This window comes from Ottowia beijingensis, from assembly GCF_042680925.1.
Taxonomy (GTDB): Bacteria; Pseudomonadota; Gammaproteobacteria; order Burkholderiales; family Burkholderiaceae_C; genus Ottowia; species Ottowia beijingensis.
Genome location: NZ_JBHUEP010000012.1, coordinates 1 through 96,729 on the forward strand (window position 1 = coordinate 1; position 96,729 = coordinate 96,729).

Genomic DNA, 96,729 nt, shown 5'->3' on the forward strand with positions numbered 1-96,729 from the left:
AAGACGTTCTATCTGCACTTGAAGGAGACCGAGTTTCGCTTCAATCATCGAAATCAGAACCTCTACAAAGCATTGCTATCCTTGCTCAGAAACAATCCGCTTTGATAGCGTTTGCTTCCTAAGACCCATGAATAAATCAGGGACGACGCTGTAAGCATGAAATGATAAGAATTTGATAGCTGCTTGCGCATGTCCACAAAGGATTTGAGATAAAAACCTATCTGAAATCATTTAATAACGGGCGCAGGAAGCTATGATTTTTGAGTAGCCAGCCGCTCCCAACACTGTACGCTGGCGCCCACGAAAAAGCCCCGCACCTCTCGGTAGCGGGGCTTTGCTTTTCAGCCGATCGGGCCGATTACACGGTCACTTCCTTGGCCACGTCCGCGTACTCCTCGATCTGGTCGAAGTTCATGTAGCGGTACACGCTGGCCTTGTCGGCGTCGATGATGCCCATCTCGGCGCTGTACTCCTCCACCGTGGGGATGCGGCCCAGCTTGGAGCAGATGGCCGCCAGCTCGGCGCTGCCCAGGAACACGTTGGTGTTCCTGCCCAGGCGGTTGGGGAAGTTGCGCGTGCTGGTCGACATGACGGTGGCACCCTCGCGCACCTGCGCCTGGTTGCCCATGCACAGGCTGCAGCCCGGCATCTCGGTGCGTGCGCCGGCGGCGCCGAAGGCGGCGTACTGGCCTTCCTTCATCAGCTCGTCCTGGTCCATCTTGGTGGGCGGTGCCACCCACAGCTTGACGGGGATGTCGCGCTGGCCGCCCAGCAGCTTGGCGGCGGCGCGAAAGTGGCCGATGTTGGTCATGCACGAGCCGATGAAGGCTTCGTCGATCTTGGTGCCGGCCACTTCGGACATGAACTTGGCGTCGTCCGGATCATTCGGGCAGCAGACGATCGGCTCCTTGATGTCGGCCAGGTCGATCTCGATGACGGCGGCGTACTCGGCGTCCTTGTCGGCTTCCAGCAGCTGCGGGTTGGCCAGCCACTGTTCGACCTTCTCGATGCGGCGCGCCAGTGTCTTGGCGTCGGCGTAGCCGTTGGCGATCATGTTCTTCATCAGCACCACGTTGGATTGGAGGTACTCGATGATCGGCTCCTTGTCGAGCTTGATCGTGCAGCCGGCGGCCGAGCGCTCGGCGCTGGCGTCGGACAGCTCGAACGCCTGCTCCACCTTCAGCTGCGGCAAGCCTTCGATCTCCAGCACGCGGCCCGAGAAGATGTTCTTCTTGCCTGCCTTCTCGACGGTCAGCAGGCCCTGCTTGATGGCGTACAGCGGAATGGCGTGCACCAGGTCGCGCAGGGTCACACCCGGCTGCATCTCGCCCTTGAAGCGCACCAGCACCGACTCGGGCATGTCCAGCGGCATCACGCCCGTGGCGGCGGCAAACGCCACCAGGCCGGAACCGGCCGGGAAGCTGATGCCGATCGGGAAGCGCGTGTGCGAATCACCGCCGGTGCCCACGGTGTCGGGCAGCAGCAGGCGGTTGAGCCAGCTGTGGATCACGCCGTCGCCCGGGCGCAGGGCCACGCCGCCGCGGTTGCTGATGAAAGCGGGCAGCTCGCGGTGCATCTTGGCATCGACGGGCTTCGGATAGGCAGCGGTGTGGCAGAAGGACTGCATCACCATGTCGGCACTGAAGCCCAGGCAGGCCAGGTCCTTCAGTTCGTCGCGCGTCATCGGGCCGGTGGTGTCCTGGCTGCCGACGGTGGTCATCTTGGGCTCGCAGTAGGTGCCGGGGCGGATACCCTGGCCTTCCGGCAGGCCGCAGGCGCGGCCGACCATCTTCTGCGCCAGCGTGAAGCCGGCCTTGGTCGCGGCGGGGGCCTGCGGCAGACGGAACTTGTCCGACGCCGGCAAACCGAGGAATTCGCGCGCCTTGGCGGTCAGGCTGCGGCCGATGATCAGGTTGATGCGGCCGCCGGCGCGCACTTCGTCCAGCAGCACGTCGCTCTTGAGCGCGAAGTCGGCCACCTTCTGGCCGCCCTTCTCGATCTTGCCCTCGTAGGGGTAGATGTCGATCACGTCGCCCATCTCGAACTTCGACACGTCAACTTCGATCGGCAGCGAGCCAGAGTCTTCCTGCGTGTTGAAGAAGATCGGCGCGATCTTGCCGCCCAGCGTGACGCCGCCGAAGCGCTTGTTCGGCACGAAGGGAATGTCCTGGCCGGTGGCCCAGATCACGCTGTTGGTGGCCGACTTGCGGCTGGAGCCGGTGCCCACCACGTCGCCCACGTAGGCGACGATGTGGCCCTTCTTCTTCAGGTCCTCGATGAACTGCATCGGGCCGCGCTTGCCGTCTTCCTCGGGCTTGAAGGCCGCGTCGGGGCGCGTGTTCTTCAGCATCGCCAGGTAGTGCAGCGGAATGTCGGGGCGGCTCCAGGCGTCGGGCGCGGGCGACAGGTCGTCGGTGTTGGTTTCGCCCGGCACCTTGAACACGGTGACGGTGATCTTCTTCTCGACCTCGGGACGGCTGGTGAACCACTCGGCGTCGGCCCAGCTCTGCATCACCTCCTTGGCCTTGGCGTTGCCCGCCTTGGCCTTGGCGGCGACGTCGTTGAAGAAGTCGAACATCAGCAGCGTTTTCTTCAGCGCGTCGGCGGCTTGCTGAGCGACTTCGGCATCGTCCAGCAGCTCGATCAGCGGGTGCACGTTGTAGCCGCCGACCATGGTGCCCAGCAGCTCGGTGGCCTTGGCCTTGCTGATCAGGCCCACCTGGACGTCGCCGTGCGCCACGGCGGCCAGGAAGCTGGCCTTGACCTTGGCCGCGTCGTCCACGCCGGGCGGCACGCGGTGGGTCAGCAGGTCGAGCAGGAAGGCGGCGTCTTCACCCGCGGGCGGGTTTTTGATCAGCTCGATCAGCTCAGCAGTCTGCTTGGCATCCAACGGCAGCGGCGGGATGCCCAGGGTGGCTCGTTCGGCGACGTGGGCGCGATAGGCGTTCAACACTTTCTTCTCTCCTGATTGATGACTTCGATTCGTTGCGGATCGCCGCCGGCCCCATGCCGGGTGGCGACCCTTGCTGACCGCGCAACCACCGCCGGCCGCCCGAGGCGGGCTTACTTGCTGTCGAGCAGGCTGGACTGCGGGTTGGCCTGCATCTGGGCGGCGAACTCGCGCTGCGTGGGGGTGGCGCATTCGTCGGCCACGCGCTGACCCAGCTTCTGGTTCAGCAGCATGGATTTGTTGCCCAGCTGCAGCCACATGGCGCCCTGGCGGTTGTCTTCCATGCGGATGGCGCCGGTGCGGCTTTCGACCGGGTGCATGTAGTAGTTCTGCTTGCCGGTGCTGACGCGGAAGAAACCGGGGTTCTTGTCGTCCGGCGTCACCGTCACGTCGGCGCCCAGCTCGCACTGGATCTTGCCGGTGTGCACATGCTGGGCGATGGCCACTTCGGCATCGGTCAGGCGCTGGGTCAGCGTCTGCACCGGCGTGACCGATTCGACCGCCTTGGCAGTCTTGCTCGGCACACGCTTCTTCGGCGCAGCCTTGACGGTCTTCTTGGCGGGCGCCTTGGCCGGTGCCTTCTTGGTGGCGGCTGGCTTCTTGGCCGTACCGGACGACTGTGCCTGCACGGCACCCATGGGCAGGCTCAAAGCGACCGCGACGGAGGCAAGGGCGAGGAGTTTCATACTGCGTTCACTCTCAAGAAAAAGGTAGGGGTGGCGATGATGACATGCCGGCCGTGTCAGAACCATGGCGCCACCTCGGTGGGCAGGTGCCGTCCGGTGGCGTGGGCACGCTCCAGCACCTGCCAGAAATGGCGGTAGCTGGCGCGGTCGTGCAGGGCGCCGTCGTGGCTGATCGGCGCCCAGTCGGCCTGGGCCGCCGCCAGCAGGATGGCGCTGGCGGTGTGGATCTGCTGCTCGTCGGGCGCGAAGGCCTCAAGGATGGGGCGGATCTGGCTCGGGTGGATGCTCCACATGCGGGTGTAGCCGAACTCGCGCGCGGCGCGGCGCGCCGCGGTGCGCATGGCGGCTTCGTCCCTGAATTCGGTGACCACGCAGTGCGACGGCACCTTGCCGAAGGCGTGCGCGGCGCTGGCGATCTCCAGCTTGGCGCGCAGCACCAGCGGGTGCGTGAACTGGCCTTCGATGCCCATGCCCTCGGCCGGGATGGCGCCGGCGTGGGCCGAGACGAAGTCCATCAGCCCGAAGCTGAGCGACTGCACGCGTGGGTGCGCGGCGATGTCGAAGGCGCGGTGCACGGCGCCGGGCGATTCGATCAAAACTTGTAGCGGCAGGCCCTTGCTGTACGCCGACAGAAGGGCTTTTTCGGCCCGGATCACGTCCTCGACCGACTCCACCTTGGGAATCATGATGTGCGTCAGGCGCGGGCCGGCGTCGCGGGCGATGATGTCCATGTCGGCCTCGAAGGCCGGATGGTCGACCGGGTGCACGCGCACGCCCACGCGGGCGCCGTCGGGGGCGGACATGACCAGCTCGGTCACCAGCAACGCGTGCTCCGCCTCGCCGCCCACGGGCGCGCCGTCCTCGCAATCCAGCGTGACGTCGAACACGCAGGCGCCGAATTCCTCGGCCATCTCGGCCTGCAGTTGCAGGCTCTTGCGCATGCGCACTTCGACACCGCTGTAGTGGTCGCACACCGGCAGCATGCCGGCGGCGGCCTGGGCGCCGAGGAGGATGTCGCGCGGGTGGGTCATGGGCGGTGCGGAATCGGAAACGCTGTGGTATTCAAAAAAGATAGCTTCCTGCGCACGCTGAGCCTTGATTTCAAGACAAATCGATCTGAAACCGGCTTGAATCGGGCGCAAGCAGCTATGTTTTTTGCAGTCACGCCGGGTGGCCGGCGTGACTGCGGGGGCGCATCACAGCAGGTGCTTCACGCCTTCCTGCTCGCCTTCCAGCTCGGCCAGGGTCTTGTTGATGCATTCCTGGCTGAAGGCGTCGATCGGCAGCCCTTCGACGACCTTGTACTCGCCGTTCTCGGTGGTGACGGGGAAGCCGAACATCACGTCCTTGGGGATGCCATACCAGCCCTGCGACGGGATGCCCATGGTCACCCACTCGCCGTTGGTGCCCAGCGCCCAGTCGCGCATGTGGTCGATGGCGGCGTTGGCGGCCGAGGCGGCCGACGACAGGCCGCGCGCCTCGATGATGGCGGCGCCGCGCTTGCCCACGGTGGGCAGGAAGGTGTTGGCGTTCCATTCCTGGTCGTTGATCATGTCCTTGACGCTGGCGCCGTCGATGGTGGCGAAGCGGTAGTCGGCGTACATGGTGGGCGAGTGGTTGCCCCACACGGTGAGCTTCTTGATGTCCTTGACGGCCTTGCCGGTCTTGGCGGCGATCTGGCTAGCGGCACGGTTGTGGTCCAGGCGCAGCATCGCGGTGAAGTTCTTGGCCGGCAGGTCGGGCGCCGACTTCATGGCGATGTAGGCGTTGGTGTTGGCCGGGTTGCCCACCACCAGCACCTTGACGTTGCGGCTGGCCACGGCGTTCAGTGCCTTGCCCTGCGCGGTGAAGATCTGCGCGTTGGCGGCCAGCAGGTCGGCGCGCTCCATGCCGGGGCCGCGCGGACGGGCGCCCACCAGCAGGGCGTAGTCGGTGTCCTTGAAGGCGGTCATCGGGTCGCTGTGCGCTTCCATGCCGGCCAGCAGCGGGAAGGCGCAGTCTTCCAGTTCCATCATCACGCCCTTGAGCGCCTTCTGCGCCTTCTCGTCGGGGATCTCGAGCAGTTGCAGGATCACCGGCTGGTCCTTGCCCAGCATCTCGCCGGAGGCGATACGGAACAGCAGGGCGTAGCCGATCTGGCCAGCGGCGCCGGTGACGGCCACGCGAACGGGCTTCTTGCTCATGGAAAACACTCCAAAGGTTGTGATGAAACGGTGACAGGACGAACGTGCCAGACCACTGAAAACCGCCGGGCCAGGGCATTCCGAACAGCCCTCAAGTGTATCCGCAGAAACCCGGAGGGTCAATTTGTCTTGTGTCTTATATAAGATATCATTACCCTTCCAGCAACCTGACAAGGCAAGCCGCGATGGCCAGCGCCGCCACCCCCTCCTCCCCCCCTGCCGACACCGATTCGCCGCCGGCGCCGGCCGCGGCCGCCTGGGGCGGGCAAGCGCCCGCGTTCAGCCCGCTGTACCAGCAGATCAAGGGGCTGATCCTGCAGGGCCTGCAGCAGGGCGAATGGAAGCCGGGCGAAGTCATCCCCAGCGAGTTCGACCTGGCCGCGCGCTACAAGGTCAGCCAGGGCACGGTGCGCAAGGCCGTCGACGAACTGGCGGCCGAAAACCTGCTGGTGCGCCGCCAGGGCCGCGGCACCTTCGTGGCCACGCACGCCGAGCAGCACATGCAGTACCGCTTTCTGCGCCTGCAGCCCGACAGCGGCACGGTGGACAGCGAGGGCCCGGCGCAGCGCGATTTCGTCGACTGCCGGCGCCAGCGCGCCAGCGCCGAGGTGGCCCGCCTGCTGGGCCTGCGCGCGGGCGACCCGGTGCTGCAAGCGCGGCGCCTGCTGCGCTACGGCGGCGTGCCGACGATCCTGGAGGACATCTGGCTGCCGGGCGGGCCGTTCAAGGGGCTGACGGTGGAGCGCCTGTCGGACTACCACGGGCCGATGTACGCGCTGTTCGAGGCCGAATTCGGCGTGCGCATGGTGCGCGCCGACGAGAAGATCCGCGCCGTGCTGCCCGACGCCGCGCAGGCTGCCCTGCTGGATGTGACGCCCGCCACGCCGCTGCTGAGCGTGGAGCGCATCGCCTACACCTACAACGACGTGCCCATGGAACTGCGCCGCGGGCTGTACCGCACCGACACGCACCACTACCGCAACGAACTGAACTGAGCGGCTTGGGCCACTTTGATCGTGATAGCTGCTCGCGCCCGATGCGCCTCGATTTCAGCATCGTTTGGATCTGAAATCGCCATGCACCAAGCGCAAGCAGCTACTGAATTCGAAGCAATCCTCGACATGCCCCTGCGTGCGCCGATGCAATGCTCCAGTCAGCTTGTTGCATTGCAATAGAATTTGCAGGTTCACTCCCGAAGAATTACAACGTCGTTACATTTTTCCCCACGAGAGCCCCACCATGAGCGAAGTCGCCAAGCCCCGGCCCGAATACCGAAACATCAACGCCCTGGGCGACCTGCCCAGCTACCGCTGGCCGCTGGCTGCGCTGGTGTCGGGCGCGCACCGCCTCAGCGGCGTGCTGATGTTCCTGCTGCTGCCCTTCATCCTGTGGCTGTTCGACAAGTCGGTGTCGTCCGAGATCTCCTTCGGCCAGTTCACCGCCGCCTTCTCGTCGGGGCTGGGCATCTTCGGCGGCTGGTTCATCAAGCTGGTGGTGCTGGCGCTCATCTGGGCCTACCTGCACCACCTGTTCGCCGGCGTGCGCCACCTGTACATGGACGTGTCGCACAACACCACCAAGGATTTCGGCCGCCGCTCGGCCGCCACCGTGCTGGTGGCCAGCCTCGGGCTGACGCTGATCCTGGGCGCCAAGCTGTTCGGCCTGTACTGATTCAAGAGGAAGAAGGAGCAAACCCATGGCTGTCAACTACGGCTCCAAGCGCACCGTCGTCGGTGCCCACTACGGCACCGGCGACTGGCTGGTGCAGCGCTTCACCGCCGCGCTGATGGTGATCTTCACCCTGGTGGTGCTGGCGCAGGTGATCCTGACCAAGGGCACCATCGGCTACGACAAGTGGGCCGGCATCTTCGCGTCGCAGTGGATGAAGGTGCTGACCTTCGCCGTCGTCGTGGCGCTGATCTGGCACATCTGGGTCGGCATGCGCAACGTGTGGATGGACTACATCAAGCCCGTCGGCATGCGCATGACGCTGCAGGCGCTGACCCTGGCCTGGCTGGTCGGCTGCGCGGGCTGGGCCTTCCAGGTGCTGTGGCGCCTGTAAGCCGCCGCTGCCCACCCCCGATGACAAGAATTACTGAGCCAAGAACATGAGTTACACCAAAGACAAAATCAACGTCCGCAAGTTCGACGTGGTGATCGTCGGCGCGGGCGGCTCGGGCATGCGTGCCTCGCTGCAGCTGGCGCGCGCCGGCCTCAACGTCGCCGTGCTGTCCAAGGTCTTCCCCACCCGCTCGCACACCGTGGCGGCGCAGGGCGGCGTCGGCGCCTCGCTGGGCAACATGAGCGAGGACAACTGGCACTACCACTTCTACGACACCATCAAGGGCAGTGACTGGCTGGGCGACCAGGACGCCATCGAGTTCATGTGCCAGGAAGCGCCCAAGGTGGTGTACGAGCTGGAGCACTTCGGCATGCCGTTCGACCGCAACCCCGACGGCACCATCTACCAGCGCCCCTTCGGCGGCCACACCGCCAACTACGGCGAGAAGCCCGTGCAGCGCGCCTGCGCTGCCGCCGACCGCACCGGCCACGCCATGCTGCACACGCTGTACCAGCAGAACGTGGCCAGCAAGACGACCTTCTTCGTCGAGTGGATGGCGCTCGACCTGATCCGCGACGCCGAGGGCGACGTGGTCGGCGTCACCGCCATCGAGATGGAAACCGGCGACCTGTACGTGCTGCACGCCAAGACGGTGATGCTGGCCACCGGCGGTGCCGGCCGCATCTTCGCCGCCTCGACCAACGCCTTCATCAACACCGGCGACGGCTTGGGCATGGCGGCGCGCGCCGGCGTCCCGCTGCAGGACATGGAGTTCTGGCAGTTCCACCCCACCGGCGTGGCCGGCGCCGGCGTGCTGCTGACCGAAGGCTGCCGCGGCGAAGGCGCCATCCTGCTCAACAGCGAGGGCGAGCGCTTCATGGAGCGCTACGCCCCGACGCTGAAGGACCTGGCGCCGCGCGACTTCGTCTCGCGCTCGATGGACCAGGAAATCAAGGAAGGCCGCGGCTGCGGCCCCAACAAGGACTATGTGGTTCTCAAGCTCGACCACCTGGGCGCCGAGACCATCCACAAGCGCCTGCCCTCGGTGTACGAGATCGGCATCAACTTCGCCAACGTCGACATCACCAAGGAGCCGATTCCCGTGGTGCCGACCATCCACTACCAGATGGGCGGCGTGCCGACCAACATCAACGGCCAGGTCTGCGTGCCCACCGGCGGCGACAACTTCAACACGCCGGTGAACGGCCTGTACGCCGTGGGCGAATGCTCCTGCGTCAGCGTGCACGGCGCCAACCGCCTGGGCACCAACTCGCTGCTCGACCTGCTGGTGTTCGGCAAGGCCGCCGGCAACCACATCATCGCCAACCATTCAAAGGGCGCGTACAAGCCGCTGCCGGCCGATGCGGCGGATCGCTCGCTGGAGCGCCTGAACCGGCTGGAAAACGCCAACGATGGCGAATACGCGCAAAGCATTGCCAACGACATCCGCGCCAGCATGCAGGCGCACGCCGGCGTCTTCCGCACCCAAGCCAGCATGGACGAAGGCGTGCGCAAGATCGCCGAGTTGCGCGAGCGCGTGAACGGCCTGGGCCTGAAAGACCATTCGCGCGTCTTCAACATGGCGCGCCAGGAAGCGCTGGAGGTCGAGAACCTGATCGAGGCGGCGCAGGCCACCATGGTGTCGGCCGCCGCCCGCCACGAATGCCGCGGCGCCCACACGGTGGTCGATTACGAGAAGCCGGCCGACGATCCGCAAGCCCCGCTGGGTCGCGACGACGCCCACTGGATGAAGCACACGCTGTGGCACAAGGACGGCAACCAGCTCAGCTACAAGCCCGTGCGCCTGCAGCCGCTCACCGTCGAAAGCGTGCCGCCCAAAGTGCGCACGTTCTAAAGCCAGCGCCCGGTCACAAGGAAAAACACGATGCAAAAACGCACCTTCAAGATCTACCGCTACGACCCGGACAAGGACGCCAAGCCGTACATGCAGACGGTGGAGATCGAGCTGGAAGGCAACGAGCGCATGCTGCTTGACGCCCTGATGAAGCTCAAGGCGGTCGACCCGACGCTGTCGTTCCGCCGCTCGTGCCGCGAAGGCGTCTGCGGCTCCGACGCCATGAACATCAACGGCAAGAACGGTCTGGCCTGTCTGACCAACCTGCGCACGTTGAAAGACCCGATCATCCTCAAGCCGCTGCCCGGCCTGCCGGTGGTGCGCGACCTGATCGTGGACATGACGCAGTTCTTCAAGCAGTACCACTCGATCAAGCCCTACGTCATCAACAACGACCCGCCGCCCGAGACCGAGCGCCTGCAGTCGCCGGAGGAACGCGAGGAACTGAACGGCCTGTACGAGTGCATCCTGTGCGCCAGCTGCTCAACCGCCTGCCCCAGCTTCTGGTGGAACCCCGACAAGTTCGTCGGCCCGGCCGGCCTGCTGCAGGCCTACCGCTTCCTGGCCGACAGCCGCGATCAGGCCACCGGCGAGCGGCTGGACAACCTGGAAGACCCGTACCGCCTGTTCCGCTGCCACAGCATCCTGAACTGCGTCGACGTGTGTCCCAAGGGCCTGAACCCGACCCGCGCCATCGGCAAGATCAAGGAGTTGATGGTTCGCCGCGCGGTCTAGAAATGCCCCCCCTGAGTCGCTTCGCGCCTTCCCCCCGAGGGGGGACAACACCACTGGCCGGCACAGGTCCGGCCACGGCGTTTGCTGGCATGGTCTGCTCCGCGGCCTTCTGAGCTGAAGTGACCCAGGGATCCCCGCCATGACGACTCCCCTCGATGAGCGCGCGCTCTCCAAGCTCAAGTGGCGCTGCCGCCGGGGCATGCTGGAGAACGACCTCTTCATCAAGCGCTTCTTCGTGCGCCACGAAGGCCGCCTGACGCCGCGCCACGCCGATGCGCTGACGCAGCTAATGGATCTGTCCGACAACGATCTGCTCGACCTGCTGCTGCGGCGCAAGGAGCCGGCAGACGATCTCGATTCGCCCGACGTGCGGGAAGTCCTGGGGATGCTGCGCACGCAGCCCCCGGGCGACACCGCCACCCAACGTTCGACCGCCAACCCCCAAGGAAACCCGACATGAACCTTTCCGACAACAAAGCCAAGCTGACGTTCTCCAACGGCAGCCCCGACGTCGACCTTCCGGTCTATCAGGGCAGCATCGGCCCGGATGTCATCGACATCCGCAAGCTGTACGCACAGACCGGCATGTTCACCTACGACCCCGGCTTCCTGTCCACGGCCTCCTGCCAGTCGTCCATTACCTACATCGACGGCGACAAGGGCGAGCTGCTGTACCGCGGCTACCCCATCGAGCAGCTGGCCGAGAAGGTCGACTACCTCGACACCTGCTACCTGCTGCTGAAAGGCGAGCTGCCCGACAGCCAGCAGCGCGACCAATTCCACAAGCTCGTCACCAACCACACCATGGTGAACGAGCAGATGCAGTTCTTCCTGCGCGGCTTCCGCCGCGACGCGCACCCGATGGCGGTGCTGACGGGCCTGGTGGGCGCCATGTCGGCCTTCTACCACGAGAACACCGACATCCATAACCCCGACCACCGCGACCGCGCCGCCATCCAGCTGATCGCCAAGATGCCCACGCTGGTGGCCATGGCCTACAAGTACGGCAAGGGCGAGCCCTACATGTACCCGCAGAACAGCCTGAGCTACGCCGGCAACTTTCTGCGCATGATGTTCGGCACGCCGTGCGAGGAGTACAAGGTCAACCCGGTCATCGAAAAGGCGATGGACCGCATCTTCATCCTGCACGCCGACCACGAGCAGAACGCCTCCACCTCCACCGTGCGCCTGTGCGGCAGCTCGGGCACCAACCCGTTCGCGGCCATCGCCGCCGGCGTGGCCTGCCTGTGGGGCCCGGCCCACGGCGGCGCCAACGAGGCCTGCCTGAACATGCTGGAAGACATCCAGAAGATGGGCGGCGTGGCCAAGGTGGGCGAGTTCATGGAGCAGGTCAAGGACAAGAACTCGGGCGTACGCCTGATGGGCTTTGGCCACCGCGTCTACAAGAACTACGACCCGCGCGCCAAGCTGATGCAGGAAACCACCAACGAGGTGCTGGCCGCGCTGGGCCTCGAGAAGGACCCGCTGTTCGCCCTGGCCAAGGCGCTCGAGAAGATCGCCCTGGAAGACGACTACTTCGTGCAGCGCAAGCTCTACCCGAACGTCGACTTCTACTCCGGCATCGTGCAGCGCGCCATCGGCATCCCGGTCAACCTGTTCACCGGCATCTTCGCCCTGGCCCGCACCGTCGGCTGGATCGCCCAGCTCAACGAGATGATCAGCGACCCCGAGTACAAGATCGGCCGCCCGCGCCAGCTGTACGTCGGCTCGCCGCGCCGCGACGTGGCCTGACCGGTCAGCAACCGGACGCTGCACCCAGCCCGCCCGCCCCGGCGGGCTTTTTCTTGCGCGCTGCCGTGGCCCGCGGCGCCAAACCCCTGCAATGCAGGGGGGGGACCTGTCAAATTTTTCTGATGAAGAAAAACGGCTTCAGCGCCCATTCAACGGGCGCAAGCAGCTCCTGATCTTGAACTGCCATACCGCACCAAATGGCTATCGCCTGATTCAGCGTTTCATCACGCCTTGCGCTCAGAACAATGCCCCATGACGGCGTCTGGCGCCGCCTGACCGATGGCGAACGGGCCCTTTGTCATTGAAGCGCAGCGAAGTCGTTCGTCATTCTTGATGGCGAATGCGCCTCAGCCCCCGTCCATGTGCTCCAGCGCGAACAGCGGCACCTCGGCCTGGCGGCTCAGCCAGAGGCCGCCGCCGAGCTCGCGCATCTGCTCGCGCAGGCCGCGCCGGTACAGCGCCACGCGGTGGCGGAACTGGCGCCCATCGGTCAGCTCCTCATCGATCACGTCGCGCTCGTAGTCCTCGCGCGACACGGCCTCCAGGTACAGCGCGCCGCGGCTCAGGCGGCCCAGGGTGGCCGCGCGCGCTGCAGGTCGGGCGGGCTCAGGTAAGGCAGCACGCCCTGGCAGATCACCAGATCGAACGGTTCGCTGGCGCTGTAATCCACCACCGAGCCGCGCTCCCAGCCGTAGCGCTGGCACAGGTAGTCGCTGATCTCCACCCCGTGGTAGCTGGCCGCCGGAAAGTGCCGCGCGATCAGTTCACGCCACAGGCCGATGCCGCAGCCCATGTCCAGCACGCGCCGCACCGGCACGCGCAGGTACTGCAGGTAGGCCGCCACGAAGGCGCTCAGGCGCTCAACGTGGGCGGGATCGACCACGCTGGTCTTCTTGTCGAAATAGAAGCGCTGGTAATAGGCTTCGTCGAAGGTGGTCGGGGGCGCGGATTGCATGTGGTGGGCGGTGAAGAAAGACAGGCGCCGGTGGCGCGCATTCTGAATAAAAAATGGCTCCAGCGCTTATGCTGCAAGCGCAGGCAGCTTCTGTTTATATAGCAATTCGGTGTCGAACCAAGGTGCGGCGCACCGGCGGAACGCAGGGCGAACGCCCGCCGCCCGCGCCACGGCGCCCCGCACCATACCTCACAGCCGCGCGCTGCCGCGCCGTCACCCCCAGCCATCCCCACCCGCCACCCCATCCATCGCCATTCACGATGCCCACCCATCGAATTACTGGAAAAATCGCTCCAAGCCATCTTCAACCAAGACGCCACCTCTGCCCGCCATGAAACCCACCGAACGCAGCTTTGCCCGCCGCATCGACCTGACCAGCCTGCAGCTGTTCGTGGCCGTGGGCGAGACGGGCAGCATCGGCAAGGCGGCCGAGCGCGAGTTCATTGCCGCCTCGGCCGTCAGCAAGCGGCTGGCCGAGCTGGAAAGCGCCCTGGGCACCGCCCTGCTCTACCGCCACGCCCGCGGCGTGGACCTGACGCCCGCCGGCCAGGCGCTGCTGCACCACGCGCGCAGCGTGCTGTTCGGGCTGGAGAAGATGCAGGGCGAGCTGAGCGAATACGCCGACGGCGTGCGCGGCCACGTGCGCGTGCACGCCAGCATCTCGGCCATCGTGCAGTTCCTGCCCGAGGACCTGGGCCGCTTCGCGCGCCAGCACCCCGATGTCAAGATCGACCTGGCCGAGCACCTCTCGGGCGAGGTGCTGCGCGCCGTGCAAGAGGGCGCGGCCGACATCGGCATCTGCAATGCCAGCGCCGTCGGACACGGTGCCGAGGCGCTGCAACTGCAGCCCTACCGCCACGACCATTTGGCATTGATTGTGCCCTCAGCGCACGCCCTGTCGGCGCTGACAGCTATCAATTTTGAAGAAACGCTGGATTTCGACCACGTCGGCCTGCAGGCCAACAGCTCGATCGCGCTGGCCATGCACCAGGCCGCGGCGCAGGCCAGGCGGCCGATCCGCCTGCGCATCCGCGTCAGCGGCCTGGACGCCATGTGCCGCATGATCGACAACGGCCTGGGCGTGGGCGTGATGCCCGCCCGCGCCTTCGCGCTGATGCGCGGCGCCAGCGCGCTGGTGGCGGTGCCGCTGGCCGACGCCTGGGCCCGGCGCACGCTGGGGCTGGTGGCGCGCGACTTCGCCACCCTGCCCGCCACGGCGCGGGCGCTGGTCGAACACTTGCGGCAAGCGCCTACGCCGGCCGAGGCCGCGGCAGCCTAGAATTTGAACCCACGAGAGAATGCCCCGATGACCGCCAAGACGCTTTACGACAAGATCTGGGACGAGCACGTCGTCCACACCGAGGAGGACGGCACCGCCATCCTCTACATCGACCGCCACCTGGTGCATGAAGTCACCAGCCCGCAGGCCTACGAGGGCCTGCGCCAGGCCGGCCGCAAGGTCTGGCGCATCAGCAGCGTGGTGGCCACCGCCGACCACAACACGCCCACCACCGGCTGGGAGCGCGGCTACGACGGCATCGAGGACCCGATCAGCAAGGAACAGGTCACCACGCTCGACGCCAACATCAAGGAGCACGGCGCGGCGGCCTTCTTCCCCTTCCTGCACGCGCGCCAGGGCATCGTGCACGTGATCGGCCCCGAAAACGGCGCCACCCTGCCCGGCATGACCGTCGTCTGCGGCGACAGCCACACCAGCACGCACGGCGCCTTCGGCGCGCTGGCGCACGGCATTGGCACCAGCGAGGTCGAGCACGTGCTGGCCACGCAGACCCTGCTGGCCAAGAAGGCCAGGAACATGCTGATCAAGGTGAACGGCCAGGCCGCGCCCGGCGTGACCGCCAAGGACATCGTGCTGGCCATCATCGGCAAGATCGGCACCGCCGGCGGCACCGGCTACACCATCGAATTCGGCGGCGACGCCATCCGCGCGCTCAGCATGGAAGGCCGCATGACGGTGTGCAACATGGCCATCGAAGCCGGCGCCCGTGCGGGCCTGGTGGCCGTGGACGACAAGACTATCGAGTACGTCAAGGGCCGCCTGCTGGCCCCGGGCACCGACTCGGCCACGGGCAAGTTCGTGGGCGGCCCCGAGTGGGACCAGGCCGTCGCCTACTGGAAGACGCTGCATTCCGACCCCGGCGCGCACTTCGACGCCGTGGTCGAACTCGACGCGGCACAGATCGTGCCGCAGGTCACCTGGGGCACCAGCCCCGAGATGGTGCTGGGCATCGACGGCCGCGTGCCCGACCCCGACAAGGAAAAGGACGCCAACAAGCGCGGCGCCATCGAGCGCGCCCTGACCTACATGGGGCTGGAGCCGAACAAGGCGCTGAACGACGTGCACGTCGACAAGGTGTTCATCGGCAGCTGCACCAACAGCCGCATCGAGGACATGCGCGAAGCCGCCGCGGTGGTGAAAAAGCTGGGCCGCAAGGTGGCCCCCAACATCAAGCTGGCCATGGTGGTACCCGGCTCCGGCCTGGTCAAGCGCCAAGCCGAGGCCGAGGGCCTGGACAAGGTGTTCACCGCCGCCGGCTTCGAGTGGCGCGAACCCGGCTGCAGCATGTGCCTGGCCATGAACGCCGACCGGCTGGAGCCGGGCGAGCGCTGCGCCTCCACCAGCAACCGCAACTTCGAGGGCCGGCAGGGCAATGGCGGCCGCACCCATCTGGTCAGCCCGGCAATGGCCGCGGCGGCCGCCGTGCACGGGCATTTTGTCGATGTCCGTGTTTTTTCGTGACGCCCGGCGACGGGGTCTTTTTTGCTAACCAAGGAGATGAAGATGTTCAAGAAAATCGCAGCAACGATGGCCGCCCTTGCCATGGTGATGGGCCTGGCCGCCTGCAACACCGTCAAGGGTGTGGGCAAGGACGTCGAGCGCGCCGGCGAAGGCGTGCAGAACGCCGCTGACAAGGCCAAGCGCTGATCGTCGGCCGGTAGCCCGGGCGGGCCCCGCAGGGGCGCGCCCGGCGCTTCTGTCGCCCTCGCGCGTGGCGGCCCGGCAGCACCCGCGCCGCTTTCCCTGATCCTTCTCCCCGCGTCTGTCTTCACGTTCTGGTGCCCGGCCTGAAAGTGCCGCGCCCACCTCATCCACCATGGACAAGTTCACCATTCACCAGGGCCTGGTCGTTCCCATCGACCGCGAGAACGTCGACACCGACGCCATCATCCCCAAGCAATTCCTGAAGTCGATCAAGAAGACCGGCTTCGGCCCCAACCTGTTCGACGAGTGGCGCTACCTGGACAAGGGCGAGCCCGGCATGGACCCGGCGTCGCGCCAGCCCAACCCCGACTTCGTGCTGAACCAGCCGCGCTATGCGGGTGCCAGCGTGCTGCTGGCGCGCAAGAACTTCGGCTGCGGCTCCAGCCGCGAGCACGCGCCCTGGGCGCTGCAGCAGTACGGCATCCGCGCGCTGATTGCGCCCAGCTTTGCCGACATCTTCTTCAACAACTGCTTCAAGAACGGCCTGCTGCCCATCGTGCTGCCTGAAAGCACGGTGGCCAAGCTGTTCGACGAAGTGGCCGCCTTCCCCGGCTACCAGCTCACCGTCGACCTGCCGCGCCAGGTCATCGTCAAGCCCGACGGCAGCGAATTGCCCTTCGACGTGCAGCCCTTCCGCAAGGAATGCCTGCTGAACGGCTGGGACGACATCGGCCTGACCCTGCGCCAGAGCGACAAGATCAAGACCTTCGAAGCCGAGCGCCTGGCCAGCAAGCCCTGGCTGGCACACACCGCCTGAAGATCCGGACATCCGGACATCCGGACATCCGGACATCCGGACATCCGGACGCAGAAGGCGCAGAAACTCGCAGAGGACGCAGAACAAACCATTTTTTTGGATTTTTTTGCGTCTTATGCGAAACCTCTGCGTCCTCTGCGTTCGGCTGTTTTTGACGGCCATTCCATTCTTTCCACCTACACGCTCCCATGAAAATCGCAGTTCTCCCCGGTGACGGCATCGGCACCGAAATCGTCGCTGAAGCCGTCAAGGTGCTCAAAGCGCTCGACCTCCAGTTCGAAATGGAAGAAGCCCCGGTGGGCGGCGCCGCCTACGACGCGGCCGGCCACCCGCTGCCCGAAGCCACGCTGAATCTCGCCAAGCAGGCCGACGCCATCCTGTTCGGCGCCGTGGGCGACTGGAAGTACGACAAGCTCGACCGCCCGCTGCGCCCAGAGCAGGCCATCCTGGGCCTGCGCAAGCACCTGGGCCTGTTTGCCAATTTCCGCCCCGCCATCTGCTACGAGCAGCTCACCCATGCCAGCAGCCTGAAGCCCGAGCTGGTGGCGGGCCTGGACATCCTCATCATCCGCGAGCTGACGGGCGACATCTACTTCGGCCAGCCGCGCGGCCGCCGCGTGGCGACTGACGGGCATTTCCCCGGCGCCGAGGAAGCCTTCGACACCATGCGCTATTCGCGCCCCGAGATCGAGCGCATCGCCCGCGTGGCCTTCGAGGCGGCGCGCAAGCGCCACAAGCGCGTCACCAGCGTCGACAAGGCCAACGTGCTGGAGACCTTCCAGCTGTGGAAGGACGTGGTGACCGAGGTGCACAAGGACTACCCGGACATCGAACTCGACCACATGTACGTCGACAACGCGGCGATGCAGCTGGTGAAGGAGCCCAAGCGCTTCGACGTGGTGGTCACCGGCAACATGTTCGGCGACATCCTCTCTGACGAAGCCTCGATGCTCACCGGCTCCATCGGCATGTTGCCCTCGGCCAGCCTGAACGACAAAAAGCAGGGCCTGTACGAGCCCAGCCACGGCAGCGCGCCCGACATCGCCGGCAAGGGCGTGGCCAACCCGCTGGCCACCATCCTGAGCGCGGCCATGATGCTGCGCTTCAGCCTGAACCAGCCCGAGGCGGCCGACCGCATCGAGGCGGCGGTGAAGAAGGTGCTGGCGCAGGGCCTGCGCACGCCCGACATCTACAGCGAGAGCACGACGAAAGTCGGCACGCGTGAGATGGGCGAGGCGGTGGTCAAGGCGCTGGGCTGACAGCCCCTGGTCCGGCCGGCGGTCGCCGCCGCGCACGGCCCGGTTCCATCGAGCCCTGACCTTGCCTGCGCACGGCCGTGCTGCAAGACCGGGTGATTCCAATGCCCGATCAAGACAGCCAGAAATTCGTCATTCCGGCGAAAGCCGAAATCCAGGCGGCGTGCACCAGAACACATGGGCCCCGGCTTTCGCCGGGATGACGGTTGTTCACGTTTTAAAGCAGAGGCAGAAATAGGGTAGTATATGCCTCAAACGCCCAGTTGACGGGCGCTGCAGCTTTGCATATAGGGGAGTAATGCACCCCAGCCGCTACCTGCCGGCGTTCACTGGCGCCAGTGGACGTCTTCCAGCACGAAGGACGGGATGGGGCTTTCCTCCCACACGCCCATCAGGTCCTTGTGCATGAAGTTGCGCTCGGGCCGCATCAGCAGGAACACGTTGACCGCGTCGTCGCTGATCCTGCGCTGCGCCTCGCCCAGGCGGCGGTGCAGTTCGGCCTCGTTCGGCGCCGACAGCACGCGCTCCCACAGCGCGCGGAATTCGGGGCTCTGGTAGTTGAAGTAGTAGCCCGGCCGGGCGTAGATGTTCAGGTCCAGCGGCTCGACGTGCAGGATCAGCGACAGGTCGTAATCCTTCTTCTCGAACACCTGGCTCATCCACTGCTTCCAGTCCACCTGTTGCAGCTCGACGCGAAAGCCCACCTCCTCCAGGTTGGCGGCGATCTTCAGGCCGCCGAAGCGGCCGTAGTCGGTGGGCGGCACGGTCAGCGTCACGCGCTGGCCGGGCGCCACGCCCGCCTCGGCCAGCAGCGCCCTGGCGCGTGCCGGCTCGAACGGGTAGCGCTGCGCCAGGTCGACATACGCCGGGTGCCAGGGCGCGAAGTGGCTGCCGATGAGCTGGGGCTTGAACTGCGTGCCGTAGATGGTGCTCAGGTCGAACCGGTCGATGGCGTGCGCCAGCGCCCGGCGCACGCGCACGTCGTTGAACGGCGGGCGGGCGTTGTTGATGGCCACGATCATCTTGCTCTCGAGCTTGCGCGAGCCCATGCGGTAGTCCGGGCGCTCCATGAACGGGCCGGTCATCTTGGTCACGCTGCCCAGCCAGTCGAGCCGCCCCTCGGCCAGCATGTTCTCGGTCTCGGCGCTGCTGCTGAGAAACACGAACGGGGCGCTGCGCAGGGCCGGCTTCCTGCCCCAGTAGCCGGTGTGCCGGTCGATCCGCACCGAATGGCCGCGCTGCCATTCGCCGAAGCGGAACGGCCCGGTGCCGACCGGCTGCGTGGCGTTGCCCGCCGCCGAATCGGGGTGCACGATCAGCGCCGCCGGCAGGGCCAGGGCAAACGGCAGCAGCGCATCGGGCTGGTGCAGGCCGATGACGAGCTGGTGGCTGCCCAGCGCCTGCACCCCGGCGATCTTCTCGAACCACTGCTTCTGCGGGTTGCGTGAACCCGGCGCCAGGATGCGGCGCAGGCTGGCCGCCGCCACGCTGGCGTCGAAGGGCTTGCCGTCGTGAAAGCGCACGCCGCGGCGCAGCGTGAAGGTGTAGCTCAGGCCGTCGGGCGCGCGCACCCAGTCGGTGGCCAGGCGCGGCGCCACCCGGCCCTTGCCGTGGATCACCGTCAGGCCTTCCAGCACGTTGGCGTACACGATCTCGCCCGCCGTGGCGGCGGCGGTGGCGGTGGGGTCGAGCATCGGCGGCTCGAGCTGCACGCCGAGCCGGACGGTGTCGCGCGCCGCCAGCGCCGGCAGGCACAGCAGCAGCCCGCACAACAGCACGGCCACGGCGCGCCAGCCGCGGTGAATCGCGTCAGATTTCAAGCACTTCTCCCTGAACAGCAGGCGCCGCCGCTGCCGATGCCGCGCCCGGCGGCGCCAGCTGCACGCGGTTGCGGCCGCAACGCTTGGCCACGTACAGCGCGTCGTCGGCCGCGCGCAAGGCAATGTCGAGCGCCCGGCGGGGCGCGGCGGCGTCACCGGCCTGGGCGGCCGGCGGCGCGGCGATGGGCGCGAGGCCGAAGCTGATGCTCATGCCCAGCTGGCCGCCGTCCGGCAGCGCCATGGGCGTGGCGGCAATCGCCGCGCGCACGCGCTCGACCACGCTGTACACCGCTTCGGCCGTCTGCGCCGGAATCACGGCCACGAACTCCTCGCCGCCAAAGCGCGCCAGGGCCTCGCCCTCGCGCAGATTGGCCCGCAGCAGGCCGGCCACGTGCACCAGCGCCTGGTCGCCGATGGCGTGCCCGTGCTGGTCGTTGATCTGCTTGAAGTGGTCGATGTCGCCCATCAGCACCCACAGCGGCCCGCCCGGCTGCGCCACGCGCCGCATGGCCCGCCGCTCGAAGAAGCGACGGTTCGGCAGCTGCGTCAGCAAGTCGTGGTCGGCCAGGAAGGCCAGCTCCTCGTTGGCGCGGTTCATCTCGCGCTCGTGCGCCTGGATGCGGGCCACGTAGCTGCCCACGGTCTGCGCCAGGCTGCTGATTTCGTCAGGCGCCCCCACCGCCAGGGCCTGGGGCGCCACGGCGCCCTCGTCCACCATGCGCTTGAGCGTCAGCACGCGGCGCACCACCACGCGGTTGAACCACAGGGCGGCGGCGATCACGGCCAGCAGCAGCAGCAGGCCCACCGCCATCGTGGTGCGGCGGTGCGCGTCCACGTCCTGCGCCAGCTGGCTGCTCTGCTCGGCCAGCAGGCGGCGGCTGTTGGCGGCCACCAGGCCGAGCTGCGTGCTGAGCACCGCCGTCGCGTTCTCGTTGTCCTTCTGCAGCCGCGCCACCGCCTGTGCGGCCTCGCCGTCGGCCGGCTCGTCGATGCGCTGGCCCACGGCAGCGCTCAGCGCGCGCCCGGTCTCCTGGATCTGGCCGATGCGGTTGGCCAGCTCGCCGGCCAAGGCGGCGTCTGCCGGCGGCAGCTTCAGGTCGTCCAGCAGCTTGTTGACCCAGGTGATGCGGTCCGTCAGCGCCACCCAGGCGGCCCGGCGCTCGGCCTGGGTGCGGGCAGCGGCCAGCATCGCGGACTCGTTGTCGAGCAGATCGGCCTGCTGCATCAGGCGGGTGGAGGCCATCAGGTGCTCGACCTGCACCTGGCGCAGCTGCTCCAGCGCCTGGCTCTGGCGGGTCAGGGCCCACAGCGTGAGGCCCATGGCCCCCACCACGAGCAGGGCCACCATCGACGACACCAGCGCGCTGCGGGCCGTAAGGCCTGTGGGAATGAAGGGAAACCGGGCGCCGCGGGGCATGAATCTAAATGTAACTTGTATAGCGCTTTTGGTATAGCACCGCGAGGTATGGCCGTGCGTTTTTTCGGCCGATGTGCGCCTACAAGCGCGAGGGCGCTCGTCTGGCCGCGGGGGTGCGGCCCCGGTGCCACACTGGCGCTTTCAACCGCCTTTGCAGGAGCCGCCGATGGCCCAAGCCACTTCCAGCGAAACCGACGAAGCGCCCCGCCCCACCGCGCGCGTGGTGTGGAAGGGCGCGATCAGCTTCGGCCTGGTGCACATTCCGGTGGCGCTGTACACCGCCACCACCTCGTCGGCGGTCGATTTCGACTGGCTCGACCGCCGCACCATGGAGCCGGTCGGTTACAAGCGCATCAACAAGAAGACCGGCAAGGAGATCGCCGCCGCCGACATCGTGAAAGGCGTGGAGATCGAGGACGGCCAGTACGTGGTGCTGAGCACGGACGAGATCAAGGCGGCGTTCCCCAAGACCACGCAGACGATCGAGATCGAATCCTTCATCCAGGCCAGCGAGATCCCGTTCGTCTACCTCGAGCGCCCGTATTACCTCGCCCCCATCAACCGCGGCGAAAAGGTGTACGCCCTCCTGCGCGAGGCGCTGCTGGAGAGCGGCCGCGTCGGCGTGGCGCGGGTGGTGATCTCGACCCGGCAGCACCTGGCGGTGCTGGTGCCCAGCGGCCCGGCGCTGATCCTGAACCTGCTGCGCTGGGGCGGCGAGATCCGCTCCTTCGAGGCGCTCAAGCTGCCACCCGCCGGCGCCAGGGCGTCGGGGCTGAAGGAGAGCGAGCTGAAGATGGCGCGCCAGCTGATCGAGGAAATGTCCGCGCCATGGGATGCCGACGACTTCCGCGATTCGTTCAAGGACGAGATCATGCGCCTGGTCCGGGAAAAGGCCGAGGCCGGCGAGGTGCAGAGCGTGGAAAAGGTCGACACGCCGACCGAAGGCACGCGCAAGGGCGCCGAGATCATCGACCTGACCGAGTTGCTCAAGCGCAGCCTGCAGGGCGGCGCCGGCAAGGACGACGATGGCCCCGCCGCCAAAGCCCCAGCCAAGTCGCGCCCGCGCAAGCGCGCCTGAACGCCCGGCGCGCACGCGCGGCGGCGCCAAGAACGCGGCCGCCGCCCGCCGCAGCGGCGCTGGCCAGGCTGGCAAGAATTACAAGACAAAAACGGCTCCAGCGCCCGCCCAACAAGCGCCGGAAGCTACAAAAATTAAAGCGCCTGCACCCAGCACCGCCCTCGCCCGCTACCACGCCAGGCGCGACTTCACCCGCACGCCCGAACCGGCCGGCACCGTGGGCCCGCCCACAAAGGGCGCGCTGCAGTACGTCATCCACAAGCACTGGGCCACGCGCCTGCATTACGACCTGCGGCTGGAGCTGGACGGCACCATGCACAGCTGGGCCGTGCCCAAGGGCCCGAGCCTGGACCCGCGCGACAAGCGGCTGGCGGTGCAGGTCGAAGACCACCCGGTCGACTACAACGACTTCGAGGGCCAGATTCCGGCCGGGCAGTACGGCGGCGGGCGCGTCATCATCTGGGACCGCGGCAGCTGGCAGCCCACCGGCGGCGTAGCCGCGGCGCGCGCCGGCCTGGCCAAGGGCGAGCTGAAGTTCCGCCTGCACGGCGCCAAGCTCACCGGCCTGTGGGCGCTGGTGCGCATGAAGCCGCGCGCCGGCGAACCGAAACCCGCCTGGCTGCTGATCAAGGACCGCGACGACGTGGCGCGTGCCGCCAGCGAGTTCGATGTGACCGAGGCGCTGCCCGATTCGGTCGGCCCGGCGCAGATCAAGGCCCGCCAGCCGCCCACCTCCCATTCCAAACCAAATCAGCCCCCAGCGCCCGCCAGTCAAGCGCAAGCAGCTATCGAAACGAAAGCATCGAAAGCCGTGCCGCTGCCCGCCACCACCGCCCCGCAGCTTGCAAGCCTGATGCGCGAGCCGCCCGCCGACGCCGCCGACTGGCTGTGGGAGCTGAAGTTCGACGGCTACCGCCTGCTGGCGCGCATCGACGGCGGCCGGGCGCGCCTGTTCACGCGCAATGGCCTCGACTGGACAGCGCGCATGCCCGAGCTGGCGCGCGCCCTGGCCGCCCTGCCCGTGCGCCAGGCCTGGCTGGATGGCGAAGTGGCGATGCCGGGCGACGACGGCCTGCCCGACTTCGGCGCGCTGCAGAACGCCTTCGACGGTGGCCGCAGCGCGGGCCTGGTGATGTACCTGTTCGACCTGCTGCACCTGGACGGCGCCGACCTGCGCGAGCAGCCGCTGACCGAACGCCGCGCCCGGCTCGAGGCGCTGCTGAAGCGCGCCAGGCGGCCCAAGACGTCGCCGCTGCGCCTGTCCGAGGCGTTTGACGAAGCGCCGCACAACCTGATCGCCAGCGCCTGCAGGCTGGGCATGGAGGGCATCATCGGCAAGCGGCGCGACGCGGCGTATCGGCCCGGCCGCAGCAGCGATTGGATCAAGCTGAAGTGCGGCCAGGGCGAGGAACTGGTGATCGCCGGCCACACCGAAGGCCAGGGCGCCCGCAGCGGCGAAGTCGGCGCGCTGGTGATGGCGGCGCACGACGCGGACGGAAAGCTGCGCTGGGCCGGCAACGTGGGCAGCGGCTTCGACACGCGCACGCTGGTGCGGCTGAAGGAAAAGTTGGCGCCCCTGAAAGTCAAGACCAGCCCGCTCGAAACCGGCCCCCAGCCGCCCGGCCGCGTGCACTGGGTGCGGCCCGAGCTGGTGGCGCAGATCAGCCATGCCGGCTTCACACACGCGCGCCGCCTGCGCCACGGCGTGTTCCGCGGCCTGCGCGAAGACAAGCTCGCGGCGGATGTGGTCTTCGAGCAGGATTCATTGAAAAAATCGGCCTCAGCGCCCGCCACACAAGCGCCAGCAGCTATTAAAACAGGATCAAAAGCCGCTGCCACACCAACCTTCAAGGGGCGCGGCGGCGGCGCCCCTGTCGTCGGCGGGCAGGCCATCTCCAGCCCCGACCGCGTGGTCGATGCCAGCACCGGCACCACCAAGCTCGACATCGCCCGCTACTACGCCACCGTCGCCCCGCTGCTGCTGCCGCACCTTGACCAGCGCCCCGTCGCCTTGGTGCGCGCGCCGGATGGCATCGCGGGCGCGCTGTTCTTCCAGAAGCACCTGGAGCGCATCACCCTGCCCGGCGTGATTCAGCTCGACCCCGCGCTCGACCCCGGCCACGCCAGCCTGCTCGAGATCGACAGCCTGCCCGGCCTGATGGGCGCGGTGCAGATGAACACGCTGGAGCTGCACACCTGGAACGCCCGGCACGACCGCATCGAGCGCCCCGACCGCTTCGTCATCGACCTCGACCCCGGCGACGGCGTGCCGTGGGACAAGGTGCAGGAGGCCGCCCTGCTCACCCGCACCCTGCTGACCGAACTGGGCTTCACCCCGTTCTTGAAGACCAGCGGCGGCAAGGGCCTGCACGTCGTCACACCCATCAAGCGGCTGCACGACTGGGACACGGTGAAGGGCTTTACCAAGCAGCTCACCGAGCATCTCGCGCGCCTGATGCCCGACCGCTTCAGCGCGCTCAGCGGGCCGAAGAACCGCGTCGGCAAGATCTACCCCGACTACCTGCGCAACGGGCGCGGGGCGACGACGGTGGCCGCGTGGTCGGCCAGGGCGCGCGCGGGGATCGGCGTGTCGGTGCCCATCGGATGGGATGAACTGGCCGCAGTGACCGGCGGGGCGCATTGGCATCTTGGCAACGTCGAAGAGCGGTTGCGCGTGGGCGCGGGGCCTTGGGCGGGGTATGACAAGGCGGCCGTGTCCATCGGCGGGCCGGCGAAGCAACTGGGCGCGGTGCGCCCCCGCGTGTGACGCAGGTGATCGCCCGCGCGCCCGACGGCTGCGCTATAACCCCTTGACACGGCGCCCAGCCGTTGGCCAATGACGTGTGTGGAAAGCCAAGCCATGACCACCCTCACCCCCAAAATCCTCGCCTTCGACGTCTTCGGCACCGTGGTCGACTGGCACGGCAGCATCGTGGCCGAAATGGCGCGGCTGTACCCGCAGGTCGATGGCAACGCCTTCGCGCTGGCCTGGCGCGAGGGCTACCGGCCGGCGATGGCGCGCGTGATGTCGGGCGAACTGGGCTGGACGCGGATCGACGAACTGCATCGCATGATCCTCGACGACATCCTGCCGCGCTTCGGCCTGCAGGCCATGCCAGAGGCCGAGCGCCGCCTGCTCAACCGTGTCTGGCATCGGCTCAACGCCTGGCCCGACGTGGTGCCGGGCCTCATGCGGCTGAAGCAGCGGCACGTGATCTGCACGCTGTCGAACGGCAACATCGGCCTGCTCACCCACATGGCCAGGCACGCCCAGCTGCCCTGGGATTGCGTGCTCTCGGCCGAGGTGTTCCAGGCGTACAAGCCCGACCCGCGGGTGTACCGGGGCGTGGCCGAGGTGTTCTACGTGGCGCCGGCCGAGGTGATGATGGTGGCCGCGCACCAGGACGACCTGGCCGCCGCGCGCGCCTGCGGGCTGCTGACGGCCTACATCGAGCGGCCGCTGGAGTTCGGCGCCGGGCAGCCCAAGGACGTGTCGCCCGAGCCCGCCAACACGCTGCATGCGCGCGACTTCCTCGACCTGGCGGATCAGTTGGGCGCCTGAACTTCTTTTTTGATAGCTGCTCGCGCTTGGTGGGCGGGCGCTTAGGGCTGATTTGGCTTAATTTACTGAAGATCAGGGCGCGGGCGTCGCATCCGCACATCAGCACGCCCGCGCGCAACCCCCTGCACGGCGTGTGGCACGGGGTGACTGGGTTAGAATCGCCCCCCATGAACACGCCTGATCGCTTCGATTCCGCTGCCGCCGCTTCCGGCCAGCGCGCGTGCGTGCGCATCTCCCCCATTACCACGACCACCCAAAAGGGCTGACCAGCCCCGGTTCGTCGTGCGCGCCGCCTCCGGAGCCAGACGAGCCCGGCAGGCCAGACAGTTCTTATATTGTTTGAAAGGCGCGAAGCAAAATGAAAGTCGGTAACGTTGTAGGCCTCGTCGGCTGGCGCGGCATGGTCGGCTCGGTCCTGATGGACCGCATGCAGGCCGAGGGTGATTTCGACCTGATCGAGCCCATTTTCTTCTCCACCAGCAACGCCGGCGGCGCCGCCCCGGCGATGGCCAAGAACGAGAAGAAGCTCAAGGACGCGACCGACATCGACGCGCTGAAGGCCTGCGACATCATCATCACCTGCCAGGGCGGCGACTACACCAACGAGGCGTTCCCCAAGCTGCGCGCCGCCGGCTGGAAAGGCCACTGGATCGACGCCGCCAGCGCCCTGCGCATGCAGGACGACGCGGTCATCATCCTCGACCCGGTGAACATGCCGGTGATCCAGAACGCGCTGGCCAAGGGCGGCAACAACTGGGTGGGCGGCAATTGCACCGTCAGCTGCATGCTGATGGGCGTCGGCGCGCTGTTCAAGGCCGGGCTGGTCGAGTGGATGAGCACGCAAACGTACCAAGCGGCCAGCGGCGGCGGCGCGCAGCATATGCGCGAGCTGCTGGCCCAGTTCGGCACGCTGAACCACGAGGTCAAGGCCCTGCTGGCCGACCCGACCAGCGCCATCCTGGAGATCGACCGCAAGGTGATCGCCAAGCAGCGCGGCCTGGAAGACGCCGAGAAGGCCAACTTTGGCGTGCCGCTGGGCGGCTCGCTGATTCCCTGGATCGACAAGGACCTGGGCAACGGCGTGAGCCGCGAAGAATGGAAGGGCATGGCCGAAACCAACAAGATCATGGGCTGGGGCGAAGGCTTCGGCACGCCCGCCGTGCCGGTGGACGGCTACTGCGTGCGCATCGGCGCCATGCGCTGCCACAGCCAGGCGCTGACCTTCAAGCTGAAGAAGGACGTGCCGGTGGCCGACATCGAGGCCATGATCGCCGCCGACAACGAGTGGGTGAAGGTGGTGCCCAACAACCGCGAGGACACCATGCGCGACCTGACCCCGGTGGCCGTCACCGGCACGCTGACCATTCCCGTGGGCCGCATCCGCAAGATGGCCATGGGCCCGGAATACGTGGGCGCCTTCACCATCGGCGACCAGTTGCTGTGGGGCGCTGCCGAGCCGCTGCGCCGCATGCTGCGCATCCTGCTGGCGGCCTGAAGCCTCATAGAAAACGATAGCGGGCGCCGCTGCAACGGCGCCGCCCGTTGTCGCAAGACAACATGGCCGTCCGAGATTCGAGCCTGTGTGAACTTGTGAAGATGGTTAACCAGTGTCTCAGCTTGTCAGCCTAATACGTTGATGTTAATGTCGATTTTCATATTCGTTCCGGCGAGGCTTGGCCTGCCCAACACCAGACATGCAGAATAAAACCGCACAGGCTCCGCAGGGGTCGATCAATATGAAAATGGCCAAGCAGCCTTGGAAGAGGGGTGTGCTGGCATCGGCCGTGGCGTTGACGATGTTCGGCGTCAGCCTGGATGCGCAGGCGCTGGCCCTGGGCGCCATCACCGTGCGCTCTGCCCTGGGCGAGCCGCTGCGCGCCGAGATTGAGGTGCCGCAAATTTCGTCCGAGGAAGCCGCCACCTTCCAGGCAGCCGTGGCCTCCCCCCAAGCCTTCCGTTCCGCCGGCGTCGATTATTCGCCTGCGCTCAGCGGCGCCCGCGTCACGCTGCACCGCCGTGCCAACGGCCAGGCCTATCTGCGCGTGGTTGGCGACCGCCCGGTGAACGAGCCTTTCCTGGGCATCGTGATCGACGCCAACTGGGCCAATGGCCGCGTGGTGCGCGACTACACCATGCTGGTCGATCCCCCGGGCCGCGCGGCGCCCCCGCCGGTCGTGGTCACCCAGCCGCAGACCGCATCGCCAGCACCGATGGCGCCGGCAGCGCCCGCGCCCGTGGCACCGCCTCCCGTGGTGCCGGCCACCGTGGCGGAACAGACAACGCCCGCCACCGCAGATGCCGCGACGCGCGCACGCAGCGCGCGCATGGCCGAGGCGCGCCGCAAGGCCGCTGCCCCCGCTGCGGCGCCCGCGCCCGCCCCGGCCGCCAGCGGCGGCGGTGACCAGGTGAGGGTGCAGCGCGGCGACACCGCCTATGCCCTGGCGTCGGCCCACCGTGTCGAAGGTGTGTCGCTCGACCAGATGCTGGTGGCCATGCTGCGCGCCAACCCGAACGCATTCATCCGCGGCAACTTCAACCTGATGAAGGCGGGCGCCGTGATCAACATGCCGACGGCCGAGCAGGCCGCGGCAACGTCGCGTCAGGCCGCGCGCCGCACCGTGGTGGCCCAGAGCCGGGATTTCAACGCCTACCGCCGCGGCGTGGCCCAGCGTGCCGGCGGCACGCGCGTGGCCGCCGCCACGCGCAGCGCATCGGGCGGCGTGCAGGCGCAAGTGCGCGACACGCGCGCCGCCGCCCCGGCACAGGATCGCCTCACGCTGTCGCGCGGCGGCTCGCCGTCCGGCAGCGAAGCCACGGTGGCCCAGTCCCGCCAGGCGCAGGAGCAGGCCGAGCGCGTGGCCGAACTGAACAAGAACATCAGCGAACTCTCGCGCCTGCAGGCAGCCTCGGGCAGCCCGGCCGCCGCGCCGGCGGCCACACCGGCCAGCAGCGCCGTTCCTGCCATCAACGTGCCGACAGGCGCACCCGCTGCCGCACCAGCCGCAGCCGCATCTGCCCCGGCGGCCCCGCCGGCTGCTGCGCCAGCGCCGGCACCCACGGCCGCCACCGTCACCGCGCCGGCCTCTGCCGCCTCGGCCGCCGCTGATGCGGCCTCCAGTGCTGTCGCCGCGGCGGCCAGCGCCGCGTCTGCCGCAGCATCGGCCACCGAAACGGCCGTGGTCAGCGCAGCCTCGGCCGCCAGTGCGGCAGCCGACGCCGCTTCTGCCGCCACCGCTGCGGCCAGCGCGGCACCGGCACCCCAGCGGCCGCGCGTGGCACCGCCGCCACCGATGCCGGTGCAGGAGCCTTCCTTCCTCGACACGCTGACGGAAAATCCGCTGCTGCCAATTGCCGGCGCCGGCCTGCTGGCCCTGTTGGCTGGCTATGGCGTGTACCGCTCGCGCCAGCGCAAGAAAGATGCCGCCCCGCTGGACAGCTCCTTCATCGAAAGCCGCCTGCAACCCGATTCCTTCTTCGGCGCCAGCGGCGGCCAGCGGGTGAACACCAAGGATGGTGGCAGTTCCGTCAGCGGCAACTCGTCCATGGCCTACTCGCCCAGCCAGCTGGATGCGGCTGGCGACGTGGACCCCGTGGCAGAAGCCGACGTGTACCTGGCCTATGGCCGCGACATGCAGGCCGAGGAAATCCTCAAGGAAGCCCTGCGCACCCACCCCGGCCGCATTTCGATCCACCGCAAGCTGGCCGAGATCTACGCCAAGCGCCGCGATGCCCGCGCCTTCGAAGCCATCGCCACCGAAGCCTACGCCATCACCCAGGGCCAGGGTCCCGACTGGCAGGCCATCACCAGCCTGGGCAGCGAGCTGGAGCCCGCCAACCCGCTGTACCAGCCCGGCGGCGCCCCGTCGATCAAACCGGTGCCCATGGCCGCACGCCCCAGCTTCGGTGCCGACACGGAGCCGCAGACTGCGCAGGTGCTCGAAGCCAAGGGGCCCGACAGCAGTGGCCTTCCGCTGGATCTCGACCTCGATCTGGACGATGCGCCCGTGCGTGCGGCCACCACCGCGCCCTCGCCCTTGCCGCCTGCTGCACCTTCGATAGCACCTGCCGCAGTGGCTGCAGGGGTGACAGCAGCCGCAGCCGGCGCTGCTGCGGCGGCCCGCGCGCCGGTTCCCCCACCGCCAGCACCGGCGCCAGCGCCTGTGGCCGACGCCCATGCACCGCTGGATTTCGACCTGGATCTCGACTTCTCGCCGCCTTCGGAGCTGGGCACCACGCGTCCGCCCGTGGCACCGGCTGAGCCTGCACGCCCGGTTGCCGCCGCTCCCGTCGTGCCGCCCCCTGCCCCCGCGGTCGAGCGCAACTCCGGCATGATCGACTTCGACATGGACGCCCTGTCGCTCGATCCCGATTCGCGCTCTGGTGGCGAGCTGAAAACCGAGCAGCCAGAAGATGCGGACGAGGATCCCCTGGGCACCAAGCTGTCGCTGGCACAGGAGTTCCACGCCATCGGCGACACCGAGGGCGCGCGTGCCCTGGTGAAGGAGGTGATTGCCGAGTCCTCCGGCGCCATGCGCGTCCGTGCCGAGCGCTTCCTGGCGGAACTCCACTGATTTTCTGCCCTGTCACCTGGTCACGCGGCGCCCACTCGGGCGCCGCGTTGTTTTTTGTCCTGCGCCTGCAGCCACAATGACGCCATCGTGAGAATTGCGCTCGGCATCAGTTACCTCGGCACCGCCTACCAGGGCTGGCAAAGTCAGCCGTCCGGCCAGACCGTGCAGGACCGCCTGGAATCGGCACTGGGCCAGTTCGCCACCGTGCCGATCGCCACCCTGTGCGCCGGCCGCACCGACGCCGGCGTGCATGGTCTGATGCAGGTGGTGCATTTCGACACCGACCTGGTGCGCGAGCCGTTCTCCTGGGTGCGCGGCACCAACCGCTTCCTGCCGCCCGACATTGCCGTGCAATGGGCGCAGCCGGCGCCCGATGCGTTTCATGCCCGCGCCAGCGCCCTCGCCCGCCGCTACACCTACGTGCTGCTTGAGTCGCCCGTGCGCCCCAGCGTCGATGCCGGGCGCGTGGGCTGGACGTTTCGCCCGCTCGACGGCGACGCCCTGCGCCAGGGCGCCAAGCACCTGATCGGCGAGCACGATTTCACGTCCTTCCGCGCCTCGGCCTGCCAGGCGCTTTCGCCCGTCAAGCACCTCACGCGCATCGACATCAGCCGCCGTGGCGCCTACTGGCGCTTCGATTTCGAGGCCAGCGCCTTCCTGCACCACATGATCCGCAACATCATGGGCTGCCTGCTGCAGATCGGCCAGGGCCTGCAGCCGCCCGGCTGGATGCGCGAAGTGCTGGCCGCGCGCGACCGCGACGCCGCCGCGCCCACCTTCGCGCCGGACGGCCTGTACTTCCTCGGCCCGCGCTACGGGCCGGAATGGGGATTGCCGGAGCGCACCGCGGCCTATGATTGGCTGCCATGAGCCCAAGCACCCACCGCACCCGCATCAAGATCTGCGGTCTGACCCGCGAAGCCGACGTGGACGCCGCGGTGGCCGCGGGCGCCGATGCCATCGGCTTCGTGCTCTACCCGAAAAGCCCGCGCTTCGTCGCGCCCGAACGCGCTGCCGAACTGGCGCGGCGCCTGCCTCCGTTCGTCACCCCGGTGCTGCTATTCGTCAACGAGAATGCTACCAATATAGAAGCTGCCTGCGCCCATGTGGCGGGCGCTACAATGCAATTTCATGGTGATGAATCAGCCGCCGACTGTGTGGCTGTCGCACGTACCACCGGCCGCCCGTTCATGCGTGCCGCGCGCATTCCCGCACCGCCCGCCGCGATGCCCGACTTGGTAAACTTCACCCACACATTCAGCGCCGCACAAGCCATCCTGCTCGACGCCCACGTCGACGGCTACGGCGGCGGCGGAAAGACATTCGATTGGACAAGCCTTCCACCAAACGTACCCGCTCACCTCGTCTTGTCTGGTGGGCTCACACCTGCAAACGTGAGCGATGGAATCGCCGCGCTGCGCGGGCGGGGTTATTCGCTCGCGGTTGACGTTTCCTCCGGCGTCGAGTGCCAGGCCGAAGACGGCAAGCTCCTGAAGGGCATCAAGGACGCCGGCAAGATTCACCAGTTCGTCGCCGCCGTGCGCGCGGCGGACGCTCAAGTTTTGACAGCCCCATGATCGATTACCAGCAGCCCGACGCGAGCGGGCATTTCGGCCGCTACGGCGGCAGCTTCGTCAGCGAGACGCTGACCTACGCCATCAACGAGCTGAAGGACGCCTACGCGAAGTACCAGCATGACGCGGACTTCCTGGCCGAATTCAAGTACGAGCTGGCGCATTACGTCGGCCGCCCCTCGCCCGTCTACCACGCCGCGCGCACCAGCCGCGAGCTGGGCGGGGCGCAGATCTATCTGAAGCGCGAAGACCTCAACCACACCGGCGCGCACAAGATCAACAACGTGATCGGCCAGGCCATGCTCGCCAAGCGCATGGGCAAGCCGCGCATCATCGCCGAGACCGGCGCCGGCCAGCACGGCGTGGCCACGGCCACCATCTGCGCACGCTACGGGCTGGAATGCGTGGTCTACATGGGCGCCGAGGACGTGAAACGCCAGTCGCCCAACGTCTACCGCATGAAGCTGCTGGGCGCCACCGTGATCCCGGTCGAATCCGGCAGCAAGACGCTGAAGGACGCGCTGAACGAAGCCATGCGCGACTGGGTGGCCAACGTGGACAACACCTTCTACATCATCGGCACCGTGGCCGGCCCGCACCCCTACCCGATGATGGTGCGCGACTTCCAGAGCGTGATCGGCACCGAATGCCTGACGCAGATGCCCGAGATGCTGGCCGCGCAAGGCATTGCCGCCACGCAGCCGGATGCCGTCATCGCCTGCGTGGGCGGTGGCAGCAACGCCATGGGTATCTTCCACCCCTACATCCCGTATGCCGACACGCGCCTGATCGGCGTCGAGGCCGCCGGTGAGGGCCTCGACAGCGGCAAGCATTCCGCCAGCCTGCAACGCGGCAGCAGCGGCGTGCTGCACGGCAACCGCACCTACATCCTGCAGGACGACAACGGTCAGATCACCGAAACGCATTCGATCAGCGCCGGCCTGGACTACCCCGGCGTCGGCCCCGAGCACGCCTGGCTCAAGGACATCGGCCGCGCCGAGTACGTGGGCGCCACCGACGCCGAGGCGCTGGCCGCCTTCCACCATCTGTGCCGGGCCGAAGGCATCATCCCGGCGCTCGAATCGAGCCATGCCATGGCCTATGCCATGAAGCTGGCGCCAACCATGCATCAAGACCAGTCGATCCTGGTCTGCCTCTCGGGCCGTGGCGACAAGGACATCGGCACCGTGGCCGACCTGGATGGCGTCGATTTCTACGACCGCCCGTCGATGCGCGGCCACGTGGTGAAAGGGGCCAAAGCATGAACCGCATCACCGCCACCTTCGCCGCCCTGGCCGAGCAAAAGCGCAAGGCGCTGATCCCCTACGTCACCGCCGGCTTTCCCTACGCCGACATCACGCCCGCGCTGATGCACGGCATGGTCACCGCTGGCGCCGATGTGATCGAACTCGGCGTGCCGTTTTCCGACCCCAGCGCTGATGGCGCCGTGATCCAGAAAGCGGGCGACCGCGCGCTGGCGCTGGGCATCGGCCTGGCGCAGGTGCTGGGGTATGTGAAGACCTTCCGCGAGAAGGACCCCAAGACGCCCGTGGTGCTGATGGGTTACGCCAACCCGGTGGAGCGCTACGACCAGAAGCACGGTGACGACGCCTTCATCCGCGATGCCGCCGCGGCCGGCGTGGATGGCCTGTTGATCGTCGACTACCCGCCCGAGGAATGCACCGACTTTGCCGCCAGGCTGCGTGCGCACGGCATGGACCTGATCTTTTTGCTGGCGCCCACCAGTACCGAGCAGCGCATGCAGCAGGTGGCCGCGGTCGCCAGCGGCTACGTGTATTACGTGTCGCTCAAGGGCGTCACCGGCTCGGGGGCGCTCAACACGGCCGAGGTCGAGGCCATGCTGCCGCGCATCCGCCAGCATGTGCACATCCCCGTGGGCGTGGGCTTCGGCATCCGCGATGCCGAAACCGCCCGGGCCATCGGCAAGGTGGCCGATGCCGTGGTCATCGGCAGCCGCCTGATCCAGGTGATCGAAGTGCAGCCGCACGAACGCGTGGTCGCTGCCGCGATGGACTTCCTGCGCCCGGTGCGCGCGGCGCTGGATGCATAATCGCCGCTATCACTCAAGGAGCATTACATGAGCAGCTGGCTTGAAAAACTCCTGCCACCCAAGATTCAGAAATCCGAAGCCTCCGAGCGCCGGCAGATGCCGGAGGGGCTGTGGATCAAGTGCCCCGACTGCGACGCGGTGCTGTACAAGACCGATCTGGACCAGAACCAGAACGTCTGCCCCCAGTGCGGCTACCACCACCGCATCGGTGCGCGCGAGCGGCTGAACGTGTTCCTCGACGCCGAGGGCCGCTACGAGATCGGGCAGGAGGTGCTGCCCGTCGACGCCCTGAAGTTCAAGGACAGTCGAAAGTACCCCGAGCGCCTGAAGGAAGCGCTGGAGAACTCCGGCGAGACCGATGCCCTGGTGGTGATGGGCGGCGCCGTGCACTCCATCAGCGTGGTGGCGGCGGCGTTCGAGTTCGACTTCATGGGCGGCAGCATGGGCAGCGTGGTGGGCGAGCGCTTCGTGCGCGGTGTCGAGACCGCCATCGAGCAGAAAGTGCCCTTCATCTGCTTCACCGCCACCGGCGGCGCGCGCATGCAGGAAGGGCTGCTGAGCCTGATGCAGATGGCCAAGACCAACGCCTCCCTCACCCGCCTGGCCAAGAAGGGCCTGCCCTACATCAGCGTGCTGACCGACCCGACCATGGGCGGCGTATCGGCCGGCTTCGCCTTCGTCGGCGACGTGGTGATCGCCGAGCCCAAAGCGCTGATCGGCTTTGCCGGCCCACGCGTGATCGAGAACACGGTGCGCGTGAAGCTGCCCGACGGCTTTCAGCGCGCCGAGTTCCTGCAGACCAAGGGCGCGGTCGACTTCATCTGCGACCGGCGCGAACTGCGCGAGAAGATCGCCAAGGTGCTGGCCATGCTGCAGCGCCAGCCGGCGGATGCGGTGCAGTGAAGCCCATCAACAGTAGCGATTGACTCGATAAAGTCAGCTGCTCGCGCCCGCCCCGCAAGGATTTCAGTCCATTTCCTCTTGAATTCGGCTTCCATCCTGAGCAGGCAGCTATCATTTTTGCTTGATTATCAAGAAATTTCAGATCACGCGCGGACCGCATCCGCGGTGTGGCAGCGGGCTTGCCCGCGATGCGGCGCCTCGTCGCCACGAACGCTTGATCGCGGGCAAGCCCGCTCCCACAATGCTGTCTGAGACTTGTTGCTCATCAAGCATTTTTTGCCTGTCCACCCCACGCGGCGGGCGCCCTGACCGCGCTTCGGCGCGTGTGCCTCAAGCCCCGTTGGGCAGCACGCCCGCGCCAAACAGGCCGCCCTGCAGCGAGCCCAGCACGATGCCGAGCACCTGCAGGCCGATGATCAGCACCAGCGGCGACAGGTCGACCCCGCCCACCAGCGGCAGCAGCTTGCGGATCGGCGCCAGCAGCGGCGCGCTGAGCCGCTCGAACACGTCGTAGACCGGCGTGCGGTTGCCCGTCCACGACAGCACAGCGGCCACGATGATCACCGCCGTGGCCACCGACACCGCCAGCTTAGCCACGCCCAGCAAGGCCAGCAGCGGCAGCACGCTCCAGCGCGCCAGGCCCAGCAGGCCCATCAGCGCCGCGTACTGCACGAGCTTCAGCAGCCAGGCCGCCAGCAGACTGGCCACGTCCAGTTGCGCACCCTGCCCCACGATGCGCTGCAGCGGCAGCACCAGCCAGTCCGACAACGCCTGCACGAAGCGCCCCACGGGATTGTCCATCGACATGCGGCGCCAGCGCATGTAAAGCCGCAGCAGGCAGGCGCCGCCGATCAGCGTGACGGCGACTTCGATCAGGAAGGTGAGAACTTGATAAAGCATGCCCAGGCAAAGCGGAACTTGTTCACGCCCCCAGCGGCGCAAGCAATTCCAAAGTGTTCATGCGTGCGATGATAGCGAGCACTGGTGTTCACATTCGCCGCGGTTGCGACGGGCGTGCTGTTGGATGGCCCGGACGATGACCGAAGAACTGCTGACCCTCACCTCCCTGCCCCTGTTCCCGCTCGGCACCGTGCTGTTTCCGGGCGGCGTGCTGCCGCTGCGGGTGTTCGAGGTGCGCTATCTCGACATGATCGGCAAGTGCCACCGCGCCGGCGCCCCGTTCGGCGTCGTCGCGCTGACGCAGGGCCACGAGGTGCGCGCCGCCGGTGCACCGCCCGAGCAACTGGCCACCATCGGCACGCTGGCGCACATCACCACGCTGGAGCAACCGCAGGCCGGCCTGCTGCTGGTGCAATGCCGCGGCGAGCAGCGCTTTCGCATCGATCGGCCCAGCCAGCTCAAGCATGGCCTGTGGGTGGCCGACGTGAGCCTGCTGCCACCCGACCGCGCGCTGGCCGTGCCCGACGATCTGCAGCACGTGGCGCGCGCGCTGCGGCAGGTGTATGCCGGCCTGCGCGTGCAGTCGCCCGGCGCACCGCTGCCCGCCGTGGGCAGCGAGCAATACGACGACTGCGCCTGGGTGTCGAACCGCTGGTGCGAACTGCTGCCGCTGCCCGCCGCCACGCGACAGCAGCTGATGAGCCTGGACAACCCGCTGCTGCGGCTGGAACTGGTGGCCGACCTGCTGGGCAAGACGGGGATCGGCGCACCGAACAGTTGACGACGCTCGCCAACAGTAATAACGATAGCTGCCTGCGCCGAATCCAAGCTGGTCTGAGCGCGATTCAACTCGGAATCTGCGCTCGCAAACAGTCCTTCTTGACTATCAAGAAGTCTCAGACCGTGTTGTAGGAGCGGGCTTGCCCGCGATGAGGCGCCTCGTCCCCACCAACGCTTGATCGCGGGCAAGCCCGCTCCCACACAGCGGATGAGTTCAGCGCGTCATCTGAGACTTCTTGATAATCAAGCAGTCCTTACACATCGCATATCGGCAGCCCGATCCACGCGACCAGCCATGACGATCGAAAACATGAAGCAGGAAAAACTGGCGGTGTTGATCGACGCAGACAACACGTCGTCATCCGTCGCCCAGGGCTTGTTCGAGGAAATCGCCAAGTACGGCGTCGCCAGCGTCAAGCGCATTTATGGGGACTGGAGCAGCAACACCCTCAGCGGCTGGCGCGCCATCCTGCTCAAGCACGCCCTCACGCCCGTGCAGCAGTTTGCCTACACCAAGGGCAAGGATGCGACGGACATGGGCTTGATCATCGACGCGATGGATCTGCTGTACAGCGGCAACTTCAGCGGCTTCTGCCTCGTGTCGAGCGACAGTGATTTCACGCCGCTGGCTTCGCGCATCCGCGCTTCCGGCCTGGTGGTCTATGGCTTCGGCCGGGAGAAGACCCCCGAAGCATTCCGGCAAGCCTGCGACCGATTCTTCTATGTCGAGAACCTGGGAGAAGTGGAAAAAGCGGAACGACAAGCGAGTGCCCCGACACCAACCGCCTCGGTATCCGGCAATAACGGGACAGCGCGACCGACCCCCGCCACGCCCGCCGTGGCCAGACAGATGGATGCTGGAACGCGCGCGTTGCTCTACAAGGCCATCAAGGATTCGACCGACGAAGCCACTGGCTGGGCCTTCGTGGGCAAAATAGGCAGCTACATCAATCAGACGCACCCGGACTTCGACTCGCGCAGCTACGGCTACGCCAAATTGTCGGGCATGCTGCGCGATCTTCGCGGGCTGCAGTTCCGCACGGATGAAGCCAGCCGCATGTTCTGCCGCAAGATTCCGTTTCTCGAACTCGTCAAGCTGCTGGATGAATCCTTCAACAAGTTCAAGAGCGCCAAAGGCTGGGCCCATATCGAGGCCGTGGGCAAATACGTGAAGCCGCGCTGGAACTGGCAGGAGTGGGGATTCGAGTCCTTCCCCGAGTTGCTGGCCAAGGTGGATCACGTCGAGCTTGCAGACGACAGCATGCGCATGAGGCCTGCGACGGAGAAAAGCCAAGCGGTTTGAAGTCGTTGCTCTCCAAGCAACGGCCCATTCAGAACCGCACCGGCTGCGCCCGGTATTCCGGCACGCGCTGGTGCAGCCAGTCGCGGATGGCCGCCGCCTCGGGCGCGGCACCGGCAGCGGCCAGCCACGATTCCGTTGCCCGCACCACATCGCCACCTGCCGCCGCCACCTTGGCCACGCGCAGCTTGGGGTGCGGCGTGGGTTCGGTGGTTTCGTCGTCGGCCAGCAGTTCCTCGTACAGCTTCTCGCCCGGGCGCAGGCCGGTGAAGGCGATGGGCACCTCGGCCTCGCTCTTGCCCGACAGGCGGATCAGCAGACGCGCCAGGTCGACGATCTTCACCGGCTCGCCCATGTCGAGCACGAAGATCTGGCCCGACTGCCCCATCAGCCCGGCCTGCAGCACCAGCTGCGCGGCCTCGGGGATGGTCATGAAGTAGCGCACGATATCGGGGTGTGTCACCGTCACCGGGCCGCCCAGCTCGATCTGCGCCGTGAACAGCGGCACCACCGAGCCGCTGGAGCCCAGCACGTTGCCGAAGCGCACCGACACGTACTGTGTGCCCGCGAATTCGGCCGCCACCGCCTGCACCACCTGCTCGGCCAGGCGCTTGGTGGCGCCCATCACGTTGGTCGGGTTCACGGCCTTGTCGGTCGACACGAGCACGAAGCGCGCCGCCCCCACCTCGCCCGCCACGCGCGCGGCGTGCAGCGTGCCCAGCACGTTGGTGCGCAGCGCCTCGATCTCGTTGTGCGCCTCCATCAGCGGCACGTGCTTGTAGGCGGCGGCGTGCAGCACCACGCTGGGGCGGTGTTCGAGCGCGATGGCACGCAGGCGCTCCGCCTCGCGCACGTTGGCGGTATAGTACACGCCTTCCATGGCAGGGAAGGCTTGGCGCAGTTCCTGCTCCAGCCGGTAGGTGGCGTATTCCGACACGTCCACGCACACCAGCCGCGCCGCGCCCAGCCGCGCCACCTGCCGACACAGCTCGGCGCCGATGGAGCCGCCCGCGCCCGTGACCAGCACCGTGGCGCCGCTGATCAGGCCGGCCAGGCCGGCGGCATCCAGCTGCACCGGCGTGCGGCCCAGCAAATCCTCCAGCCGCACCTGGCGCAACCGGGCCGCCGCGCCGGGGCGCAGCAGTTCGTCAGCGGTGGGCAGCGTCAGCAGGTTCAGCCCGCTGCCCGACCAGCGCATCAGCACCTCGCGCCGCGTCGGCTCGCCCGGCGCGCTGGCCAGCAGCACGGTGGCCGTCTGCTGCGCGCGCGCCAGTTCATCCAGTGCGCCCACGCTGCCCAGCACGCGCACGCCCTGCACGGTGCGGCCGGCATCCTGCGCGCGCGGCGAGGCGATGCCCACCACGTGCCAGCCTTCCACGCCTTTCAGCGTGCGCAGCGCCTGGTCGGCTTCGTCGATGGTGCCGACGATCAGCAGCGGCTGCTGTGCCGCATCGGTGCGCGCGTGGGCCTGGGTGTATTCCGCCAGCGTGCGCCAGGCCGCACGCGCCCCGGCCAGCAGCAGCAGCGTGAGCAGCGCGCTGATCAGGAACACCGAGCGCGGAAAGCCGCCGATGCGCCAGCCCAGCACCGCCGCCGTGACCAGCAGCGCGCCCAGCGCCACGCCGGCGGCCAGATGTCGCAGATCGGCCAGGCTGACGTAGCGCCACGACTGGCGAGGAACGCGCAGCAGCAGCAGGCCCGCGGCCATGCAAGCCAGCGCCACGGGCGTGGTGCGCAGTGCCTGGTCAAAGTACGGCTGCGGCAGGCTCAGGTTGAAGCGCAACCAGAACGCCGCCCACCAGGCCAGCACGATCAGCGGCCCGTCGAACAGCCAGCTCTTGCTGCGCAGGCTGCGCCCCAGATCGTTCAGCACGGCTGCTCCGCGTCGCCCCGGATCGCGCCGATGGCCTTGCTGCCCCACAACCCCACGGCTTGACAGTCGGCGCTGTTGTGGGAGCGGGTTTGCCCGCGATGCGGCGCCCGGTCATCGCGGTGCCGCCCGATCGCGGGCAAGCCCGCTCCCACACCGGGGGCACGCATGCGCGTGTGGACATGCCAGGTCAGGCTGATTGCTTTCATATTCATAGCTGCTCGCGCTTGTCTGGTGGGCGCTGAATGCCAATTTGGCACAAATTCCATGGTCATCGCAGCAGCGCCCGCACGGTGTCGAACAGGATGCGCAGGTCACCTGCCAAGGTGCGCTGCGCCACGTAGTCCAGGTAGTAGCGTTGTTTGACCGGCATGACACGTTCTATATAGGCGCGCTCCGGATCAGTGGCATCGGCCAGCAGCCGCTCCTCATCGCGGAATTCGATGGCCGCCTGGTCGGTGATGCCCGGCCGCACGCTCAGGATCCGCCGGCGCACGTCATCGGCGTACAGCGCCATGTAGCGCGGCACCTCGGGGCGTGGGCCGACCAGGCTCATGTCGCCCTTTAGCACGTCAATCAACTGCGGCAACTCGTCCAGCTTGGTGGCGCGCAGCCAGCGGCCGGCGCGGGTGATGCGGGCATCGCCGGCCGCCGTGACCTGTGGCCCGCTGCCGTCATGCACGTGCATGGTGCGGAACTTGTGGATGCGAAACGGCACGCCACCGCGCCCCACGCGCTCCTGCCGGAACAGCGCCGGCCCGGGCGAATCCAGCCGCACCCACAGCGCGATGGCCGCCATCAATGGCAGTGCCGGCAGCAGCGCGGCCAGCGTCAGCGCCAGGTCCATCGCGCGCTTGGTGGCGGCGCCGCGCGCGGTCACAAGCCGCACACTCTCATCTTTCGATAGCTGCCCGCGCTTGCCAGTCGGGCGCTGCAGGCCCAAAACGCTTGAAAACCCCATGCACTCATCGCACACAGGCTTTCAGCGCCGCGATCACGCGCGTCTGCTCTTCATCGCTCATCGAGGTGAACAGCGGAACGCTCAGCATGCGCTGGTAAGCGTGCTCGGCCACGGGGAACTGCTCAGGCGTCAAGCCGTAGCGGTCGCGCCAATAGGGCTGGCGGTGCAGCGGCACGTAATGCACGCTGGTGCCGATGCCGGCATCGCTCAATGCCTGGATCACCTCGTCGCGCGTCACCCGGGCATCGTCCCGAAGGCGGATCACGAACAGGTGCCAGGCATGCGTTTCGCCTGGCGGTGCGTCGGCGGGCAGGATCAGCGGCAGGGCTTTCAGCTCGTGCAGATAGCGCGCCGCCAGTTGCTGCCGACGCTGCACGAAAGCCGGCAGTCGCTGCAACTGCACGCGGCCCAGCGCGCCGGCCATGTCGGTCATGTTGTATTTGAAGCCGGGCGCGACGATTTCGTAATACCAGGCGGGCGTCTTGCTGCTGAAGCGGTCGAACGCATCGCGGCTGATGCCGTGCAGGCGCATCACCCGCATGCGTGCGGCGAGCTGCTCATCCTTCGTGACCACCATGCCGCCCTCGCCGGTCGTCATCGTCTTGTTGGCGTAGAAGCTGAACACCGCGGCAGCGCTGGGCAACTGGCCGACCAGCGCTCCATTGGCAGTCGTGGGCAGCGCGTGCGCGGCGTCCTCCACCACCTGCAGGCCGTGGCGGCGCGCGATGTCGAAGATAGCCGCCATGTCGCACGCCAGGCCGCCGTAGTGCACGGGCAAGATGGCCTTGGTTCGCGGGGTGATGGCCGCCTCGATCTGCGCCGGGTCGATGTTCAGCGTGACCGGATCCACGTCCACCAGCTTCGCATCCGCGCCCAGATAGCGCGCCACCTCCACCGTGGCGGTGAAGGTCAGCGTCGGCGCGATCACCTCGTCGCCCTGCGTGACGCCGATGGCTTCCAGCGCCAGGTGCAGACCGGCCGTGGCGGAGTTGACGGCGATGGCCTGCACACCGCCGCCCAGATAGGCGGCGAACTCCTGCTCGAAGGCCTTGGTCTCGGGGCCGGTGGTGACCCAGCCCGAGCGCATGGCGCGCGCCACGGCGTCGATTTCGGCCTCGGTGATGTCAGGGCGGGCGAAAGGAAGGAACGGTGAGGTGTTCATGATCAAATCCGGCTTCAGCGCTTTTCCATTCGGCGCAAGAAGCTATCATTAAGCTAGCGCGTCAGTCGGCTCCAGTGCTGCCCGGCACGGCGTTTCAGCAGCAGATCGGTCAGGCCGCGCCAGGTGCCGACGCCATAGCCCAGATGATAGGCGGCGATCACCAAGGGCAGGCGCGCCAGCAAACCCCACTCGCCCGCCTGCCGCGCCGCTGCCAGCGAGGTGCCGGCCAGGTACAGCGCGTAGCTGGCCAGCAAGACCCCCAGCGGCCAGGGCCACCAGGGCGCCAGCAGCGCACCGCCCGCCAGCGCCAGCACGAACAGCGCCGGCACCAGTTGCCGCACCGATCCGGGCTGGCCGTGTTTGCGCATCACGAACGGACGCCAGTAACCGTACTGCTGCTGCTGGCGGAACAGGTCACTCAAACGGCTGCGCGGCTGGTACACCGAGCGGATGCGCGCGCTTTGCCAAAGGCGCGCGCCTTGCAAACGCAGGCGCAGGTTGTGCTCGTCGTCCTGATTGCGCACCAGCTGTTCGTCGAAACCGCCGAAGCGCTCGAACACGGCGCGCGGCCAGCAACCCAGGTAGAGGGTGTCGGCCTCGCCCTCGTAGGCACGGTCGCGCGAGCGCGCGCCGCCGACCACCCAGCGGCACTGGAAGGCCGCCGCAATCGCGCGCCCGGTGGCGCCCTGCCCGCGCGCCACCCACGGGCCGCCCACGTTGTCGGCACCGGTGCGCGCCAGCGCGGCCAGGCATTCGGCCAGGTAGTCGGGCGCAAATTCGGTGTGGATGTCGAAGCGCGCGATGACGGCGCCGCGCGCCGCGGCCAGCGCGGCGTTCAGGCCGGTGGAAACGATGCGGTCCGGGTTGTCGATGAGCTTCAGGCGCGCGTCCTGCGCGGCACGCTCGGCCAACCGTTCGCGCGTGCCGTCGTCGCTGCGGCCATCGGCCACCAGCACCTCGAGCTGCCAGCCGGGCGGCAACTGCTGCGCCAGGGCGCTGTCGCAGAAGGCGTCGATGGCGGCGCGCTCATTGCGGCAGGGGGCGATCACGCTGATGAGCTGGGGCGCGGATGGGGCAGCCGAATGCAGGGGCGAGTTCATGGGCTGGCCCCTACATGCATCGCCGCGCCCTCACCCCTGGCCTCTCCCGCCAGCGGGAGAGGGAGAAAAGCGAGCGCTGCCGTCCTCCTGCTCATGCAGCCAAGGCTTGGGCTGGCAGGCAGCAGGTCGCGTTGCTCCACTTCGCCCAGGTCTTGCCCCCTCTCCCGCTGGCGGGAGAGGGTTGGGGTGAGGGCATGGCGCATCACGGCGCGCGCCCTTTCCACTCATCCAGCAAGCGCCGGTACATCGCATCGGCCGCATCCATCTGCACGCGGCGGTCGCCGTCGCGGGCGATGCGCTCGGCATTGCGCGCGCCGGCCTCGCGGGCCTGTGCCTCCTGGTCGATCAAGTGGCCCCACACGCGGGCCAGCGCGCGCGCATCGCCCGCGGGCACCAGCATGCGCGCGTCGAGCCAGTCGCGGTTGGCCGGCAGGTCGCTGCCGATCACGGCCAGACCGCAGGCCATGCTTTCGAGCACCGAGACGGAAGTCGCATCGCTGTGCGGCACGCTGATGGACAGTTTGCAGCGCGCCAGAACGGCGGCCATGCCGGCATCATTCAGGCGGCCATGCACCTGCACGGCGTCGGTCAGCCCGAGTTGGGCGATCTGCGCGCGCAGCGCCGGCTCCTGCGAGCCGCCGCCCAGCAGGTGCAGCCGCGCTTGCGGGTGGGTCGAATGCACTCGCGCGAAGGCTTCCAGAATGGTCCCGATGGCGTAATTCGGCTCCCAGCTGCGCAGGCTGACGGCCTCGAAGCCCGGCTTGCCGTCCCAGGGCGCGGGGGCGAAGCGGGCGCGTTCCACGCCCCAGTGAATCAGCTCGGTGCGCACACCGGGCGCCAGCACGCGTGCGGCGGCCAGCAGATCGGGCGAGTCGCCGGTCACGCCATCGGCCTGGCGCAGCGTCCAGGCCGTCAGGTGGCGCTTGAGGGCGCTTTCCTTCGGCGTGACCAGCAGGTCGCTGCCCCAGGCGGTCATCACCAGCGGGTGACGGCCGGCGCGCGCGGCCAGGTAGCCATACGAGGTAACGTAATGCGCGTGCACCAGATCGGGCGCCAGCGCCGCCACCGCGCGCCGCGCCGCGCCCACGCGCCACAGCCAGTCGGTGGCGCGGCGCACGGGCGGCAGCACGATTTGCTGTACGCCCTCGATGGCTTGTGGCCGCGCCGTGACCAGCGACAGGCGCCAGCCGCGCGCCAGCATCTCGCGCGCCCAGCGCTGCACGTGCACGCTGTTGGCGTCGCCGAGCAGGCAGATGTGGTGGGCAGTCATGGTTGCCGGGCGCTGTGAGGCGCTTCTCTATTCATAGCTGCTCGCGCATGTCCATCAAGCGCTGAGGTCCGATTTGGCTTGAAATTTTTGGCCCCTGCCATCATGCCCCACCCTCGCCGGCGTGCAGCGCCAGCCAGCGCTGGTAATCGGCCTGCAGCGCGGGGTGGGCCTGCAGCCAGCGCGCATCCGCCTCTCGCGTGTCGCCCACCACCCCCGCCGGGCTGCCGGCCAGCACGGCGAAGTCGGCAAACTGCCCGCGCACGCGGCTGTGCGATGCCACCAGCGTGCCATGACCGAGCACCGTGCCGGCCTCGATGGTGCTGTGCGGGCCGATGAAGCAGCGCTCGCCGATGGCGATGGGCGCACGGATCACCGCGTCTTCCAGCGCTGCGCCCGACAGCCCCGCCGCCACGCGCACCGCCCGGTGCGTGCTGTGGCTGACGATGCTGACGAAGTTGGTGACCTGCGTGCCACGGCCGATGCGCACGCCGGCGCTGGCTTCGATGTAGTTGAAGTGGCCGATGAACACGTCGTCGGCCAGGTGCAGTCGGTCTTCATGCTCGATGACGGTGGATGGCGAAATGCGCGTGCCGGGCAGGTCAACGCCCGCGCTGCGCTCACCGAACAGGATGCGGAAGAACACCGCGTGCCACAGCCGACGGCGCCAGCGGTTGGCGAACGTGCGCAAGCCCACGCTCATGCCCCGCCCTCGGCCGCCGCCACGGCCCGCGCCGGAATCGACGGCCAGTTCGCCAGCCGCCAGAAGTAATAGCCGAAATAAAGCACCATGCCCGCCGATACCGCCCACGCTCCTCGCAGCAACCCGCCCGTCCACAACCCCCAGGCCAGGCACAGCAGAAATACCGCCTGCCCCACCAGCGCCAGCCGGAAGGCCCAGCGCTGGCTCTGCCAGGCCATCGTCACCACCGCCAGCGGCGCGGCGACGAAGTGCGCGGCAATGTAGGGCGCCAGCGCACGCGCCAACTCGCCGGCGTCGCGCCACTGGGCGCCGAACACGGTGGCGAACAGCCACGGACCCACCAGCAGCAATACCAGCATCAGCACCAGCGCCAGTGCGCCCAGCAGCGCCATCACCTGCCGCACCGCGCGCTGCGCCTCGGCCGGGGTCGATTGTGTCAGCCGTGGATACAGCGCCTGCGACACGGCGGTGCCCACCAGCGTGGCGGGCGCCTTCAGGTAGCGCAGCGCGAGGCCCCAGAAGCCAGCCGCCGCTTCACCCGACCAGGCGATCAGCAGCGCCACCGCCAGCGCGTCCTGCAGCGTGCCCAAAAAGGCGTGTGGCGTGTTCAGCAGCGGAAAGTCGCGGTAGCGCCGCGCCACGCTGCGCATGGCATGGCCCGGCACGCGCCACAGGGCGCTCCAGCCACCAGCGGGCGCCGTCCGCGCCAGCAACGGCGCAGCCAGCGCCACGGCGATGACCGGCCCCAGCACCAGTGCCCAGGCTGCATCCGCCCCCGCTGCGCTGCCACGCCACAGCCACCAGCCCAGGGCCACTTGCAGCAGCGCGGCGCCCGCGTACTGCACGAAGCGGCTGGCGGCCAGTGCGCCGTAGGCCTCGGCGCGGTTGCTCCACATCATCAGCAGTTGCAGCAGGCCCGTGGCCGCCACCGACAGCGGCAGTGCCCAGGCCACTGGCAGGCGCCCCGCCGCGTGCAGCCCCCACGCCAGTGGCAGGCTGAACGCCGCCACGCCCACCCAGATGCGCAACGCCAGCGCCAGCAGCGCGGCGGCCTCGGCCTCGTCGCGTGCCATGGGCAAGGCGTATTCGTAACGCGCGCAGGCCACCACCGCGATGGCGGCGGCGATGGTGGCAAAGGCGGTGAACAGGCCGAACGCCTCGGGGCTGAACAGCCGCGCCAGCACCGGCCCCAGCAGCAGCGGCACCAGTTGCGCCAGCGCGCCGCCGGTCAGCAGGGTGAAGGTGGCGCGCAGCATGGGTGGTGAAAACCGACAGGCGGGTTGAACAAGAAGCGTGGTGGTCGACGGCTCGGGATATGTGGGCGCGGGCTTGCCCGCGATCAGCCTCCGCGCCGCACGGAACGCGCCATCGCGGCCAAGGCCGCTCCCACAAGAGACAAACCGGCAAGCCGCCTAAAATCGAGGGTTTCGCGTGAGCGTGCCGATTATCGGCGACCGGGCTCGCGCGATGTTTCTTTCAGCCACCTGCGATTCACCGTGACCCAGACCCCGCCCACCGACGACCTGCCCCAAGACGAAAACAAGCTGATCGCCGAGCGGCGCGACAAGCTCAAGGCCATCCGCGAAGGCGCCGGCGTGGCCTTCCCCAACGACTTCAAGCCGAAGGACCGCGCCGACCAGTTGCACCAGGCGCACGGCGCTGCCACCAAGGAAGCGCTGGAAGCTGGCGAGAAGATTCCCGCCAGCATCGCCGGCCGCATGATGCTGAAAAGGGTGATGGGCAAGGCCAGCTTCGCCACCGTGCAGGATGCCACCGGCCGCATCCAGGCCTACATCACCAAGGACGTGGGCGAGGACGTCTACGAAGCCTTCAAGCACTGGGACCTGGGCGACATCATCGCCGTCGAAGGCCACATGTTCCGCACCGGAAAGGGCGAGCTGTCGATCCACGCCACGTCGATCCGTCTGCTCACCAAGAGCCTGCGCCCGCTGCCCGACAAGTTCCACGGCATGCAGGACCAGGAGCTGAAATACCGCCAGCGCTACGTCGACCTGATCATGGACGAGGCCGCGCGCACGCGCTTTGCCGCGCGCAGCAAGACGCTGTCGGCCATGCGCCACTTCATGACCGACAACGGCTTCATGGAAGTGGAAACGCCCATGCTGCACCCCATTCCCGGCGGGGCCAACGCCAAGCCCTTCGTCACGCACCACAACGCGCTGGACCAGCAGATGTTCCTGCGCATCGCGCCGGAGCTGTACTTGAAGCGCCTGATCGTCGGCGGCTTCGAGCGCGTGTTCGAGATCAACCGGAGTTTCCGCAACGAAGGCATCAGCGTGCGGCACAACCCCGAGTTCACGATGATGGAGTTCTACGCCGCGTACTGGAACTACCAGGATCTGATGGACTTCACCGAACAGCTGCTGCGCGCCACGGCGCAACAGGCCGTGGGCACGCTGCAGCTGCAGTACCAGGGCCGCGAGGTCGATCTGAGCCAGCCCTTCGCGCGCATGACGATCCGCGAGGCGCTGCACGCCCACACCGACATCGGTGCGCACGTCGACGATGCGGCCGAACTGATCAGCCGCCTGAAGAAATTGGGTCTGAGCGAGGAGAAGGACAAGCTGAGCACGCGCAGCCTGGCCAGCCTGCAAGTGCTGTACTTCGAGGAAGAGGTGGAGCAGCACCTGTGGGCGCCCACCTTCATCATGGAGCACCCGACCGAGATCAGCCCGCTGGCGCGCGCCAACGATGCCCGGCCCGAGGTGACCGAGCGCTTCGAGCTCTACATCACCGGCCGCGAGATGGCCAACGGTTTCAGCGAGCTGAACGACGCCGAAGACCAGGCCGCGCGCCTGCAGGCGCAGGTGGCCTCGAAGGACGCGGGCGACGACGAGGCGATGTTCTACGACGCCGACTTCGTGCGCGCGCTGGAATACGGCATGCCACCCACCGGCGGCTGCGGCGTGGGCATCGATCGCTTCATGATGCTGCTGACCGACAGCCCCAGCATCCGCGACGTGATCCTGTTCCCGGCGCTGCGGCACGAGGCTTGATGGCGCCGCGCCTTGGACGCTGCATCCAAGGCTGGATTTTCAATCGTTTAGGGCTGAAATTCTTATCCAGCAAGCGCGAGCAGCTATGAATCAGGTAGCAACCGATTCAGGAGCGCGCCGCGCGCCGGCGCGTTCGCCCAGCAGCCGCCGCAGCCCCAGCCACTGCTGCGCCCAGAAGCCGCGGCCATAGTCGCGGCCCTGCAGCACCTGGTCGTCGATGCCGGTGGCGTCCAAGCCGGGGCGCCAGTCGGCGCTGCCAAACAGCAAATCCCACCACGAAAACAGCACGCCGTAGTTGGCGCCGTAGGGCGACAGAGGCTGCGAACCCGGCTCGTGTCCCAGCGCGATGGCGTGGTGGCGGCGGTGAAAGCTGGGGCTGACCAGCAGCCTGTTGCCCAGCCAGCCCCACGACCAGCGCAGGTTGGCGTGGTGCAGGCTTTCCAGCAGTTGCGTGACGGCCACCAGCGCCACGAACTGCGCGGGGGCCACGCCGATCAGGATGGCGGCGCAGACGAAGATCACGTCGGTGATCACCGAATCCAGCAGGTGGTTGCGGTTGTCGGTCCACATCGTCATCTGGCGCTGGCTGTGGTGCACGGCGTGCAGTTGCCACCACCAGTGCCAGCGGTGCTGTGCGCGGTGGATGAGGTAGCCGATCAAGTCGAACACCACCAGGTAGATCAGGAAGCTGACCCACGCGCGGTCCGTCACGCCGGGCCACAGCTGGTCGATCTGCAGCGTGGGCAGGCCGTGCGCGCGCAGCCAGCCGATGCCCTGCGTCAGCCACAGCTCGACGCTGAAGAACATCACCAGCTTGAACAGGCCCAGGCGGTGGATCAGCGTGTAGATCACGTCGATGCCGATGGCGTGGCGGTCGGTCACCCGCTCCACCGGCCACAGGCGCTGCAGGGGGCCGATGACGGCCAGCATCACCACGATCTGCAGCACGCCCGCCAGCAGCCAGCCGGTGGCGGCAAAGCCGTCTTCCAGCAGGTTGCCGGCGCCCAGGCCAAAAGCCAGCGGCTGCACGGCGGTTTCGAACAGCCACTGCTGCGCGGTCTCGAACGCATCGGTCAGGGTGGCCAGCATGTCAGCGGCCTTCTGCCCGGTTCAGGCGGCAGGCGGGCTGCGGCCGCTGCAGCGCGTCACTCATCATCCAGCTCATATACTCCACAACATATCATCCGCCAGCGCCCGTCAATCAAGCGCTGAAGACACATACTCCCCATATTTTCAGCCGCCATGGGTGCTGATCCAGGTCTGGTAATCGGGGTGCTCGCGCAACGTGCGAAAGCAGAAGCCACGGCTTTTGAGCCCGCTGACCAGCGGCTCCAGCACGTCGGGCGCCCACGGGTCCTGGCGTGACCAGATGCCCAGGTGTGCCATCAGGATGTCGCCCGCGCGAATATCGCGCAGCGCCTTGGCCAGCAAGGCGCTGTTGGGGTACTGGCCGCTGGGCAGCTCGTCGCCCAGAAAGCCGGCCGGCGCCCAGCCCACGTGCTTGAAGCCGCAGGCTTCGGCCGCGGCCAGCAGCCTGGGCGAGGTCTTGCCGCCCGCGGCGCGGAACAGCGGCAGCGGCTTCTTCACAGTGACGGATGACAGCCGGTCGGCCCCCAGCTGCAGGTTGCCGCAGTACTGCGCGGCGGTCCAGGTCAGCGTCTTGCCGGCCTGCGCCCCGGACGACGGGCGAATGCGAAAGCGCGGCTCGCCGCCCGGCTGCGCCGGCGGCAGGTCGGCCTGCCAGTAGGCGTGGTCCCAGGTGTGCGATGCGAACTCATGCCCCTCGGCCGCACGCGCCTTCCACCACGGCGCCCAGTGCCGGCCCAGCGTGCCGTCGCCTTCCTTCGTGCGCTCCTGCGCGGCGAAGAAGGTCGCCTTGACGCCCTGGCGCTTCAGCACCTCGGCCACCAGCGGCGCCACGCCCATGTGGCCGGTGTCGAAGGTCAGGTACACCGGCTTGCAGGGTTCAGGGCCGTTTTGGGCTGCAGCCGTTGTGCAGACGGCGCTGGCAGCTATCATGAAAATAGCAAACAGACCGCGACGCGCTGACTGCGGGCGTCGCGCATCCGGACGACGCATGCCCTCAGCCCCGCCCTCTCCCGCACGCGGGAGAGGGTGCCAGGCCCGCAACGATTCATCCGAGACCGATGGCCGCGGAGCAGGCCACGCCAGCGATCGCCGTCGGCGGACCTGTGCCGACGACGGGCGACGCGCCCCCTGCGCAGCCAAGGGGGAAAGCGGCGTCAGCCGCTCAGGGGGGTCAAATCCTTTCCGCATGATCGAGCGTCCACACCCCGTGTGGCGACTTGCCGACCTTGACCTGGTGCACCACCTGGCGCTTGGCCACGTCGATCAGCGTCAGCCGCCCGGCCCAGCGCGAGCCGACCATGATCAGCGAGCCGTCGGCCGACACGTCCATGCAGTCCGGCCCGGCCGGCGCCGGAAAGGTGTCGACCACCGTGAACTTCTCGTAGTCGATCTTGCTGATGGTGTTGGCCACGCGGTTGCTGACGAACACGTGCCGCCGGTCCCCCGTGGCGCGGAAGGCGTGCGCGCCCTTGCCCGTGGCGATGGTCTGCACCAGCTGCGGCATCTTGCCGCCGGCCACGTCGTACACCTCCACGCCGGTACCGCCCGTCAGGCCCAGCAGCAGGTGCCGGTCGTCGGGCGTGACGAACACGTCGGCCGGCATGGGGCCGGTCTTGGCGCGGTGCGTCAGCTGCTGCGTGGCCAGGTCGATCACCACCAGCTCGTTGCTGTCCTGCATGCTCGACCACACGGTGGTGCTCTTCGTGTCGATCCACAGGTGGCTGGGCGTGCGCGCGGTGGGAATGCGCTTGACCAGCGTGGGATTGGCGCCGTCCCAGCTGTAGATGTCGATGTGGTTCAGCCGGTTGGCGGCGGTGACGAACCACTTCATGTCGGGCGAGAAGCGCAGGTGGTACGGGTCGCGGATGTCGCGGATCGTGCGCTGCACCTCGGCCGTGCGCGGGTCGATGAAGGTGAGCGAATCGCTGGCCGCATTGGCCACGATGACCGATTTGTCGTCCGGCGTCAGGTACAGGTGGTGCGGCTCCTTGCCGGTGGGAATGCGCTTGATCTCGGTCCAGCGGATGGCGTCGATCACGCTGACGTTGCCATCGAGCGAATTGAGCACGAACACCGGCGCGCCCCAGCGTGGCGGCGCTGCGGCCGGCTGGGGCGCCACTGCAGTTTGCGCGCGCGCCCAGGGCACCGGCAGCGCGGCCAGCCCCAGCAGGCCGGCAAAGCGGCGCCGGGACGGTGAAAAACGGGAAAGAACGGCGTTCACGAGATGAACCCTCTTCAGACGGCGAGCGAGTGTAGCCCTGCGCTCTGACGCAGGGCCTTCACTTAACATCCGGCCCATGCAACAGGTGGACATCGACGGCGTTTTTCTTGAAGTGCATCACATCCCCGTGGCGGCCGGCACACAACCCGGCGGTGCACCGCTGGTGTTCCTGCACGAGGGGCTGGGCTCGGTCGCCATGTGGCGCGACTGGCCTGCCAGCCTGTGCGCCGCCACCGGCCGGGCGGGCTGGGTGTATTCGCGCCAGGGCTACGGCCGCAGCAGCCCGGTGCCCGACGTGCGCGGCGAGCCGCGCGAACACCCCGACGGCACGCGCAGCGGCCGCCTGCAGCCCGACTACATGCACCGCGAGGCGCTGGAGGTGCTGCCCAGGCTGCTGGCGCGGCTGGGCATCGAGCGGCCGGTGCTCGTCGGCCATTCGGACGGCGGCACCATCGCCCTGATCCACGCCGCCGCGCACCCGGTGACGGCCTGCGTGGTGATGGCGCCGCACGTGATGGTGGAAGACATTTCGGTGCAATCCATCGACGAGGCCCGCCGCGCCTTCGAGACGACCGATCTGCCGGATCGGCTGGCGCGCTACCACGACGACGTGCAGGTCGCCTTCTGGCAATGGAACGACGTGTGGCTGAGCCCGGCGTTCCGCGATTTCGACATCCGCGGCGAGATCGGCGGCATCAGCGCACCGCTGCTGGCCATCCAGGGCCTGGATGACCAGTACGGCACCCTGGCGCAGATCGAGGATGTGGCGCGCGCCGTGCCGCACGCGCAACTGCTCAAGCTGGCGGCCTGCGGCCATTCGCCGCACCGCGACCAGCCGGCGCTGGTCAACGAGGCGATCACGCGCTTTCTGGCCCCGCTGGCCGATGCCTGAAGCCTGACAGCGCGCCACGGGGCATGGTGTGGAGCGGCCCCTGCCCACCAACCCCTGTGGGAGCGGGCTTGCCCGCGATGCGGCGGCCATGCTGCAAGCAGGCGGGCATAGGACCGAATACTCCCCTCATACCTGTCCGCCAGCGCTTATCCATCAAGCGCCAAAACAACATACTCCCCACCACCACCGCATCGACAGGCTGAAACCACGGCGGGGACAGCGGCCCGCCGCACGACTCAGGCCGCGGGCTTGGCGGCCAGCGCGGCCTGCTCGGCCTCGGTCAGCCAGCGCCACTCACCGGGCGCCAGCTCGGGCGGCAGCACCAGGCGGCCCACCTGCGAGCGGTGCAGCCCCTCCACGCGGTTGCCCACGGCCGCCAGCATGCGCTTGACCTGGTGGTACTTGCCCTCGGTCAGCGTCAGCCGCAGGTGGTGGTCGCCCACCGCCTCGGCCGCTGTGGCGGCCACCGGCTTCGGGTCGTCGTCCAGCACTACGCCGGCGCGCAGGCGGGCGATCTGGCGCTCGTCCAGCGGGTGCTTGGTCGTCACCTCGTACACCTTGGGCACGTGGTGGCGCGGCGAATTCATGCGGTGGATGAAGGCGCCGTCGTCGGACAGCAGCAGCAGGCCGGTGGTGTCCTGGTCCAGCCGCCCCACGGCCTGCACGCCCGGCACCTTGCCGGTGGTGGGGCGCTGGCGCAGCGGCACGGGCAGCAGGGTGTACACGCTGGGCCAGGCGCCCGGGCGGTGCGAACACTCGTAGCCCGCCGGCTTGTGCAGCATCACGTAGGCACGCGGCTGGTAAACCCAGGCCTGCCCCTGCACCGAGAAGGCCAGCGGCTGGGCCGACAGGTCCACCTCGGCGGAGGGATCGGTGCACAGGCCATCGGCCAGCGCCACATGGCCTTTTTCGATCAGGCCAGCACACACGCGGCGGGTGCCGAAGCCCTGGGTGAAAAGCAGTTCGCTCAGGCGCATTTCACGATCATCCTGCAACAATAGTCCGGTCTGTATGCTGCGATGCATGACAAATTTCTCGTTGCGCGCACCCAAGCAGGGGGTGAACCGCGCCAAGATGCTGTCACGCAAGTAACATTCGGCAATGAATAATGCGCGCAAAGCGCCATCAAGGGAGATGTTGTGAGTCTGTTGACCAGTTCGACCGCCATCGTGGCGACCGTGCTGGCCGCTGTCGGGTTGGTGGCGGCCACGCTGGGGGTTGCGATCCACCTGTCGCGCCGCGGCAGCCCGGTGTTTGCCAAGCCCAGCGCCAAGCGGCGCCTGCCGGCGCAGTGGCCCGTCAACCCGCGCCCGCTGGCCAACAGCAGCGAGCGCCAGGTGTGGCACTGGCTGCAGACCGTGTTCCCCGACCACCACATCATGGTCAAGCTGCCGGTCACCCGCTTCACCATGCCGCGCCAGCCCGGCGAGGGCAAGGACTGGTTCGAGGTGCTGAGCGGCGCCTACTGCAGCTTCACCATCTGCAACAACCTGGGCCAGGTGGTGGGCTGCGTGGACGTGATGAGCCGCAACGGCCTGTCGCGCGGCAACCGGCAGCTCAAACAGACCCTGCTGGCGCAGTGCGGCATCGGCTACTGGGTGCTGTCGCCCGAATCGCTGCCGCAGGCCGATGCGCTGCGGGCCGAGTTCCTGGGCGCGTCGGCGCTGGATTCGCAGCCACCCCGCCACAGCCAGCGTGCCGAGCTGGAATCGGTGCGCCACCAGCTGCACGAGGTGCTGGACCGCAACCGCAGCTTCCGCCATCACCGGGCGCTCGACGGCCACGGCGACGACGCGCTGCAGGATGGCGAGGTCACGCCCTGGCCGCAGGCGGATTCGTTCCTTGGCACGCTCGACAGCCGCCGGGCACCGCTGTAACCGCGCAGAAACGCCCCGCACCGCTCCATCACGCCGCCAGGCGGATGAAGTGCTCGCGGTAGTGCACCAGTTCGTCGATGGATTCGTGCACGTCGGCCAGCGCGGTGTGCAGCTGCTGCTTCTTGAAGGCATCCACCACCTCGGGCCGCCAGCGGCGCGCCAGCTCCTTCAGCGTGCTCACGTCCACGTTGCGGTAGTGGAAGAACGCCTCCAGCCGCGGCATGTACTTGACCAGGAAGCGCCGGTCTTGCCCGATGGTGTTGCCGCACATGGGCGAGGTGCCCTTCGGCACGTACTGCGACAGGAAGGCGATCAGCTGGTCGGTGGCCTGCTCCTCGGTCAGGGTGGAGGCCTTCACCTTCGCCGTCAGGCCGCTGCGCCCGTGCGTGCCGGTGTTCCAGCTGTCCATGGCGTCCAGCACGCTGTCGGGCTGGTGGATCACCAGCACCGGGCCTTCCACGCGCGGCGTCAGTTCGGGGCCGGTCACGATCACGGCGATCTCGATGATGCGTTCCTTCTCGGGGTCCAGCCCGGTCATCTCGCAGTCGAGCCAGATCAGGTTCTGCTCGGATTTGGCCAGCGCGGGCGTGGCCTGGGGGGTGTTCACAGTCTCGTTCATGGCGCCGATTGTCCACGGCGCGCGCCGGCTTCCTGGCGGCGCCGGCCTTGCAGCGGCGCCACGCGCCCTAAACTCCGGGGGTTGCAGCCGCCCTGCCCTTGCCCCTGCCCGAGTCCACCATCTTGAACCCACCGCTGTCCCCCGCCCTCGTACTCACCCTGCTGTTCAGCCTGGCGCTGCTGGCCAACGTGGCCGTGAAGTTCTGGCTGGCCTCGCGCCAGATCCGCGCCGTGGCGCGCCACCGCGGCGCCGTGCCGGCCGAGTTTGCCGCCACCATCCCGCTCGATGCCCACCAGCGCGCGGCTGACTACACCATCGCCAAGCTGCGCTTCGGCCTGCTGGAGCTGGCACTGGCCGCCGCCGTGCTGCTGGCCTGGACGCTGCTGGGCGGGCTGGACTGGATCAACAGCCTGCTGCTGGACACGCTGGGCCCGCGCCCACTGCTGCAGCCGCTGGCGCTGCTGGTGGTGTTCGCCGCCATCAACGCCCTGATCGAGCTGCCGGTGTCGCTGTACCAGACCTTCGTCATCGAGGAGCGCTTCGGCTTCAATAAGATGACGCTGCGGCTGTGGCTGGGCGATTTGCTCAAGTCCACCCTGGTCAGCTTTGTCATCGGCGTGCCGCTGGCGGCGCTGGTGCTGTGGCTGATGCAGGCCACCGGCAGCCTGTGGTGGCTGTGGACGTGGGCGCTGTGGATGGGCTTCAGCCTGCTGATGCTGGTGATCTACCCCACCGTCATCGCGCCGCTGTTCAACAAGTTTCAGCCGCTGCAGGACGAATCGCTGACAGAGCGCGTCACCCAGCTCATGGCGCGCTGCGGCTTTGCTGCCAAGGGCCTGTTCGTGATGGACGGCAGCCGCCGCAGCGCGCACGCCAATGCCTACTTCACTGGCTTTGGCGCCGCCAAGCGCGTGGTGTTCTTCGACACCCTGTTGCAGCAGCTCACCCCACCCGAGGTCGAGGCCGTGCTGGCGCACGAGCTGGGCCACTTCAAGCACAAGCACATCATCAAGCGCATCGCCGGCCTGTTCGCGGCCAGCCTGGCCGGGCTGGCGCTGCTGGGCTGGCTGTCGCAGCAGGCGTGGTTCTATGCCGGGCTGGGCGTGGCGCCCAACCTGCCGCCCGCCATGGGCGGCGCGGTGCCCAACCACGCGCTGGCGCTGCTGCTGTTCATGCTGGCGGTGCCGCTGTTCACCTTCTTCCTGTCGCCGCTGATGGCACAGCTGTCGCGCAAGCACGAGTTCGAGGCCGACGCCTACGCCGCCACCCAGGCCAGCGCGCAAGACCTGAGCAACGCGCTGGTCAAGCTGTACAAGGACAACGCCAGCACGCTCACGCCCGATCCGCTGTACGTGCGCTTCTACTACTCGCACCCGCCCGCCAGCGAACGCATCGCGCGCATGGGTGCGCGGGTGCAGCTGGCTTGAGTGGCACAGGCATGAGTTCCAAGCCAAATCAGGCTCCATCGCCCGTCCATCAAGCGCTGGCAGCTATTGAATTGGAAGCATTCTTGAGCACCTTGCCCGGCTGGCGCACCACCACATTGAACGCTGCTCCCGCCATCGAGAAGCACTGGCGCCTGCCCGGTTTCCGCCAGGCCATGGCGCTGGCCCAGGCCGTGGCCGACCTGGCCGAGCAGTTGAACCATCACCCTGATTTGCTGGTCAGCTACGGCCATTGCACCGTGCGCTGGACCACGCACGACGCCGGCGGCGTCACCGCGCTCGACCTCGACGCCGCCCGCCACACCGACGCCCTGGCCGAGCGCCTGGGCGCCACCGCGCACACCGCATGAGCCGCCCGCGCCGCGCGCCCGCCCCCGCCGATGCGCGCCTGCGCGAAGGCCTGGTTGTCAGCGCGCATGGCCGTCACTGCGTGGTCGAGACGCCCGCCGGCGAGCGCGTCATCTGCCACCCGCGCGGCAAGAAGCTGGCCGTGGTGGTGGGCGACCGCGTGCGCTGGCTGCCCAGCCAGGACGAGGGCACCATCGAGCGCATCGACGAGCGCCGCAACCTGCTCTACCGCCAGGACGAGGTGCGTACCAAGAGCTTCGCCGCCAATCTGGATCAGGTGCTGATCCTCGTCGCTGCCGAGCCGGAGTTTTCAGAGCACCAGCTGGCCCGCGCCCTGATCGCCTGCGAGGCCGAGCACATCGAGCCGCTCATCGTGCTCAACAAGGCCGATTTGACCGAGCCCTTCGCCCGCGCCTGGGCGCGCCTGGCGCCGTACCGCGCCATGGGCTACACGGTGCTGCCGCTGGCGGCCAAGCCGGCGCACCCTCACCACAACCCACTCCCGCCGGCGGGAGAGGGGGCGACAAGCGCCCCACCCGCAGCCTCGTCGGAGTTACTCCCTCGCCCCTCTGGGGAGAGGGCTGGGGTGAGGGGCGACGGCGATGCCATCACCGCCTGCTCGTTCGAAGCGCTGCTCGCCCGCCTGCACGGCCACACCACCCTCATCCTCGGCCCCAGCGGCGCCGGCAAGAGCACCCTCATCAACCGCGCCGTCCCCGGCGCTGCCGCGCAGACCGGCGAAATCTCGCAGGCGCTGAACAGCGGCAAGCACACCACCACCACGACCACCTGGTACTGGCTGGACGACGCCCGCATCAGCGCCCTCATCGACTCCCCCGGCTTCCAGGAATTCGGCCTGCGCCACATCGACCCGATGCAACTCGCCGCCTACATGCCCGACATCAAGCCGCACGTGGCCGAGTGCCGGTTCTACAACTGCACGCACCTGCACGAGCCGGGGTGCGGGGTGCGAGCGGCGGTCACGCCCGATGCCCAAACGCCCGCCAGCGCCTCAGCAATCGGCGCCAATCGCTACAAGATTTACAGCGATTTGTTTGCCGAACTGCATGGCGCGTGACGCCGCCGCGGTAGGCTGGCGTTGAGCGAAGCGAAACCCAGCGCGCCACCCTGTGCAGCCGCAGGGTGTCGACAAAAAATGGGGAGTATGCTTGTCCAGCACCCGTCCATCCTGCGCTACAAGAAACATGCATAGGGAGTATGTAAAGCGACTGGGTCACGGATCATGCTCATGCCAACGAAGCTTCGCCCCGCTGAAGACCCCAAGGCGCGGATCGACGCGAACGCTGGGTTTCGTGCCTCAACCCAGCTACGCGCCGCGATTTCAGCGGCGAGTAACCGAGATGACATAGAGCAGAACGCCCGGTAACGTGCCGGCCAACCCGGCTACCCAGAAAGCAATCAGCCGCTCGTCCACCCCGGCGGTGAGCCAACCCACCAGGCCCCTGATCAGTTGAAACGGCGCGACGTACATCGCGACGCGCACCAGGCGATGGCGTCGGGCGAACTCGGCCAACTGTTGCAATGGGTCGTCGTCGCGAAACGCGTAGACGACACCCAGCACCGTCGCTCCCCACACGATCCCAATGCCGATGACGGCCAATGCCACTTGCACCGCTCTCCCCCACTGGCCCGGAACACCAGCGACGACGAGCGATAAAGCAAAGATCGCGAAGCCGCGCAGACTCCAACGCAGACTCGCGTCGCGGTGGCTCTCGCCTTCCTTGCGCCACTTCACGGTGTTGCCGGGGAGGTGAGCGGCTGCACCAAATCCATCCGCCGCCTGACCCTTGCCGCCTCCGCCGCATCCCCCCGCTGCTCTGCCAACCTTGCCTGCACGCCCAGCCACGCCAGCAGCGGGCGGCGCCAGCCCTGGTGGGAGGCGGTTTCGACGGCCTGCTCGACCACCGCCGGGCTGGCCTGGGTGCGACGCAGCAGCACGCCGGCGGCGATGAGGCGGCCGAGCGGGTCGTCGGCCGGGGGCAGCGCGGCGCTGGCGGCGCCCGCCGCCACGGCGCGGTGGTGCTCGGGCAGCAGCGCGGCCTGGGCGGCGGTGAGGATGCGACCGTCCAGGTAATCGGCGTAGGCTCGCTCCGCGTCGCCCGCGTCGGCGCGCAGCTGCTCGAAGCCGGTGCAGGGCTCGAACACCAGGCTGGCGACGCGGGTGGCGCAGCGGTTGAGTTCGATGCGCGCCACCTGATCGGGCTTGCCGGTGCGCGCGGTTTCGGCGCGGGCCAGCTCGAACTCGCGCGCCTCGACGCGGTGGTCGCCCTTCAAATACGCCTCGGTGAAGCGCTCGATGTGGCCGATGGCGTTGATCTTCCAGTCGGGCACCTTGGGGCCGCTGCTGCAGCCGGCCAGCATCACTATTGAAACAATAGCTGTTAGCGCTTGATGGACGGGCGCTGAAGGCCATTTTGGCTTGTAAACTGCAAAGGGCGTCACGGCAGCTTCACCTCTTTGTCGGTGGGCGCGAACGGCCACTTGCGGTTCAGCTCGGTGATCAGCCCGTCGATCTTGCGCAGGCTGCTTTCGACGTCGGCGCGCAGGTCGGTCAGGTTCACCGTGGCCTCGCGCGCGTTGCCGGCCACGCCCTGCACTTCCTTCAGCACGGCGTCGATCTTGACCACGGTCTGCCGCGTGTCCTGCAGCAGCGCGTTGAGCTGGCGCACGGCGGCCTGGGCGTCGGTGACCAGGCCGTCCTGGCCCAGCACCTGGGTGTCGGCCTTCTTCACCATGCCGTCCACGCGCACGGCCACGGCATCCAGGCTCTTCATCAACTGGTTGGCGCGGTCCAGCAGTTCGGCCACGCGCTTCGCGTCGGCCTCGTTGCCGGTCACGGCGGCCATCAGCCCGCCTTTGCTGCTGTTGATCCGCTCGCTGAAGGTGCGGATCTCCGTCATGGTCTGCGACAGCGCCGATTCGGCGGCGGTGAGGCGGTTGACGTTCTGCAGCACGTCGCGCGCGTCGGCCACCATCTTGGGGATTTCGGCCGACACGTCGCCGCGCAGCACCATGCGCTCGCTGTCGGGCGGCAGCGGCGGGTCGTCCAGAATGCCGGTGAAGGCGCGCAGCCGCGCCGCGCCGACCAGGCCGCGCTCCAGCGTGAACACGCTGGAGATGCGCAGCCAGTGCGCGTCCTTCACGGGCACGTCGACGTGGATGCGCACGGTGCCCTGCTCGGCCAGCTCGATGCGGCTGACACGGCCGATGGGAAAGCCGGAGAAGGTCATGTCCATGCCCACCACCACGCCGTCGGAGTCGTCGGCGGTCAGGTACAGCTTCTGCGTGGCCTCGAAGGCGCCGCGCACCCACATCAGGTACAGCACCGAGATGGCGATGAGCAGCGCCATGAAGATCAGCAGCAGCGCGGCGCGCGCCTCCAGCCGGCGCTGGGCGCGGCGCGTGGCCGGTGGCACGGGCTCGTCGCTGCCGGGCAGCGGCGCGGCGGCCGGCTCGGGCAGGCCGGGCGACGGGCTGTGGGGGGCCGGGGGCGGCGGGCTGCCGTGCTGGTCGGTCATCGCGGTCAATAGTAATTGCCGATGAGCGAGGCGATCTCGATGATCAGCATCAGCACGAACATCTGCACCAGGCCCTGCAGTTCCACACTGGTGCGCGAGGCGCGCCGCGGCATGTCGCGCAGCGCGTTGGCCACCGGCAGCAGGGCCACGGACAGGGCGAAGGCCAGCGTCTTCATGCTGAAGATCAGCGACACCACCGGGTTGAAGATGTTGCCCACCGCGTGGTTGTACGACGGCAGCCCCGCCAGCGTGAAGCCGTGCACGGCCACGTAGGCCAGCACCAGCGACAGCAGGCAGCTCAGCACCGCCAGCAGCAGCACGGCGAACATGCCGGCCAGCACGCGCGGCAGCACCTCGTGGCTGAGCGGGTCGATGCCGTGCCGGCGCATGCGGTCGAAGGCGCCGTCGCGGCGCAGCTTGTACAGCTCGGAGCCGCCGGGGATGGTGTATTCCACCGCCACGAACAGCGCCGCCACCAGCGGAATCAGCTCCAGCACCAGCACGCGCACCACGGCGTCGAGCGCGTACTGCGTCAGCCCGTAGGCGAAGGCAGTGACCACCACGATGCGGATCACCACCACGTTGAACAGCGCCATCAGCGTGGTGAAGCCCGGCAGGCCCGGGCCGGCCGCGTAGTAGATGTGGCGCAGCACCACGGCGCGCGATTCGCGCCGATAGCTGGAGGGCGAGAACGCCAGCACGGCCAGCTGCGCGCCGATGAAGACCACCAGCCACCAGCCCCGCAGCCAGCCCAGCACGCCGCGCCCGACATCCAGCAGCCAGCCGTACAGTGAAACACCGGTGGTCATGGCGCGGGATGATACCCGCGGGGCTGTCAGCGCAGCGCAAATCGGCGGCGTTACGATCCACGTCGCCCATGCGTCGCCCATGCGTCGCCCATGCGTCGCCGGTGCGACGCGGACATCTGGGAAAATGCGTCCTTTAGTACGCCTTCAAAAGCCCCTTTAAAGCCTGCTTCCCAGCGCGAGAACACGGGGCTGCGCTATATTGCGCCGCAACAGCCTTGCGGGAGATATCAAACCAATGCTTTATCAGATCTACGAAGCGCAGCGTTCGCTGCTTGAGCCGTTTGCCGACATGGCCGATGCCGCCTCCAAGGCCTACGGCAACCGCCACACCTTGCTGGGCCAGCTGCCCATGGCGCAGCGCGTATCGGCCGCCTATGCCCTGTTCCACCGCCTGGGCAAGGATTACGAGAAACCCGAGTTCGACATCCGCAAGGTCGACGTGGATGGCGTCGAGGTGGCCATCGACGAGCGCGTGGAGATCGACAAGCCCTTCTGCCAGCTGCTGCGCTTCAAGCGCTTCTCGGACGATCCGCCGACGCTGGACAAGCTCAAGGAGCAGCCGCCGGTGCTGATCGTGGCGCCGCTGTCTGGCCACTACGCCACGCTGCTGCGCGACACCGTGCGCACCATGCTGGAAGGCCACAAGGTCTACATCACCGACTGGAAGAACGCCCGCATGGTGCCGCTGTCCGAAGGCGAATTCCATCTGGACGACTACGTCAACTACGTGCAGGAGTTCATCCGCCACGTGCAGGGCAAGTACGGCAACTGCCACATCATCAGCGTGTGCCAGCCCACGGTGCCCACGCTGGCCGCCGTGTCGCTGATGGCCAGCCGCGGCGAGAAGACCCCCATCACCATGACCATGATGGGCGGCCCCATCGACGCGCGCAAGTCGCCCACCACCGTGAACGACCTGGCCGTGCAGCGCAGCTACGAGTGGTTCGAGAACAACGTCATCTACCGCGTGCCGCCCAACTACCCCGGTGCCGGCCGCCGCGTGTACCCGGGCTTCCTGCAGCACGCCGGCTTCATCGCCATGAACCCGGACCGCCACGCCAGCAGCCACTACGACTACTTCAAGGACCTGATCAAGGGCGATCAGTCCAGCGCCGACACGCACCGCAAGTTCTACGACGAGTACAACGCCGTGCTCGACATGGATGCCGACTATTACCTGGAGACCATCAAGACCGTCTTCCAGGATTACAGCCTGGTCAACGGCACCTGGGACGTGCGCTCGCCGGACGGCGCGGTGGAGCGCGTGCGCCCGCAGGACATCACCACCACGGCGCAGATGACGGTGGAAGGCGAACTGGACGACATCTCCGGCTCCGGCCAGACCAAGGCCGCCCACGCACTGTGCACGGGCGTGCCGCGCCGCGAAGGCGACCACCTGGAGGTCAAGGGCGCGGGGCATTACGGCATCTTCAGCGGCCGCCGCTGGCGCACCGTGGTGTATCCGCAGGTCAAGGCCTTCATTGCCCGCTACCATGCCGAAGCCGCGCAGCGCGGTGAAGTGACGATGCCCGCGCCCAGGCAGCCCGCCCCTGCCCCTGTCCAGCAGGTCGCGCCGGCACAGCGCGCCGCGGCCGAGGAACTGGGCCAGTTGCGCCTGGACGATCTGGAAACCGCGGTGCCCGACATCACCGTGCCGTCGCCGGCCAAACGCGCCGCACCGCGCCGCGGCAACGGCAACGGTGCCGCCGCCGTCGCCAAGAGCGCACCCAAGACGGCGGCCAAGCGCACGACCAAGGCCACCACCAAGGCCGTGAGCAAGGCGCCCAGCAAGCGCAGCAATGGCGCACGCGCAAGCTGACTTCGGCCTCACCGCCCTGTCCACGCCCGCTCCGGCGGGCGTTTTCATTGCCGGCTGACGAACACACCGCCCATGGCCGACCAGCGCTCCCGGGCCGCACGCATTCTGGCCGCCCTGCCGCAAACCCAGTGCCAGCGCTGCGGCTACCCCGACTGTGCCGCCTATGCCCAGGCCATTGCCGACGGCCAAGCCGCCATCAACCAGTGCCCACCCGGCGGCGCCGAGGGCGTGCAGCGCCTGGCCGCGCTCACGGGCCAGCCCGCCCTGCCCCTGAACCCCGAGCACGGCGCCGAGGGCCCGCGCCACGTCGCCTGGATCGACGAAGCCTGGTGCATCGGCTGCACCCTGTGCATCAAGGCCTGCCCGGTCGACTGCATCGTCGGCGGCAACAAGCGCATGCACACCGTCATCGAAGCGCAGTGCACCGGCTGCGAGCTGTGCATTCCCGCCTGCCCCGTCGATTGCATCGCGCTAGAGAACGTGACCGGCACCCGCACTGGCTGGGCAGCGTGGTCAGCCGCCGACGCCGACAGCGCCCGTGAACGCTATGAATTCACGAGCTGTCGGCGCAAGCGGGATGAGGCCGAGCACACGAAAAGGCTTGAAAAGAAGGCCGAAGAAAAACTCGCCCGCCTGCCCGAGCTGACCAAGATGGCCGAAGGCCCCGAACTGGACCGCAAGCGCGCCATCATCGAAGCCGCGCTGGCACGTGCACGCGCGCGGCGCGATGCGGGCTGACGCACCAGCGCACGGCCATGCCGGGCGCAAGAAAGCGGTAGACAAAGGATTTGTTGGGAGTATGTGCCGTTGGCGCTTGTCCATCAAGCGCTAGCGAGCAGGCACATGGGGAGTATTTAAAAAACAAGGCTCCACTTGCATGCCTTCATATACGCCTCATCGCCATGCACCCATTCATCGAAGCGCAGTGAGGTCATTCCGTCATCGAGCTACGCGGCCAACGCGCACGGAATGGTCCGCCGGCTGTCAGCGCAGGCGCGCGTTGATCTGCTCCAGCGCCGCCGCGCCGGGGCACAGGTCGGCCTTGCCCAGGCTGTTGAGCGGCCGGGCGCTGGTGTGCTGCGCCGCGTGCAGATCGCCGGCCTCGGCCTCCAGGTACAGCAGGCCGGTCACCAGCTCGCCCTCGGCGGCGCGGGCGTGCATGTAGCTCATGGCGGCCACGCGGTCTGTGGGGTCGTAGTTGGTGTGCAGCTTGCGCAGGCGCAGGACGGTGCCGTCGTGCTGCTCCACGTCGACCACCTGCCCCGGCTCGATGGTGGCGGTGATCTCCTCGCGGCCGGTGATGAAGTCGATGCGGCTCACGGCCTCGTTGTGCTCGCGCACCCAGTCGTAGCTGCGCGTGGAGCCGGCATGGTTGTTGAAGGTGACGCAGGGGCTGATGATGTCGATGAAGGCCGCGCCGCCGTGGCCCATGGCGGCCTTGATCAGCGGCACCATCTGCGCCTTGTCGCCCGAGAAGCTGCGCGCCACGAAGCTGGCGCCCAGCTGCATCGCCAGGCCCACCAGGTCGACCGGGCTGTCCATGTTCTCGACGCCCTTCTTGCTCTTGCTGCCCTTGTCGGCGGTGGCGCTGAACTGGCCCTTGGTCAGGCCGTAGACGCCGTTGTTCTCGACGATGTAGACCATGTTGACGTTGCGCCGCATGGCGTGCGCGAACTGGCCCAGGCCGATGGAGGCCGAGTCGCCGTCGCCCGACACGCCGAGGTACAGCAGATCGCGATTCGCCAGGTTGGCGCCCGTGAGCACGCTGGGCATGCGCCCGTGCACGGTGTTGAAGCCGTGGCTGGCGCCGAGGAAGTAGTCGGGCGTCTTGGACGAGCAGCCGATGCCCGAGAGCTTGGCCACGCGGTGCGGCTCGATGTCGAGTTCCCAGCAGGCCTGGATGATGGCGGCCGAGATCGAGTCGTGCCCGCAGCCGGCGCACAGGGTGGAGACCTTGCCCTCGTAGTCGCGCCGCGTGTAGCCGACCTTGTTCTGCTGCAGCGACGGGTGATGCAGGCGGGGTTTGGCGATGTAGGTCATACCTTGGTCTCCACGGGGGCAACGGCGGCGGCCAGCACATGCTGGGTGATGGCCTGGGTGATGAAACGCGCGGTGATGGGCGTGCCATCGAAATGCAGCACCTTCTGCAGCTTGGCGGGGTCGATCTCCAGCTCGTTGACCAGCAGCGAGCGCAGTTGCGCGTCGCGGTTCTGCTCGACCACGAACACCCGATCGTGCTCGGCGATGAACTGCCTGACGCTGTCCGGGAACGGAAAGGCGCGCAGGCGCAGCGCATCGAGGTGGATGCCCTGCCCGGCCAGCACGTCCAGCGCCTCCTGCATCGCGGGGCTGGTGGAGCCGTAGTAGATGACGCCCAGCCGCGTGCGCTTGGCCGCCGGCCGCAGAACGGGCTGCGGCACCAGCGTGGCGGCGGTGGCGAATTTCTTCAGCAGGCGCTCGACGTTGTAGATGTAGTCCGGCCCGCGCTCGGAGTACACGGCGTAGGCGTTGCGCGTGGTGCCACGCGTGAAGTAGCTGCCCTTGGTGGGGTGCGTGCCGGGCAGCGTGCGCCACGGGATGCCGTCGCCATCCACGTCCTTGTAGCGGCCGAAGTCCTTGTGCTCCAGGTCGTCGGCGCTCATCACCTTGCCGCGGTCGTAGTCGCGGCGGTCGTCCCAGGCCAACGGCTCGCACAGGCGCTGGTTCATGCCGATGTCCAGGTCGGTCATGACGAACACCGGGGTCTGCAGGCGGTCGGCCAGGTCCAGCGCGGCGGCGGCGTGCTCGAAGCACTCCTTCGGGTCTTCGGGGAACAGCAGCACGTGCTTGGTGTCGCCATGCGACGCATAGGCGCAGGCCAGGATGTCGGCCTGCTGCGTGCGCGTGGGCATGCCGGTGGAGGGGCCGCCGCGCTGCACGTTGATGAGCGTGACCGGAATCTCGGCGAAGTACGCCAGCCCCAGGAACTCGGTCATCAGCGACACGCCCGGGCCGGACGTGGCGGTGAAGGCGCGCGCGCCGTTCCAGCCCGCGCCCACCACCATGCCGATGGAGGCCAGTTCGTCCTCGCCCTGCACGATGGCGTAGTTGTGGCGGCCCTCGGAATCGACGCGGAACTTGGCGCAGTACTTCATGAACGCCTCGGCCACCGAGGTGGACGGCGTGATGGGGTACCACGCGCACACCGTGGCGCCGCCGTACACGGCGCCCAGGCCGGCGGCCTCGTTGCCCTCGATGAAGATGCGCTGGCCCACGGCGTCGGCGCGCCGCACCTGGATCGGCAGCGGGTGCTTCAGGTGCTCGGTGGCGAAGTCGCGCCCCAGGTTCAGCGCCTGCACGTTGGCGGCGATGAGCTTCTCCTTGCCCTTGAACTGCTCGGCCAGCAGGCCCTCGATGGCCTGGTGCTCGATGCCCAGCAGCACCGACAGCGCGCCCACGTACATGATGTTCTTGAACAGCTGGCGCTGGCGCGGGTCGCTGTAGACGGCGTTGCAGATCTCGGTCAGCGGCATGCCGATGACGGTGATGTCGTCACGCAGCTCGGCCGGCCCGCGCGGGCGCGTGCTGTCGTACAGCAGGTAGCCGCCGGGTTCGATCTCGGCCAGGTCGGCAGCCCAGGTCTGCGGGTTCATGGCCACCATCAGGTCCACGCCGCCGCGCCGGCCCTGGTAGCCCTTCTCGTTGATGCGCACCTCGTACCAGGTCGGCAGGCCCTGGATGTTGCTGGGGAAGATGTTGCGCGGGCTCACGGGCACGCCCATGCGCAGCACCGCCTTGGCGAACAGCTCGTTGGCGCTGGCCGAGCCCGAGCCGTTGACGTTGGCGAACTTGACGACGAAGTCGTTGATGCCCTCGATCTGTTTCATGCCGCCACCCCTTCCCTGGTCTTGCCGATGGTGCCCGCCGCGCCGCCCGCCTTGGCGGTGTGCAGCAAAAACTTCTGCATGTCCCACGCCCCCGTCGGGCAGCGCTCGGCGCACAGGCCGCAGTGCAGGCACACGTCCTCGTCCTTCACCATCACGCGGCCAGTCTTGAGTTCGCCCGAGACATACAACGCCTGTTCGGCGTTCTCGGCCGGTGCGTTCAGGCGCTGGCGCAGGTCGGCCTCGTCGCCGTTGCTGGTGAAGGTTATGCAATCCATCGGGCAAATGTCCACGCAGCCGTCGCATTCGATGCACAGCTCGTCGGTGAACACCGTCTGCACATCGCAGTTCAGGCAGCGCGCCGCCTCCTTGAAGGCGGTCGCGGCGTCAAAGCCCAGTTCCACCTCCACCTTGATGCTGGCCAGCGCCTTTTCGGCGTTGGCCCAGGGCACCTTGTAGCGCTCGTCGTTCGACGGGTTCTGGTCGTAGCTCCACTCGTGGATGCCCATCTTCTGCGACACCAGGTTGGTGCGCGGCGCGGGCCGCTGGGCCACATCCTGCCCGTTCAGGAATAGGTCGATCGACACCGCCGCCTCGTGGCCCTGCGCCACGGCGGTGATGATGTTCTTGGGCCCATAGGCCGCGTCGCCGCCGAAAAACACGTTCGGCAGCGTGGACTGGTAGGTGGGTGCCTGATCCTGACCGTGGCCCAGCACCGGCAGGCCCCATTTGTCGAAGTCCAGCCCCAGGTCGCGCTCGATCCAGGGGAAGGCGTTCTCTTGGCCGACGGCGATCAGCACCTCGTCGCAGGCGAAGAAGGCCTCGGGCTCGCCGGTGGGCACCAACCTGCGCCGGCCCTGCTCGTCGTACTCGGCGCGCACGATCTCGAAGCGCATGCCGGTCAGCTTGCCGCCCTCGTGCACGAAGGCCTTGGGCACGTGCATGTTGATGATCGGAATGCCCTCGTGCTGCGCGTCCTCCTTCTCCCAGGGCGAGGCCTTCATCTCGTCGAAGCCACTGCGCACGATGACCTTGACATCCTCGCCACCCAGGCGCCGGGCCGAACGGCAGCAGTCCATGGCGGTGTTGCCGCCGCCCAGCACGATGACGCGCTTGCCCACCTGCGTGACGTGGCCGAACGAGACGGACGCCAGCCAGTCGATGCCGATGCGGATGTGATCGGCCGCCTCCTGCCGGCCAGGGATGTCCAGATCGCGCCCACGCGGCGCACCGCTGCCGACGAACACCGCGTCAAACCCTTCAGCCAGCAGCGCCTTCATCGAATCGATGCGCTGGCCGGCCTTGAACTCGGGCCCCAGCGCGAAGACGTAGCCGGTTTCCTCGTCGATCACGCTTTCGGGCAGGCGAAAGCGCGGAATCTGCTGGTGCATGAAGCCGCCGGCCTTGCGCTCGCCGTCGAACACCGTCACGGCGTAGCCCAGCGGCGCCAGGTCGCGCGCCACCGTCAGCGACGCCGGGCCGGCGCCCACGCAGGCCACGCGCTTGCCGTTCTTGCGCGCCGCGGGGCGCGGCATGCGCGGCACCACGTCGTCCTTCAGGTCGGCCGCCACGCGCTTGAGGCGGCAGATGGCCACGGGCTCGGGCTGCGCGGCGTTCTCTTCCTCCACGCGGCCGCGCCGGCAGGCGGGCTCACAGGGGCGGTCGCAGGTGCGGCCCAGGATGCCCGGAAACACGTTCGACACCCAGTTGATCATGTACGCGTCGGCGTAGCGCTGCTGCGCGATCAGGCGGATGTATTCGGGCACGGGGGTGTGGGCGGGGCACGCCCACTGGCAATCGACGACCTTGTGGAAGTAGGCCGGGTCCTGCGTGTTAGTCGGCTGCAAAGCGAGTCTCCTTCTCGCCGCACCGGCGCCGCTTTCTGCGGTCTGCATGACGGTGGGCAGCCCACAGTCTACGCCCGGCGCGGGCGGCTTTTTCGCCGCGCCCCCGGCTCGCGGGGCTGTGGCAGCCGTCACACGGTGAAGCCGGCGTCCTACGCCGGCGGCGCGGCCGGGCTTCTAGACTGCAGCGGCACCCCCCGCCCTGCCCCGGCCCATGCCACGATCACGACAAAAGAAGATGTTCTGGACGATTGCCATCACCGCGCTTGTGACCGTGCTGGCCGTGGTGCTGGCGATGAACTTCGCCACGCCCGAGAAGAAGCTCGACCGCAAGATCGAGCACCACTACGCCATCAGCGACCCGCAGTACCGGCGCGAGATGAGCGTGATGCTCGGCCCCGCCATCGTCGGCGGCAACCGCGTGCTCGATTTGCAGAACGGCGACGAGATCTTCCCCGCTATGCTGGGCGCCATCCGCGCGGCGCAGAAGACCATCACCTTCGAGACCTACATCTACTGGTCGGGCGACATCGGCAAGGAACTGGCCGAGGCACTGGCCGAGCGCGCCAAGGCTGGCGTGAAGGTGTCGGTGCTGCTCGACTGGGTGGGCAGCCTGAAGATGGAAGCCGAACTCATCGACCTGATGAAGGACGCCGGCGCGCAGGTGGAGCGCTACCGCCCCCTGCACTGGTACAACCTCGGCCGCATGAACAACCGCACCCACCGCAAGCTGCTGGTGGTGGACGGTAGCATCGCCTTCACCGGCGGGGTGGGCGTGGCCGAGCAATGGACCGGCAACGCGCAGGACCCCGACCATTGGCGCGACATGCACTTCCAGCTCGAAGGCCCGGCGGTGGCGCAGTTCCAGGCCGCGTTCAACGACAACTGGATCAAGGCCACGGGCGAGGTGTTGAATGGCGAGGGCTACTTTCCGCCGCTGCAGCGCGTGGGCCACATGGACGCGCACCTGTTCATCGCCTCGCCCGCAGGCGGCAGCGAGAGCATGCATCTGATGTACCTGATGGGCATTGCCGCGGCCGAGCAGTCGATCGACCTGCAGGCCTCGTACTTCGTGCCCGATGAATTGATTCACAAGGCGCTGATCGCCGCGCGGCAACGTGGCGTGAAGGTGCGCGTGCTGGTGCCGGGCGAGCACATCGACTCCGACACCGTGCGCCTGGCCTCCAAGGCCGAATGGGGCCCGCTGCTGCAGGCCGGCGTGGAGATCCACGAATACCTGCCGACGATGATGCACAACAAGCTGCTCATCATCGACCGGGAGATGGTGTCGGTGGGCTCGACCAACTTCGACGTGCGCTCGTTCCGCCTGAACGACGAGGCCAGCCTGAACGTCTACGACCGCCCCTTCGCCGAGAAGATGACGCGCGTGTTCGAGGACGACCTGAAGCACACCAAGCGCTACACCTACGAGATCTGGGAAAAGCGCCCGCTGAAGGAAAAGCTGATCGAGCGCTTCGTGCTGCCGATCAAGTCGCAGCTTTGAGGCGGCTTTCGGGGCGGCAAGTCACATTTTGATAGTGGGTTGCGCTTGACTGTAAAGGGTTTTAAGACGAAATTACTTGAAACCCACAATGGGCGAGCGCAAGCAGCTATTGTTTTTGAATCTTTTACCCTCACCCCAGCCCTCTCCCGCCAGCGGGAGAGGGAGCAAGAGGCACGCCGCGCGAAGCAGCGGCCTGACGAAACCAAGGCCGAGCGCAGCGATGGCCCGTATGGGCTTCCCCTCCCCTCTGGCCGTGCCGAGAAGCGCAGGGCGTGGGGCGGGCGCGGCCGCGCAGCATGCCGCGCTTCGTGCTCTGACTCGCTGCGGTTGTCTGAGCGGAGCGCGCAAGCGCGAAGCGAGTTCCGCAGCGCCGCCCCGCGCCCGAGCATCGCAGGTTGCCCCGAAGCGAAGCGCAGGGGACACGGCCAGTGGGGTCGCCTTTTTCTTTGGTTACTTTTTTTTGGCGAGACAAAAAGAAAGTGACTGCGCCGCCGGGCGCACATCCCGGCCAGCAGCGCATCCAGCCCCAGCAACAACTCACCCCCCAGACAACGCCGCAAACGCCTCGATCACCTCCGCCGGCGCCTGCACCAACTCAATCAGCACGCCCTCGCCCGCGATGGGAAACTCCTCATTCGCCTTCGGATGCAGAAAGGTGATGTCGAACCCCGCCGCCCCCTTGCGGATACCCCCCGGCGCAAAGCGCACGCCCTGCGCCGTCAACCACTCCACCGCCTTCGGCAGATCGTCGATCCACAGCCCGATGTGATTGAGCGGCGTCGCATGCACCGCAGGCTTCTTCTCAGGGTCCAGCGGCTGCATCAGATCCACCTCGACCTTGAACGGCCCGCTGCCGATGGCGCAGATGTCCTCGTCCACGTTCTCGCGCTCGCTCTTGAAGGTGCCGGTCTTCTCCAGCCCGAACATGTCGACCCACAGCGTCTGCAGGCGCTGCTTGTCGGGGCCGCCAATGGCGATCTGTTGAACGCCGAGGACTTTGAAGGGACGGGTCATGCAATGCTCCTTGAATTGCTCATGATTCGATAGCTCCCAGCGCTTGTCCATCAAGCGCTGGCGGCCGATTTGGTTCAAATCTGGTCGGACGTGATCCGCTCCACGCCCGCCGCCGCCATGTCGGCCCAGGCCTTGGCCAGCGAGCCGTTCAGGTCGATGGCGCGGCAGGCGTCCTCGATCACCGTGGCCTCGAAACCGGCGGCGCGGGCGTCCAGCGCGCTCCAGGCCACGCAATAGTCGGTGGCCAGCCCGCACAAGTACAGATGCTGGATGCCGCGCGCCTGCAGGTAGGCGGCCAGGCCGGTGCTGGTGCGGCGGTCGGCCTCGACGAAGGCGGAGTAGCTGTCCACGTGCTGGTGGAAGCCCTTGCGGATGATGAGTTGCGCGTGCGCCACCTGCAGCTCGGCGTGCAGCGCGGCATCGGGCGTGCCCTGCACGCAGTGCTTGGGCCACAGCACCTGCTCGCCATAGGGCAGTGTGATGGTCTCGTACGGCTGCTTGCCGGGGTGATTGATGGCGAACGACACGTGGTCGGCCGGGTGCCAGTCCTGCGTGAGCACGATGTTGGCAAAGCGCGGCGCGATGCGGTTGATGACGGGCACGATGGCATCGCCGCCCGCCACCGGCAGGCCGCCGCCGGGCATGAAGCCGTATTGCGCGTCGACGATGAGCAGGCAGGTGTTCGAATCAATCAGCAGTGCAGTCATGGCGTGGCAGGCGTACGGTCATGGGAAGCCTGATGGTAACGACGGATGGCCGCCGCGGCCGCCTGCGCCCACAGCAGATTGGCGCGCGCGCCGGGGTGAAAGCCGTCGGGCGCCATCAGGCCAGGGTCGTCCAGCGGGAACGGCGCGGCCAGCAGCGCGCAGCCCGGTGTGCGCTGCGCCAGCGTGGCCAGCGCATGGTTCAGGCGCCGCGCGCCCTGCCCCAGGGTCCAGCGCAGCGGCTGCGGCAGCGCCGGGAACAGGTGCATGGGCGGCACCGGCGTGAGCACGCTCAGGCGCACGCCGTGGTCGCGCCGCAGCTGCGCCAGCAGATCGGCGTAGGCACGCGCCCAGCGCGCCGGCGGCGTGCGGCCGGTGACGTCGTTGACGCCGATCGACAGCACGGCCACGTCGAAGCGCTCGGCGGCCAGCGCTGGCAGGCGCTGCGCAGTCTGCGCCAGGTCGTCGCCGATGTGCGCCAGCAGGCGCCAGTGCAGCGTGTGGTGCGGCGCCAGCTCGGCCAGCAGGCAGCCCGTCAGGGCCTCGCTCTGCCGCGCCACGCCCACGCCGGCCGCTGCCGAATCGCCCAGTACCAGCAGACGCAGCGGCGGGCCGTGGCCGGTGGTGCCGGCGCGCGGCCCGGCGGCCTCGGGCAGGCGCGGGGTGACGCGGCGCACATGGCGCCCCTGCCACAGCAGCAGCGGCGCCAACGCGGCGGTGACGAGGGCGTGGCGCATGCTCAGCGCAGGCCCTGCAGCGCGGGCAGCACGTCGCGCCGGATCAGCGTCAGCGCCTGGCCGCGCGCCATGCTCTCGGGCGTGCGGCGCGAGGTGGCGGCCACCACCAGATCGAGCGGCGGGTAGACGTAGATCCACTGCCCGCCGTAGCCGTTGGCCATGGCGGTGCGGCGCTCGGCGCGGCGGCTGGGTGCGGTGGCGGCCACCCACCACAGGTAGCCGTAGGCCGCGAACAGCGGCGCGCCGCCGGCATTGCGCCGCTCGGTGGCCTGGCGCACGAAGTCGGCCGGCACCAGCGCCCGGCCCTGCCAGCGGCCTTCGGCCAGGGCCAGCTCGCCCAGCCGCAGCATGGCACGCGGGGTCAACGACAGGCCGAGCGCGCCCAGCGCATGGCCCTGCGCGCCGCGCCGCCAGTTGAAGGCGTGAATGCCGAGCGGCGCGAACAGGCGCTCGCGCGCGTAATCGGCCAGGGGCCGCCGCACGGCGTTGGCCAGGGCCAGCGCCAGCAGGTTGGCGGCGCCGTTGTCGTAGGCAAAGCGGGTGCCGGGCTCGGCCACGAAGGGGCGGCGGGCCAGCTGGCGCAGGTCGTCGTCGCGGTCGCGCTGGGCGGTCTGCTCGGCGGGCCAGCCGGCGGTCATGGTCAGCAGGTGCTCGAAGCGCAGGCGCTGCACGCGCGCGTCGGCGCCCACGCGCAGCAGCTGCGGCAGGCGCATGGCCACCAGCTCCTGCGGGCCGCGCACGTGCCCGTCGGCCATGGCACAGCCGAACAGCAGGGCCAGCACGCTCTTGGTCACGGACTGGGTGTCCTGCAGGGTGGCGGCGGTGATGCCGGCACGGTAATGCTCGAACGCCAGGTGGCCGCGGTGCAGCACGGCCAGGCTTTGCACGTCGGGCAGTTGCTGGTCGATGCGCGCCGCCAGGCCGGTGAAGGCGCGCCGGTGCTGCGCCGCCAGCGGAGCGGGCGCGGCTGGCCACGCCACCTGATCGGCCACGGCGGGTGCCGCCGCGGGTGCCCGCTGCGCCCCGGCAGGCATGCCCACGGCCGCCGCGCCGCCGGCCAGCAGTTGATGGCTGAAACGGCGGCGGGACAGGCCGGCGCCCGGTGAGAGCGTCGGCGTGAGAGCGTCGGGCGGGGTCAGCATGGGGTGGTCAATTCATGCGGCGAGGCGCCGGTTGGATGCTTGCGTGCCAGCGGCAGCGCCGCGCACCACGCGTGCCCGTGCGCAGCGATCCGGCCGCTGAGCGCAGCGAACAGGCAAAAAACCTCAAAACGGGCGATAGCTATTTGGCGCCACATTGCGGTCATTAAAAAAGAGCTGCTTGCGCCCGCCAATCGGGCGCGAAAGCCTTTTTTCAATGTCAAAAAAATTTCCAAGGTCACCCCTGTCTGGAAGGGCCTTGCGTGCCACTCACAGGCCACATGCTCACGCCCCAGCCTGCGCGCCGCCCGCCATCCAGCGCGCCACCTGCGCCCGCGCCGCCGCCAGTGCCGCCGCATCGGCAAAGTGCAGGCCCAGCACCTTCTGCCGCCCCGCCGCGCCGTGCAGCAGCTCGACCTGCTTCTTCGGCACACCGAAGGCGGCGGCCGCCCAGTCGATCAGCGCCGCGTTGGCCTTGCCATCCACCGGCGGCGCACCCAGCCGCACGCGCAGCGCATCGCCGTGCGCGCCGGCGGCCTCGGTGCGCTTGGCGCCGGGCGTGGCGTGGATGGGGAGCTTGAGCACGTGCATCGCGCGCATCACAGCCGCTGGAGGTGACGGCGCAGCCAGTCGGCGAAGGCGGCTTCGTCGATGTCGCTGGCGGCCAGCGACAAGGTGGTCAACACGCAGTCCACATGCGGCGCCTGGATGCGATGGCCGTTAAGACGCAGAAAAAGCTGTGCCGCCACGAAACCGGTGCGCTTGTTGCCGTCGATGAACGGGTGGTTGCGCACCAGGCCAAAGGCGTAGGCAGCCGCCAGGTCGGCCACATCCGGTTCGCCGTAATTCGCCAGTTGCCGGGGGCGCGCCAGCGCGGAGTCAAACAAGCCCTCATCACGCAGACCAGCAGCGCCGCCGTGCTCGGCCAGCTGCTCCTCGTGCACCGCAATCAGTACCTCGCGCGGCAACCAGCGCCAGGCCGCGTTGGCGGCGGTCATTTGGCCAGTTCGCGCAGCACGTCGCGATATTCCTTCATGATCTCGCGCGCCGCCTCCATCGCCTCGGCGAACTCGGCATCGTAAGGGCGCAAGGCCACGCCATCGGGCAGGTCGGTGACGAAGAGCGAATCGCCCTTGCCCACCTTCAGCCGCGCCAGCACTTCCTTGGGCAGGATGACGCCGACCGAGTTGCCGATCTGGGTGACTTTGAGCGCGACGGAAGTGGACATGGCGGCCTCAGCAGAAAAACGTTATAACGATTGTTATATCGTACGCCGACCCCCACGGGATTGCAATCACGGCCGCCTTGCACGGCGGGCACGTCACGAACCCGCCAGCCTGGCCGCCCGCGCCCGTACCGAGGCCTGCGACGCCCCAAGTGCCACCCGCAGCGCCTCGCCCGAAGCGCTTGCAAACGGCTCGCCGCGCGACGCCAACTCGTGCAGCGCCTGCAAGGCGTTCACCTGGACGATGGCGCTGCCATCGCGCAGCGCCGACCGGATGGCCGCCAGAACGCGCGCGCATTCCAGTGGCGACCAATTGACGCGCGGCAGCATCTGCATCAGGTGCCAGCGCACCTCCTTGGGCTGGGGCGTTTGCGCCAATTGCAGCAAGGCCGCGCGGCGCGCATCAATGAAAGCTGGCTGCAGGCGGCTGAACTTCTCCAGCGCATCGGCGCAGCGCATGCGCACCACCGGCTCGGCCGGCCCGAGCAAACCCTGCCACAGCACTTCGGCACATGCCGCACCCTCGAGGGCCGCACGCACCGCCGCATCGGCCTGGCCGATGGACCGGCGATCGCCGCCACGCAGGGAGCGCAGCAGCGGATGCTCGTCACTGCTCATGCGGCCGTGGCGGCGCGGCGTTTATTCGAACTCCACGATCGCCTGGTCCACCGCCAGACTGTCGCCCTGCTGCGCCTTGACTTCCTTGACCACGCCGTCGGCGCTGGCGAACAGCACGTTCTCCATCTTCATGGCCTCGATCACGGCCACGCGCTCGCCGGCCTTCACCTCCTGCCCCGGCTGCACCGCCACCTGCACCAGCAGGCCGGGCATGGGCGAGAGCACGTACTTGCTCATGTCGGGCGGCGCCTTGTAGGGCATCAGCCGGTGCAGTTCGGCCGTGCGCGGGTGCATCACGATGGCGTCGAGCTGCGTGCCGTTGTGGATCACGCGCGTCACCAGCGGGTTCTTGGTGTGGCCGCGCTCCATCTGCACCGTGAACGGCTGGCCGTTGGCGGTGCCCGACAGGCGCGTGTCTCCCAGCATGTGCTCCACATGCAGGTCGTATTCGCGATCGCCCTCGGGCGCGTGCACGGTAACGACGCTGGAATGGTTCAGCGCCACTTCGCCCAGGCTCACGTCGACATACTGGTTGTCACCCTCCTTGCCCAGCGTGCAGACGGTGAACTCGCGCTTGGGCAGGCGCTTGAAGCCTTCCCAGAACTGCCCCTGCAGCCCCTGCGCGCGGTTGCGGTACCACATGTGCAGGCGCGCGGCCAGCGCCACCAGGAAGTACGGGTCGTCGTGCGGCACGTCCTCGGCGCGGAAGCCATCGGCGTAGTGCTCGGCAATGAAACCGGTGTTGAAATCGCCCGCCACGAACTTCGGGTGCGCCAGCAGCGCCGCCTGGAACGGGATGTTGCTCTGCACGCCCTTGATGACGAAGCCGTTCAGCGCCTCGCGCATGCGGGCAATGGCGTCGTTGCGATCGGTGCCGTGCACGATGAGCTTGGCGATCATCGAGTCGTAGTGCATCGGAATCTCGCCGCCGTCGATCACGCCGGTGTCGACACGCACGCCGACATCCGTCGTCGCCTGGCCCTGGAACAGGTTCTGCGCCGGCGGCTCGAAGCGCACCAGCCGGCCGGTGGACGGCAGGAAGTTGCGGAACGGGTCTTCGGCGTTGATGCGGCACTCGATGGCCCAGCCGATCTTCTGCACGTCGGCCTGCGTGAAGGCGAGCTTCTCGCCCGCGGCCACGCGGATCATCTGCTCGACCAGATCGAGCCCGGTGATCAACTCCGTCACTGGGTGCTCCACCTGCAGGCGCGTGTTCATCTCCAGGAAGTAGAAGTCCTGGTCCTTGCCGACCACGAACTCCACCGTGCCCGCGCTCTGGTACTTCACCGCCTTGGCCAGCGCCACGGCCTGCTCGCCCATGGCCTTGCGCGTGGCGTCGCTGATGAAGGGCGACGGCGCCTCTTCAATCACCTTCTGGTGCCGGCGCTGGATGGAGCATTCTCGCTCGTTCAGATACACCACGTTGCCAAAGCTGTCGCCCAGCACCTGGATCTCGATGTGGCGCGGCTGCTCGACGAACTTCTCGATGAACACGCGGTCGTCACCGAAGCTGTTGCGCGCCTCGTTGCGGCAACTGGTGAAGCCTTCGTGCGCTTCCTTGTCATTGAAGGCCACACGCAGGCCCTTGCCGCCGCCGCCAGCCGATGCCTTGATCATCACCGGGTAACCGATGCCCTTGGCGATGTCCACCGCCTTCTCGGGCGTCTCGATGGCGTCGTTGTAGCCGGGGATGGTGCTGACCTTGGCCTCGTCGGCCAGCTTCTTCGACGCGATCTTGTCGCCCATCGCCGCGATGCTGTGCGCCTTGGGGCCGATGAAGGCAATGCCGTTGTCTTCACACGCCTTGGCAAAGGCTTCGTTCTCGCTCAGGAAACCGTAGCCTGGATGAATTGCCTGCGCGCCGGTCTCCTTGGCCGCTTCGATGATCTTGTCGCCCAACAGATAGGACTCGCGCGACGGCGGCGGGCCCAGGCGAACGGCCTCGTCGGCCATCTGCACGAAGCGCGCGTCCTTGTCGGCGTCGGAATACACCGCCACCGTGGCGATGCCCATTTTCTTGGCGGTGGCAATGACGCGGCAAGCTATCTCACCACGGTTGGCAATCAGGATTTTGGTGAACATGATGTGTTTCCTAGCTTTCTTTTATCTTGGTCAGAACCCGGTGATGCGGGCCTTCGGGCAGCGCTGGCGCAACTCGTCCACAAAGCGCTGCCGCTCACGCGGTGAAATCAGGATGCGCCTGGCGCCGTAGTCGATCTGGATGCGGTCGAGCGACAGCGCCGGGGCCGACAGGATGCTGCGCGAGGGCCGGACGCTGGAGATTTCCGCCAGCGGCACCGTCCACCTGAAAGGGCCAGCCCGAACCTTCAGTGCGTCGTCGGTCAAGCTGTAGCGGGTGCCCAGCAGCAGCCAGGCCGGCAGCAGCAGCGACAGCAACAGCACGGCCGCCACGCCCAGCAGTTGCGCGGCGCCGGCTGAGCGCGCAAAACTCCCCCCGATGGCTGGCGCCACCGCCAGCAGCGCCAGCACGCCGCCGCCCAGCATCAACACGGCGAGCCACGCATCCACCTTGGAGGCGAATTGCATGCTCGGCGGCATGGTCATGGCGCAACCAGCTCCCAAAATCAGAGCGGAATGTTCCCATGCTTGCGCCACGGGTTTTCCAGCTTCTTGTCCTTGAGCATCGCCAGGCTGCGGCAGATGCGCTTGCGGGTTTCGTGCGGCTGGATCACGTCGTCGATGAAGCCACGCGCGCCGGCGACGAAGGGGTTGGCGAAGCGGGCCTTGTATTCGGCCTCGCGCGCGGCGAGTTTTTCGGGGTCTTTCTTCTCTTCGCGGAAGATGATCTCGACCGCGCCCTTGGCGCCCATCACCGCGATCTCGGCGTTGGGCCAGGCCAGGTTGACGTCGCCGCGCAGATGCTTCGATGACATCACGTCGTAGGCGCCGCCATAGGCCTTGCGCGTGATGACGGTGATCTTGGGCACGGTGCATTCGGCGTAGGCATAGAGCAGCTTGGCGCCGTGCTTGATGATGCCGCCGTATTCCTGCGCGGTGCCGGGCATGAAGCCGGGCACGTCGACGAAGGTGATGACGGGGATGTTGAACGCGTCGCAGAAGCGCACGAAGCGCGCCGCCTTGATGCTGCTCTTGATGTCGAGGCAGCCGGCCAGCACCAACGGCTGGTTGGCCACGATGCCGACCACCTGCCCGTCCATGCGCGCCATGCCGATGACGATGTTGGCGGCGTAGTCGGGCTGCAGCTCGAAGAACTCGCCGTCGTCCACGGTCTTGGTGATGGCTTCCTTGATGTCGTACGGCAGGTTCGGGTTGTCGGGCACCAGGGTGTCCAGGCTCATGTCGGCGCGGTCGGCGGCGTCCTGCGTCGGCCGGTAAGGCGCCTTCTCGCGGTTGCTGGCGGGGATGTAGTTGAAGAAGCGCCGCAGCATCAACAGCGCCTCGACATCGTTCTCGAACGCCAGGTCGGCCACGCCGCTGCGCGTGGTGTGCGTCAGCGCGCCGCCCAGTTCCTCGGACGTCACACTCTCGTGCGTGACGGTCTTCACCACCTCGGGGCCGGTGACGAACATGTAGCTGGTGTCCTTCACCATGAAGATGAAGTCGGTCATGGCCGGTGAATACACGGCGCCACCGGCGCACGGGCCCATGATCATGCTGATCTGCGGGATGACGCCCGAGGCCATCACGTTGCGCTGGAACACCTCGGCATAGCCGCCGAGCGAGGCCACGCCCTCTTGAATGCGCGCGCCGCCCGAGTCGTTGAGGCCGATCACCGGCGCGCCGACCTTCATGGCCTGGTCCATCACCTTGCAGATCTTCTCGGCGTGCGCTTCGCTCAAGGCGCCGCCGAACACGGTGAAGTCCTGGCTGAAGACGAACACCAGGCGGCCGTTGATGGTGCCGTAGCCAATGACCACGCCGTCACCGGGGATGTGCGTCTGGTCCATGCCGAAGTCGGCACAGCGGTGCTCGACGAACATGTCCCACTCTTCGAAGCTGCCGGCATCGAGCAGCACCTCGATGCGCTCGCGCGCGGTGAGCTTGCCCTTGCCGTGCTGGGCGTCGATGCGCTTCTGGCCGCCGCCCAGGCGCGCGGCGGCGCGCTTTTGTTCGAGTTGTTCCAGGATCTGTTTCATGGGTGCTCTTCTCTTGCTGAAGTTTTCAATCTGATGTGGGTGCGCCGGTATGGCGCTGGAGATAACGGTGGGCGGCGGCGGCGGCGGCCTGCAGCGAAAGCGTGTCGCGGCCAAAGCGCCGGTGCCTAGGCAGAAAGCGCAGCCAGCTCATGCGGCGGCAGGCCTGCAGGTAGCGCGCACGCACGGCCGGGCTTTCGGCGGCCATCCAGGCGTCGATGCGCGCGTCCGCCTCGGCCTCGGGCATGGGCAGCATCCACAGCGTGCTGTGCAGGTAGGTGAGCCAATCGCGTACCTGCGCATCGGGCAGGCTCATCACCTGCAGCGGGTCGTCCTCGAAGTCGATCAGCCCGGCCAGGCGGGGCGCCGCGGGCGCGCCGTCCACGATCATGTTGCGCGCAAAGCCCTGGCTCAGGTACTGGCCTGCGGCGTGCAGGCGCACCAAGGCATCACCCGCCTCGCGCCACAGGGCCGCGGCCTGCGGGTGGTGCGACTGGATCACGTCGCCCAGATGGTCCTGGCCGAGCCAGCGCATCACGAAGTGGTCCTCGTCGACATGCAGCACCTCGGGCACGCGCGCACCCACCCCGTGCAGGGCACGCAGGCGGGCCACCTCGGTCTGCTGCGCCTGCCGGCCGCCCGGCATGGGCGCGGCCTGCAGGAAAGGCAGGCCCAGCAGGCGCGCCACCCCGTTCAGCAGGTGGTAGCGCGCCGCGTGGCGGGTGGCACGCAGGCCCTTGACGGTGACCTTGCCGGACGCGGTGTCGAACACCTCGACACGCCCGTCGCGCCAGCCGCGCGACTGCGCGATGCGGTGCAGGTCTTGCGGAGACAGGGCCATGGTCATCACGTGCGCGGCCCCAGGCCGGCCATGTCCAGCAGGCGGCGCGCGGCGGTGGACGGCGGCAGTTGCCCATCGGCCACGGCCTGCGTGGTCGCCGGGAGCGCGTCGCGCACACCGGCATGCTGGCGGAAGGCGGTTTTCAGCCCGGCGTCGATGCGCTCCCACATCCACGCCAGCGACTGCTGCCGGCGCCGCTCGGCCAGGCGGCCATTGGCCGTCTGCATGGCCTTGAATTCGGTCACGGCGTGCCAGAACGCATCCAGCCCCTCGCCCTTCAGGCCGCTGATCTGCAGCACCCTGGGCTGCCAGCGGGTGGGTGCGGGCTCGTGCACGTCACCATGGCCATGCGCCACACCCGGCGCGTGCGCGCTGCGCTCGGGATTGCCGTGAAAGCCGAACAGCCGCAGCGCCGACTGAATCTGCGCCCGCGCGCGCGTAGCGGCGGCGGGGTCGATGTCGGCCTTGTTGATGACCACCAGGTCGGCCAGTTCCATCACGCCCTTCTTGATGGCCTGCAGATCGTCGCCGGCGTTGGGCAGTTGCAGCAGCACGAACATGTCGCTCATGCCGCTCACGGCGGTTTCGCTCTGGCCCACGCCCACGGTTTCGATCAGCACCACGTCGTAGCCGGCGGCCTCGCACACCAGCATGGCCTCGCGCGTCTTTTCGGCCACGCCGCCCAGGGTGCCGCTGCTGGGGCTGGGGCGGATGTAAGCGCGCTCCAATGTCGACAGGCGCTCCATGCGCGTCTTGTCGCCCAGGATGGAGCCGCCCGACACCGTGGACGAGGGATCGATGGCCAGCACCGCCACCCGGTGGCCGCGCTCGATCAGATGGACGCCCAGCGACTCGATGAACGTGCTCTTGCCCACGCCCGGCACGCCGCTGATGCCGAGGCGCAGGCTGTTGCCGGTGTGCGGCAGCAGCGCGGTCAGCAACTCGTCGCCCTGCGCGCGGTGGTCGGCGCGGGTCGATTCGAGCAGGGTGATGGCCTTGGCGATGGCGCGGCGCTGGGCCGGCGGCGTGCCGGCGACGATGGGTTGGAGCAGATCAGCAGGCGTGGCCACGGCGTGCACTCACAACAGCTCGAAAGCCTGCCCGTTCGACAGGCGATAGCGCGAGAAGTCGCGCACGTCCAGCGTCATCACCGCGGTGACGCCGGTCTCCGATGCCAGCCACACCAGGCTGGCGTCGGCAAAGTCCATGTCGGTGCGGGGAAACTCGGTGTAGCGCTGCATCGACTCCACCATCTCACCCAGGTGCCCCTGGTCGAACGGGAACACCGACGCGCCGCCCCGCTCCAGCCAGCGCAGCATCTGGGCCCGCGTGTCGGCGCGCAGAAAGTTGCACGCCTCGACCACGCAAGGCCAGGTCGTGCACAGGCGCCAGTCGATGCGCCGGTCGGCCAGCAGGTGCACGTAGTGCGCGTGGGCAAACGATGATCGGTCGTACAGGGCCACCAGCGGACCGGCGTCAAGCAGCGCGATTTTCAAGACGCGGCTTCCTGGTCATCGGCCGGCGGCCAGCGCTCGCCACGCCGCCTGGCGGCCTGGAAAGCCTCCCAGTCGCTGCGCGCGGCTTCATGGCGGGCAGCCAGCTTGTCGCGCAACTGCTCGGACAGGGAGGTATCCGCCGCCAGCAAGGAAGGCGGCGCGGGCTCGCGCGCAACGTGCTGCGCTTCGGCCTGCACCTGCAGCATCAGGTCGTACGGGTTCTTGTGGCCCAAGGCCCGCTCCACCGCGTCGATGATGAACTGCGACTTGGTCACGCCCTTGCGCTGAGCGGCAAGCTCCAGTTGCTTTTCGAGCAAGGGATCCATGCGAACAGAGACGGCCATGATGTGCTCCGAAGGAAAATGAATACGGTATTACTGTATCACAACCTCAGGTTTTCGCCTTCCTGATCTGCTCCAGCACATCCTTGGCACTGGCCGGGATCGGCGTGCCAGGGCCGTAGATGCCCTTCACGCCCGCTTCAAACAGGAAGTCGTAGTCCTGGCGTGGAATCACGCCGCCGACGAACACGATGATGTCGTCGGCGCCCTGCTTCTTCAGCTCGGCCAGGATGGCGGGCACCAGCGTCTTGTGGCCGGCGGCCAGCGTGCTGACACCGACGGCGTGCACGTCGTTCTCGACCGCCTGGCGCGCGCACTCTTCCGGCGTCTGGAACAGGCTGCCGATGTCGACATCGAACCCCAGGTCGGCGAAGGCCGTGGCCACCACCTTGGCGCCGCGGTCGTGGCCGTCCTGACCCAGCTTGGCGATCATCACGCGGGGGCGGCGGCCTTCTTCTTCGGCGAAGGCGGCGATTTCTGCTTTCAGTTTGTCCCAGCCCTCGGCCGAGTCGTAAGCGGCTGCGTACACACCGGTCACCTTTTGCGTATCGGCGCGGTGGCGCCCGAAGACTTGTTCCATCGCATCGCTCACTTCGCCCACCGTGGCGCGGGCGCGGATGGCGTCGATGGCGGCGGCAAGCAGGTTGCCCTGGCCGCCTTCAGCTATCTTCGTGATAGCTGCCAGCGCTTTCTGCACCTGGGTTGCATCGCGTTTTTGCTTGATATCCTGAAGGCGGGCGATCTGCGATTCGCGCACCTTCACGTTGTCCACCTCCAGAATCTCGACTGGGTCTTCCTTGTCCAGCTTGTACTTGTTGACGCCGACGATCACGTCGCGCCCCGAGTCGATGCGCGCCTGCTTCTCGGCGGCGGCGGCCTCGATCTTCAGCTTGGCCCAGCCCGAATCCACCGCCTTGGTCATGCCGCCCATGGCATCGACCTCCTCGATGATTTTCCACGCGGCGTCGGCCATCTGCTGGGTCAGGCTTTCCATCATGTAGCTACCGGCCCAGGGATCGACCACGTTGGTGATGTGCGTCTCCTCCTGGATGATGAGTTGCGTGTTACGCGCGATGCGGGCGCTGAACTCGGTCGGCAGCGCAATGGCTTCGTCGAGCGCGTTGGTGTGCAGGCTCTGCGTGCCGCCGAACACCGCCGCCATGGCCTCGATGGTGGTGCGCACCACGTTGTTGTACGGGTCCTGCTCGGTCAGGCTCCAGCCGCTGGTCTGGCTGTGCGTGCGCAGCATCAGCGACTTCGGGTTCTTGGGGTTGAACTCTTTCATGATGCGGCACCACAGCAGGCGTGCGGCGCGCATCTTGGCGATCTCCAGATAGAAGTTCATGCCCACCGCCCAGAAGAACGACAGGCGGCCGGCGAACGCATCCACGTCCATGCCCTTGGCGATGGCGGTCTTCACATACTCCTTGCCGTCGGCCAGGGTGAAGGCCATCTCCAGCGCCTGGTTGGCGCCGGCCTCCTGCATGTGATAGCCGCTGATGCTGATCGAGTTGAACTTGGGCATGTGCTGCGCCGTGTACTCGATGATGTCGCCGATGATGCGCATGCTGGGCTCGGGCGGGTAGATGTAGGTGTTGCGAACCATGAACTCCTTGAGGATGTCGTTCTGGATCGTGCCCGCGAGTTGCTCCTGCTTCACGCCCTGCTCTTCCGCCGCCACCACGTAGCCCGCCAGGATGGGCAGCACGGCGCCGTTCATCGTCATCGACACGCTGACCTTGTCCAGCGGAATGCCGTCGAACAGGATCTTCATGTCTTCCACGCTGTCGATGGCCACGCCGGCCTTGCCCACGTCGCCCGTCACGCGCGGGTGGTCGCTGTCGTAGCCACGGTGCGTGGCCAGGTCGAACGCCACGCTGACACCCTGCCCACCCGCAGCCAGCGCCTTGCGGTAGAAGGCGTTGGACTCCTCGGCGGTGGAGAAACCCGCGTACTGGCGGATCGTCCACGGCCGACCCGCGTACATGGTGGCCTGCGGTCCGCGAATGAAGGGCTCGAAACCCGGCAGCGTGTTGGCGTAGGGCAGATCCTTGGTGTCCTCGGCCGTGTACAGCGGCTTGACGCTGATGCCATCGGGCGTGAGCCAGTTGAGTGCCGCCACGTCGCCATTCGGCGCCGATTTCTGCGCAGCCTTGTGCCAGTCGGCCAGGGTGGAGGTTTGGAACGATGGGGGTTTGGTGCTCATGGCTCTGCTTCTCTTTCGGACGATCGGTGTTCGGCACGGCGGCGGCCCGGCGCCGACGATGGGCTGATTGTCGCCCTCACCGCCACCCATGGGCGATTTGCCGCCCAATCGTGGCGCGACACCGAAGGCTGTAATTATTAATTCAAATTCTCTTGCCGGCCTTACAATCGCGCAAAAATTTTTCTCCCCGGCCATGTCGACCAACGCCCGCCTCGCCCCGCGCGCCCTCTACGAAGAGGTGGCCGAGCGCCTGCGCCAGCGCATCTTCAGCCGCGAGCTGGCGCCGGGCGACTGGATCGACGAGATGAAGATCGCTGAGGAACTGGGCATCAGCCGCACGCCGCTGCGCGAGGCACTGAAGGTGTTGGCCGCCGAGGGCCTGGTGACCATGAAGGTGCGGCGCGGGGCCTACGTGACCGAGGTGTCCGAGAAGGACCTGACCGATGTGTACCACCTGCTGGCGCTGCTGGAGGCGGACGCGGCCGACGCTGTGGCCCGCACGGCCACGCCGGAACAGCTGGCGGAGCTGCAGACGCTGCACGCCGAGCTGGCGGGCGCACTGGGCGAGCAGGAGCGCTTCTTCTCGCTCAACGAACGCTTTCACCTGCGCCTGCTGGAACTGGACGGCAACCGCTGGCGCGCGCAGATGGTGACCGACCTGCGCAAGGTGATGAAGCTGAACCGCCATGCCTCGCTGTTCCAGCGCGGGCGCATCGACCAGTCGCTGGCCGAGCACGCGGCCATCATGCAGGCGCTGGGCCAGCGCGACGGCGCCGCCGCCAGCGCCGCGGTGCGGGCGCACTTTGCCAGCGGGCTGCAGGCGGCATCGCACACCCTGCCTTGATGCGAAGCAGGCTCAAAGCCCCAGCACGCGCGCCAGCCAGCCCTTCTTGGCCTGCTGCTGCGCCGCCAGTTCGCGCAGCACCTGGGCCTTAAGTTGCTCGCGCTCCGACTGCTGACCGGCAGCGGTCATGCGCAGGTAGGCCTTGGCCGAATCGATGTAGCCGTGGTCCTCGTTGCGGATGTGGTTGAACAGCCAGCGCGACAGCATGCGGTGCAACTCCTCCGTCACGTCCTCGCCGGCGTCGAAGCGGCTCTGCATCTCGGCCACGCGGCGCACGAACAGGTCGTGCACCTTCTTATGCGGGCCCGAGAACAGGTAGCCCGCGTTTTCCATCAGGCTTTCCTCGAACGCGAAATGCGACATCGTGTAGTCGACCATCTCGGCGATCACCTCGCTCACGCCAGCGCGATCGGGCGTGTGGCGCAACTCGTTCAGCCGGTTGATGTAATCGACGATGCGGCGGTGCTGGTTGTCGATTTCGGCAATGCCGGTATCCAGATCGGGGGTCCAACTAAGGTTCGCCATGCTGTGTACCTTGGTGCTAATCATTGAAGTGGGTCGATTTTCCGCGCGCGGCGCCAGAAACGTCTTGACACACGTCAAGTGCACTCTGCTTGAACACCCCTGTATGGGGGGATACCGGGCGTTTTCGACGTCCTGCACGCCGTTCAGGGCCAGAGCGGCCGCTTGGGCGCCGTTCCCGCTCGCTATATGATTCATAGCTGTCAGCGCAGATCACACCGGGACCAACCATGCAGTTTTCAACCCAGTACCCGACCAGGCGCCAGCCGCTATCGCGCCGCACCTTGCTTCTGGCCGCCGCGGGCTCGGCCGCCGCAGGCGCGCTGCGCGCGCAGGAGCGTGGTGCGCCCGAGCTGTTTCCGCGCGCTGCCGCCGTGCCCGGTGGCGTGGCGCGCATCGATCTCGGCCCGGCGCCTGCCCGCCCACAGGCCTTTGCCGGTGATGCGCCGCTGCTGGTGCTGGGCGATCCCATCGTCTGGACGGCGCTGGTGGGCATCCCGCTGGCGGCCACGCCGGGCGAGGCGCACATTCGCGCGCGGGGCACCGAAGGCGAGCGCGACATCGCCTACACCATCACCCCAAAGCGCTACACCGAGCAGCACCTGAAGGTGTCGCCCCGCACCGTCGACCTGGCACCCGAAGACCTGGCACGGCACGAGCGCGAGCGCGCGCACCAGCAGGGCGTGATCGCCACCTTCAGCGCCCCGCCCGCCGGCGGCTTGCGCATGCAGCAGCCTTGCAGCGGGCGGCGTTCCAGCTCGTTCGGGTTGCGCCGCTTCTTCAACGGCCAGCCGCGCAACCCGCACAGCGGCATGGACATCGCCGCGCCCACCGGCACGCCGGTGGTGGCGCCGCTGCCCGGCACGGTGATCGACACCGGCGACTACTTCTTCAACGGCCACACGGTGTGGCTCGACCACGGCGGCGGCCTGCTGTCGATGATGTGCCACCTGAGCCGCATCGACTGCCAGGTGGGCGAGCGCCTGGCCACCGGCCAGCGCCTGGGCGCCGTGGGCGCCACCGGCCGCGTGACCGGCCCGCACCTGCACTGGACGGTGGTGCTGAACCGCGCCTCCGTCGATCCGGCGTTGTTTCTGGACGCCTGAAGCCCCGCCCCTTGACCGCCCGCGTTGACACCACGCAGGCCCACTGACAGCATCGCGCCATGTCGCTGATTTCCTGCCCGACCCCGCGCCCCTGGCGCGACCGCCTGATGCCCCTGGCCGCCGCGTTGCTGCTGGCCGCCTGTGCCGCACCGTCGCCTCAGCTGGCGCCGCCCATCGCGCGCCAAGCGGCATCGGCGGCGTTCAGCGACGGCATCGGCATGCGCTTCGTGCGCATCCCGGCGGGCGAGTTCATGATGGGCAGCGACGAATCGCCCCAGGCGCTGGCCCAGGCCTTCCCGCACGCCGACCCCGAGCGCCTGGCCGAGCTGGTGGACGAGCGCCCGGTGCACCGCGTGCGCATCACGCGCGACTTCTGGCTCGGCGCGCACGAAGTCACGGTGGGCCAGTTCCGCCAGTTCGTGGCGGCCAGCGGCTACGTGCCCGAATCGGTGCGCGATGGCAGCGGCGGCTACGGCTTCTACCCCAATTACGACCCCGCCCACACCGAGCGCGCCGACCTGTTCGAAGGCCGCAACCCCGGCTACTCCTGGGCCAACCCGGGCTTCACGCAGACCGACAGCCACCCGGTGATCAACGTCACCTGGAACGACGCCACGGCCATGGCGAAATGGCTGGGCGAGCGCGAAGGCGTTACCTACCGCCTGCCGACCGAGGCCGAGTGGGAGTACGCCGCGCGCGGCGGCACGCGGACGCGCTTTCCGGCCGGCGACGACCCCGATGTGCTGCTGCGGACTGCCAACACCTTCGACCGCGAAGCCGCGCTGCGCTGGCCGCGCTGGCGCGAGCAGGCCGGCACCGGCAGCGACGGCCATGCCTTCACCGCGCCGGTGGGCAGCTTCGCGCCCAACGCGTTCGGGCTGTACGACATGGTGGGCAACGTGTGGGAGTGGGTGGCCGACTGGTACGACGAGGCCTACTACGCGCACTCGCCCGGCGTCGATCCGCAAGGCCCGGCCAGCGGCGACGTGCGCGTGCGCCGCGGCGGCTCGTGGCACAGCTGGCCGCTGTATGCGCGCGTGGCCTACCGCAACTACAACACGCCGCAGTCGCGCCACGTGCTGGGCGGCTTCAGGCTGCTGCGCGAGCAGGGGCTGGTGCGTTGATGCACCTGAAACAATAGCTGCCTGCGCTTGCCACGCCTTGATTTCAGATGAATTTCTCTTGAAACTATTGACCAGCAAGCGCAAGCCACTATTGAAAACATAGTAACCCAAGGCGCCGCCGACGCCACCGTCAACGCCCCGCGCTACACCAGCGATAGCTCGTCACGCTCATCCGGCGTGCCCTGGCGGGCCGCCTGGCTTCTTCTCTCGATCTCCGCCCCGCTCTCGCGCTCGCCGATCTGCTGGCGCCACATGGCGTAGTACAGGCCGCGCTGCGCCACCAGTTCGTCGTGGCTGCCGCTCTCCACGATGCGGCCGCGCTCCAGCACGTGGATCACATCAGCGTGCATCACCGTCGACAGCCGGTGCGCGATCAGGATGCTGATCTGCGTGGCCTGCTGCGAAATCTCGCGCACCGTCTCCGTCACCTGCTGCTCGGTCAGTGAATCGAGCGCCGACGTCGCCTCGTCGAAGATCAGCAGGCGCGGCTCGCGCAGCAGCGCGCGGGCAATCGACAAGCGCTGGCGCTCGCCGCCCGACAGCTTGTAGCCCGACTCGCCCACCAGCGTGTCCAGCCCCTGGGGCAGCTTGGCAATCAGTGCCGCGGCCTGCGCCTGCTGCAGCGCGGTCATGATCTGCTCATCCGTCGCGTCGGGCCGCACGAACTGCATGTTCTCGCGCACCGTGCCGGCGAACAGCGTGGGCTCCTGCGTCACGTAGCCGACCTGGCGCCGCGCCTCGTTGTAGCGCAGGCGGCGCGCGTCGATGTCGTTGAACAGCACGGCGCCGCTGTCGGGTTGGTACAGGCCCAGCAGCAGCTTGACCAGCGTCGACTTGCCCGAGCCGGACGGCCCGACGAAGGCCAGCGTGTCGCCACGCCGCGCGGCAAAGCTCACGCCGTCGATCGAGTTCTCGGTCGCGCCGCGGTGGCGGAACACCACGTCGTCCAGCCGCAGCGACTCGATCGGCCCCAGCGGCACAGCGTCGGGCGGGCGCTTTTCCACCGGCTTGGCCATCAGCTCCTCGAAGTTGGCGAGCGACGACGAGGCCTCGCGCCAGGCCAGGATGATGGTGCCCAGCTCCTGCAGCGGCGCCAGGATGGCGACCGAGATGAACTGCATGGCGATCAGTTCGCCCGTGGTCAGCACGTCGCGGAAGATCAGCCACAGCAGCGTGAACAGCACGCTCAGCTTGAGCAGGCTGAGCGTGCTGCCCTGCAGAAAGCTCAGCCAGCGGATGCGCCGCACCTTGGCCATCTCCAGCGCAAAAATCTCCTCGGTCTTGGCGTGCATGCGGCGGATTTCGCGGAACGTCAGGCCCAGGCTCTTGATCAGCACCACGTTGCGCAGGCTCTCGGTGATGAAGCCGGCGTTCTTGGTCGTCTCGCGGTTGATGCTGCGCTGCTGGCTGCGGATCTGCCGGCTGAGCAGGCCCGACAACCCGCCCAGCAGCACCAGCCCGATCAGGAACACGGGCACCAGCAGCCAGGTCTTGGTCACCGCGTACCACAGCAGAAAGGTCATGCCGATCAGCGAGGCGAACAGCACGTTGATGAAGGCGTTGATGAAGCGCTCGGTGTCCTGCCGCACGCGCATCAGCAGCGCCAGGGTTTCGCCGCTGCGCGCGTCTTCATACTCCTGAAAGTTCAGGCGCATGGTCTGGCGCAGGCCGTCGTTGAAGATCTGCGTGCCGAAGCGCTGCACCACGCGGCGCACGGTGTAGTCCTGCAGCGCCCGCGCCGCGCGCGAAGCCAGCGCCACGCCCACCGCCAGCGCCAGCAGCAGCAGCGCGGTGCGCACCAGTTCGTCGTTGGGCCGGCTGCCGCGTTGCGTGGCCACCTCGTCGATCAGCTTGCCGAAGATGATGGGATCGACCAGCGCCAGCACCTGGCTGATGGCGGCCAGCAGCAGCGCCAGCAAGGCCAGCCGCCATTGTGGCTTGAGGTATTTCCAGAGAGTTTGCATTGCCAGCCATCTTGGGCCGATACGACAGTCATGTATGTCGGACGGCATCGCCGCCAGTCGCTCGGCCTGCCTGCCGAGAGCTAACAAGCACTCGATAGCACCCCACCAACGAGCCAGTTGGCTGGCGCAAGGGCAAGCCATGGCCAAAGATCGGAATCGAAGGCCTCGTACGGTGGCAGTCGAAGGCCCGACCGTGCCCAATAAAGCCAGCAGACAGCCACACCGATCAGCGCTCCTCCTGCCCAGTGAACGACGCCAACGGATGCACAACTCACACCCAGCCAGATAAGAACAACGTCAAACGCAAGCCATGCGATAACGATCTTCACTTGGACTGGCGCATGCATGGAGAGGTCAACTCGAATCAACGGTTCCCCGGCAATCACTAGGGCGCCAACACGTTCAATAGCCAGCCCCGCAGATCGCCCACCTCCTCCATGCAGACCGAATGCCCCATCGGGTACGCATGCCAATCCACACCGTAGCCCAGCGCCTGCAGCGCATCGCGCGACGCGGTGGCGCGCGGCAGCGCCACCATCTCGTCCTGCGTGCCGTGGGCCAGGAAGATGGGCACGTCGGCGTTGGCGGCGCTGCGCTCGGCCGCCAGCGTGCCGGCCAGCGGCAGGTAGCCGCTCATGCCGACGATGCCGGCCAGGCGCTCGGTGTGGCGCAGCCCGGTCAGCAGCGCCATCGCGCAGCCTTGCGAGAAGCCGCCCAGCACGATGCGGTGCGCCGGCATGCCGCGCGCCTTCTCGTGCGCCAGCAAGGCCTCGATGGCGGCCTGCGAGCGGCGCAGGCCGGCTTCGTCCTCGTCGCCGCGGTCGTGGCGAATGTCGAACCAGGCCGGCATGACGTAGCCGCCGTTGATGGTCACCGGCTGCTGCGGCGCGTTGGGGAACAGCCAGCGCACCGGGCCGATGGGGCGCAGGTCGATCTCGTCGACGAAGGGTGCGAAGTCGCTGCCATCGGCGCCCAGGCCGTGCATGACGATGATGCTGGCGACGGGATCGGGGCCGGTTTCGGCTTCAAGGGTGTGGGGTGGCGAGGTCATGGCGGCATGGTAGCGTGCCTGACGGTGGCCTGCACCCACCGCACTTGAGCATGAAAACCGCGTTCATCGCCCTACCAGCGGGCGCGAGCAGCTATCGAAATTGAAGCAATCAATGTCAGGCCAGCGCTGCTTCGCGCGTCTGGCGGGCCTCGTCGCCCAACTGGCGAAGCGCCTTGTCGACCACCGCGCTGGCGTCGACCGGGCGCAGGTGGCGGTTGCGGATCAGTTTTTCGCAGGTGCGCTGCGTCATGCTGTGCGGCCGACCGCCGCGGCTGATGAACATGAACAGCGTGCCGTTGTCGCTGGTCCACTGAAGCTGCGCGCGGCGCCAATGGCCACGCACTTTCAGGTCGACCCAGTCGCCCACGCGCAGGCGCGCCAGGGTGGCGCGGGTGCGGGCCTCGATGTCCTCGGTGCTTTCGGCCGCCGTTGCCGGCATCTGGGCGACGGGCTGCGGTTCGGCAGGCTGATCGAGCGGCACGAAGGGCTGGTCGGATGGGTCAGGCGCGGCAAGCGCGGCGGGCGCCGTCAGAACACCGAGATCGGTGTCTGCAGCCGCCATCGGCCCTGGCTGCTGTGCGGCGTGCTCGGTCAATGGCGCCGGCCCTGAATCGGCCTCGTCGTGGAAGCCGGCCGCCTGCAGCTCGTGGCGGCCCAGCCAGGGCTGTTCGGCGGCGCGGGGTTTGGGCCGCTCCAGCGGCGCGGCTTCGGTCTCCAGCGGCATCAGGCCGGATTCGTCGCCGAGGGACGCGAAGCCCAACGCCTCGGCGTCGCGCGCGCTGCGCAGGCGGCGCAGGCGCAGCACCGGATCGTGGTAGCGCATCAGCGCGTCGAAGAAGGTGGCGGTTTCCTCGGGCTCCTTGCCCAGCATTTCCAGGCCGCGCCGCAGGGTCTGCACCAGGCCGGGCACCACCTGGAACAGGCGCGCCGGCTGCTTCAGCGCGGCCTCGCGCTTGACACTCCAGAGCAGGTCGCTCACCACCGCCAGGTAACCGCCGGGGTCGAGCTGACCACGTTCGTCGGTCAGCTGCGCGTGCGCGATCACCAGCGACCAGTCCTGGAACAGGAAGTCGGCCACCACGCCGGGCACGCCCTCCAGGTCGGAGCGCAGGCTGAACTCCCAGGCGATCTTGTCGGCCAGCGCCTGGCGCTCCTGCGCGAAGTGCATCGAGCGCAGACCCGGCTCGTGCGCCTGCTTGTCGGCCTCGTCCTGGCGCTGCCAGTCCGACTCGATGGCCTGCAGGCGGGTGGCGAAGGCTTCGGCCGAAGCCTCGGGCTCGGCGTTCAGCTCGCGCACGGCCTGGCGCACCGGCGCCATGAACTGCTCGAACTCCTCGGCGTATTCGTCGTTGTAGCGGAAGCTGCGCTGCGCCACGCCCTCGATCAGGCGCCGCGCGGGATGGTGGTCGTCGCCGAAGAAGCGCGGGTCGGCCATGGCCATGCGCAGCAGCGCCGGCTCCAGGGCGACAAAGGCTTCGCGCACCGGCGCCAGCACGCGCTGGTCGTCGGCCACCTGCTGCACCAGCGTGCGCACGGCATCCAGCCCCAGCGCCTGCCGGATGTGCGTGGCCTGCGCCTTCAGCCCCATCAGCGTGTGCGTGCGCGCCTGGGGCGAAGCGGCCTCACCCCATTCCTGGGGCGGCAGCGGCTGGTCCAGCGACACCGGGCGCGCCGGCCGGTCGACCACGCTCAGGGCCCGCGCCCGCGCGCGGGTGCGCGCCGCGGCGGCCTCGTCGTACTGGTCCACCGGCGCCTGCCGCAAGGCGGCAGACTGTGCCTGCACGGCGTCGTAATAGGCGGGCGGCAGCGGCTCGTCGTTTTCGGCCACCCACTGCGGGCGGTACAGGAAATCGCGCATCAGCGCATGCGACACCGCAGGCCTGGCCTGCGCCAGGTCGTCCATGCGCGGGAACAGCGTGCGCCGCTGCTGCAACTGCTCGGCCTCGGAGGGCAGTGCCCCGCCCTCGGCCGCCGCACCACCGCCCCAGCCGCCACCACCCCAGCCGCCACTGCCAGCGCCGCCACCCTGTCCTGAACCGGCAGCGGGGGCCGCGCCCGCCGTGCCGGGCGGCAGGACGCCGCCCTCGGTCAGCTTCAGGCGGTAACGCGCTTCTTCAACGCCCTGCTCCGCCAGCAGCTTGTTCACGCTCTCGTAGAGCTTCTTCAGCTCTTGGGCCAACGGCCTGGCCATGTGGCGCACCCAGTGTGCGCGCACCTCGGGCGGCTCGGGCAGCGTGTCCAGCAGTTCCATCACCGCTGTGCAGGCCACGTCGGGGCGCAGTGGGTTCAGGTCGGCCCGCACCACGGGCAGACCCAGCGCCGAACTCATCAGCGAATCGAGCAGGGCCAGCGACTCCTCGACCACCGGCATCACCGTCTGCTGCAGGCGCGAGGCTTCGACGAAGCGGGAGACCTCGGCATCCTCGACCAGCGCCAGGTCGTCCTCCGACAGGATCTGGCGCGTCGGCGCGACCGCAGCGTGGCGGGCGGTGTCCAGCGCCAGCGCCATGGCGGTATCCAGCCGCGCAGGAAACGCGCCGCGCAGCTCGGCCCGGTGCTTCGACAGCGCGGCCCAGGCCTCGCCCAGCTCCATGCGCACGCCGATGGCGCGCGACTTGCGCTCGGCATCTTCCAGGGCCTCGATGGTGGCCCCGATGCAGCGGTCGAACAGCGACGACGACAGGAAGACGACTTCCTGCCGGGCACGCTTGATCAGGGGACTGTGAATGCTGGCGGTGGACATGGCAGACGCGGGCCGCAACGTCGTCCGCGCTGGGGGCACGGCGATGCGGAATCCATCCGACTTTATAGCGCCTGGCGCCGAATCGATGACGACAAGGGCGCCGCTGGCGTGAAAACGTCGACGATGTCAGCTTCGCGGGGCGGCATCCTGGTCGAACACCGCATCCACGGGCACCTGCAGCGCCGTGACCAGGTGGTTGGTCTTGGCCGCCAGCCCGACGATGGTCAGCAGCTCGGCGTGCTGCGCCGCCGTCATGCCCTTGGCTCGCGCAGCGCCGGTGTGCGAATGCACGCAGTAGCCGCAGCCATTGGCCACCGACACGGCGATGTAGATCATCTCCTTGGTCAGCGGATCGAGCCCGGAGGGCGTGGCCATGACGCGGTTGACCTCGGCCCAGGTCGACTCCAGCAGCGCCGGGTCGAACGCCAGGTAGCGCCAGAAGTTGTTGATGAAGTCCGTGCCGCGCGTGGCGCGGATGTCGTCGAACACGGCCTTTACGCGCGGGTCCAGGCCGGCATCGCCAGCAGAATTGACGGTGGACATGGGTCTTGTGCTCCTGTTGATCGTGCGGTTTTTGCTATCTTATAAATAGCTTCTCGCGCTTGCTGCACAAGCGCTGAAGGCCTATTTCTTTCATAAAATCTGTGTCGACCGGTGTCAGCCATTGGCCAGGATCGGCCGCGTCAGGTACACCGCCTCGCGCCCCACGATGGGCTGGCGCGTGGGCATGAGCACGGTGCAGTCGTCGCACGGCGCGCGGATTTCGCCCGCATCGCCGTCGTTGGCGATCAGCTCGCCCAGGGCGAAGGTCTCGAAGCCCACCAGCGGGCGCACGAAGCGGAAGTCGGGCGTGCGCACCATGCAGGTCTGCAGCAGCTGAAAGCGCCGCTGCCTTGCAGCCGGCGCCGCGGCGTGCGACGGCGCGTCGACCAGGCCGAAGTACGCCAGGAAGTCGAGCGTGACCGCCGTCGCCAGGTCGGCCGAGGCCTGCAGGAAGTGCTGGCCGCATTCGGCCACCAGCGCCACGCCGGCGCCACCGTCGGCCCGGCCGTGGCGGCCGTGCTGGATCAGCGGCGTGCCGCTGCCCAGGCCGGCGGGCATCACCAGATGCGTGGTCACGCGGTCCAGCGCGCCGATGGCCAGGGCCGCGCGCGCGTTGCGCTCGAAGCCGGGGTAGACCCAGAACGGCGCCACGGCCTGGCTGGTGGAATGGATGTCCAGGATGTGGTCGGCCGCCGCGACCACCGGGCGCAGTTCGCGCGCACGGCGCAGCTCGGGGCTGTGCTCGGGGCCGTCCAGCCACTCGTCGGACCAGATGCGGTTGAGGTTGTGCACCAGTTGCCGGTTGGCGAAGGGTTCGTCGTGGCGGAAGGCCTCGTAGGCCTCGACGTGCGCCAGGCTGACGATGAGCGTGCCGATCTTCGGCCGCACGCCCGTATCCAGCAGGTGCGTGGCGGCCACCATGCCGCAGATCTCGTTGCCGTGCGTCAGCGCGTTGATCAGCACGTGCGGGCCGGGCCGGCCGCTGTCGAAACGGTGCACAAACGGGATGCCGGTGTTGCCGACGCGGTAGGCCGACAGGTCGCGCGGCAGGACTTCGAGGACGGGGGCTGCGTGGTTCATGAGGCGATGCGAGCTTGAGCGCGGCATCTTATCGGCTGCCGCTAAGCTCGCGGCCATGACACCCGCCCTGCCCGACACCGCCCACCCCCTGGAACTGAAGCACGCCTACCGGCTGCTGAACACCGGTGCCTCGGTCCTGGTCAGCGCCGCGCACGCCGGGCGACGCGACGTGATGGCCTGCGCCTGGAACATGGCGCTGGACTTCAGCCCCGCCAAGGTGGCGGTGTGCCTCGACAAGGCCAGCTTCACGCGCGAACTGCTCGAAGCCAGTGGCAGCTTCGCTATCGGCGTGCCCTGCGTGGCGCAGGCCGATCTGGTGTTCACCGTGGGCAGCATCAGCGGGCGTGAACTGCCGGGCCAGGACAAGTTCGCCGCCTTCGGCATCGCGCACCACGCCGCCTCGGTGATCGACGCGCCGCTGGTGGCCGGCTGCATCGGCTGGCTGGAATGCCGCCTGATCCCCGAGCCGCACCTCCAGCAGGCGCACGACCTGTTCATCGGCGAGGCGGTGGCGGCGTGGGTGGATGAGCGCGCCTTCGAAGGCGGCAAGTTCCGCCCGCTGGACGACACGCCGCCCGCATGGCGAACGCCGCACCACCTGGGGGCGGGCAACTTCGTGGTGCCGGGCGCGCAGCTCAAGGCGCGTGCCCAGACTTCGGGTTAGGTGCCTCGCCCTCCGTGCTCGGCACGCCAGCGGTCGAGCGAGGCCAGCGCGCTGTCGAGCAGATCGTGCAGGCGGTGCCAGTCGTCCTCGGGCATGTCGGCAAACATCTCGGCCTCCAGCCGGCGGCCGATGCGCTCGCACTCGCGCCACACGCGCAGGCCTTCGGCGCTGAGATGCAGGCGCTGCACGCGGTTGTCGTGCGGGTCGGTCTCGCGCTCGATCAGGCCGCGTTTTTCCAGATCGGCCAGGTTCTTCGACAGCAGGGTCTTGTCCAGCACCAGCCGGTGCCGCAGCTCGGTCGCGGCCACGCCGGGCGTGTCGTGCACCAGGCGCAGCAGGCGCAGCTCGCGCACCCGCATGCCGCTGGCCTCGACGTAATAGGCGTCGGCGGCCTTGGTGGCCAGCGTCTTGATCAGGTCGAGCTTGTAGGTCAGGTAGCGCTTCTGAACCGTGGCACGGCGCGCCGCACCACCAGGCCTGGCCGGCTTTTTCGGGGTGTTCATCGCGCCATCTTGGCACGGCCGGCCGCCGC

General features: G+C 68.1%; 87 protein-coding genes and 2 pseudogenes. 38 read left to right on the forward strand and 51 right to left on the reverse strand.

Annotation, left to right across the window (positions count from 1 at the left end; all coding sequences use genetic code 11):
- A pseudogene (locus ACFSCU_RS15520) lies at window positions 1-105 on the forward strand (IS1595 family transposase); the annotation flags it as partial.
- A gap of 253 nt (window positions 106-358) precedes the next feature.
- Here ACFSCU_RS15520 and acnB read toward each other — a convergent pair.
- The 4 genes from acnB to ACFSCU_RS15540 form a co-directional block, all read right to left on the reverse strand.
- Window positions 359-2,953, reverse strand: coding sequence for a bifunctional aconitate hydratase 2/2-methylisocitrate dehydratase (gene acnB / locus ACFSCU_RS15525; protein ID WP_180549182.1), 2,595 nt, complete (start codon window positions 2,951-2,953; stop codon window positions 359-361).
- 110 nt (window positions 2,954-3,063) lie between these two features.
- Window positions 3,064-3,636, reverse strand: a complete 573-nt coding sequence (locus ACFSCU_RS15530; RefSeq protein ID WP_180549183.1) for a hypothetical protein — start codon at window positions 3,634-3,636, stop codon at window positions 3,064-3,066.
- Between the two features lie 56 nt (window positions 3,637-3,692).
- Entirely contained in the window at window positions 3,693-4,667 is a 975-nt protein-coding gene (locus tag ACFSCU_RS15535) for an HpcH/HpaI aldolase/citrate lyase family protein (protein WP_180549184.1), read from the reverse strand.
- 165 nt (window positions 4,668-4,832) lie between these two features.
- On the reverse strand, window positions 4,833-5,819 hold the full coding sequence (locus ACFSCU_RS15540) for a malate dehydrogenase (RefSeq protein WP_180549185.1): 987 nt from the start codon (window positions 5,817-5,819) through the stop codon (window positions 4,833-4,835).
- A 185-nt stretch (window positions 5,820-6,004) separates the two neighbouring features.
- On the opposite strand from ACFSCU_RS15540, the gene ACFSCU_RS15545 reads away from it, so the two are divergent.
- The 7 genes from ACFSCU_RS15545 to ACFSCU_RS15575 all read left to right on the forward strand — a co-directional run bounded on the left by ACFSCU_RS15545 (window position 6,005) and on the right by ACFSCU_RS15575 (window position 12,223).
- Window positions 6,005-6,814, forward strand: a complete 810-nt coding sequence (locus ACFSCU_RS15545) for a GntR family transcriptional regulator (RefSeq protein WP_333705807.1) — start codon at window positions 6,005-6,007, stop codon at window positions 6,812-6,814.
- 244 nt (window positions 6,815-7,058) lie between these two features.
- Window positions 7,059-7,490: a succinate dehydrogenase, cytochrome b556 subunit gene (gene sdhC, locus ACFSCU_RS15550; RefSeq protein ID WP_180549187.1), complete on the forward strand. Its 432-nt coding sequence runs from the start codon at window positions 7,059-7,061 to the stop codon at window positions 7,488-7,490.
- Window positions 7,491-7,515: 25 nt separating this feature from the next.
- A complete protein-coding gene (gene sdhD / locus ACFSCU_RS15555; protein ID WP_180549188.1) occupies window positions 7,516-7,881 on the forward strand; it encodes a succinate dehydrogenase, hydrophobic membrane anchor protein in 366 nt (121 codons plus the stop codon).
- 46 nt (window positions 7,882-7,927) lie between these two features.
- Entirely contained in the window at window positions 7,928-9,736 is a 1,809-nt protein-coding gene (gene sdhA / locus ACFSCU_RS15560; RefSeq protein ID WP_180549189.1) for a succinate dehydrogenase flavoprotein subunit, read from the forward strand.
- 30 nt (window positions 9,737-9,766) lie between these two features.
- Entirely contained in the window at window positions 9,767-10,471 is a 705-nt protein-coding gene (locus ACFSCU_RS15565; protein WP_180549190.1) for a succinate dehydrogenase iron-sulfur subunit, read from the forward strand.
- Window positions 10,472-10,610: 139 nt separating this feature from the next.
- Window positions 10,611-10,931: an FAD assembly factor SdhE gene (locus ACFSCU_RS15570; protein ID WP_377561109.1), complete on the forward strand. Its 321-nt coding sequence runs from the start codon at window positions 10,611-10,613 to the stop codon at window positions 10,929-10,931.
- On the forward strand, window positions 10,928-12,223 hold the full coding sequence (locus ACFSCU_RS15575; protein WP_180549191.1) for a citrate synthase: 1,296 nt from the start codon (window positions 10,928-10,930) through the stop codon (window positions 12,221-12,223). Before ACFSCU_RS15570 ends, ACFSCU_RS15575 begins: the two co-directional genes overlap by 4 nt.
- A gap of 347 nt (window positions 12,224-12,570) precedes the next feature.
- Here ACFSCU_RS15575 and ACFSCU_RS15580 read toward each other — a convergent pair.
- A pseudogene (locus tag ACFSCU_RS15580) lies at window positions 12,571-13,178 on the reverse strand (class I SAM-dependent methyltransferase).
- Window positions 13,179-13,509: 331 nt separating this feature from the next.
- Between ACFSCU_RS15580 and ACFSCU_RS15585 the strand changes: the two are divergent.
- From ACFSCU_RS15585 to leuB, 5 genes are all read left to right on the forward strand, one after another.
- Window positions 13,510-14,457 carry a LysR family transcriptional regulator gene (locus tag ACFSCU_RS15585; protein WP_180549192.1) on the forward strand — a complete coding sequence of 316 codons (948 nt, stop codon included), beginning with the start codon at window positions 13,510-13,512 and terminating at the stop codon, window positions 14,455-14,457.
- A 27-nt stretch (window positions 14,458-14,484) separates the two neighbouring features.
- Entirely contained in the window at window positions 14,485-15,939 is a 1,455-nt protein-coding gene (gene leuC / locus ACFSCU_RS15590; protein WP_377561110.1) for a 3-isopropylmalate dehydratase large subunit, read from the forward strand.
- 42 nt (window positions 15,940-15,981) lie between these two features.
- The gene (locus ACFSCU_RS15595) at window positions 15,982-16,125 is read left to right on the forward strand and encodes an entericidin A/B family lipoprotein (RefSeq protein ID WP_180549193.1); all 144 of its coding nucleotides are present in this window, start codon (window positions 15,982-15,984) and stop codon (window positions 16,123-16,125) included.
- A gap of 169 nt (window positions 16,126-16,294) precedes the next feature.
- A complete protein-coding gene (gene leuD / locus ACFSCU_RS15600) occupies window positions 16,295-16,939 on the forward strand; it encodes a 3-isopropylmalate dehydratase small subunit (protein ID WP_180549194.1) in 645 nt (214 codons plus the stop codon).
- A gap of 188 nt (window positions 16,940-17,127) precedes the next feature.
- Window positions 17,128-18,198 carry a 3-isopropylmalate dehydrogenase gene (gene leuB / locus ACFSCU_RS15605; protein WP_180549195.1) on the forward strand — a complete coding sequence of 357 codons (1,071 nt, stop codon included), beginning with the start codon at window positions 17,128-17,130 and terminating at the stop codon, window positions 18,196-18,198.
- A 323-nt stretch (window positions 18,199-18,521) separates the two neighbouring features.
- Here leuB and ACFSCU_RS15610 read toward each other — a convergent pair whose 3' ends face one another.
- Together ACFSCU_RS15610 and ACFSCU_RS15615 are read right to left on the reverse strand one after the other, a co-directional pair.
- A complete protein-coding gene (locus ACFSCU_RS15610; RefSeq protein ID WP_257645528.1) occupies window positions 18,522-20,015 on the reverse strand; it encodes an ABC transporter substrate-binding protein in 1,494 nt (497 codons plus the stop codon).
- Window positions 20,005-21,432, reverse strand: a complete 1,428-nt coding sequence (locus ACFSCU_RS15615; RefSeq protein ID WP_377561111.1) for a GGDEF domain-containing protein — start codon at window positions 21,430-21,432, stop codon at window positions 20,005-20,007. The genes ACFSCU_RS15610 and ACFSCU_RS15615 overlap by 11 nt, the downstream gene beginning before the upstream one ends.
- A gap of 166 nt (window positions 21,433-21,598) precedes the next feature.
- Here ACFSCU_RS15615 and ku point away from each other — a divergent pair, with 166 nt between their 5' ends.
- The 10 genes from ku (at window position 21,599) to accD (ending at window position 35,191) form a co-directional block, all read left to right on the forward strand.
- Window positions 21,599-22,510, forward strand: a complete 912-nt coding sequence (ku, locus tag ACFSCU_RS15620) for a non-homologous end joining protein Ku (protein WP_180549197.1) — start codon at window positions 21,599-21,601, stop codon at window positions 22,508-22,510.
- Window positions 22,458-25,277, forward strand: a complete 2,820-nt coding sequence (gene ligD / locus ACFSCU_RS15625; protein WP_377561112.1) for a DNA ligase D — start codon at window positions 22,458-22,460, stop codon at window positions 25,275-25,277. The genes ku and ligD overlap by 53 nt, the downstream gene beginning before the upstream one ends.
- Window positions 25,278-25,370: 93 nt before the next feature.
- Window positions 25,371-26,072: a haloacid dehalogenase type II gene (locus tag ACFSCU_RS15630; protein ID WP_180549198.1), complete on the forward strand. Its 702-nt coding sequence runs from the start codon at window positions 25,371-25,373 to the stop codon at window positions 26,070-26,072.
- A gap of 358 nt (window positions 26,073-26,430) precedes the next feature.
- Window positions 26,431-27,567 carry an aspartate-semialdehyde dehydrogenase gene (asd, locus tag ACFSCU_RS15635; RefSeq protein ID WP_180549199.1) on the forward strand — a complete coding sequence of 379 codons (1,137 nt, stop codon included), beginning with the start codon at window positions 26,431-26,433 and terminating at the stop codon, window positions 27,565-27,567.
- A 247-nt stretch (window positions 27,568-27,814) separates the two neighbouring features.
- The gene (locus ACFSCU_RS15640) at window positions 27,815-30,643 is read left to right on the forward strand and encodes a motility hub landmark protein FimV (protein ID WP_377561113.1); all 2,829 of its coding nucleotides are present in this window, start codon (window positions 27,815-27,817) and stop codon (window positions 30,641-30,643) included.
- Between the two features lie 87 nt (window positions 30,644-30,730).
- Complete coding sequence (gene truA / locus ACFSCU_RS15645) at window positions 30,731-31,513, forward strand: tRNA pseudouridine(38-40) synthase TruA (RefSeq protein ID WP_377561114.1); 783 nt, start codon at window positions 30,731-30,733, stop codon at window positions 31,511-31,513.
- Entirely contained in the window at window positions 31,510-32,220 is a 711-nt protein-coding gene (locus tag ACFSCU_RS15650; RefSeq protein WP_180549200.1) for a phosphoribosylanthranilate isomerase, read from the forward strand. The genes truA and ACFSCU_RS15650 overlap by 4 nt, the downstream gene beginning before the upstream one ends.
- On the forward strand, window positions 32,217-33,482 hold the full coding sequence (gene trpB / locus ACFSCU_RS15655; protein ID WP_180549201.1) for a tryptophan synthase subunit beta: 1,266 nt from the start codon (window positions 32,217-32,219) through the stop codon (window positions 33,480-33,482). The genes ACFSCU_RS15650 and trpB overlap by 4 nt, the downstream gene beginning before the upstream one ends.
- Window positions 33,479-34,288, forward strand: a complete 810-nt coding sequence (trpA, locus tag ACFSCU_RS15660; RefSeq protein ID WP_377561115.1) for a tryptophan synthase subunit alpha — start codon at window positions 33,479-33,481, stop codon at window positions 34,286-34,288. The genes trpB and trpA overlap by 4 nt, the downstream gene beginning before the upstream one ends.
- A gap of 27 nt (window positions 34,289-34,315) precedes the next feature.
- Window positions 34,316-35,191, forward strand: coding sequence for an acetyl-CoA carboxylase, carboxyltransferase subunit beta (gene accD, locus ACFSCU_RS15665; RefSeq protein ID WP_180549202.1), 876 nt, complete (start codon window positions 34,316-34,318; stop codon window positions 35,189-35,191).
- 330 nt (window positions 35,192-35,521) lie between these two features.
- On the opposite strand, the gene ACFSCU_RS15670 is transcribed toward accD, so the two are convergent.
- Complete coding sequence (locus tag ACFSCU_RS15670; RefSeq protein ID WP_180549203.1) at window positions 35,522-36,091, reverse strand: YggT family protein; 570 nt, start codon at window positions 36,089-36,091, stop codon at window positions 35,522-35,524.
- 136 nt (window positions 36,092-36,227) lie between these two features.
- Here ACFSCU_RS15670 and ACFSCU_RS15675 point away from each other — a divergent pair, with 136 nt between their 5' ends.
- Window positions 36,228-36,872, forward strand: coding sequence for an LON peptidase substrate-binding domain-containing protein (locus ACFSCU_RS15675; protein ID WP_180549204.1), 645 nt, complete (start codon window positions 36,228-36,230; stop codon window positions 36,870-36,872).
- Between the two features lie 294 nt (window positions 36,873-37,166).
- Entirely contained in the window at window positions 37,167-38,174 is a 1,008-nt protein-coding gene (locus ACFSCU_RS15680; RefSeq protein ID WP_333705698.1) for an NYN domain-containing protein, read from the forward strand.
- A gap of 28 nt (window positions 38,175-38,202) precedes the next feature.
- Here ACFSCU_RS15680 and ACFSCU_RS15685 read toward each other — a convergent pair whose 3' ends face one another.
- The 7 genes from ACFSCU_RS15685 to ACFSCU_RS15715 all read right to left on the reverse strand — a co-directional run bounded on the left by ACFSCU_RS15685 (window position 38,203) and on the right by ACFSCU_RS15715 (window position 46,490).
- The gene (locus ACFSCU_RS15685) at window positions 38,203-40,044 is read right to left on the reverse strand and encodes a polysaccharide biosynthesis protein (RefSeq protein ID WP_308645726.1); all 1,842 of its coding nucleotides are present in this window, start codon (window positions 40,042-40,044) and stop codon (window positions 38,203-38,205) included.
- A gap of 268 nt (window positions 40,045-40,312) precedes the next feature.
- Window positions 40,313-40,888 (reverse strand): sugar transferase, encoded by a 576-nt coding sequence (locus tag ACFSCU_RS15690; protein ID WP_180551624.1) that lies wholly within the window; start codon window positions 40,886-40,888, stop codon window positions 40,313-40,315.
- Between the two features lie 118 nt (window positions 40,889-41,006).
- Complete coding sequence (locus ACFSCU_RS15695; RefSeq protein ID WP_180549205.1) at window positions 41,007-42,164, reverse strand: DegT/DnrJ/EryC1/StrS family aminotransferase; 1,158 nt, start codon at window positions 42,162-42,164, stop codon at window positions 41,007-41,009.
- A gap of 53 nt (window positions 42,165-42,217) precedes the next feature.
- Window positions 42,218-43,264 carry a glycosyltransferase family 2 protein gene (locus ACFSCU_RS15700; RefSeq protein WP_180549206.1) on the reverse strand — a complete coding sequence of 349 codons (1,047 nt, stop codon included), beginning with the start codon at window positions 43,262-43,264 and terminating at the stop codon, window positions 42,218-42,220.
- Between the two features lie 202 nt (window positions 43,265-43,466).
- A complete protein-coding gene (locus ACFSCU_RS15705; RefSeq protein ID WP_180549207.1) occupies window positions 43,467-44,534 on the reverse strand; it encodes a glycosyltransferase in 1,068 nt (355 codons plus the stop codon).
- 100 nt (window positions 44,535-44,634) lie between these two features.
- The gene (locus ACFSCU_RS15710; protein ID WP_377561237.1) at window positions 44,635-45,228 is read right to left on the reverse strand and encodes an acyltransferase; all 594 of its coding nucleotides are present in this window, start codon (window positions 45,226-45,228) and stop codon (window positions 44,635-44,637) included.
- 2 nt (window positions 45,229-45,230) lie between these two features.
- Window positions 45,231-46,490, reverse strand: a complete 1,260-nt coding sequence (locus ACFSCU_RS15715) for a lipopolysaccharide biosynthesis protein (protein WP_180549208.1) — start codon at window positions 46,488-46,490, stop codon at window positions 45,231-45,233.
- 240 nt (window positions 46,491-46,730) lie between these two features.
- On the opposite strand from ACFSCU_RS15715, the gene lysS reads away from it, so the two are divergent.
- A complete protein-coding gene (lysS, locus tag ACFSCU_RS15720) occupies window positions 46,731-48,251 on the forward strand; it encodes a lysine--tRNA ligase (protein WP_308645727.1) in 1,521 nt (506 codons plus the stop codon).
- Window positions 48,252-48,341: 90 nt separating this feature from the next.
- On the opposite strand, the gene ACFSCU_RS15725 is transcribed toward lysS, so the two are convergent.
- The 3 genes from ACFSCU_RS15725 to ACFSCU_RS15735 form a co-directional block, all read right to left on the reverse strand.
- Window positions 48,342-49,340 carry a sterol desaturase family protein gene (locus tag ACFSCU_RS15725; RefSeq protein ID WP_180549209.1) on the reverse strand — a complete coding sequence of 333 codons (999 nt, stop codon included), beginning with the start codon at window positions 49,338-49,340 and terminating at the stop codon, window positions 48,342-48,344.
- 144 nt (window positions 49,341-49,484) lie between these two features.
- Complete coding sequence (locus tag ACFSCU_RS15730; protein ID WP_180549210.1) at window positions 49,485-50,270, reverse strand: polysaccharide deacetylase family protein; 786 nt, start codon at window positions 50,268-50,270, stop codon at window positions 49,485-49,487.
- Between the two features lie 241 nt (window positions 50,271-50,511).
- Window positions 50,512-51,561 (reverse strand): YVTN family beta-propeller repeat protein, encoded by a 1,050-nt coding sequence (locus tag ACFSCU_RS15735; RefSeq protein WP_377561116.1) that lies wholly within the window; start codon window positions 51,559-51,561, stop codon window positions 50,512-50,514.
- Window positions 51,562-51,637: 76 nt separating this feature from the next.
- On the opposite strand from ACFSCU_RS15735, the gene ACFSCU_RS15740 reads away from it, so the two are divergent.
- The gene (locus ACFSCU_RS15740) at window positions 51,638-52,453 is read left to right on the forward strand and encodes an alpha/beta fold hydrolase (RefSeq protein ID WP_377561117.1); all 816 of its coding nucleotides are present in this window, start codon (window positions 51,638-51,640) and stop codon (window positions 52,451-52,453) included.
- Between the two features lie 236 nt (window positions 52,454-52,689).
- Here ACFSCU_RS15740 and ACFSCU_RS15745 read toward each other — a convergent pair whose 3' ends face one another.
- A complete protein-coding gene (locus ACFSCU_RS15745) occupies window positions 52,690-53,430 on the reverse strand; it encodes a pseudouridine synthase (protein ID WP_180549211.1) in 741 nt (246 codons plus the stop codon).
- Window positions 53,431-53,592: 162 nt separating this feature from the next.
- Here ACFSCU_RS15745 and ACFSCU_RS15750 point away from each other — a divergent pair, with 162 nt between their 5' ends.
- Window positions 53,593-54,330 (forward strand): DUF2726 domain-containing protein, encoded by a 738-nt coding sequence (locus tag ACFSCU_RS15750; RefSeq protein WP_377561118.1) that lies wholly within the window; start codon window positions 53,593-53,595, stop codon window positions 54,328-54,330.
- A 28-nt stretch (window positions 54,331-54,358) separates the two neighbouring features.
- Here the strand turns inward: ACFSCU_RS15750 and orn are convergent, their stop codons facing one another.
- On the reverse strand, window positions 54,359-54,949 hold the full coding sequence (gene orn, locus ACFSCU_RS15755; protein ID WP_377561119.1) for an oligoribonuclease: 591 nt from the start codon (window positions 54,947-54,949) through the stop codon (window positions 54,359-54,361).
- A gap of 122 nt (window positions 54,950-55,071) precedes the next feature.
- Here orn and ACFSCU_RS15760 point away from each other — a divergent pair, with 122 nt between their 5' ends.
- The 3 genes from ACFSCU_RS15760 to rsgA all read left to right on the forward strand — a co-directional run bounded on the left by ACFSCU_RS15760 (window position 55,072) and on the right by rsgA (window position 57,820).
- Window positions 55,072-56,376 carry a M48 family metallopeptidase gene (locus ACFSCU_RS15760; protein WP_373368241.1) on the forward strand — a complete coding sequence of 435 codons (1,305 nt, stop codon included), beginning with the start codon at window positions 55,072-55,074 and terminating at the stop codon, window positions 56,374-56,376.
- Between the two features lie 83 nt (window positions 56,377-56,459).
- Window positions 56,460-56,744 (forward strand): 4a-hydroxytetrahydrobiopterin dehydratase, encoded by a 285-nt coding sequence (locus ACFSCU_RS15765; RefSeq protein ID WP_180549213.1) that lies wholly within the window; start codon window positions 56,460-56,462, stop codon window positions 56,742-56,744.
- A complete protein-coding gene (gene rsgA, locus ACFSCU_RS15770) occupies window positions 56,741-57,820 on the forward strand; it encodes a ribosome small subunit-dependent GTPase A (RefSeq protein ID WP_377561120.1) in 1,080 nt (359 codons plus the stop codon). Before ACFSCU_RS15765 ends, rsgA begins: the two co-directional genes overlap by 4 nt.
- 264 nt (window positions 57,821-58,084) lie before the next feature.
- Here the strand turns inward: rsgA and ACFSCU_RS15775 are convergent, their stop codons facing one another.
- Genes ACFSCU_RS15775 through ACFSCU_RS15790 form a run of 4 tightly spaced genes read right to left on the reverse strand, consistent with a single transcriptional unit; the run spans window position 58,085 to window position 61,090 of the window.
- Complete coding sequence (locus tag ACFSCU_RS15775; protein ID WP_333705711.1) at window positions 58,085-58,498, reverse strand: hypothetical protein; 414 nt, start codon at window positions 58,496-58,498, stop codon at window positions 58,085-58,087.
- Complete coding sequence (locus ACFSCU_RS15780; protein ID WP_377561121.1) at window positions 58,495-59,205, reverse strand: hypothetical protein; 711 nt, start codon at window positions 59,203-59,205, stop codon at window positions 58,495-58,497. Before ACFSCU_RS15780 ends, ACFSCU_RS15775 begins: the two co-directional genes overlap by 4 nt.
- Complete coding sequence (locus ACFSCU_RS15785; RefSeq protein WP_377561122.1) at window positions 59,202-60,281, reverse strand: MlaD family protein; 1,080 nt, start codon at window positions 60,279-60,281, stop codon at window positions 59,202-59,204. Before ACFSCU_RS15785 ends, ACFSCU_RS15780 begins: the two co-directional genes overlap by 4 nt.
- Window positions 60,282-60,286: 5 nt before the next feature.
- Complete coding sequence (locus tag ACFSCU_RS15790) at window positions 60,287-61,090, reverse strand: MlaE family ABC transporter permease (protein WP_180549215.1); 804 nt, start codon at window positions 61,088-61,090, stop codon at window positions 60,287-60,289.
- A gap of 235 nt (window positions 61,091-61,325) precedes the next feature.
- Between ACFSCU_RS15790 and ACFSCU_RS15795 the strand changes: the two genes are divergently transcribed.
- On the forward strand, window positions 61,326-62,909 hold the full coding sequence (locus tag ACFSCU_RS15795; protein WP_180549216.1) for a polyhydroxyalkanoate depolymerase: 1,584 nt from the start codon (window positions 61,326-61,328) through the stop codon (window positions 62,907-62,909).
- Between the two features lie 72 nt (window positions 62,910-62,981).
- Window positions 62,982-63,647, forward strand: a complete 666-nt coding sequence (gene rsxB / locus ACFSCU_RS15800; protein ID WP_377561123.1) for an electron transport complex subunit RsxB — start codon at window positions 62,982-62,984, stop codon at window positions 63,645-63,647.
- Window positions 63,648-63,893: 246 nt separating this feature from the next.
- On the opposite strand, the gene ACFSCU_RS15805 is transcribed toward rsxB, so the two are convergent.
- Genes ACFSCU_RS15805 through ACFSCU_RS15815 form a run of 3 tightly spaced genes read right to left on the reverse strand, consistent with a single transcriptional unit; the run spans window position 63,894 to window position 68,619 of the window.
- Window positions 63,894-64,949 (reverse strand): 2-oxoacid:ferredoxin oxidoreductase subunit beta, encoded by a 1,056-nt coding sequence (locus ACFSCU_RS15805; protein WP_180549217.1) that lies wholly within the window; start codon window positions 64,947-64,949, stop codon window positions 63,894-63,896.
- Window positions 64,946-66,775: a 2-oxoacid:acceptor oxidoreductase subunit alpha gene (locus ACFSCU_RS15810; protein WP_180549218.1), complete on the reverse strand. Its 1,830-nt coding sequence runs from the start codon at window positions 66,773-66,775 to the stop codon at window positions 64,946-64,948. Before ACFSCU_RS15810 ends, ACFSCU_RS15805 begins: the two co-directional genes overlap by 4 nt.
- Window positions 66,772-68,619 (reverse strand): FAD-dependent oxidoreductase, encoded by a 1,848-nt coding sequence (locus tag ACFSCU_RS15815; protein WP_180549219.1) that lies wholly within the window; start codon window positions 68,617-68,619, stop codon window positions 66,772-66,774. Before ACFSCU_RS15815 ends, ACFSCU_RS15810 begins: the two co-directional genes overlap by 4 nt.
- Window positions 68,620-68,830: 211 nt before the next feature.
- Here ACFSCU_RS15815 and ACFSCU_RS15820 point away from each other — a divergent pair, with 211 nt between their 5' ends.
- Window positions 68,831-70,120 carry a phospholipase D-like domain-containing protein gene (locus ACFSCU_RS15820; RefSeq protein ID WP_377561124.1) on the forward strand — a complete coding sequence of 430 codons (1,290 nt, stop codon included), beginning with the start codon at window positions 68,831-68,833 and terminating at the stop codon, window positions 70,118-70,120.
- Between the two features lie 537 nt (window positions 70,121-70,657).
- Here ACFSCU_RS15820 and ACFSCU_RS15825 read toward each other — a convergent pair.
- The 17 genes from ACFSCU_RS15825 to scpA all read right to left on the reverse strand — a co-directional run bounded on the left by ACFSCU_RS15825 (window position 70,658) and on the right by scpA (window position 84,556).
- A complete protein-coding gene (locus ACFSCU_RS15825; RefSeq protein ID WP_377561125.1) occupies window positions 70,658-71,134 on the reverse strand; it encodes a VOC family protein in 477 nt (158 codons plus the stop codon).
- Window positions 71,135-71,208: 74 nt separating this feature from the next.
- Complete coding sequence (gene pncA / locus ACFSCU_RS15830; protein WP_180549220.1) at window positions 71,209-71,841, reverse strand: bifunctional nicotinamidase/pyrazinamidase; 633 nt, start codon at window positions 71,839-71,841, stop codon at window positions 71,209-71,211.
- The gene (locus ACFSCU_RS15835) at window positions 71,838-72,575 is read right to left on the reverse strand and encodes an SGNH/GDSL hydrolase family protein (RefSeq protein WP_180549221.1); all 738 of its coding nucleotides are present in this window, start codon (window positions 72,573-72,575) and stop codon (window positions 71,838-71,840) included. Before ACFSCU_RS15835 ends, pncA begins: the two co-directional genes overlap by 4 nt.
- 2 nt (window positions 72,576-72,577) lie before the next feature.
- Window positions 72,578-73,717 carry a serine hydrolase domain-containing protein gene (locus ACFSCU_RS15840; RefSeq protein WP_180549222.1) on the reverse strand — a complete coding sequence of 380 codons (1,140 nt, stop codon included), beginning with the start codon at window positions 73,715-73,717 and terminating at the stop codon, window positions 72,578-72,580.
- Window positions 73,711-73,950: a hypothetical protein gene (locus ACFSCU_RS15845; protein ID WP_377561126.1), complete on the reverse strand. Its 240-nt coding sequence runs from the start codon at window positions 73,948-73,950 to the stop codon at window positions 73,711-73,713. Before ACFSCU_RS15845 ends, ACFSCU_RS15840 begins: the two co-directional genes overlap by 7 nt.
- A gap of 49 nt (window positions 73,951-73,999) precedes the next feature.
- A complete protein-coding gene (locus tag ACFSCU_RS15850; protein ID WP_180549223.1) occupies window positions 74,000-74,314 on the reverse strand; it encodes a DUF167 domain-containing protein in 315 nt (104 codons plus the stop codon).
- Window positions 74,314-74,712 (reverse strand): type II toxin-antitoxin system death-on-curing family toxin, encoded by a 399-nt coding sequence (locus ACFSCU_RS15855; RefSeq protein ID WP_377561127.1) that lies wholly within the window; start codon window positions 74,710-74,712, stop codon window positions 74,314-74,316. Before ACFSCU_RS15855 ends, ACFSCU_RS15850 begins: the two co-directional genes overlap by 1 nt.
- Window positions 74,709-74,942: an AbrB/MazE/SpoVT family DNA-binding domain-containing protein gene (locus ACFSCU_RS15860; RefSeq protein WP_180549224.1), complete on the reverse strand. Its 234-nt coding sequence runs from the start codon at window positions 74,940-74,942 to the stop codon at window positions 74,709-74,711. The genes ACFSCU_RS15855 and ACFSCU_RS15860 overlap by 4 nt, the downstream gene beginning before the upstream one ends.
- A gap of 93 nt (window positions 74,943-75,035) precedes the next feature.
- Entirely contained in the window at window positions 75,036-75,557 is a 522-nt protein-coding gene (locus ACFSCU_RS15865) for a hypothetical protein (protein WP_377561128.1), read from the reverse strand.
- 21 nt (window positions 75,558-75,578) lie between these two features.
- Window positions 75,579-77,639: an acetyl-CoA carboxylase biotin carboxylase subunit gene (locus ACFSCU_RS15870; RefSeq protein WP_377561129.1), complete on the reverse strand. Its 2,061-nt coding sequence runs from the start codon at window positions 77,637-77,639 to the stop codon at window positions 75,579-75,581.
- Between the two features lie 30 nt (window positions 77,640-77,669).
- On the reverse strand, window positions 77,670-78,122 hold the full coding sequence (locus ACFSCU_RS15875) for a PH domain-containing protein (RefSeq protein ID WP_377561130.1): 453 nt from the start codon (window positions 78,120-78,122) through the stop codon (window positions 77,670-77,672).
- A gap of 20 nt (window positions 78,123-78,142) precedes the next feature.
- Entirely contained in the window at window positions 78,143-79,675 is a 1,533-nt protein-coding gene (locus tag ACFSCU_RS15880) for an acyl-CoA carboxylase subunit beta (RefSeq protein WP_377561131.1), read from the reverse strand.
- Window positions 79,676-79,700: 25 nt separating this feature from the next.
- Window positions 79,701-80,513 carry a BUD32 family EKC/KEOPS complex subunit gene (locus ACFSCU_RS15885; RefSeq protein WP_333707351.1) on the reverse strand — a complete coding sequence of 271 codons (813 nt, stop codon included), beginning with the start codon at window positions 80,511-80,513 and terminating at the stop codon, window positions 79,701-79,703.
- A gap of 5 nt (window positions 80,514-80,518) precedes the next feature.
- On the reverse strand, window positions 80,519-81,583 hold the full coding sequence (gene meaB / locus ACFSCU_RS15890; protein WP_180549228.1) for a methylmalonyl Co-A mutase-associated GTPase MeaB: 1,065 nt from the start codon (window positions 81,581-81,583) through the stop codon (window positions 80,519-80,521).
- Between the two features lie 9 nt (window positions 81,584-81,592).
- The gene (locus ACFSCU_RS15895) at window positions 81,593-82,009 is read right to left on the reverse strand and encodes a type II toxin-antitoxin system VapC family toxin (RefSeq protein ID WP_377561132.1); all 417 of its coding nucleotides are present in this window, start codon (window positions 82,007-82,009) and stop codon (window positions 81,593-81,595) included.
- Window positions 82,006-82,353, reverse strand: coding sequence for a hypothetical protein (locus ACFSCU_RS15900; RefSeq protein ID WP_333707353.1), 348 nt, complete (start codon window positions 82,351-82,353; stop codon window positions 82,006-82,008). Before ACFSCU_RS15900 ends, ACFSCU_RS15895 begins: the two co-directional genes overlap by 4 nt.
- Before the next feature lie 46 nt (window positions 82,354-82,399).
- The gene (gene scpA, locus ACFSCU_RS15905; protein WP_180549231.1) at window positions 82,400-84,556 is read right to left on the reverse strand and encodes a methylmalonyl-CoA mutase; all 2,157 of its coding nucleotides are present in this window, start codon (window positions 84,554-84,556) and stop codon (window positions 82,400-82,402) included.
- Between the two features lie 193 nt (window positions 84,557-84,749).
- On the opposite strand from scpA, the gene ACFSCU_RS15910 reads away from it, so the two are divergent.
- Window positions 84,750-85,400, forward strand: coding sequence for a GntR family transcriptional regulator (locus tag ACFSCU_RS15910; RefSeq protein ID WP_180549232.1), 651 nt, complete (start codon window positions 84,750-84,752; stop codon window positions 85,398-85,400).
- 12 nt (window positions 85,401-85,412) lie between these two features.
- On the opposite strand, the gene ACFSCU_RS15915 is transcribed toward ACFSCU_RS15910, so the two are convergent.
- A complete protein-coding gene (locus tag ACFSCU_RS15915) occupies window positions 85,413-85,925 on the reverse strand; it encodes a bacteriohemerythrin (RefSeq protein ID WP_377561133.1) in 513 nt (170 codons plus the stop codon).
- Window positions 85,926-86,152: 227 nt separating this feature from the next.
- Here ACFSCU_RS15915 and ACFSCU_RS15920 point away from each other — a divergent pair, with 227 nt between their 5' ends.
- Together ACFSCU_RS15920 and ACFSCU_RS15925 are read left to right on the forward strand one after the other, a co-directional pair.
- Window positions 86,153-87,028 (forward strand): peptidoglycan DD-metalloendopeptidase family protein, encoded by an 876-nt coding sequence (locus ACFSCU_RS15920; protein WP_180549233.1) that lies wholly within the window; start codon window positions 86,153-86,155, stop codon window positions 87,026-87,028.
- A gap of 59 nt (window positions 87,029-87,087) precedes the next feature.
- The gene (locus tag ACFSCU_RS15925; RefSeq protein WP_377561134.1) at window positions 87,088-88,152 is read left to right on the forward strand and encodes a formylglycine-generating enzyme family protein; all 1,065 of its coding nucleotides are present in this window, start codon (window positions 87,088-87,090) and stop codon (window positions 88,150-88,152) included.
- Window positions 88,153-88,295: 143 nt separating this feature from the next.
- On the opposite strand, the gene ACFSCU_RS15930 is transcribed toward ACFSCU_RS15925, so the two are convergent.
- The 5 genes from ACFSCU_RS15930 to ACFSCU_RS15950 form a co-directional block, all read right to left on the reverse strand.
- The gene (locus ACFSCU_RS15930) at window positions 88,296-90,116 is read right to left on the reverse strand and encodes an ABC transporter ATP-binding protein (protein WP_180549234.1); all 1,821 of its coding nucleotides are present in this window, start codon (window positions 90,114-90,116) and stop codon (window positions 88,296-88,298) included.
- A 385-nt stretch (window positions 90,117-90,501) separates the two neighbouring features.
- Window positions 90,502-91,167 carry an alpha/beta hydrolase gene (locus ACFSCU_RS15935; RefSeq protein ID WP_377561135.1) on the reverse strand — a complete coding sequence of 222 codons (666 nt, stop codon included), beginning with the start codon at window positions 91,165-91,167 and terminating at the stop codon, window positions 90,502-90,504.
- A gap of 115 nt (window positions 91,168-91,282) precedes the next feature.
- Window positions 91,283-93,910 carry a DUF1631 family protein gene (locus tag ACFSCU_RS15940; RefSeq protein WP_377561136.1) on the reverse strand — a complete coding sequence of 876 codons (2,628 nt, stop codon included), beginning with the start codon at window positions 93,908-93,910 and terminating at the stop codon, window positions 91,283-91,285.
- A gap of 126 nt (window positions 93,911-94,036) precedes the next feature.
- On the reverse strand, window positions 94,037-94,453 hold the full coding sequence (locus tag ACFSCU_RS15945; protein ID WP_180549237.1) for a carboxymuconolactone decarboxylase family protein: 417 nt from the start codon (window positions 94,451-94,453) through the stop codon (window positions 94,037-94,039).
- Window positions 94,454-94,567: 114 nt separating this feature from the next.
- Window positions 94,568-95,533: a M14 family metallopeptidase gene (locus ACFSCU_RS15950; RefSeq protein ID WP_180549238.1), complete on the reverse strand. Its 966-nt coding sequence runs from the start codon at window positions 95,531-95,533 to the stop codon at window positions 94,568-94,570.
- A 55-nt stretch (window positions 95,534-95,588) separates the two neighbouring features.
- Between ACFSCU_RS15950 and ACFSCU_RS15955 the strand changes: the two genes are divergently transcribed.
- Window positions 95,589-96,197, forward strand: coding sequence for a flavin reductase family protein (locus tag ACFSCU_RS15955; RefSeq protein WP_377561137.1), 609 nt, complete (start codon window positions 95,589-95,591; stop codon window positions 96,195-96,197).
- Here the strand turns inward: ACFSCU_RS15955 and ACFSCU_RS15960 are convergent.
- Window positions 96,194-96,700, reverse strand: a complete 507-nt coding sequence (locus ACFSCU_RS15960) for a MarR family winged helix-turn-helix transcriptional regulator (RefSeq protein WP_180549239.1) — start codon at window positions 96,698-96,700, stop codon at window positions 96,194-96,196. The two genes, ACFSCU_RS15955 and ACFSCU_RS15960, sit on opposite strands and share 4 nt — an antisense overlap.
- Window positions 96,701-96,729: the final 29 nt, after the last annotated feature.

What these genes read in the sequence shown, in the direction of transcription:
- ACFSCU_RS15820 (WP_377561124.1), top strand. Translation starts at nt 68,831, where the DNA reads ATGCCACGATCACGACAAAAGAAGATGTTCTGGACGATTGCCATCACC.
- ACFSCU_RS15740 (WP_377561117.1), top strand. Translation starts at nt 51,638, where the DNA reads ATGCAACAGGTGGACATCGACGGCGTTTTTCTTGAAGTGCATCACATC.
- ACFSCU_RS15955 (WP_377561137.1), top strand. Translation starts at nt 95,589, where the DNA reads ATGACACCCGCCCTGCCCGACACCGCCCACCCCCTGGAACTGAAGCAC.
- ACFSCU_RS15900 (WP_333707353.1), bottom strand. Translation starts at nt 82,353, where the DNA reads ATGGCCGTCTCTGTTCGCATGGATCCCTTGCTCGAAAAGCAACTGGAG.
- ACFSCU_RS15935 (WP_377561135.1), bottom strand. Translation starts at nt 91,167, where the DNA reads ATGACCTCGCCACCCCACACCCTTGAAGCCGAAACCGGCCCCGATCCC.
- ACFSCU_RS15885 (WP_333707351.1), bottom strand. Translation starts at nt 80,513, where the DNA reads ATGGCCCTGTCTCCGCAAGACCTGCACCGCATCGCGCAGTCGCGCGGC.
- ACFSCU_RS15925 (WP_377561134.1), top strand. Translation starts at nt 87,088, where the DNA reads ATGTCGCTGATTTCCTGCCCGACCCCGCGCCCCTGGCGCGACCGCCTG.
- ACFSCU_RS15715 (WP_180549208.1), bottom strand. Translation starts at nt 46,490, where the DNA reads ATGCTGCGCGCCACCTTCACCCTGCTGACCGGCGGCGCGCTGGCGCAA.
- ACFSCU_RS15745 (WP_180549211.1), bottom strand. Translation starts at nt 53,430, where the DNA reads ATGCGCCTGAGCGAACTGCTTTTCACCCAGGGCTTCGGCACCCGCCGC.
- ACFSCU_RS15850 (WP_180549223.1), bottom strand. Translation starts at nt 74,314, where the DNA reads ATGCGCGCGATGCACGTGCTCAAGCTCCCCATCCACGCCACGCCCGGC.
- trpB (WP_180549201.1), top strand. Translation starts at nt 32,217, where the DNA reads ATGATCGATTACCAGCAGCCCGACGCGAGCGGGCATTTCGGCCGCTAC.
- ACFSCU_RS15595 (WP_180549193.1), top strand. Translation starts at nt 15,982, where the DNA reads ATGTTCAAGAAAATCGCAGCAACGATGGCCGCCCTTGCCATGGTGATG.
- ACFSCU_RS15870 (WP_377561129.1), bottom strand. Translation starts at nt 77,639, where the DNA reads ATGTTCACCAAAATCCTGATTGCCAACCGTGGTGAGATAGCTTGCCGC.
- leuD (WP_180549194.1), top strand. Translation starts at nt 16,295, where the DNA reads ATGGACAAGTTCACCATTCACCAGGGCCTGGTCGTTCCCATCGACCGC.
- sdhC (WP_180549187.1), top strand. Translation starts at nt 7,059, where the DNA reads ATGAGCGAAGTCGCCAAGCCCCGGCCCGAATACCGAAACATCAACGCC.
- sdhA (WP_180549189.1), top strand. Translation starts at nt 7,928, where the DNA reads ATGAGTTACACCAAAGACAAAATCAACGTCCGCAAGTTCGACGTGGTG.
- rsgA (WP_377561120.1), top strand. Translation starts at nt 56,741, where the DNA reads ATGAGCCGCCCGCGCCGCGCGCCCGCCCCCGCCGATGCGCGCCTGCGC.
- ACFSCU_RS15865 (WP_377561128.1), bottom strand. Translation starts at nt 75,557, where the DNA reads ATGAGCAGTGACGAGCATCCGCTGCTGCGCTCCCTGCGTGGCGGCGAT.
- ACFSCU_RS15630 (WP_180549198.1), top strand. Translation starts at nt 25,371, where the DNA reads ATGACCACCCTCACCCCCAAAATCCTCGCCTTCGACGTCTTCGGCACC.
- asd (WP_180549199.1), top strand. Translation starts at nt 26,431, where the DNA reads ATGAAAGTCGGTAACGTTGTAGGCCTCGTCGGCTGGCGCGGCATGGTC.
- leuB (WP_180549195.1), top strand. Translation starts at nt 17,128, where the DNA reads ATGAAAATCGCAGTTCTCCCCGGTGACGGCATCGGCACCGAAATCGTC.
- ACFSCU_RS15860 (WP_180549224.1), bottom strand. Translation starts at nt 74,942, where the DNA reads ATGTCCACTTCCGTCGCGCTCAAAGTCACCCAGATCGGCAACTCGGTC.
- ACFSCU_RS15530 (WP_180549183.1), bottom strand. Translation starts at nt 3,636, where the DNA reads ATGAAACTCCTCGCCCTTGCCTCCGTCGCGGTCGCTTTGAGCCTGCCC.
- ACFSCU_RS15725 (WP_180549209.1), bottom strand. Translation starts at nt 49,340, where the DNA reads ATGCTGGCCACCCTGACCGATGCGTTCGAGACCGCGCAGCAGTGGCTG.
- ACFSCU_RS15785 (WP_377561122.1), bottom strand. Translation starts at nt 60,281, where the DNA reads ATGACCGACCAGCACGGCAGCCCGCCGCCCCCGGCCCCCCACAGCCCG.
- leuC (WP_377561110.1), top strand. Translation starts at nt 14,485, where the DNA reads ATGACCGCCAAGACGCTTTACGACAAGATCTGGGACGAGCACGTCGTC.
- trpA (WP_377561115.1), top strand. Translation starts at nt 33,479, where the DNA reads ATGAACCGCATCACCGCCACCTTCGCCGCCCTGGCCGAGCAAAAGCGC.
- ACFSCU_RS15690 (WP_180551624.1), bottom strand. Translation starts at nt 40,888, where the DNA reads ATGGACCTGGCGCTGACGCTGGCCGCGCTGCTGCCGGCACTGCCATTG.
- ACFSCU_RS15570 (WP_377561109.1), top strand. Translation starts at nt 10,611, where the DNA reads ATGACGACTCCCCTCGATGAGCGCGCGCTCTCCAAGCTCAAGTGGCGC.
- ACFSCU_RS15910 (WP_180549232.1), top strand. Translation starts at nt 84,750, where the DNA reads ATGTCGACCAACGCCCGCCTCGCCCCGCGCGCCCTCTACGAAGAGGTG.
- ACFSCU_RS15680 (WP_333705698.1), top strand. Translation starts at nt 37,167, where the DNA reads ATGACGATCGAAAACATGAAGCAGGAAAAACTGGCGGTGTTGATCGAC.
- ACFSCU_RS15650 (WP_180549200.1), top strand. Translation starts at nt 31,510, where the DNA reads ATGAGCCCAAGCACCCACCGCACCCGCATCAAGATCTGCGGTCTGACC.
- ACFSCU_RS15545 (WP_333705807.1), top strand. Translation starts at nt 6,005, where the DNA reads ATGGCCAGCGCCGCCACCCCCTCCTCCCCCCCTGCCGACACCGATTCG.
- ACFSCU_RS15585 (WP_180549192.1), top strand. Translation starts at nt 13,510, where the DNA reads ATGAAACCCACCGAACGCAGCTTTGCCCGCCGCATCGACCTGACCAGC.
- ACFSCU_RS15880 (WP_377561131.1), bottom strand. Translation starts at nt 79,675, where the DNA reads ATGAAACAGATCCTGGAACAACTCGAACAAAAGCGCGCCGCCGCGCGC.
- ACFSCU_RS15940 (WP_377561136.1), bottom strand. Translation starts at nt 93,910, where the DNA reads ATGTCCACCGCCAGCATTCACAGTCCCCTGATCAAGCGTGCCCGGCAG.
- rsxB (WP_377561123.1), top strand. Translation starts at nt 62,982, where the DNA reads ATGGCCGACCAGCGCTCCCGGGCCGCACGCATTCTGGCCGCCCTGCCG.
- orn (WP_377561119.1), bottom strand. Translation starts at nt 54,949, where the DNA reads ATGAACGAGACTGTGAACACCCCCCAGGCCACGCCCGCGCTGGCCAAA.
- ACFSCU_RS15945 (WP_180549237.1), bottom strand. Translation starts at nt 94,453, where the DNA reads ATGTCCACCGTCAATTCTGCTGGCGATGCCGGCCTGGACCCGCGCGTA.
- ACFSCU_RS15960 (WP_180549239.1), bottom strand. Translation starts at nt 96,700, where the DNA reads ATGAACACCCCGAAAAAGCCGGCCAGGCCTGGTGGTGCGGCGCGCCGT.
- accD (WP_180549202.1), top strand. Translation starts at nt 34,316, where the DNA reads ATGAGCAGCTGGCTTGAAAAACTCCTGCCACCCAAGATTCAGAAATCC.
- ACFSCU_RS15855 (WP_377561127.1), bottom strand. Translation starts at nt 74,712, where the DNA reads ATGACCGCCGCCAACGCGGCCTGGCGCTGGTTGCCGCGCGAGGTACTG.
- ACFSCU_RS15805 (WP_180549217.1), bottom strand. Translation starts at nt 64,949, where the DNA reads ATGACCTACATCGCCAAACCCCGCCTGCATCACCCGTCGCTGCAGCAG.
- ACFSCU_RS15875 (WP_377561130.1), bottom strand. Translation starts at nt 78,122, where the DNA reads ATGACCATGCCGCCGAGCATGCAATTCGCCTCCAAGGTGGATGCGTGG.
- ACFSCU_RS15810 (WP_180549218.1), bottom strand. Translation starts at nt 66,775, where the DNA reads ATGAAACAGATCGAGGGCATCAACGACTTCGTCGTCAAGTTCGCCAAC.
- ACFSCU_RS15540 (WP_180549185.1), bottom strand. Translation starts at nt 5,819, where the DNA reads ATGAGCAAGAAGCCCGTTCGCGTGGCCGTCACCGGCGCCGCTGGCCAG.
- ACFSCU_RS15930 (WP_180549234.1), bottom strand. Translation starts at nt 90,116, where the DNA reads ATGCAAACTCTCTGGAAATACCTCAAGCCACAATGGCGGCTGGCCTTG.
- ACFSCU_RS15705 (WP_180549207.1), bottom strand. Translation starts at nt 44,534, where the DNA reads ATGACTGCCCACCACATCTGCCTGCTCGGCGACGCCAACAGCGTGCAC.
- ACFSCU_RS15640 (WP_377561113.1), top strand. Translation starts at nt 27,815, where the DNA reads ATGGCCAAGCAGCCTTGGAAGAGGGGTGTGCTGGCATCGGCCGTGGCG.
- ACFSCU_RS15700 (WP_180549206.1), bottom strand. Translation starts at nt 43,264, where the DNA reads ATGAACTCGCCCCTGCATTCGGCTGCCCCATCCGCGCCCCAGCTCATC.
- ligD (WP_377561112.1), top strand. Translation starts at nt 22,458, where the DNA reads ATGGCCCCGCCGCCAAAGCCCCAGCCAAGTCGCGCCCGCGCAAGCGCG.
- pncA (WP_180549220.1), bottom strand. Translation starts at nt 71,841, where the DNA reads ATGACTGCACTGCTGATTGATTCGAACACCTGCCTGCTCATCGTCGAC.
- ACFSCU_RS15795 (WP_180549216.1), top strand. Translation starts at nt 61,326, where the DNA reads ATGCTTTATCAGATCTACGAAGCGCAGCGTTCGCTGCTTGAGCCGTTT.
- ACFSCU_RS15915 (WP_377561133.1), bottom strand. Translation starts at nt 85,925, where the DNA reads ATGGCGAACCTTAGTTGGACCCCCGATCTGGATACCGGCATTGCCGAA.
- ACFSCU_RS15535 (WP_180549184.1), bottom strand. Translation starts at nt 4,667, where the DNA reads ATGACCCACCCGCGCGACATCCTCCTCGGCGCCCAGGCCGCCGCCGGC.
- ACFSCU_RS15920 (WP_180549233.1), top strand. Translation starts at nt 86,153, where the DNA reads ATGCAGTTTTCAACCCAGTACCCGACCAGGCGCCAGCCGCTATCGCGC.
- scpA (WP_180549231.1), bottom strand. Translation starts at nt 84,556, where the DNA reads ATGAGCACCAAACCCCCATCGTTCCAAACCTCCACCCTGGCCGACTGG.
- ACFSCU_RS15825 (WP_377561125.1), bottom strand. Translation starts at nt 71,134, where the DNA reads ATGACCCGTCCCTTCAAAGTCCTCGGCGTTCAACAGATCGCCATTGGC.
- sdhD (WP_180549188.1), top strand. Translation starts at nt 7,516, where the DNA reads ATGGCTGTCAACTACGGCTCCAAGCGCACCGTCGTCGGTGCCCACTAC.
- ACFSCU_RS15695 (WP_180549205.1), bottom strand. Translation starts at nt 42,164, where the DNA reads ATGAACACCTCACCGTTCCTTCCTTTCGCCCGCCCTGACATCACCGAG.
- ACFSCU_RS15730 (WP_180549210.1), bottom strand. Translation starts at nt 50,270, where the DNA reads ATGATAGCTGCCAGCGCCGTCTGCACAACGGCTGCAGCCCAAAACGGC.
- ACFSCU_RS15565 (WP_180549190.1), top strand. Translation starts at nt 9,767, where the DNA reads ATGCAAAAACGCACCTTCAAGATCTACCGCTACGACCCGGACAAGGAC.
- ku (WP_180549197.1), top strand. Translation starts at nt 21,599, where the DNA reads ATGGCCCAAGCCACTTCCAGCGAAACCGACGAAGCGCCCCGCCCCACC.
- ACFSCU_RS15950 (WP_180549238.1), bottom strand. Translation starts at nt 95,533, where the DNA reads ATGAACCACGCAGCCCCCGTCCTCGAAGTCCTGCCGCGCGACCTGTCG.
- ACFSCU_RS15670 (WP_180549203.1), bottom strand. Translation starts at nt 36,091, where the DNA reads ATGCTTTATCAAGTTCTCACCTTCCTGATCGAAGTCGCCGTCACGCTG.
- ACFSCU_RS15840 (WP_180549222.1), bottom strand. Translation starts at nt 73,717, where the DNA reads ATGCTGACCCCGCCCGACGCTCTCACGCCGACGCTCTCACCGGGCGCC.
- ACFSCU_RS15575 (WP_180549191.1), top strand. Translation starts at nt 10,928, where the DNA reads ATGAACCTTTCCGACAACAAAGCCAAGCTGACGTTCTCCAACGGCAGC.
- ACFSCU_RS15675 (WP_180549204.1), top strand. Translation starts at nt 36,228, where the DNA reads ATGACCGAAGAACTGCTGACCCTCACCTCCCTGCCCCTGTTCCCGCTC.
- ACFSCU_RS15835 (WP_180549221.1), bottom strand. Translation starts at nt 72,575, where the DNA reads ATGCGCCACGCCCTCGTCACCGCCGCGTTGGCGCCGCTGCTGCTGTGG.
- ACFSCU_RS15790 (WP_180549215.1), bottom strand. Translation starts at nt 61,090, where the DNA reads ATGACCACCGGTGTTTCACTGTACGGCTGGCTGCTGGATGTCGGGCGC.
- ACFSCU_RS15615 (WP_377561111.1), bottom strand. Translation starts at nt 21,432, where the DNA reads ATGCCCCGCGGCGCCCGGTTTCCCTTCATTCCCACAGGCCTTACGGCC.